The 115,343-nt window shown below is 51.6% G+C and carries 76 protein-coding genes and 3 pseudogenes (1 of these 79 running past the window's edge); 35 read left to right on the top strand and 44 right to left on the bottom strand.

Translation table 11 applies throughout. From position 1 onward, the window contains the following. The 16 genes from IE117_RS15830 to IE117_RS15755 form a co-directional block, all read right to left on the bottom strand. On the bottom strand, window positions 1-930 hold the 5' portion of the coding sequence (locus tag IE117_RS15830) for an alpha/beta hydrolase family protein (protein ID WP_189565466.1). 369 nt of this gene lie to the left of the window's left edge; 930 of the gene's 1,299 nt are visible here — the first part of the coding sequence; it begins with the start codon at window positions 928-930; its stop codon lies beyond the left edge, outside the window. A 238-nt stretch (window positions 931-1,168) separates the two neighbouring features. Further along, the gene (locus IE117_RS15825) at window positions 1,169-2,479 is read right to left on the bottom strand and encodes an SGNH/GDSL hydrolase family protein (protein WP_189565465.1); all 1,311 of its coding nucleotides are present in this window, start codon (window positions 2,477-2,479) and stop codon (window positions 1,169-1,171) included. Window positions 2,480-2,537: 58 nt separating this feature from the next. After that, on the bottom strand, window positions 2,538-4,277 hold the full coding sequence (locus IE117_RS15820) for a right-handed parallel beta-helix repeat-containing protein (protein ID WP_229581009.1): 1,740 nt from the start codon (window positions 4,275-4,277) through the stop codon (window positions 2,538-2,540). Window positions 4,278-4,322: 45 nt separating this feature from the next. Then, complete coding sequence (locus tag IE117_RS15815) at window positions 4,323-7,016, bottom strand: PQQ-dependent sugar dehydrogenase (protein WP_189565464.1); 2,694 nt, start codon at window positions 7,014-7,016, stop codon at window positions 4,323-4,325. Between the two features lie 139 nt (window positions 7,017-7,155). Then, window positions 7,156-8,721, bottom strand: coding sequence for a RagB/SusD family nutrient uptake outer membrane protein (locus IE117_RS15810; RefSeq protein ID WP_189565463.1), 1,566 nt, complete (start codon window positions 8,719-8,721; stop codon window positions 7,156-7,158). A 72-nt stretch (window positions 8,722-8,793) separates the two neighbouring features. Next, window positions 8,794-12,273 (bottom strand): SusC/RagA family TonB-linked outer membrane protein, encoded by a 3,480-nt coding sequence (locus IE117_RS15805; RefSeq protein WP_189565462.1) that lies wholly within the window; start codon window positions 12,271-12,273, stop codon window positions 8,794-8,796. 147 nt (window positions 12,274-12,420) lie between these two features. Beyond that, window positions 12,421-13,515, bottom strand: coding sequence for a FecR family protein (locus IE117_RS15800; protein WP_189565461.1), 1,095 nt, complete (start codon window positions 13,513-13,515; stop codon window positions 12,421-12,423). A 79-nt stretch (window positions 13,516-13,594) separates the two neighbouring features. After that, window positions 13,595-14,194, bottom strand: a complete 600-nt coding sequence (locus IE117_RS15795) for an RNA polymerase sigma factor (protein WP_229581007.1) — start codon at window positions 14,192-14,194, stop codon at window positions 13,595-13,597. Window positions 14,195-14,761: 567 nt separating this feature from the next. Then, a complete protein-coding gene (locus IE117_RS15790; RefSeq protein WP_189565459.1) occupies window positions 14,762-16,498 on the bottom strand; it encodes a HAMP domain-containing sensor histidine kinase in 1,737 nt (578 codons plus the stop codon). After that, window positions 16,498-17,628, bottom strand: a complete 1,131-nt coding sequence (locus IE117_RS15785; protein ID WP_189565458.1) for a sensor protein KdpD — start codon at window positions 17,626-17,628, stop codon at window positions 16,498-16,500. The genes IE117_RS15790 and IE117_RS15785 overlap by 1 nt, the downstream gene beginning before the upstream one ends. After that, window positions 17,625-18,716: a porin gene (locus IE117_RS15780; RefSeq protein WP_189565457.1), complete on the bottom strand. Its 1,092-nt coding sequence runs from the start codon at window positions 18,714-18,716 to the stop codon at window positions 17,625-17,627. The genes IE117_RS15785 and IE117_RS15780 overlap by 4 nt, the downstream gene beginning before the upstream one ends. After that, complete coding sequence (locus tag IE117_RS15775) at window positions 18,713-19,297, bottom strand: K(+)-transporting ATPase subunit C (protein ID WP_189565456.1); 585 nt, start codon at window positions 19,295-19,297, stop codon at window positions 18,713-18,715. The genes IE117_RS15780 and IE117_RS15775 overlap by 4 nt, the downstream gene beginning before the upstream one ends. A 38-nt stretch (window positions 19,298-19,335) precedes the next feature. After that, window positions 19,336-21,417, bottom strand: a complete 2,082-nt coding sequence (gene kdpB / locus IE117_RS15770; protein ID WP_189565455.1) for a potassium-transporting ATPase subunit KdpB — start codon at window positions 21,415-21,417, stop codon at window positions 19,336-19,338. 11 nt (window positions 21,418-21,428) lie between these two features. Next, window positions 21,429-23,135, bottom strand: coding sequence for a potassium-transporting ATPase subunit KdpA (gene kdpA, locus IE117_RS15765; protein ID WP_189565454.1), 1,707 nt, complete (start codon window positions 23,133-23,135; stop codon window positions 21,429-21,431). A gap of 6 nt (window positions 23,136-23,141) precedes the next feature. Continuing rightward, on the bottom strand, window positions 23,142-23,219 hold the full coding sequence (locus IE117_RS26590) for a potassium-transporting ATPase subunit F (protein WP_189565946.1): 78 nt from the start codon (window positions 23,217-23,219) through the stop codon (window positions 23,142-23,144). 166 nt (window positions 23,220-23,385) lie between these two features. Continuing rightward, window positions 23,386-24,720 carry a sigma-54-dependent transcriptional regulator gene (locus tag IE117_RS15755; RefSeq protein WP_189565453.1) on the bottom strand — a complete coding sequence of 445 codons (1,335 nt, stop codon included), beginning with the start codon at window positions 24,718-24,720 and terminating at the stop codon, window positions 23,386-23,388. Window positions 24,721-25,234: 514 nt separating this feature from the next. Between IE117_RS15755 and IE117_RS15750 the strand changes: the two are divergent. Both IE117_RS15750 and IE117_RS15745 read left to right on the top strand, forming a co-directional pair. Further along, a pseudogene (locus IE117_RS15750) lies at window positions 25,235-25,426 on the top strand (alcohol dehydrogenase catalytic domain-containing protein); the annotation flags it as partial. A 43-nt stretch (window positions 25,427-25,469) separates the two neighbouring features. Then, window positions 25,470-25,772, top strand: coding sequence for a hypothetical protein (locus IE117_RS15745; RefSeq protein ID WP_189565992.1), 303 nt, complete (start codon window positions 25,470-25,472; stop codon window positions 25,770-25,772). 278 nt (window positions 25,773-26,050) lie between these two features. Here IE117_RS15745 and glgX read toward each other — a convergent pair whose 3' ends face one another. From glgX to IE117_RS15645, 21 genes are all read right to left on the bottom strand, one after another. Continuing rightward, window positions 26,051-28,225, bottom strand: a complete 2,175-nt coding sequence (gene glgX, locus IE117_RS15740; protein ID WP_189565452.1) for a glycogen debranching protein GlgX — start codon at window positions 28,223-28,225, stop codon at window positions 26,051-26,053. Between the two features lie 149 nt (window positions 28,226-28,374). Beyond that, entirely contained in the window at window positions 28,375-32,601 is a 4,227-nt protein-coding gene (gene treY, locus IE117_RS15735) for a malto-oligosyltrehalose synthase (RefSeq protein WP_189565451.1), read from the bottom strand. Further along, window positions 32,594-34,447: a malto-oligosyltrehalose trehalohydrolase gene (gene treZ / locus IE117_RS15730; protein WP_374757969.1), complete on the bottom strand. Its 1,854-nt coding sequence runs from the start codon at window positions 34,445-34,447 to the stop codon at window positions 32,594-32,596. The genes treY and treZ overlap by 8 nt, the downstream gene beginning before the upstream one ends. 238 nt (window positions 34,448-34,685) lie before the next feature. After that, complete coding sequence (locus IE117_RS26420; protein WP_262893110.1) at window positions 34,686-34,808, bottom strand: hypothetical protein; 123 nt, start codon at window positions 34,806-34,808, stop codon at window positions 34,686-34,688. A 34-nt stretch (window positions 34,809-34,842) separates the two neighbouring features. Next, a complete protein-coding gene (locus IE117_RS15725; RefSeq protein ID WP_189565450.1) occupies window positions 34,843-36,240 on the bottom strand; it encodes a sulfatase family protein in 1,398 nt (465 codons plus the stop codon). 41 nt (window positions 36,241-36,281) lie between these two features. Further along, window positions 36,282-37,742 carry a sulfatase family protein gene (locus IE117_RS15720; RefSeq protein ID WP_189565449.1) on the bottom strand — a complete coding sequence of 487 codons (1,461 nt, stop codon included), beginning with the start codon at window positions 37,740-37,742 and terminating at the stop codon, window positions 36,282-36,284. 79 nt (window positions 37,743-37,821) lie between these two features. Next, the gene (locus IE117_RS15715) at window positions 37,822-39,279 is read right to left on the bottom strand and encodes a sulfatase family protein (protein WP_229581004.1); all 1,458 of its coding nucleotides are present in this window, start codon (window positions 39,277-39,279) and stop codon (window positions 37,822-37,824) included. 50 nt (window positions 39,280-39,329) lie between these two features. After that, window positions 39,330-41,024 (bottom strand): RagB/SusD family nutrient uptake outer membrane protein, encoded by a 1,695-nt coding sequence (locus tag IE117_RS15710; RefSeq protein ID WP_189565448.1) that lies wholly within the window; start codon window positions 41,022-41,024, stop codon window positions 39,330-39,332. Between the two features lie 11 nt (window positions 41,025-41,035). Then, the gene (locus IE117_RS15705) at window positions 41,036-44,563 is read right to left on the bottom strand and encodes a SusC/RagA family TonB-linked outer membrane protein (protein WP_189565447.1); all 3,528 of its coding nucleotides are present in this window, start codon (window positions 44,561-44,563) and stop codon (window positions 41,036-41,038) included. A gap of 24 nt (window positions 44,564-44,587) precedes the next feature. Next, window positions 44,588-45,595 (bottom strand): FecR family protein, encoded by a 1,008-nt coding sequence (locus IE117_RS15700; RefSeq protein ID WP_189565446.1) that lies wholly within the window; start codon window positions 45,593-45,595, stop codon window positions 44,588-44,590. Between the two features lie 42 nt (window positions 45,596-45,637). Further along, window positions 45,638-46,321: an RNA polymerase sigma-70 factor gene (locus tag IE117_RS15695; protein WP_229581002.1), complete on the bottom strand. Its 684-nt coding sequence runs from the start codon at window positions 46,319-46,321 to the stop codon at window positions 45,638-45,640. A gap of 336 nt (window positions 46,322-46,657) precedes the next feature. After that, complete coding sequence (locus IE117_RS15690; protein WP_189565444.1) at window positions 46,658-46,801, bottom strand: hypothetical protein; 144 nt, start codon at window positions 46,799-46,801, stop codon at window positions 46,658-46,660. A gap of 170 nt (window positions 46,802-46,971) precedes the next feature. After that, window positions 46,972-47,241 (bottom strand): glycoside hydrolase family 32 C-terminal domain-containing protein, encoded by a 270-nt coding sequence (locus IE117_RS26260; RefSeq protein ID WP_229581000.1) that lies wholly within the window; start codon window positions 47,239-47,241, stop codon window positions 46,972-46,974. Window positions 47,242-47,682: 441 nt separating this feature from the next. Beyond that, window positions 47,683-48,693, bottom strand: coding sequence for an L-rhamnose/proton symporter RhaT (locus IE117_RS15680; RefSeq protein ID WP_189565443.1), 1,011 nt, complete (start codon window positions 48,691-48,693; stop codon window positions 47,683-47,685). Window positions 48,694-48,725: 32 nt separating this feature from the next. Next, complete coding sequence (locus tag IE117_RS15675) at window positions 48,726-49,823, bottom strand: mandelate racemase/muconate lactonizing enzyme family protein (RefSeq protein WP_189565442.1); 1,098 nt, start codon at window positions 49,821-49,823, stop codon at window positions 48,726-48,728. Between the two features lie 7 nt (window positions 49,824-49,830). After that, a complete protein-coding gene (gene aldA / locus IE117_RS15670; protein WP_189565441.1) occupies window positions 49,831-51,270 on the bottom strand; it encodes an aldehyde dehydrogenase in 1,440 nt (479 codons plus the stop codon). Between the two features lie 67 nt (window positions 51,271-51,337). Further along, window positions 51,338-52,108 (bottom strand): SDR family NAD(P)-dependent oxidoreductase, encoded by a 771-nt coding sequence (locus IE117_RS15665; RefSeq protein WP_189565440.1) that lies wholly within the window; start codon window positions 52,106-52,108, stop codon window positions 51,338-51,340. Between the two features lie 32 nt (window positions 52,109-52,140). After that, complete coding sequence (locus IE117_RS15660) at window positions 52,141-53,157, bottom strand: zinc-dependent alcohol dehydrogenase (protein WP_189565439.1); 1,017 nt, start codon at window positions 53,155-53,157, stop codon at window positions 52,141-52,143. Window positions 53,158-53,217: 60 nt separating this feature from the next. Then, entirely contained in the window at window positions 53,218-54,402 is a 1,185-nt protein-coding gene (locus IE117_RS15655; RefSeq protein WP_229580997.1) for a glycoside hydrolase family 117 protein, read from the bottom strand. Between the two features lie 51 nt (window positions 54,403-54,453). After that, window positions 54,454-56,964, bottom strand: a complete 2,511-nt coding sequence (locus IE117_RS15650) for a glycoside hydrolase family 2 protein (protein WP_229580994.1) — start codon at window positions 56,962-56,964, stop codon at window positions 54,454-54,456. Between the two features lie 342 nt (window positions 56,965-57,306). Further along, window positions 57,307-58,710, bottom strand: a complete 1,404-nt coding sequence (locus tag IE117_RS15645; RefSeq protein ID WP_189565437.1) for a sulfatase — start codon at window positions 58,708-58,710, stop codon at window positions 57,307-57,309. 312 nt (window positions 58,711-59,022) lie between these two features. Between IE117_RS15645 and IE117_RS15640 the strand changes: the two genes are divergently transcribed. The 5 genes from IE117_RS15640 to IE117_RS15620 all read left to right on the top strand — a co-directional run bounded on the left by IE117_RS15640 (window position 59,023) and on the right by IE117_RS15620 (window position 69,735). Next, window positions 59,023-60,648, top strand: coding sequence for a tetratricopeptide repeat protein (locus IE117_RS15640; RefSeq protein ID WP_189565436.1), 1,626 nt, complete (start codon window positions 59,023-59,025; stop codon window positions 60,646-60,648). Between the two features lie 335 nt (window positions 60,649-60,983). Further along, entirely contained in the window at window positions 60,984-64,100 is a 3,117-nt protein-coding gene (locus IE117_RS15635) for a SusC/RagA family TonB-linked outer membrane protein (protein WP_189565435.1), read from the top strand. Window positions 64,101-64,127: 27 nt separating this feature from the next. Beyond that, window positions 64,128-65,843, top strand: coding sequence for a RagB/SusD family nutrient uptake outer membrane protein (locus IE117_RS15630; RefSeq protein ID WP_189565434.1), 1,716 nt, complete (start codon window positions 64,128-64,130; stop codon window positions 65,841-65,843). A gap of 39 nt (window positions 65,844-65,882) precedes the next feature. Then, a complete protein-coding gene (locus IE117_RS15625) occupies window positions 65,883-67,442 on the top strand; it encodes a SwmB domain-containing protein (protein ID WP_189565433.1) in 1,560 nt (519 codons plus the stop codon). 76 nt (window positions 67,443-67,518) lie between these two features. Further along, window positions 67,519-69,735, top strand: a complete 2,217-nt coding sequence (locus IE117_RS15620; protein ID WP_189565432.1) for a T9SS type A sorting domain-containing protein — start codon at window positions 67,519-67,521, stop codon at window positions 69,733-69,735. 133 nt (window positions 69,736-69,868) lie between these two features. Here IE117_RS15620 and IE117_RS15615 read toward each other — a convergent pair whose 3' ends face one another. Together IE117_RS15615 and IE117_RS15610 are read right to left on the bottom strand one after the other, a co-directional pair. Continuing rightward, window positions 69,869-70,339 (bottom strand): RES family NAD+ phosphorylase, encoded by a 471-nt coding sequence (locus IE117_RS15615; protein WP_189565431.1) that lies wholly within the window; start codon window positions 70,337-70,339, stop codon window positions 69,869-69,871. Between the two features lie 5 nt (window positions 70,340-70,344). After that, window positions 70,345-70,740, bottom strand: coding sequence for an Xre family toxin-antitoxin system antitoxin (locus IE117_RS15610; protein WP_229580992.1), 396 nt, complete (start codon window positions 70,738-70,740; stop codon window positions 70,345-70,347). Between the two features lie 321 nt (window positions 70,741-71,061). Between IE117_RS15610 and IE117_RS15605 the strand changes: the two genes are divergently transcribed. From IE117_RS15605 to IE117_RS15545, 13 genes are all read left to right on the top strand, one after another. After that, window positions 71,062-71,337, top strand: coding sequence for a hypothetical protein (locus tag IE117_RS15605; protein WP_189565430.1), 276 nt, complete (start codon window positions 71,062-71,064; stop codon window positions 71,335-71,337). A 131-nt stretch (window positions 71,338-71,468) separates the two neighbouring features. Beyond that, entirely contained in the window at window positions 71,469-71,633 is a 165-nt protein-coding gene (locus IE117_RS15600) for a hypothetical protein (RefSeq protein WP_189565429.1), read from the top strand. Window positions 71,634-71,746: 113 nt separating this feature from the next. Continuing rightward, window positions 71,747-72,037: an L-rhamnose mutarotase gene (locus IE117_RS15595; RefSeq protein WP_189565941.1), complete on the top strand. Its 291-nt coding sequence runs from the start codon at window positions 71,747-71,749 to the stop codon at window positions 72,035-72,037. Window positions 72,038-72,208: 171 nt separating this feature from the next. Further along, on the top strand, window positions 72,209-73,468 hold the full coding sequence (locus IE117_RS15590; protein ID WP_189565428.1) for an MFS transporter: 1,260 nt from the start codon (window positions 72,209-72,211) through the stop codon (window positions 73,466-73,468). Window positions 73,469-73,544: 76 nt separating this feature from the next. After that, window positions 73,545-75,047, top strand: a complete 1,503-nt coding sequence (locus tag IE117_RS15585; protein WP_189565427.1) for an L-fucose/L-arabinose isomerase family protein — start codon at window positions 73,545-73,547, stop codon at window positions 75,045-75,047. Window positions 75,048-75,112: 65 nt separating this feature from the next. Further along, the gene (locus IE117_RS15580; protein ID WP_189565426.1) at window positions 75,113-78,304 is read left to right on the top strand and encodes a SusC/RagA family TonB-linked outer membrane protein; all 3,192 of its coding nucleotides are present in this window, start codon (window positions 75,113-75,115) and stop codon (window positions 78,302-78,304) included. An 11-nt stretch (window positions 78,305-78,315) separates the two neighbouring features. After that, on the top strand, window positions 78,316-79,749 hold the full coding sequence (locus IE117_RS15575) for a RagB/SusD family nutrient uptake outer membrane protein (protein ID WP_189565425.1): 1,434 nt from the start codon (window positions 78,316-78,318) through the stop codon (window positions 79,747-79,749). Between the two features lie 61 nt (window positions 79,750-79,810). Continuing rightward, window positions 79,811-82,348 (top strand): hypothetical protein, encoded by a 2,538-nt coding sequence (locus IE117_RS15570; protein WP_229580989.1) that lies wholly within the window; start codon window positions 79,811-79,813, stop codon window positions 82,346-82,348. 52 nt (window positions 82,349-82,400) lie between these two features. Further along, complete coding sequence (locus IE117_RS15565; RefSeq protein WP_189565424.1) at window positions 82,401-83,804, top strand: sulfatase family protein; 1,404 nt, start codon at window positions 82,401-82,403, stop codon at window positions 83,802-83,804. A gap of 38 nt (window positions 83,805-83,842) precedes the next feature. Further along, a complete protein-coding gene (locus tag IE117_RS15560; protein WP_189565423.1) occupies window positions 83,843-86,767 on the top strand; it encodes a glycosyl hydrolase in 2,925 nt (974 codons plus the stop codon). 63 nt (window positions 86,768-86,830) lie between these two features. Continuing rightward, a complete protein-coding gene (locus IE117_RS15555) occupies window positions 86,831-88,924 on the top strand; it encodes a glycosyl hydrolase (RefSeq protein ID WP_189565422.1) in 2,094 nt (697 codons plus the stop codon). Window positions 88,925-89,139: 215 nt separating this feature from the next. Further along, window positions 89,140-89,766, top strand: coding sequence for a glycosylhydrolase-like jelly roll fold domain-containing protein (locus IE117_RS15550; protein ID WP_189565421.1), 627 nt, complete (start codon window positions 89,140-89,142; stop codon window positions 89,764-89,766). Continuing rightward, the gene (locus IE117_RS15545; protein WP_189565420.1) at window positions 89,763-90,482 is read left to right on the top strand and encodes an SGNH/GDSL hydrolase family protein; all 720 of its coding nucleotides are present in this window, start codon (window positions 89,763-89,765) and stop codon (window positions 90,480-90,482) included. Before IE117_RS15550 ends, IE117_RS15545 begins: the two co-directional genes overlap by 4 nt. A gap of 13 nt (window positions 90,483-90,495) precedes the next feature. Here IE117_RS15545 and IE117_RS15540 read toward each other — a convergent pair whose 3' ends face one another. Continuing rightward, window positions 90,496-91,260: a GntR family transcriptional regulator gene (locus tag IE117_RS15540; RefSeq protein ID WP_189565419.1), complete on the bottom strand. Its 765-nt coding sequence runs from the start codon at window positions 91,258-91,260 to the stop codon at window positions 90,496-90,498. Between the two features lie 692 nt (window positions 91,261-91,952). Here IE117_RS15540 and IE117_RS15535 point away from each other — a divergent pair. After that, window positions 91,953-93,107 carry a cytochrome-c peroxidase gene (locus tag IE117_RS15535; protein WP_229580987.1) on the top strand — a complete coding sequence of 385 codons (1,155 nt, stop codon included), beginning with the start codon at window positions 91,953-91,955 and terminating at the stop codon, window positions 93,105-93,107. Between the two features lie 1,388 nt (window positions 93,108-94,495). Here the strand turns inward: IE117_RS15535 and IE117_RS26585 are convergent. The 4 genes and pseudogenes from IE117_RS26585 to IE117_RS15520 all read right to left on the bottom strand — a co-directional run. Beyond that, window positions 94,496-94,687, bottom strand: a pseudogene (locus tag IE117_RS26585) (IS3 family transposase); the annotation flags it as partial. A 12-nt stretch (window positions 94,688-94,699) separates the two neighbouring features. Continuing rightward, the gene (locus IE117_RS26580; protein WP_374757971.1) at window positions 94,700-94,924 is read right to left on the bottom strand and encodes a DDE-type integrase/transposase/recombinase; all 225 of its coding nucleotides are present in this window, start codon (window positions 94,922-94,924) and stop codon (window positions 94,700-94,702) included. Window positions 94,925-95,117: 193 nt separating this feature from the next. Beyond that, a pseudogene (locus IE117_RS26575) lies at window positions 95,118-95,264 on the bottom strand (IS3 family transposase); the annotation flags it as partial. A 140-nt stretch (window positions 95,265-95,404) separates the two neighbouring features. Further along, on the bottom strand, window positions 95,405-95,707 hold the full coding sequence (locus tag IE117_RS15520; RefSeq protein WP_189565416.1) for a transposase: 303 nt from the start codon (window positions 95,705-95,707) through the stop codon (window positions 95,405-95,407). An 81-nt stretch (window positions 95,708-95,788) separates the two neighbouring features. On the opposite strand from IE117_RS15520, the gene IE117_RS15515 reads away from it, so the two are divergent. The 14 genes from IE117_RS15515 to IE117_RS15450 form a co-directional block, all read left to right on the top strand. Next, window positions 95,789-96,847: a LacI family DNA-binding transcriptional regulator gene (locus IE117_RS15515; protein ID WP_229580985.1), complete on the top strand. Its 1,059-nt coding sequence runs from the start codon at window positions 95,789-95,791 to the stop codon at window positions 96,845-96,847. 134 nt (window positions 96,848-96,981) lie between these two features. Next, complete coding sequence (locus IE117_RS15510) at window positions 96,982-97,995, top strand: Gfo/Idh/MocA family protein (RefSeq protein WP_189565415.1); 1,014 nt, start codon at window positions 96,982-96,984, stop codon at window positions 97,993-97,995. Window positions 97,996-98,129: 134 nt separating this feature from the next. Further along, entirely contained in the window at window positions 98,130-99,512 is a 1,383-nt protein-coding gene (locus IE117_RS15505; protein WP_189565414.1) for a DegT/DnrJ/EryC1/StrS family aminotransferase, read from the top strand. Then, window positions 99,509-100,894: a neutral/alkaline non-lysosomal ceramidase N-terminal domain-containing protein gene (locus tag IE117_RS15500; protein WP_229580983.1), complete on the top strand. Its 1,386-nt coding sequence runs from the start codon at window positions 99,509-99,511 to the stop codon at window positions 100,892-100,894. The genes IE117_RS15505 and IE117_RS15500 overlap by 4 nt, the downstream gene beginning before the upstream one ends. 15 nt (window positions 100,895-100,909) lie before the next feature. Then, window positions 100,910-101,875, top strand: a complete 966-nt coding sequence (locus IE117_RS15495; RefSeq protein WP_189565413.1) for an amidohydrolase family protein — start codon at window positions 100,910-100,912, stop codon at window positions 101,873-101,875. A 75-nt stretch (window positions 101,876-101,950) separates the two neighbouring features. After that, a complete protein-coding gene (locus tag IE117_RS15490) occupies window positions 101,951-103,270 on the top strand; it encodes an NHL repeat-containing protein (protein ID WP_229580981.1) in 1,320 nt (439 codons plus the stop codon). Between the two features lie 37 nt (window positions 103,271-103,307). Beyond that, a complete protein-coding gene (locus tag IE117_RS15485) occupies window positions 103,308-104,627 on the top strand; it encodes a sugar MFS transporter (protein WP_189565412.1) in 1,320 nt (439 codons plus the stop codon). 27 nt (window positions 104,628-104,654) lie between these two features. After that, entirely contained in the window at window positions 104,655-105,467 is an 813-nt protein-coding gene (locus tag IE117_RS15480; RefSeq protein WP_189565411.1) for a glucosamine-6-phosphate deaminase, read from the top strand. 142 nt (window positions 105,468-105,609) lie between these two features. Beyond that, window positions 105,610-108,741: a SusC/RagA family TonB-linked outer membrane protein gene (locus IE117_RS15475; protein WP_189565410.1), complete on the top strand. Its 3,132-nt coding sequence runs from the start codon at window positions 105,610-105,612 to the stop codon at window positions 108,739-108,741. A gap of 23 nt (window positions 108,742-108,764) precedes the next feature. Next, entirely contained in the window at window positions 108,765-110,597 is a 1,833-nt protein-coding gene (locus IE117_RS15470; protein WP_189565409.1) for a RagB/SusD family nutrient uptake outer membrane protein, read from the top strand. Window positions 110,598-110,662: 65 nt separating this feature from the next. Further along, window positions 110,663-111,763: a right-handed parallel beta-helix repeat-containing protein gene (locus IE117_RS15465; protein WP_189565408.1), complete on the top strand. Its 1,101-nt coding sequence runs from the start codon at window positions 110,663-110,665 to the stop codon at window positions 111,761-111,763. Between the two features lie 53 nt (window positions 111,764-111,816). Beyond that, window positions 111,817-113,946 (top strand): PVC-type heme-binding CxxCH protein, encoded by a 2,130-nt coding sequence (locus IE117_RS15460; protein ID WP_189565407.1) that lies wholly within the window; start codon window positions 111,817-111,819, stop codon window positions 113,944-113,946. 54 nt (window positions 113,947-114,000) lie between these two features. Beyond that, entirely contained in the window at window positions 114,001-114,354 is a 354-nt protein-coding gene (locus tag IE117_RS15455; protein ID WP_189565406.1) for a high-potential iron-sulfur protein, read from the top strand. A gap of 59 nt (window positions 114,355-114,413) precedes the next feature. Beyond that, window positions 114,414-115,343, top strand: a 930-nt coding sequence (locus tag IE117_RS15450; protein WP_229580978.1) for an Nramp family divalent metal transporter, incomplete at its 3' end; no start/stop codon positions are given.

Below are 115,343 nucleotides of genomic sequence, written 5' to 3'. Positions count from 1 at the left end.
TCGGGGATCGTTAGTACCGCCCGGCACCGGAATTTTGTGATTGGCATTGGCCGCAAACAAGTGATTGACCGGACCTTTCATTGCTTTGAGCGTAGCGGTGACAGCGGGCGGGTAGAACCAGTTATCGTTGGTACCTGCAGCGATGAAAAAGGGCGTCTTCAGGGACTGAATCCGGCGGCCGGCGTCCAGGTAGCGCAACCAAGTCGCGCGGTCATTGTCCGACATTTTGTTCAACTCCTTTATGAACACCGAACCCTCGTCGTAGACGCCCGATCCGTAGAGTGAGAAAGTGGCTTTCACCATATTGCTGGCCAGCCCCGAAACGATGGTAGACGTGTACCCACCCCACGAAATTCCAACGATTCCGATCCGATTCTGAATCACGTCGGGTTGAGCGTTTAGTAAATACAGTCCCTGCACCGCCGCCAGAACCCCTTCGAAAATAGTACTATGGGTGAGGTCCGGCGTGGCAGTAAACCGGCTTTTTCCGTAGGGAACTACCTTCCAGGTACCGCTTGATTGGGGTACTTTCTCGGGATTGGCTACTCCGGGAATATCCAGGGTCAGAACTACGTAGCCCTGCGCCGCCCAATTCTTCGCTCTTTCTATTTCCGCATTTCCCCCACCGCCGTGCAATACCAGCAGACCGGGATAAGTACCTGGCTTCGCCGGCCGCACGATGGCGGCAAAAATGTTCGTCGGTACGAATCCTTCCTGGGTTTGGACGTCACGGGAATGAAAAATTACTTTTCGAAGCCGGATGCTATCCAGGATTTCCTCCCCCAGATCGGTAACGATGGTCGGGGCCTTCTCCGTTAAATAGGGTTGAAAGGGATCGGTTTGAGGTACTTCATCGCTTGCCCGGGTAAACAAGGTCGCCAGGAGCATCGACAGAAGTAAGAAGTAACCTTTTTTGTTCGGTAAATTCATGCGAGATCTAAGGTTTGCCTACTCGGGATAATATACTTCGACAGGCATATTGCTATTGTCTTTCAGCATTACAGAAGTTTCAGATAATCTTGCACAACGAAAACGGCCTGCCCATCGCGAAATACCATTTCATTTGCCTTTGAAAAGCAAGGAAATGAAGTAAGGAAAATCGAAAACATTGAAAGAACTAGGGAAAGCCTGGACTTTGGAGCATGCACTTAAAAATGAATTCAAGAAATTATTCCCACTGAAATGATAACAGTTCACCCAATACCATAATGTTGCTGAGGTACCAACCATTCTCCGCGTAGAGACTTGGATCAGTTATCTCGATTTTTCTTATTTTGAGAATTTTGGCTTTATCGAACTCATGACCTGGTACCCGAACGGTTACCTCATGAATGCCATCGCTCAGATCATCCAGATAGAAATTACCCTTGCGGTAGTAGTTGCTCCATTGGTCAAACCGCTGCACCTGTTTCTTTTCGCCATCGACCGTCACGTCCAGCATACTTGATGCAGGTCCTATGATGTCATAAAATCCCAGCTTCGTGCCTTTGAATTTGATATGAAGGGTTGCATCCGGGGCCGTGGCCCGGTAAATGCTGGGCATGAATTTGGCAAAATCACCCGCGATGGCGATCCCCTCCGGGAGCCGTTCCCAGTGCGTCGAAGAAGATGGTTCGGGCAGCGTGACCATCTGAGCCGTCTCCCAGTTGTCCGCTATGTAGGGAGTCGGGAGCGGATGGGGCCCGGGTTGCGCGGCTCCATCCATTTTCTCAAAGTATTTCTTCACCACGCTGGCGTAAATTGGATGTCCGGATTTGGACAAAGGGTGGGTTCTGTCGGAGGTGAACACAATTTTGTCGGGGTTCTCTTCCGGCTTACCCGTGAATATCAACTTGCCTGCCTGAGACAGACGGGCCACCTCCACCCCCATGTGGATGGAGGGAATTTGGTAGTATTCAGCGATGACCTCCATCGCCTGAGCCGACCGCTGGTACTGCCCCTTCAATAAATCTCCGAATGTATTCTCGGCCACCGTGTACACAAAACAAATATCGGTGGACGAGTTGGCTTTCCAGGTTTTTCGGACGATGCCTTCCATGGTCCGGTACAGGTTCTCCGGTGACTGTCCACTGTCATTAACGGCGAATTCTACGAATACCAAATCAGGTTGCTTATCCAGTACATCGCGCTCCATCCGGAAAACGCCCAAGCCCGAGCCGGTACCACCGATGGTGGCGTTAATTTCAGTAAAAGGTGTATGGGGGTAGTTGATGCGCAACCAATTATATGTCAAGCTTCTCCACCCCTCGGATGCTTCGGTGATGCTGCCTCCTATGTAGGCCACCTTTACTTCTTTGCCCTCATGTACCTTCCGGAAAAAATTAGGCAAACCACCCCGCTGATGAAATTCTTCCAGGGCAGCCAAACTTGTCTTGTTTTGCGTACCAACCTTGGCGTTGGAAACAGGCTGCTTGTGGCAACCACTAGCCAAAAACAAAACAAGAAGTATCGCAACAGAGAATCTTATATTAAGGGACATCGTCAATAATTTTAATTAATTTCTAAAATGGGCCTGACTGTTTCAGTCTTTGAAATGCTCACTGCGGCGTGGAAGTGACTGGTTTTATGCCGGCATTTTGCATGACTTCCTCCAATTGGGAGTTGTTGTTTCGGAAGGAGTTGTCGTGCGTAGTAGATCCGTTGCTTTGTTCCTTTAACTTATCCACGTTCTCAAGCTCGCTGAAAACGTTATCATCTACCTGGATGTACGCGCTGTTGTTATCCAGAAAAATACCGTTGACTGGGAAATTATCGGCCCAAATGCTCTTGCCATACTGGTGAATCCAGTTTCGGAATATCTTGGTACCTGGCTGATTGCTAAGGGTGTAGATGGCGCCTCCATCATCGTGAAGTTGCATGACGTGATGGATATTATTGTACTGAATCAAATTATCCTTCACCCCACTCAGATTATCGCCGTAGTGATTGCCAATTTGCATCCCCGTGTAGCGGCCAAATCGGATTTCATTATGTTCAATCACATGGCCCGCTACACAACTGGCCAGCACGCCCATCCCGTTGGTGTAGTGCATGCCTACGTTTTCAATCAGGTTGAACGCAATGCGATTGTCGATGCAGCGAAGACTGTCGACCGGAAACGCTTTTTTGTACGTATCGATCACAATACCATTCGCGCTGATCTGATCAAAATGATTCCCCACGACGCTTGAATTTTGTACGCCTTTGCTCAGAACCAGGCCATGGCCACCGGCGGCCATGATCGTACAATTTTCGATCAATAGATTGCGGACAAACTCGGCCTGAATCAAACCCGGTCCCATCTCTTCTTCATAGCCGCGAATCTGAACACCCTGGGTTGCCACACTCCCTTTACGACTGGGCGTCAGCCAATTGCCGTATATGACGTCAATGCCTGAGAAAGTAAAGTTTGTCAGGGGCTTCTGAGGAGTACCGGAAATTTGTACGACCGTTTCGAGCACGGGTACCACTACCTCCAGGTTTTCCATTTTTTCGCCTGGGGCAGGCTTATAATATAATATATGATTTTGCCTGTCAAGGTACCATTCCCGGTCGCTATCCAGAAATTCTAAGGCATTTTCGAAGTAGTAGGGTTTGTCAGGATTGAGCATTCGGGCGTAGGTCAACTGAAACACGTGCCCCCGCTCCGGATCTTTGGGGGTAAGTACCGTGGTGTCCCGGCCTTTTTTCAGGGAGGCAATTCGTAACCGGCTTTGGTACCAGTGCTGATTCATGACCAGCTCCACCTCCCCGGATAGGGCGGCGGCGGGTACATCAGCCGTTCGGATTAGTACGGTTTTGGCTTTTTCATCAAACCCCAGGCCGCGGTTGTAAGGACCGTAGTCAGCATCATTCTCCCGGTTTGGCGTCCTGGCCCGGATCGCCATTTTTCCATTGATGTAAATCTGCCGACAATCGGTTCCGGAGGGTACATTCGCTTTGTATATCCCATTACCCGCATCCGACCAACCCGTGACTTTGCGCCCTCCCGAGAGAACCGCTCTTTCGCCAGCCAGGCTACCGATCCAAACTTTATTTTTTTCGTTACCCACTACCTCACTCGTAAGCAGAAGCGGGGAGGTCAGTTCATAAGTACCTCCCTTGAAGTACACAGCGATATCACCTACCTCTTTTTTGTTTAACTCTTCGAGCTTTTCAGCCAGCTGCTCCGGGCGGCAGGGTTTTTGCTGGGAGCAAACGCTGCCGGTACCCTGCGGTGCTACATACAGGGTAGTTTGGGAAATGGCAGTAAGAGGTACCCAACTAAGAAACAGGAAAAAATACAATGGCTTGGTCAAGGATAACTAGGTTTAAATGGTACATGGTAAAGTCAGTAGTGCCTGTCATTCTTCATCGGATTTTCGACGAAACGTAATGGCAGACAGATCGAAGGTTTGCCAGATGCCTATGGTCTTACTGGTAGTTTTATAGATAAAGTACAAATTCTGAAACCCACTCATGGGCTTGATGGGCATATCGAAATTTACCCATTTCGAACCCGGAGAGAGTGACTTCTGGCTTATCACCGGCCCCTTCTCCCCATTGACCCTAATTTCAAGTGTGCCTTCAATATTGTCAGAGGCAGAGGCCCGAATTGACAACGAATGGATCTGGCTGAGGTCGATACGCCTAAAGGCAATAAAGGCGTCATTTTGTGTGAACCGGGCTCGTCCATCCGCTTTCCGGATCATTACGCCGTGGCTGGTATCCGCGTCATACGCCATCTGAATGGGGGAACGCAGCAGGAGTGTATCCCGGCCGGTAAGGGGTTCGATACCGTTGGCACCCTGGTCGGTATAGGTTGCGGTGAGGTAATAAGTACCTCCTTCACTCCCATGGGTCCCCGTACTTACTACGCCCGTCATCGGTAGTGAAGCGACTTTCTTTTCATCGGACAGCGTCAGGATATAATCTATCATTTCGCTGATTACTTCTTTCTTTAGTTGAGGATGCGCCGCCATCGCTACCTCACCCCAGTTGCCGCTCCCTCCGTTCTGTACTTTGTCGACTAGTTCCTGGCGCTTGTTTTTACCAAGGTACCGCTGCGAGATTTCGATGAAACCCGGCCCGACCGTTCTTTTGTCGTAGGCATGGCAACCCGTGCAGCCACTTTGGGTAATCAATTGTTTTCCCTGAACGCCTCCCTTCCCGTTATCACTCTGGGATGTTGAAGTCAGTAGGGCCAGATCTTTCCCCTGAGGTAGGTAGTCAAAGCGGATCTGAGTCCTGTTCAGATTGGCCGGGGTACGTTGATCATCCTCTTGATCTTCAACCCGAACCTGGTAGGGTATATCTTGTTTTCCCCAATAAAAGGAGCGATTGGCGGTGGTATTGATTCTGACTACCGGCGGGGCATTCCCTACCTTGACTTCAAGGGTAGTTTGAGCTGTTTCTCCAGACGGATCTATAGCTGCGAGGGTAATTTCCTGAGTACCTGGCTTTTTAAAAGTATACGTGGCAGTAGAATTCCGAGAAATAACCGTCCCGTCCTTTAATTTCCAGACGAAAGCCAGCGAATCTTCTTTATCGTAATCAAATGATCCTTTGGAAGATAGTTTGACGGTCAAAGGCGCCGCTCCCACCATTTTATCGGCAGAAATGCGGGCAATGGGTCTCCGGTTGTTTTTGTGGTATTGAATTCTTATTAGCTGGGAATCCTCATTCTCTGACTTCCAGAAAGTTCCATACTCCAGAACATACAAAGAGCCGTCTGGTCCGAACTCCATATCCACCGGCTTGGAAAAGGTTCGGGTGGGCAGGAAGGGCTCCATTTTTTGGTAGTTGCCCTGATTATCCATGGTCACGGCCTTGATCCAGTTCCGCATCCAGTCGTAAATCAGGAGCTTGCCGTCGTAATAGGGCGGAAAAGAATAAGGTGCTGACGCAAATTGATCCGTATAGAAAACAGGTCCTGCCATGGCCGTTCGACCTCCTTCACCTGCCTCAGGGAATTCAGGAGAGGCTAGGTAGGGATACCAAATGAAGGCCTTCTGGGCGGGGGGGAGGGTTTTTGCGCCCGTGTTATTGACGGAAGTATTGACCGGAGCTAGGGCATCAAATAGTTCGCCTGATTGCTGCGTGGCAAAGTTATAGGGACGGTAGGGTTTGTTATCACCAATGAAATACGGCCACCCAAAATTACCCGCCTGGCGGGCCTGGTTGATTTCATCGTAGCCTTTCGGTCCCCGGTGAAGGCTGTCTGTACCCGCATCGGGGCCTACTTCCCCCCAGTAGAGGTAGCTGGTTTTCGGGTCAATGGAAATACGGAAGGGGTTCCGGTTTCCCATCGTATAGATTTCAGGCCGCCCTGAAGTACCATCTTTTGGAAATAAATTGTCGTCTGGAATTGTGTAAGTACCATCTGACTGAGGAGTTATCCGAAGTATTTTTCCGCGTAAATCATCCGTATTGGCGGCTGATTTCTGGGAATCGAACGCAATCCGATCCGCACGCTCGTCCAATGGAGCAAACCCGCTCGAGGCAGATGGATAGGTATTATCTCCCGCGGAGATGAATAGATTGCCATCCGGGCCAAACGCAAGGGAACCACCCGAATGACAGCAGGCGCGCAGAAGGGGAAATTCCAAGAGTACTTTCTCTGATGAAAGCAACAGGGAGTCATCCTTCATCGTGAATCGGGCAATCCGCTGAACAGCCTTCTCGCCTGCGGGTGAATAGAAAAAATAAAGCCAATTGGTTCTCTCAAAATGCGGGTCTTTGGTAACGCCCAGCAAGCCGTCTTCACTGCCCAGATAAATGGGTAGGTGCGCCAGAAGACGGGTTTTGTTCTGCTTGGGGTCGTACAGGCGAATATTGCCTCGCCGCTCGACGAAAATGACCCGAGAATCAGGAAGGACCGTTAATTCCATAGGCTCATTGAGCTTTTTGTCGAGTACTTCCACCGTAAACCGATTGTCTTCAGGACGCGCTGCATGCGAGCTTACATCACTATTTCCCTGGCCATGCGCTGACGGGTAGTGTAGGCTCGACAGCATGCAGGTACTTATGAAATAAAGGAATACTAGATTGGCTCGCATGGCATCGATATTGGGTTTATTGCCTTCACAGTGAGGCAATAAACCAATTGAATAACTACGGAGAATGGCACAAAGGAAAGAGTACTCCGGAAAGGATCATTACCTTTCCGGAGCGGACACCTTCTAAATTTAGTTGTGTTTATTGATAATCGGGATTGAGGTTTTTTTCCTCTACCGGAACTTCCCACTTCCACTGGCTGTATGGGGGCGCGATAGGGGCGACACCCGCACGGTCTCCCGCCGGGATAGGCATCTGCGTGCCTACCATGAAGTCAAGAGTCCAGCCTTCGCCGGTCATCTCACGGATGTATTCGGCGAGAATGGCTTCATGGTTCACATTGGCAGCCGTGTAGCGATTCGGATTGGTAGGATTCGCTCGGTTCCAAACCTTATTGAGATCCGCCGCGGCTCCTGTGGCATCGCCGGTTTTCCAACGCATCCATGACTGCACTAAATAAATATCCGCCAGCCGCAGCAACGGGAACTTGGTATACCGCCCGTCACCGGGGCCTCCGCGATAGTATTTGTCTATATAAATTTGGGGCTTGTCCACTTTGGTGTGCGTACTTACCGTCTCGTAAATAAGAGGATCACCGCCCGCCTTGTAAGGAAGTTGATAAAAATAGAGCTGTTGGTAGCGAAGATCTTTTTTGGCCGCCTCGGTCGGCGTATAGTCACCCTTGGCCGGGTCAGTCATCCACCCCGCCTTATCCAACGCCCAGTAGCTCAAAGTGAACTGGTTGGTGGCGCTCTTCGCCATACCCTTTCCCCTGCCAAAGTCGTCGGCGTTCCGATCCTGAAAGGAAAATACCCAGGCCCAATATACATATTCACTGGTTCCGCTGACAGTCGGGTCACCGGTATTGAATTCAAAAATGGCCTCCTTGGCAACATCAGATACCACGTTCTTGTTAAAAGCGTCGATGGGTGCTTCAAGCGAAAAGCGCTTCTGGTTTTCAGCGGCGTCGATGATGAAATTGGTTTCTTTCAAAGCTTGATCGTACTTTCCCATCACGAAAAGTACCTTGGCAAGGTACCCGGCGGCGGTATATTTCGTGGCGCGTCCAGCTACATAGTTAGGCAACATGGTCGCCGAATTGAAATTGCCCGGCAGTTTTTGCTTGGCAATTTCCAGATCTGCGACGATCTGCTGGTAAATTTCCTCTGTCGTACCCAGGCTTTCTTCAAAAATTTCGCCCTTGGACATGGGTACTTTGGTTTTGAAAGGAATGAATTGGCCGGTATTTGGGCCATTGTGATTATAGGGCGGGGCAAAATTCCGCACCAGATGATAGTAAGCGTAAGCGCGAAGGAAATGGTATTCACCGATCTGTCGGACATAATTGTCCTTATAATCGCTATCCGCTACACGTAAGTTGAACGGGTTCCCATCATTCTCAGTGTCCAGTTGGATGGCTGTGTTAGCCATCGTAATGGCTGCGTAAGATGTCTTCCAGAGGTTGTTCGACAGGTTAAAATTCTGATCGAACTGACGGTTGTACATTTCGTTCCAGGGCGCACCCGTCGAGGTTTCGGGTAAAAGTTGGGATACGCCGGATGAGGCGAAATCCAGCATCTGAGGAAAGCCGCGGTAGCCTTCGCGGTACATCAAGCTATGGTAAGCGGACACCAGTCCCTGGTCAAGCGTAACGGTATTGACCCACTGGGTTTCCTGGGGGCGATCGTTTTCGAAAAATTCGTCCATATCACAAGATGTGGTAAGGACTGTCATTGGAAGTAACAGAAGTATGTTCTTGATTTTCATCTTTTCAGTAGGTTAAAGGTTTACGGAAACACCAAGATTGAGCATCCTTGGCACGGGGAGGTCGTTGTTCGTTTCCGGGTCCAGGCCATTAAATTTTGTAAAGGTCAGCAGGTTGGTCCCACTCAGGTAGAATCGCACGTTTTGCAACTTAGCCTTAGTCATCAGTGAATTGGGCAGCGTATAACCTATTTGCACGTTTCTCAGTCGGGCATAGTTCGCTTTTTCCAGGTACCGGTCGTTCTGATTGGTTTCGAAGCGGGTGCCTGATGCCGATGGATTACCATCGTTGTCGTACTTGTAGGTTTGACCGTAGACAATCATCGGAAACTTAGCCACGTCTCCCGGCTTTTGCCAGTAGTTCCCTACGATGTCCTGAGCAATATTGTAGATGCCATCCAACCGGGTAGCTGCGCCGTAAAAATCATTGTAGAGGTAGTTCCCACCGGCATAAACGATCAACATACTCAGGTCTATACCCTTATAGGTGAATCGGTTGGTGATACCTCCGAAGAAGGTCGGCAGGGTAGAACGGCCATGCAGAATCATTTTGTTTGCGGTCGTGTTGGCTGTGTTACCTGGAATCAAATTACCGTTTGGGACGGTGATAAACTCGTTGTTCCACTTCTCCGTATCCCGCTGCTCAATCATAATGATGCCGCGCTGCGGATCAACTCCAACTGAATGAGCCAGGTACCAGGAGTTTATTTTTTCACCCTCCTTACGGATTGTCTGGCTGGATTCAGCCCCTTTCCCTGCTTCAAATTGGTTGAGCTTGATAATACGGTTGTCGTTAAAGCTGAAATTGAAGTCGGTATTCCAGCGGAAAGCGTTTTTATTAATATTAACGCTGTTGACACTGAATTCCCAGCCCCAGTTCTTCAAATCTCCCACGTTCTCCCAAACCTGATTGTTGGTAAAACCAACCGAAACAGGAACATTGCCGCGCAAAATCAAATCTGATACTTTCTTGACGTAATACGCTACCGAACCAGAGAGCCTGTTGTTGAATAATCCATAGTCAAATCCAACGTCGGTGTTTAAGGTAGTTTCCCATTTCAGGTCGGCGTTGCCAATGGGGCCCAGCGTAGTACCTCCTGGCAGGTAGCCCCCACCGTATCGGCTATTGGACAAGCCCCAGTTGATTTGGGTCATTTCCGAAGAAAGCCCGGTGTTACCCGTTGTACCTACGCTACCTCTAAGTTTCAAGTGCGTAAGCCAGGGTACTTTGGCAAATGATTCATCTGAAATAATCCATCCCGCCCCCACAGCGGCAAAGGTAGCCCAGCGGTTTGCCTTACTCAGCACGGAATGTCCATCCCGGCGAACGCTGAGGTTAAGAAGGTATCGGTCTTTGAGCTTGTAATTAACCCGCCCAAAAAAGCCAAGCAGATATTGCCCGCCACCCCGGTAGCCATCACCATCGGTGATCTGCAGCGGATTGCGAAGCTCCGGGTACTTGCTGAAGATCTGCGTTCCCTCGACCTGCCGTGTATAAGACGACTGCCTGATCGCTTCGCCGCCCGCCGTGGCGGTCACGTTGTGCTGACCGAACGTCCGGTCATAGTTGAGGTAGGAGTTATAGTTAAAAACATGTTTCGTAATCGAACGCTCGGCGGCTTCGTTGATAAACGGCGCATTGGCATCCAAAAATACCGAACGCCAGTAGCTGCTATTGTTGATCAACAAATCCACGCCTGCCTCGCCACGCAAACGCAGCCCCTCAATGGGTAAGTCCCATTGGATGAATGCGTTGCTAATAGTCCGGTACTGATCCACATCATTGCGAATCAGCTTCTCGTCGGAAAAAGCCAGGGCGTTGAAACCAGAATTAGCCCCCCAGTACCCGGTTTGCGATGTTTCATCGTAGATTTTGTACCAGGGCATTGCGGCGAACCAGTTGGCCCAGCCCCCTAGACCTTTGCCGTTTCCAGTCTGTACGCCTTTGTTTTTTAGATACACAAAGTTGGTGCTGATACCGACATTCAATGATTTAACGGGGGAGAAATTAAAATTAAACCGGGTTGTTAGCCGCTGCAGATCGTTGTTTCGAATCATGCCTTTTTCGTCCCGGTAGTTCATTGTAAACATGATTCCACCTGTGTCGAAACCCTTATTGGCCGTGACCCCTACCTGATTATAACCCGCATTTTGGGTTAGGGCAGCCAAATGGTCCGTATTAGTGGCTATGGCTTCTTCCCGGCTCATGGTCGGACGATCGTCCAGAAATTGGGAGCTGAGAATACGTTCCGGTTCAAAGACGCTGGTATTACCGGCATTGGCAAAGGCCTCGTCGGTCAATTCCCACCAGGTTTTCGAATTGACGAATACATCCTCCTGCGTGAACGGCAACCGCGAAATACCCTTGTCGTAGTTCAAGGTGATGCCTGTCTTGTTACTTTTGGCTGATTTGGTAGTCACGATAATGACTCCGTTCGAACCCCGGTTGCCATAAATAGCGGTGGCTGCCGCATCCTTCAAAACCTCGATTGACTCGATGTCATTAGGATTTATCATAGCTAGCGGAGAGACTGGTTTTACTCCATTATTTGTCATATCCAGAGAACCGGTCTGAATGGGCACCCCATCGACAATCCAAAGCGGCGAAGAGCCGAGGTTGATGGAGCCCTGCCCGCGGATGTTGATGTCGGGCCCACGGCCGGGGTGGCCGCTGTTATTCTGAATTAATAAACCGCTGGCCATGCCTTGCAGGGCTTCGGCTACTGATGTCGTTGGGAGTTTGTTGAGCTCTTCGCCGGAAACTTTGGCAATGGAACCAACAATATCCCGGCGTTTTTGAAGACCGTATCCCACTACAACGACCTCTTCCAGCGATTTCAAATCGGGTTTGAGAGATACATTGACTGATGACCGGTTGCCAACGAGTACTTCCTGCGGATTGTATCCTACGTAGGAGAAAACCAAAACGGCGCTTCCATCAGGTACTTCCACAGAGTACTTTCCATCCTGGTCAGTATTTGTTCCCCGTTGTGTTCCTTTCACGAGAACGCTCACTCCGGGAAGTCCCCCGCCGGTTTCGTCTGTTACTATTCCCGTTACAGTCTGATCAATGGGAGCTTGAATAAGGATATGGGAAAAAGAAGCCGTTGATTGGTCCGGCTTTTCCAGAGCAATCTCCCTTCGCAAAACGATCCGGTTGCTTACCTGCATGAATTTGATATTCATGGGTTTGAGCACGCGCGTCAACACGCTGGACAATATTTCGTTATCTGCACGTACGGTCACGGTTTCGTCCAGGGGCAGGTTGCGGGAATTATAAGAGAATTTCACCTGACCCGACCTTTCCAGCTCTCGCAGTGCGGTACTTAAGGCAGCGTCCCGAACATCGAGCGACACTTTACGGTCCAGTATATCCTGGCCGTTGACGGTGGTCGCCAGTGCCATACCCGCAAATAGGGTTGCAAAGGCGAATTGTAGGATTGAGACCTTCAAGACATGGTAGAGTAATCGTTGACTTGTCGAAGAATTCTTCATACTTTTGGTTGGTTTAGTTGGTACTGTACAAGGGTATTGGCAAAATCATTTCTTCCTTTTTCTCCCTAGAGAATGGGTTTTACAGAACCCAACGGGAAGTCAATCTAGCGTCGGCGATGTTACAGCATCCCGACGCTATTTTATTATTTAATCACATCCTTTGGCACTGACCGAGATTTTGTTGCCTTCGATTGCATAGCTGGCGTCTGGTCCCAGGCTTGAGCATATAATTTTGAGTTTTTGGGGCAATGGTTCGTCGCTGAGTGAGGTGGTCAGGTAGCAGTTCTTCAGTTTTTCTTCGGGGAAGTCGATTTCCACTAAGTAGGCCTGCTCAATGGTCTTAAAAATCTGAGCAACGGGCACGTCCGAAAATTCGAAGCTGAGCCGTTCGATATTGCTCAGTTTCTGCGAGATTTGCTTTTCCTGGGTCAGGTCATCTATCTTTTCAAATGCCAGCCGCTCGCGACTGAACCTGACACCCTGGTTGGGCAGAAGCAGGAGCTCCTCTTCGGAGGAATCTGCGGCCACGCTACTGGACGAAACATTCACTTTCCCCGTTCTGACAACTACCTCAATATCATCTTGGTCGGCGAAGGCTTTCACGCGAAAACTGGTACCTACCACCCTGGTCAACAGTTCATTGGCATAAACCAGAAATGGCTGGTTTGGATTTTTGCTGACTTCAAAAAAGGCTTCGCCCGATAGATATACTTTTCGCTCACGGCCCTCAAATTTTGCGGGAAAACTTAGTTTACTATCGGGCTGTAATAGTACGGAACTCCCGTCGGCGAGGGTTATGAGCAGCGGATGGTCAGTGTCGTTGGTACGCTCGAGAACCGGGTCAGAGGTGTTTTCAATCAATTCCGTGTATGACGTTCCGGGCGTTACGACGATGTCACGATAAATGTACCAAGCCAAAGAAATACCGCAACCAAGCAGAAGAACAGCCGCTGCACTGCGCCACCATCGCCACGTAGGAGCGATAACATTATCTTCAGCTTGTACGATTTTCTGCCAGGTACTTTGCAATGCTGCCACTGATTCTTCTGGCGTTACCTTTGGGTCTGGTACTTGCATGGCCAGCCACAAGTTGCGGGCATTTTCCACAATGGCAGAACGTTGTGGATGCTCCACAGTCCATGCTTCCCACTGGTCAGGATCCTGGCCAGTAAGTACCCAAGCCTTGAATGAGTCATCGGCCAGGAAATCTTCAATTGATTGATATCGGTCTCGCTGTTGCATCTGAAAAAGGGGGTTTCAGAGGCAGAGAGGACAGCTAGATTAAGCGATACTCACTTAGTCCAGTTTTTTTTTGAAAAAATTAAATTGTCAGGTAAGACACCAGCAGAAAGAGAGGAGTGCTGCCCGTCCAATCGCGGCGAAGCTGCCGCAGGGCACGATGCAGGAGGTTGGATACGGACTGTTTATTAATGTCCAGGATGTCGGCGATCTCATCCACTGAAAGCCCCTGATGATACCGGAGGTACAGGGCTTCACGCTGCCGAGCGTTTAATGCATTGAGCATTTGGTTAAGTTGCCGGACCTTGTGTAGCGTTTCTTCATTGGCAATCAGCCGGTCCTCCACCGTAAAATCGAGCGAAAACTCAATAATTTTTTCCAATGAGTCATCCAGCTGGGTCGTCTTACGGAAAATTTTGTCGCGCTCGTGTCTTCTGGCGATTCGCTTACGGACGCTGGAAATGAGATAAGCTTTGGCTGAAACGGATGGATTAAGCGATTGGCGATACAACCACACGTCCACAAAAACATCTTGCACACAATCCTGGACCGTCTCGCGATGAGAAATCAAAGAGATACCATAGCCCACGAGAAGAGAGTGATGTCGCTCAAATAATGTCGAAAACGCTGACTCGTCGCCTGAAATGAGATCTTGCCAAAGTTGTTCGTCAGTCTTACTCAAATTGATCAATGACGTGCAAAGTTTTATTTCAATTATGCAAATTAATATAAAATTGGTTAAACGGCATTTGCTGAATATATGTAACTGAATATCCAATCATTGTGCGAACTTGCGCCAGTTAACTTACGACTTCATAGACCTTTCTCAGTAGTTATTGTTTGCCAACCAACCTCTTACCCTCCCCAGTCAGCGGAAAGCGCCAAGGCTTCAATAAATATACGTTTGACATCAGGATGTGTTAGTTATCCCTATAAATCTTTTGTGGAGGATCACCCTCATCCGCCCAGCATGATCATTTGAAAATATCTTTCAGGAAACGCCGGCGAGCGCGTCCCGGAATTCACGTTTCCCAAAAACGACAAATAAAATGAAACGCAGCCCCTCGCCACCAATAGCTCATAAACCAGTGGCAATTTTTCGACCAGTTGTTTACAGCTACAAATTGCACCAAGCCACTTGTTTAATTACATGTATAGACTATCGGAAAACTCCGTTCTTCCTGTAATACCCGCGTGTAGAATTTTGCAGGAGAAGCCTCCGTGACAGGGATGTTGAAACCAGAGCGAATCACAAGGCGGCCGGTAGCCAAAAATAAAAGATACTCCCCTCCCCCACGGCACTGTCGACGCCAATCGTACCGCGCTGTGCTTCGATGAACTCTTTGCAAATTGCCAGCCCCAGCCCGGTACCTTCCTTCAGATTGCCGGGCACCTGAAAGTAACGGTCGAAAATGCGGGTCAGATACCTTTCCTCGATGCCCTTGCCCTGATCTTTCACATAAAAAAACAAACCGTTTTCTTTTGCATCCAGCCTTACCTCCACCCGACTTTGCTCGGGCGCGTGTCGGATGGCGTTGACCAGCAGATTAGTCAGCACCCAGGCGGTTTTGTCGTAATCGGCCTGAATCCGGGGCAACGCGTCGCCGAGGGTCGTGATGAGGCTGATGCGTTTTTGCCCAGCGGGTACCCTGACCGTTTCCAGGGCGTAGTTCAGGATCCGCAGCGGGTCGGTGGCGTCGATGAGCAACTCAATCTTGCCCGTTTCAATTTGGGTCATGTCCAGCAGCTCACCCGTGATTTTGAGCAGACGGTCGCTGTCCTCGCGCACGCTTTCGAGCAACTGGCGTTGCTCCTCGTTGAGGACGCCCGTCTGCGGATTTTTGAGGAGTTGCAAGCTCATTTTGATAGAGGAAATCGGGGTCTTCAGCTCGTGGGAAATAGTCGCCAGAAAATTGGTTTTGGCAAAATCCAGTTCTTTAAATGGCGTCACGTTCTTGAGCACAATGACGTGCCCCTTAGGCTGTTTTTTCAATTCCCCCGTCGGAACCACCTGAATCTCCACGACCTCCTTTTCAAAGTAGCTCTCGCGGTTGTCTTTATAGATCTTGAGCGGCGCGGGCCGATCGGCAGGCTCCGTTTTTGTGCCAGTAGCCAGGTCGTCCGTCAGTGACCGCAGCAGGTCGTTGTTGGCCGAAAGCTCCCGCGCCGAATGCCCTACGAGTTCCGCCTTTTTCATACCCAGCACCTGTAACGCGTTGCCATTGGCAAAAAGTAACACCTGATTTTCGTCCAGCCCGATCACGGGCTCCTCCATCTGCTCGATGAGCGCCTCGTTTCTTTTTTTTTCGAAGAGCAGATTGGCCAAACTACTGCTGTCAAATTCCTGCAATTTTTCGGCCATGGTGTTAAACGACCGCGCCAGATCGCCAAATTCCCCGTGACTCTCAAAATGGACACGCTTGCCGTAGTTTTTGGCCGCGATTTGCTGAATGCTCCCCGTGAGTTCACGAATGGGATCGGCAATGTTACCGGGCAGATTGACCAACAGAATCAGGGCAATCAGCAGGCAGATGGTTCCGGTGAAAGCGATGGATGAAGTGGCCGTCTCGGCGGTGGCAGTGGCTTGCTCGCTTTTGGCTACAATGGCCCGCATGTTAAGGCCCATGATCTCTGACAAATCCCGGCGCACCAGTCGGCGCAGCGAATCGCTGGCCGGGGTACCCTGCAAAGCCTGAAAATGCGACGATAGGCGGCGGGTCGCTGCGCCCTCACCGGGTTCGGTGACGTTGGCGGCCTGCCGGGCCAGGTTTTCCTCAAAGGGCCGCGACGAGAAGCGTTCCAGAGTCGGTTCGTCCAGGGCAGTCATCATGTTGCGGGTATATTCCAGGGTCTTGTAGTTGGCCCGGAGGATATTTTCGGTGTCGGCGCGCAGGTCGCTGATGTACTTACCGCTCACAAACGTAACCGCCACAATCATCAGAAACAGCAGCCCTACGGCCAGCGAGAGCTTGGTTTTTACTTTCATCAGGATAGAATCACCACGTCGACTTCCGTAGCGTTTAACTTTTTCAGCAAGGTATTGAAAAGATGGGTCGCCCGGATCACCCGGAACAAATTCAGGTGGGGCTTGCCCAGGCAGATGGTCGTAATGCCCCGACGCTCGGCTTCCTGAATGATGGTGGCGGAGATATCGCGACTTTCCACAATCACGACCTCTGCCCCCAAACTAGCGGCGAGTTTGAAATTATTGATCAGATGCCGCTGCTTGTCAAGCGCGATGCGGTCGTTGCTTTCGCGCGGCGTGCGGACGTACAGCACCAGCCACTGGCTGGTGTAATAACTCGCCAGGCGGGCCGTCTTGCGGATCACGTTGCGGGCCGTTTTGTCGTTGCTGCCGATGCAGGCCAGAAACCGTTCGTGGCGGCCCGTCCCCGGCGCGCCTCTCGGCACGTCGGCCTCCACCTTGCGCTCCACGTGGCCCGCCACCTCTTTGAGCGCCAACTCGCGCAGTTGCAGGATGCTGTCGGCCTTGAAAAAATTAGCCAGCGCGGTCTGGACTTTGTCGGGCGCGTATATTTTGCCTTCTTTCAGGCGGGTGATCAGGTCGTCAGCGGTAAGGTCGATGTTCACGATTTCGTCGGCCATGTGCAGAATCCGGTCGGGAATGCGCTCCCGGACTTCCACGCCCGTGATGCGCTTCACTTCCTCGTTGAGGCTTTCGATATGCTGGATGTTGACCGCGCTGATGACACTGATGCCGGCTTCCAGGATTTCGACGACGTCCTGCCAGCGCTTTTCGTTCTTGCTACCCTCGATGTTGGTGTGCGCCAGTTCGTCGGCGATGACTACCTCAGGCCGCAGGTTGATAATCGCCTGCACGTCCATTTCCTCCAGCTCCTTGCCCTTATAAAAAAGCTTCCGGCGGGGTACCAGCGCCAGTCCGCTCAGCAGCGCGTGGGTTTCGGCTCGGCCGTGCGTTTCTACGTAGCCGATTTTCGCGTCGATCCCACTACGGGCCAGGGCGTGGGCTTCCTGCAGCATCCGGTAGGTTTTGCCCACCCCCGCGCTCATGCCGAGGTAGATTTTCAGTTTTCCCCGTCGGGCCTTTTTGACCAGATTGAGGAAATGCTGGACATTTTGCTCTTTTTCGGTCATGGCATGCGGATAGCCAGAGAAGTCGTGAGGGTCAGGTTATTCTTCGTGTAGGTGCCGTCATTATTTTCAAAAATCGAAACACGACCGTCCAGACGTTTGGCTTCGATCCGCCACAGGGCGAGAGGTGACAACGCGTAGTCGAAATTAACCGAAAATCCCGAAACCCGGAAGCCACCGGGTACCCCGGAGGCGATGATGACCCCGTCGCGATCGTCGTAGTACTCCGCCCGCGCGGCGAGCCGGGCTTTGTCGGTGAGTGCGTAACGCAGCTGGACAATGGGCGCGTACCACACCGAATAGCGGTTGCCCTTGGGTTCGGCTTGCTGCGCCCCGATGTCGAAACCCACGAGGGCACCCCATTTTTCGGTCAGCGCGAACTGTCCGTAGAAGTTATGAAAGTACCGCATCCGTCGGGTACTGTCGGGCGTGTCGCTGCCTATGAACGAGCTGCTGTTGAGCGTCACGCGGGCATTCGGCGTGTAGGTAAGCTGGTGGCCGAAGGCGGGCGTATTGTTGTCCATCACGCGCTGAATTCGTTGCCAGCCATTGAGGATCAGGCCACTGACCAGCCATTGGCCGTTATCCGAGGTGTAGGTCAGCTTGGCCCCGCTTTCAAAATAGGGCGAGTTATCGGCCATGATGCTACGCGTCAGGTTCCAGCAGTTGGCACCGACCGCACTCTCGAAGCCAATGTGGGAAGATAAAATGCCCGCATCGAGCCAGAGATTTTTCTGGCGCGAAAGCCGGACGCCCGCATTGGCTTCGTAGATGTTCTTGAGTACCCCCGGCTCGGCGGCCAGATTGGCATTGGCGTAGGTACCCACCATCCATGCCAAGTGCGCCCGGACGTTTTCCTGCTTATAATCGGCCCGAAGGTACCCCAGGTTGAGCGTGAACTCGTTGTGGCGGTTGTGGGAATACACAAAATCGGGGCGCTGATGGTTGCCCGGCTTGCGCGAGTCGTACTGGTAGTAAGTTTCCAGATAGCCGCTGAACTGCACCGCCGTGCTGTCGGACTGGGCCAAGGAGGGATCCGTGGCAGTCAGGCATCCGATCAGATAGAGGCAGTATGGCCAATTGTTTTTCATAAGTGAATAGGATTACCAAAACCCTTTTTACCCAAATTATCCAAAGCCAGATTCAATTCCAACACGTTGACCTTTTCCGGACCAAACAAGCCCAGCAGCGGCTTTTCGGTGTGCTGAGCGGTCAGATCGCGCAGCGATGCCTCAGAAACGCCGCGCACCTTGGCAATGCGCGGTACCTGCACCAGCACGGCCTCCACCGACAGATGAGGATCGAGGCCGCTGCCGCTGGCCGTTACCAGTTCAGCGGGTACCTGTGAGGTACCGGGATTGTGCACCCGGAAGGTATCGACGCGGGCCGCTACCGTAGCCAGGTACTCGGGGTTGGATGGCCCCTTGTTGCTGCCGCCCGAACCGGCGGCGTTGTAGCCCACCGCCGAGGGACGGCCGTTGAAGTACCGGTCGGTGGTGATGTTTTGACCGATCTGGGTGAAGTAAGTCGCGCCGTTGTTTGCGACGATTTCGCCTCTGCCCCGGTTGGGTGCAAGCTGGGCAATGCCCCAGATGAGGGCAGGATACACGCCCATAAACAGTACTACGCACACCAACGTAAGGCGCAGAGCGGGAATCAGGGTTGTTTTCATGATGTTTATTTTAAATTTTTTTTGAAAAAATAGAGCCCTTATAAAACCATCGACACCAACAGATCAATGATCTTGATGCCCAGAAACGGGAGCGCAATTCCACCCAAACCGTATTTCAACAGATTTTGCCGCAGTAGCGCGCTGGCCCCGATGGGTTTGTAGGATACGCCTTTCAGAGCGAGCGGAATCAGGATCGGGATAATGATCGCATTGAAAATTACCGCCGACAGGATGGCCGATTCCGGGCTGTGCAGCCGCATGATGTTCAGCCCCTGCAACGAGGGAATGGCCACGATGAAGAGCGCCGGTACGATGGCAAAATACTTAGCCACGTCGTTGGCGATGCTGAACGTCGTGAGGGTACCCCGCGTCATGAGCAACTGCTTGCCGATCTCCACGATTTCGATAAGTTTGGTGGGGTCGTTGTCGAGATCCACCATATTGCCGGCTTCCTTGGCGGCCTGAGTACCGCTGTTCATGGCCACGCCCACGTCGGCCTGGGCCAGGGCGGGGGCGTCGTTGGTACCGTCGCCCATCATGGCCACCAGCTTGCCGCTCTGCTGCTCACGACGGATGTACTCCAATTTATCCTCTGGTTTGGCTTCGGCGATGTAGTCGTCTACCCCGGCTTTCCCGGCGATGTATTTGGCTGTAAGCGGATTGTCGCCCGTAACCATCACTGTTTTTACACCCATCTTGCGCAGGCGGTCAAAACGTTCCCGGATGCCTGGTTTGATAATATCCTGCAATTCGATGACACCCACCACTTCTTCGTTTACGGCTACTACCAGGGGGGTACCTCCGTTGCCCGAAATCTCGTTGACGCGGTCCATCATCTCGCCGGGGAACACGTGCCCGCTTTTTTCCACCATGTCGCGCATGGCATCCGAAGCACCCTTGCGGATGCGGGTCGTGCCGTTGTTACCGTCCGGCATGTCCACACCGCTGCTGCGGGTTTGGGCGGTGAATTTGATAAAAGTCATTCCAACAGGCGCTTCCCGCGGTGCTTCCTGTCCCGACGAGTCGGCCGCCGACTGCTCCCGCGCCAGTTCGACGATCGACTTACCTTCCGGGGTATTATCCGACCATGAACTAAGCAACAGTACCTCCCGAAAACGACCGTCTAAGACGCCGGGCGCGGGATAAAAATTCGTGGCTTTGCGATTGCCGACGGTGATGGTACCCGTTTTATCCAGCAGCAGCACGTCAATGTCGCCCGCCGTTTCCACCGCCCGCCCCGACTTGGTGATGACGTTGGCCCGCAGGGCGCGGTCCATGCCCGCGATGCCGATGGCCGACAGCAAACCGCCGATCGTGGTGGGAATCAGGCACACAAAAAGCGAGATAAAGGCCGCAATGGTGATGGGGGTATTGGCAAAATCCGCGAAGGGTTTCAGCGTCACTGTTACCAGGATGAACACCAGCGTAAAGCCCGCCAATAAGATTGTCAGGGCAATTTCGTTTGGCGTTTTTTGCCGCGATGCGCCTTCCACAAGGGCGATCATTTTGTCCAGAAAACTCTCGCCGGGCTGGGTGGTTACCTCCACCAGAATGCGGTCGGAAAGTACCTTGGTACCACCCGTGACGCTGCTTTTGTCGCCATCGGCTTCCCGGATTACCGGCGCACTCTCGCCCGTGATGGCGCTTTCGTCAATGGTCGCCAACCCTTCCACGATTTCGCCATCGGTGGCGATAAGGTCGCCCGCTTCGCAGAGAAAGCGGTCGCCTTTGCGGAGTTGGGAGGAAGAGATTTGGGTAGGATTATTGGACAGCAAGGTGTCGCCCGCCGCCACCCGCCGGGCGGGGGTTTCTTCGCGGGTTTTGCGCAGACTATCGGCCTGGGCCTTGCCACGCGCTTCGGCAATACCCTCGGCAAAATTGGCGAATAACAGCGTGAGCAACAGCACTGCGAACACCAGCACATTGTAGCCAAAGGTACCCTGCGACTGCTCCCCGGCCAGAATCCATAGGCACACTCCCAGCATGATGAAAGTACCTATTTCCACCGTAAACATTACCGGATTGCGGTACATCCGGGCGGGATTTAATTTTATAAAAGCCTGTTTGCCTGCTTCCAGCACGAGGTCGCGCTGGAAGAGCGACGTATTTTCAGTTGCCATGAGATTGAAATTTAAGATCGGTAAAGGGAGAAATATTCGGCCAGCGGCCCCAGGGTGAGGGCGGGGAAAAAGGACAGGGACGCGATGATGAGGATGACGGCGAAAATCAGGATGCCGAAAGTACCCGTATCCACGCGCAGGGTACCCTCGCTTTCGGGAATGTACTTCTTGGCGGCCAGTTGCCCGGCGATGGCCACGGGCCCGATAATCGGAAGGTACCTCGCCAGCAGCATCACCAGCCCTGTGGCGTAGTTCCAGAAGGGTGTGTTGTCGCCCAGGCCCTCCAAACCGCTGCCGTTATTGGCCGAGGCAGACGTGAATTCGTACAGCAATTCGCTGAAACCGTGGTACCCGGGATTATTCAGCCAGCCCGCCAGCTCAGCGGGATTTTCTGCGTACAGGTAGCTGGAAAGGGCAGTACCCGCCAAAATCAGAAAGGGGTGCAGCAGAGCGATGCCCATCGCGATTTTCATTTCGTTGGCCTCGATTTTGCGGCCCAGTAATTCGGGCGTTCGGCCCACCATCAAACCGCTGATGAAGACGGCCAGGATGATGAAAATGTAGAAATTGAGAAACCCAACCCCTACCCCCCCGTAGAAACAGTTGATCATCATGCCCAGCAGGGTAGTCAGCACGGTCAGTGGGGTCATGCTGTCGTGCATGGCATTGACCGAGCCATTGCTGGTCACGGTGGTGTTGATAGCCCAATAGGCCGAAGCCGCCGGACCCAGCCTCACTTCCTTGCCTTCCATACTGCCCACGCTTTGCGTCACGCCCAGTTTAGAAAGGGCGGGATTTCCGCCCAACTCACTTAGCACGGCCGGAACGACCAGCATCAGAAAACCAAGGGTCATCACGCCAAAAATCGTCAGCGCCAGTTTGCGGCGTTTTAGCATGAAGCCCAGGGCGAAAACCATGGCGATGGGGATGAGAAACAAACCCACATCTTCCACGATGTTGGTAAGGTAGGTAGGATTTTCAAGCGGGTGGCTACTATTCACCCCAAAAAATCCGCCGCCGTTGGTACCTAGTTGCTTAATAGCGACGAAGGCCGCCGCCGGGCCCCGGCTCACGGCCACAGTTTCACCCTGCACGGTGGTCATGGTACCTTTTCCTTCAAAAGTCATGGGTACCCCTTCAAACGCCAGAATCGTGGCGGTCACAATCGCCAGGGGCAGTAAAATGCGGGTGCAACTACGCACAAGCAGACTATAAAAGTTACCCAGCGAAGGGTTCAGGCCCTCCTTCATTGCTTTGAACACAACAGCCGCGATGGCCATACCCGTACCCGCGCTGATAAACTGCCACAGCATCAGGATCATCTGGCCGAGGTACGACAGGGCCGACTCGCCCGAATAGTGTTGCAGGTTGGTGTTGGTCACGAAACTGATCGTGGTGTTGAAAGCCAGGTCGAATGGCATGGACGGATTGCCGTCGGGATTGAGCGGCATCCATCCCATAGTGGTGAGTACAAGCATTGAAATGACCAGCCACCAACCATTGATGACCAGCAACGCCACCAGACTTTGCTGCCAGCTCATGGCCGGGCGCGGGTCGATGCCGCTGAGCTGGAAGATCAGCCGGTCCAGCGGATCGAAAAATTTGTCGAGCCAGGTACTTTCGTAGTCGAATACCTTACCGATGTACCGGCCCAGCGGAATGGCCAACAGGACCACCAAAAGGTACATCACGGCAATACCGAAAATTTGCGTGTCCATAGTAGTTTAGAATTTTTCGGGTTTGATCAGCACGTACGCCATATAGAAAAATACGGCAATGGAAATGATGAATAGGATGAGCATATGGTACTTTCGTTGATTTCTGAAAGGGGATATGCCAAAAGCATGCACCGGAAGCAGGCTTTTATATACTCGACTAATATTCATTGAATTAAGCCAAAGAAGAATTATTCAGGCATAAAAAAAGCCTATCAAAATGATAGGCTCTTCTCAAAATGATAGGGTACTTTCAAAGCGAATACTCCTCGATTTTCCGGTACAGGGTAGCGATGCCGATTTCTAGAAGGCGAGCCGCTTCGGCTTTGTTTCCTTTGGTGTGATTGAGGACTTTCTGAATCTGCAATTTCTCGGCGCTGTTCAAAGAAAAAGCAGACAAACCCAGACTGGTAGCGGAAGGTACACTAAACTCAAAAGGCAGCAAAGCGGCCGATAGCGGTTCGGTTCCAGCCAGGATTACGGACCGTTCCAGACAGTTGCGAAGCTCACGAATGTTGCCGGGCCAGGGGTAGGCTTGCAGAGCAGCCAGAAAATCAGCCTCGTAGGTCAGGGGTACTTTTTTGAGCTTGGCGCAGAGTTCCGCGATAAAATGTCTGACCATGGGTTCGATGTCGGCGACACGTTCGCGGAGGGGCGGCAGGTGCAGCGCGAACACATTGAGCCGGAAATAAAGATCCTGACGGAATCGCTGCTGTTCGCTTTCGGTTTTCAGATCGCGGTTCGTAGCCGCGATCAGCCGGAAGTCGGATCGGCGGGGTTTCTGTTCACCAACCCGGATGAATTCGCTGGTTTCCAGTACCCGCAATAGCTTGGCCTGCAAATCCAGCGGCATTTCGCCAATCTCATCCAGAAACAGGGTCCCGCCATCGGCTTCCTCGATAAAGCCTTTTTTATCGTTCAAAGCCCCCGTGAACGCTCCCTTGACGTGACCGAAAAGTTCACTTTCCAGCAGCTCGCGGCTGAAAGCACTGCTGTTCAAAGCCACGAAACTGTGGCTGGCCCGGCCGCTCGCCTGGTGGATGGCCTGGGCGAACACCTCCTTGCCCGTCCCGGTTTCGCCCGTCAGCAATACCGTGGCGTCGGTGACGGCCACTTTTTGCGCCAACTCTACGACCCGTCGCAACGCGGTCGACTGGCCCAGAATCGTGTCGAACGAGTACTTCTCCCCCACCCGCTTTTCGAGATTTTCGACCCGCTGCCGCAATTGGTTTTTCTCGATGGCGCGGTGAATCAAGGGCAGAATCCGGTCGTTGTCGTTGCCTTTGGTGATGTAGTCGAACGCTCCGTGCTGGATGGCCCGTACCCCGTCGGGGATGTTGCCGTAGGCCGTCAGCAAAATCACCTCCGTAGCCGGAGCGGTTTCTTTCAGCTTCTTGACCAACTCCACGCCATTGGCATCGGGTAGTTTGACGTCGCACAGAATGACCGCGAAAGTTTGCCTTTCCAAAAATTGAAGACCCGATTTTGCGTCAGCAGCTTCCTGTACCTCGAAGCCCTCGGCCCGAATAATACGGGCCAGCAGTGAACGAAGCTTGTCTTCGTCGTCAATGATTAGAATTTTATGCACGTGCGATTGATTTCTGTCCCTTGTTTCTGGGTCCTTCAAGTATTTGATTAGATTTGGAGACCATCCCTTATGCCGGATAATTTACCTTTGAAAATTGACTTAAACAGTTCTTTAAACGCAGGGTTTCGTTCTGAGAATCAGAAAGTACAGGTGCCTGCGAGAGCAAAGTCTTCCAAGCGAATACGGCAATCCCCTACCCTGTATCCGCAGTGATGTGCCTTTGAAACTGCAGATTTTATCGGTTAAAGAAACAGTCATGAGGGCTACCTGATCCAGATTCCATAAAGAGGATAAGCTGATGAAGCTGCCTCCCCCCATTCGCACCTACACTCTGGCTATTACGGGACGGGGCTACCCTTACTACCTGCATTATACTTCTCCTTTCCAATGGAAAACTATTTTACCAACCCCACCTTATACTTTCTACAAACAGCAAGGTAGACCTTTGGTTTGGTTTATGAATAAACCTGCGAAGGAGGTAGTGAAATAATACATTCACCAAAAAGCAAGAAGTTTGCTGGCAATGAATTACCGGGGCCCGCTACGGGTTCGTATCGACCAAAAGCCTATGCCTGAGATCGAGCATCCGGAGGATGCCATTGTGCGGGTAACGCGTTCCTGCATCTGCGGGTCTGACCTGCACCTGTACAATGGCCTGGTACCGGATACACGTATAGGCTATACGTTTGGGCATGAGTTCGTAGGGTAGTAAAAGAGTTTGGTTCGGAGTTACGATTAAAGGATGGGGCGTGGATGCAGCCCCCCAAAATGGACCAACCTATCCGAATATTCGCCGGACTGACGAAGAGCAGAAATGCTACCACTGGGAGCGCCCCACGCAGCAGCCCATCACGACGGAAATACTTCATTCCGATGAACGACCCAACGTAACGGCCGTTTTTGGAACGCCTCTTGCGCCCAAGGGACTAAGTGGCAAAATCCGGCGGTATGCCTTCCAGTATAGCGAAAACAGCTATGGTCATTGGTTACTGCCACTTCTGGCCGACCGCGTCGATGAAATAGAAAGGAACAATTGTTATAATATTTTCTGACTAATCCACACGAGAAGGGGCTGATTTCTGATGATTGAATCAGGTAATTAGCCCCGTTTTTTTAATTGTTGGCAGATTAAAATGAGCATTCGGCTTAAGTATTCCACCAAAGTTTTGATACCAAACCTAAGAAAGCACCGGGTACCCGGTGCTTTCTTGGGTTTAGAAATTTGCATGATATCCTAAATCCAAATGAAAAATATTCATCAGTCAGGAAGTGCTTTTGTTTCACCCCAACAAGCATCAATAAAAGTCAAGGTCTATGAGGTGATAGGCAGTTACTCAAGGTGGCACATCAGTACCAGTACCGCCCGACCCTGCACACATACCGAACTTCCCTGTGAAAATGCCTGTGAGTCTTCCCCGATGAACCCATCGCTTGTGTCGAGAACCTTGTGCCAGCCCCGCCCGCACTTTTCAGCGGGGAGAATGTAGTCCAGCGGCTGGTCATGCGCGTTGAAAATCAAATAAAAACTGTCGTCGGTAATTCTCTCACCCATCTCATTCTCACAACGAATACCCTTGCCGTTCAGATAAATACCAAGCGATTTGGCCAGGTCGTTCGCCCAGTGTTCTTCTGTAATCAAATCGCCTTCGGGTAGGTACCACCTGATGTCTTCTATTTCGGATCCCCTTACCGGCAGACCTTGAAACCAGCGCCTGCGTCTGAAGGTAGGATGCTCCCTGCAGAACCAAATCAGACGCTTTGTAAATTCAAGAAGCGAACGGTCGGCTCCCTCCCAATCAATCCATGAAATCTCATCGTCGTGGCAATATGCATTGTTATTGCCTTGTTGGGTTTTACCGAGCTCATCACCGGCTACAAGCATGGGTACCCCTTGTGACAGGAACAAAGTCGTCAGCATGTTCCGTTTTTGCTTGTTTCTCAGGTTAATGATATCCTGATCATCAGTTGGTCCTTCGACCCCGCAATTCCATGAATTATTGTCGTTGGCACCGTCGCGGTTATCCTCGCCGTTGGCTTCATTATGCTTTTCATTGTAACTCACCAGATCATGAAGGGTAAAACCGTCATGGGCGGTAATTAAATTGATGCTAGCCGTGGGACTCCGGTATCCACCCTGGTATAAATCCGCGCTACCTGTGAACCGCTGGGCAAATTCCGCCAATTTGCTTTCTGCGCCCCGCCAGTAATCGCGTACACAATCCCGAAAGCGGTCATTCCATTCGGCCCAGCCGGGAGGGAATTTGCCCACCATGTAGCCATCCTCGTGGATGTCCCACGGTTCGGCAATGAGTTTTACCTGGGAAATAACCGGATCCTGATGGATAATGTTGAAGAAAGAGCCCAGCGTGTCGGTCTCATGCAGAGTCCTGGCCAGAGACGAGGCCAGATCAAAGCGGAACCCGTCAACATGCATCTCTGTGACCCAATACCTGAGGCTATCCATGATCAATCCGAGCACAAAAGGAAGCCTCGCGTTCAGCGTGTTGCCTGTTCCTGTGTAATCCATGTAGAAACGGCAGTCTTCCGGGCTGAGCCTATAATAGGATGAATTGTCGATGCCCTTGAAAGAAAGGGTGGGACCCAGATGGTTGCCTTCGGCGGTATGGTTATAAACTACATCGAGGATCACCTCGATACCAGCCTCGTGCAGGGCCTTAACCATGTTCTTGAATTCGGTCACCTGTTCTCCCAACGTCCCGCTGCTGCTGTACCGGACATCGGGTGCAAAGAAATTAAGGGTATTGTACCCCCAGTAATTTGTCAACCCTTTTTCAAGCAGGTGCCGGTCGGCGACAAAATGGTGAACGGGAAGAAACTCAATGGCAGTAATGCCAAGCTCCTTCAAATACTCAATAGTGACAGGATGAGCCACACCCGCATAAGCCCCCCGTATTTCCTCAGGAATGTCGGGATGCAGCCTGGTCAGGCCATTTACGTGTGCTTCATAAATAATGGTTTCATGATAGGGTATCTTGGGTAGTTCATCCCCCTCCCAATCAAATTGCTGATTGATGACAACCGATTTTGGTACATAGGGCGCGCTATCGGAGGTACTGAAGCTCATATCCTGCTCCTCACTCCCGATCTCGTAAGCAAAAAGCGAGTCATCCCATTCAATGGTGCCTGACAGCGCTTTTGCATAAGGATCAATGAGCAGTTTATTTGGGTTGAATCTATGCCCGTTTTGGGGCTCATAAGGTCCATGAACGCGGTAGCCATATAGCTGGCCGGGGCCCAGGCCCACCACATACACATGCCAGACATGATGGGTGACCTCCTGAATTTCTATTTTTACATTTTCAATCTGTGCTTGCTGGTTTTCAAAAAGACAAAGTTCGATGCTATGGGCGTTTTCAGAGAATAGGGCAAAATTAACCCCATTGCCATCCCAGCTCGCCCCAAGCGGATAAGGTTTTCCGGGTCTTACTTCAAGGGTCCTCTGCGTCTCCGGGTACTCAATTTGGTTATCTATAAATAGATCCATGATTTGATGATTATGTTATGGTGGGATATCTTTATTCGGGTTCTTGATTTTAAAAACTCATACCAGCCAATATCCTGGCATGAGCCTTGAAAAATCATGGGCTTTTCACTTCCGCCCGGCCATGGGTGTTACCGTAAAAATTGCAAGATTCAGTCCCGGTCATACAGCACCGTCCATTGGGCCAGATCCGTTTCGGTGGCTTTGTCGAGTTGTCCGGGCAACAAACGCCAGGCCCAGTTGTCATTACCGGTTCCGGGGCTATTCATCTTAGCGGATTCATCCAATCCCAGCGCGTCCTGAGCGGGCAGAATGGCCGTCTCGGCCACGGATGAATAGACCAGCCTGGCAGCTAACCGGCCTATGTTCAACTCGTCTACCGCAGTTCCGGCATAGGTTTCAAATCGGTTGCGCGTTGCTTCGTCAGCATCCTTCCGGTACCAGCCGACCATTGTATTGTTGTCGTGTGTCCCGGTGTAGGCAATAAAATTCGGAGAGTAAGCGTGCGGAATATGATCGGATTGGGGCATGTTTTCATCGAAGGAAAACTGCAGCACCTTCATCCCGGGCAGCCGGAACTGATCGCGCAATGCATAAACTGCCGGACTTATTTCGCCCAGATCTTCCGCAATAAAAGGCAGCTTCCCCAGGGCTTGCTCCACGGCCTGAAAGAACTCAGCATCCGGACCGGCTTCCCATTTACCGTTTGAAGCCACTTTTTCTCCACCCGGCACAACCCAGTAATCCACAAAAGCTCGGAAGTGATCCAGTCGTACAAGGTCAAACAGCTCGACATTTTTTTTCAGGCGATGTATCCACCACTGATAGCCGTCCTCCTTGTGTTTTTTCCAGGCAAAAACCGGCATTCCCCAAAGTTGCCCCGTGGCCGAAAAGGCATCGGGTGGTACCCCCGCAATGCCGGCAATTTTCCCATCCTCATCGAGCATGAAAAGATCCCGGTTTGACCACACATCCGACGAATTGTAGCTGACATAGAAAGGCATGTCGCCCAGTAGTTTGATATCCAGATTATGGCAGTAGTTCTTCAATGATTTCCATTGTGTATCGAACACAAATTGCACCCATTTGACGAACCTGATAGCCTCGGCGTTTTCAGTTGAAAATACGCTCAACGACCCGGCATCTCTGAGACGATACTGTTCCTCCCACTCTGTCCACGGTTTTTGATTGTGCTGGTTACGCAGCACCATATAGAGCGAAAAATCTTCCAGCCATTGCTCGTTTTCCAGGCAGAACTTCTCAAAATTCCTGGTAGCCGATTCGTCTTTTTTGCTCTTGAAGTTACCGTACGCTTTTTCCAGAAGTTCATTCCTGACTTGCTCCGCTTTTTCAAAATCCACTTTCGAACTCTCAGGCAGTTGGTAATCGGCCAGGTCCACGCCGTCAAGAAGCCCTGCCTCTGCCAGTAGTTCTGGACTGATCAGCAACGAATTGCCTGCCTGACTGGAGAGGGCGCTGTAAGGAGAATGCCCCTGCCCGCTTTCGGTGGGGTTCAAAGGCAGCAACTGCCAGACCCGCTGCTTGCTCCGGTTCAGGAAGTCAGCAAAGCGGTAGGCTTCCGGTCCCAGATCACCAATTCCGAAGGGGGAACTGAGCGACGAAATGTGTAGCAAAATACCGGCACGGCGCTTGTTTACCGGCTTCACGCCTTTAAGGATTGCGGCCGGAAACCGTTGGAAAAGGCCTGCCACTGGTATCTTGTCCTGGTAGGTCTCCTGCGTGCCATTCAGTACAAGCTCCCAGGGAGAATCCAGCCGGGGAGGCAGGGCGATTTTGGTATCCTGCCAGTCTATACCGAAAAAATCGGTTTGCTGCGCCCGGCAAACGGAGGCCGTTTGCAAAGGTACCGCCACAATCAGGGCGGTTTGCCGGTGTACCCTCGCAAAAGCGAAAACGCGTTCTTTCAACGCCCCCTCTACTTTTAAGGGAATGTAGCTTCCTTCTGAAAATAAGCGCGCGTTCTGTCGCCGCAAATGAAACAGTTGCCGGGTAAGCCAGAGTTTGATTCCGGCATCGTGGCGATCTTGCCAGAGTTGCTTCAACAGATCCTGCTGATCATCCGTTTTTTCAAATTTGGCCAGCAATTGTTTTCTCTTCGCAAAATCCACCGGCCGGCGATTGTCAGGATCCACCAGACTGAAATCCCAGAGTTCGCAACCCTGGTAGACATCCGGCGTTCCCGGCAAAGTGAATTTCAGGAGCGTCTGTGCCAATGAATTGATGATGCCGAACTCAGCGACATCCTGATGGAAACGGGCGAAGTCTTGCCAGAAAGGACTTTTTTTATCGAGTAGCGAGCGGGCAAAGCGTTTGGCACCGTCCTCGTAGGCCTCATTCGGTTCTGCCCAGTTGGTGTGCACCTTCGCTTCCCGAAGCGCTTTCTGAATATACTCCTCCAAACGGTCGCCAAAATCTTTTTCGCCTTCCACATCGATAGGAAAAGCACCGAGAAGGGTCTGGTATAGCAGGTATTCGTCATTACTGTTGGGTATGTTCCCCGACTCTTTCAGTGGCGCATTCAGGTCCCTCCATCTACGGATGTGTTCGAAAAATTCGCTGGACAATTCAGTCAGCACATTGAGCCGTGCGCGTACGTCCTCGCCTCTTTTGGTATCGTGGGTCGAGGTGGCATTCAATCCCAGGGGCCAGTTTTTCTGGCGATTTTTCATTTTTTCATGAAAATCCTTCGTATCCAGCCCGAAGTTTTCGGGAGAATCACCCACATCATTATGACCCACAAACCGATTGTTGGTGTACATGAGCGTGTCTTCTCCACCCTTGGCCATCAGTGGCCCGGTGAACTGCATGCACCGCTGATAGAACTGAAGAACGCTGGCGTTGTATTCCGGATCACCGTAGTCCGTCCGCTCCAGAAGTACCTTTCCAAACTCGGAGACCCCTTCCGACAGCTCCGGCTGTTTTTCCTTTACCATGTTCAGAATCTGCGCCAATGCAGCCGCTTCGCTAGGGTTGAACGGCAATTCATTGCCGTAATACCGGTACACGGGGCAATGGATCAGAAATGAACCAATCACTTTTTTGAAGGTGTCGCTACCCAGGTTTTCGATCACCTCTTTTTCGACCAGGTCGAGCTCCAGAAAAAGGTGGAGCAGATTGTCCAGTTCGCCAGCCATCTGCTCGTACAGGATGCAGGACTTTTTGGCCAGCAATTGCTCCTCAAGCGTTTGGTCCGTTCCGGTCAGTTGCCGGTAAAAGTCGGAGAATAATTTTTCACTTGTGGCGTCGGTCATCAGGTTATTGACCCAGGCCAGAAACTCGTATCCCGTGGTACCCTGTATAGGCCAGTCTTCGGGTAGTTCTTCGGCGCGTTCGAGGATTTTTTCGACCACGACGAAGGTGTCTTTTCCCGCTAGCTCCCTTATTTTTGTCATATAATCAGCGGGGTCAAAAAGCCCGTCGATGTGATCGATCCGCAATCCCTGAAATACACCCTCCTGTACCAGAGATCTGGTCAGATGATGGTAGTTGGCAAAAACCTCAGGATTTTGGATATTGAGACAAATCAGCCCGTTGATGGTAAAGAAACGCCGGAAATTAATCTGCTGCTCCGTCTTCTGCCAATTGCATAACACATACGATTGCCGGTCGATCACTTTTTGCAGCAAAGCTTTGTCGGCGTTCAGTTTGTCCAGGCAAGCCTCAATGATCGCTCCTTCCGCTTGCCCTTCTTTCAGGGAAGTGAGCTGGGTCAACAGTTCGTCCCAACGGGAGGAGAAAACGGCCGAATCTTCGATTTCGTTGATTTGCCGGATCTGCGTAACGATTTGTTGCAGCGCCTGGGTACCCTGGCACAGGTCAGAATCCAGAACCAGCAGATACGATTCCGGGCTGAGCGGGTAGGTGGCGTCTTCGTATTTCAAGACAAACCGCCTGCCGTCGTACTCCACCCCGATAGTCCCTTGTTGGAGAATTTCAGTCAGGTCCGAACCCAGGAAAGGTACCATCAGTTTGCCCTGGAACAGCCGGCTGTTCCAGGCAATATCGAAATACGAGGAGTACGGCGACTGTCTTCCCTTTTCAAGCAGGTCCGTCAGCCAGGGGTTTTCGCTATGAAACGCCATGTGGTTGGGGACAATGTCCTGCAGCCAGCCCATGCCCAGCTCTTTCAACGTGTCGCTGATTGATTTCAGTTCTTCCAGCGTGCCGATCTCCGGGTCGATCTGATTCGGGTCGACGCCGTCGTACCCATGCGTACTGCCTTCCGTTGATTTAAAAACCGGGGAGGCATAGATGGTGCCAACGCCCAGGTCATGCAGGTAGGGGATCAAATCCCGCAGGTCTTTAAACGTAAAATCCTTGTGGAACTGAAGCCGGTAGGTGGCGATCGGATTATTCATGCTGATTGATGTAAAGTGTAAAAGATTCAGCCGGCAGGGTCAATAGGGACTTGCCCGAAAACGATTCCGGAATGAGGGTTTGCCCGCCCCATTGCGGGTCCGAAGAAGCCAGTAGCTTGTACCACGTCCCAGGTGTCTCAGGCACTTCGGTTTCGTGGCTTTCGGTCGAGAAATTCATAAGACAGACCACTTGCTGGTCGTGGGCCGTGCGGCGTAGAAGTATGGTTTGCTTCGATTGGTCATACCCTACGGAAACATTTTCCCTGTCCAGTTGGTAAAGGGCCGGGTATTTCTTCCGGATTGCAATTAAGGTTTTATAAAAGCCGAGCATGGTACGGTGCGGTTCTATGCCCGGCAAGTCCCACTGCAGCTTGCTGTGGTCGAATGTTTCACCGGCCATCGGATCCGGGGCCTCGCCCTCCAGGTGAAAGGCGCTGAATTCCTTTTTTCGGCCCTTTCGCACCGCTTCGGCCAGTTCGGGATCGGTATGGCTCACAAAATACTGGAAAGGGTTGGACTCGGCATACTCTTCGCCCATGAACAGCAACGGCAGGTACGGGCTCACCAGTACCGCGCCGGCCATAAGCTTGAGCATGGAGACACTGACAAGCTGGCTCGACCTTTCGCCCAGCATTCGGTTGCCCACATGATCATGGTTCTGCGAAAAAACCACGAACTGGCGGCCCGCATTGCCGGAGGATTTGATCCCAAACATTTTCTTACGATGTCCCGAGAACGTACCATCATATACGTAAGCGTCCTCGTAAGACTTCGCCAGTGAAGCCACCCCGTCGAAATCTGAATAATAGCCGGTTTTCGACTGCCCTGAACTCACTCTCAGCGCGTGGTGGAATTCGTCGATCCATTGCGCATCCATCCCGTAGCCACCCTGGTCGAATGGATTGATAAACCGGATATCGTTCAGGTCAAGCTCAACGATCAGGTAGTGCACCCGGCCGGTTTCCCGCATTAGTTGATCCACTTCCTGTTTTATCTCTTTTAAAATATGCACCGGACTGAAATCCTTGATGGCATGGACCGCATCCATCCTCAAGGCATCGATGTGAAAGTCGCGGAACCACATCAGGGCATTTTCCCGGAAAAACTTCCGAACCCCGTCGCACCAGGCATCATCAAAATTGATCGCATTTCCCCAGGGCGTGTGGTATTTGTCGGTAAAATAGTACCCAAAGTTATCGAGGTTGTTTCCTTCCGGACCGATATGATTGAAAACCACATCCAGTATGACCGCCAGGCCTTTCTGATGACACTTGTCGACCAAGTGTTGCAAGGCTTCTGCGCCGCCGTACGAATTCTGCACACAGAACGGCAACACGCCATCGTAGCCCCAGTTGCGATTCCCGGAAAACTGAGCGACCGGCATGATTTCGATGGCGGTAATTCCCAAATCGACGAGATAATCCAGCTTTGATTCCATTGCCGCAAAGGTACCCTCGCCGGTGAAGGTACCTGTGTGTACCTCATAGATGAGGTAAGACTCCAGATCGATGTTTTGCCAATCGCCATCAGTCCAGGTAAATGACTTTAAGTCGACTGCCCGGGACGAGCCATGAACGCCGTCAGGCTGTGATAAGGAAGCCGGGTCAGGAAACTCTTTGCCTTCATCGAGCACAAATACATACTCGTCTCCGGGTTTGACTTCTTCCGTTTCTACTGACCAATAGCCGTATTCTTTCTTTTCCAAAGCGATGGTACGCTGTTTGGCTGCAATCAAAAGGCTAACCGAAGAGGCTTTGGGGGCCCATAAAACGATGGATGCGGTACCCTCATTATTAAAATTCACTCCCAGCGTTCGGGCAGTGGTATTGGTCTCAATCATATTCATAGTGCGGATTATACTAATATGGCGGGTTGAACTGCTTCTGAGACCATCAATAAAATCCATGCCAGCCGCGGCCTATTTAACTTCAATAAAACTACCTGAATGTCTTGGCAAAGGTCGAGCGGTACATACACCTCCACACCCGTGGCAGGTAGGGTGAGTTTCAAGCGGCAGGCACGGACAGAGTTGGGACGGGACCCAAGCCGCAGAAACTGTATGGGCAACATGTCGTTAACCCGTGTTACTGCTGGCCCGTTGGACTAATGGACGTACCGATCTGTTCGACGCCAAGTGCGTTTCCTGCCAGCAGGAAGAAAAGGCAAACGGAAGCAAGGTGCCTAAGGCTAGTGGATGTGACGTTCATATTGGTGAAGTAGGGGTTGGGTATGCATTACATGCTATTGAGGCAATTCGCCTTTCCACGCATCCCACTTTTTTAACAACTGTTGCGCTTTTTTAGAATTGCCACCGGCCAGATTTTGTCGCTCAAATGGGTCCCGGCTGATATCGTACAGTTCGATTCTCTTCCTGTCCTTGTCCGCCAAAAGCTTCCAGTTGCCCTCTCTGATCGCGCTGGTTACCCAGCTGTTCTGGCGGTACGGATCGTCGCCTGCGTAGGGGAATCGCCATTCCCAGAAAAGGGGCTTCGACCTTTTGAAAGGCTTGTTACTAAATATAGCCGCAAAGCTCTCTCCATCGGGCTGGTAGTCGGCTGGCAGACGCCTGCCGGCCAATGCACAGAAGGTAAGGAGCAAGTCTACCGTGGACAAGACTGTGGTACTATCCACCCTGCCCGCCGGAATATGCCCTGGCCATCGCATGATTAAAGGTACCTTCACTCCCCCATCGAATACATCCGTTTTGCGCCCCTTCAAACCCGCAGTCGAGCCGGCGATCCGGGCGGGGGCATAGTTGGCCGGACCGTTGTCGCTGCTAAAAATCACCAATGTGTTCTCGTCCAACCCCATTTCTGTCAGGGCCTTCATGAGACGCCCGACATGATAATCGGCGTCCGACAGTACGGCGTAGTAGGTTTCCTTGTCGGGTATAAGCCCTTTGAACGGTTTCCGCTGTGCTTCGGTTGGAGCCAGCGGCGTGTGGGGATCCTTCAACCACAGGTTTACGAACAGGGGAGCCTTGCCTTTTCTTCTATTCAGAAAATCAATCGTGACATCCACCGCAATTTTACTGGAATTCTGGATCCATACCGTGTCATCATCCATGTAGCGGGTGGTGGGCCAAAGCCGGTCGCCGTTCCAGGTGGGGCCATTGCCATTCCAGACCCGCGTTTCGTCATAGCCGTATTGCCGGGGCTCGGGAGCTGAAAGGTCCCCGTGGGGCAACCCGCCGCCTCCCAGGTGCCACTTGCCAAAGTGAGCCGTTGCGTAGCCCGCCCGCTGCATTTCGCGGGGCAGGCACACCGGCAGGTTTTCATCCAGCCAATTGGGCATACCCCTACGGGCATTGACTTCGTTTCCTGCAAAATGGCCGTGGATGCGATGCCGGGCCGGAAAATGGCCCGTAATCACCGAACTTCGACTGGGCGAACACACGCCGCTGGTTACGTGAAATTGCGTGTACCGGGTACCCTGAGTCGCGAGCTTATCCAGGTTAGGAGTAGAAACTTCTTTGTTTCCATAGCAGCCCAGATCGCCAAAACCCCAGTCATCGGCGAACACAAAGATAATATTAGGCTGCTGGGCATAGGTAATGGTCGAAACTGCCAGTACCAGGAAAAAGCTGAGAAGCGGCCGTTTAATTACTTTGCGCCAATTTTTAACGTGGCAGTTTATCAATGGATATTCAGGAATCATAGATCATACCGAATGAAAGATCCTTATAAATTCACCAGTTGAGGGGTCAGGTCAAGTTCATCGTGCAGTTGGGCTTGCTGCTCCAGCAGGCGCTTTTTCAGATCTTTCAGAATGGCCTTGCTGGCGGGCGCACCGGCAATGTCGTGCATTTCTTCGGGGTCCTTGACCAGATCAAAAAGCAGGACTTTGTTAGCCTCCGGGTAGACGATCATCTTGTACCGATCCCCACGAACCATGCGTTGCTGACTGGTGTAGCAGCCATAGATACTGCTGTACGGACTCTTCCGGTTCTTGTCTTTGATCATCGGCAAGAGGCTGTGGAAATAAACGTGGTCCGGCTTTTTGATTCCGGCCAGCTCGTAGGTAGAAGCCATGATGTCCTGCAAATACACATTCTGATCCCGTTTCGCTCCTTTCGGAACACCGGGGCCGCTCACGATGAGCGGCGGGCGCATGCTGTGGTCGAACATGCTTTGCTTGCCCATGAGGCCGTGGTGGCCTACCGCGAGTCCGTGGTCGGCGGTAAAGAAGATGTAGGTGTTTTCCATCTTTCCGCTTTTGCGGAGGGCGTCCAGTATGCGGCCGATCTGCTCGTCGGTGTAGGATATGCTCGCATAGTACTCCTGGATGTTCTTTTTTACGGCGTAGGGCGTGCGCGGAAAAGGAGCCAGTTGCTCGTCCCTCAGGTCCTTGCCGGCTCCCATTTCCTCCTTAAACGGATATTCATCCAGGTAGCTTAGGGGTAGCTTAATGTCGTCTACCGGATAGCGGTCTACCCAGCGCTTGGGTGCCTGCCGGGGATCATGGGGCGAATTGAACGCCAGGTACATGAAAAAAGGCGTATCCTTTTTCGAGGCCTGATCTATAAAATTGAGCGCATCATCCGCCACGACCTGTGTCCAGTGGGTACCCCCTTTCCAGAATCCTTCGTATTTAGGGTCCCAGGGCTGCCAGATGGTGTCCGTTCTGGACAAGGGCCGGTTGTACCCCGCCGGGGTTTGGTTGGGCATTCCGGGGCGCTCGTGAACTACGTGGTCGAAAATGGCGTCCGGTTTTTGTCTGACGTGCCACTTGCCCGTCATGTAGGTTTCGTAGCCCGCCTTTTTAAGCTGCTGGGGCCAGAAACCCTGTTTGGCCAGCAGCTTCGAGTAGTCCTTCTCTTCCTGATAGACATCCCAAACCGACATGCCTGTCAGCAACATGGCCCGGCTGGTCACGCATACCGCCCCGCCCCAGGCTCCCATGTTGTAGGCGTGCGTAAACGTGGTACCTTGCTGCACCAAGCCGTCCAGATGGGGCGTGATTACCTGATCATCCCCCAAGGCATGAATCGTATTGTAACGCTGGTCGTCGGTGAAAATGAAGATGATGTTGGGCTTGGCGTCCGCTGGTTTCGCGTTTTTACTGAAAACAAAACCCAGGGATACCGCCAGCAGGCAGAGGGCCGACAGGTATTTGACAATCAGTACTTTATTGTTGATCATGGGAATTGGGATTAACGGTAGTTATCTGGAATATTCTTGATCGGGATCGTCCACCCAGAGAAAGTAGGTTGCGGCGGAGCTACGGCTGGTAATCATGGCCTGCCGCACTGTTTTTAACTGATTTTTCCCAAAGCGACCATTCTGAAATGAGTGTATTGAAAAGGTCCTTATTCGTGGAGGCCGCGTTCTTTGTTTCACCCGGGTCGGTCAGCAGGTCAAACAGCTGCCATTCCGCCGTTGCGTTCTCCCGGTACAGCTTGTAACGGGTACCGATATGGGCGGCCTGACCTTCCAGCAGAAAGGAAAGGTACCTTTCTTTTGGGATAGCCGAGCGCTCTTCCCTCAGTACCTTCCGTAAGTCCGTTCCGTCATAGGGCCGGTTGAACTTGCCTATGTCTATGTTGAGCAGGGAGGCGATGGTCGGGAAATAGTCCGAGGTGAATACCGGAGCGTTGACCACCGTCCCCGCCGCAATTTGCCCGGGCCATACCATCAGTCCGGGCACGCGGATGCCCCCTTCTTTCAAGCTCCGCTTGCGACCGTCCAGACCGTAGGTGAGCCCCTGTGTTCTTTTAACGGGCACTTTGCCTTCCGGGCCATTGTCGCTTGTAAACGAAATAATCGTGTGATCCACAATTCCCAGCTTCTGCAAATGGGCACGCAATCGACCGATCTGCTCGTCCATTGCGGTAATGGCGCCATAAAATTCCTGCTGATCCTCGGATAGTCCGGCGTAGGGTTTCTTGTACTTTTCGCCCGTATATACTGGCAGGTGGGGCGTATGGAACCAGATGACCGTTAGGAAAGGCTTTTTGTCCCGAACCGCCTGGTCGATGAACGGAAGTACCCTATCCATCATGACGCGGGAATCATCACCTTCCAGGTTATCAGTGGCTATTTGACCTTCCCCCGTCCAGTAATTGGTTCCGAATGGGCTGCCCAATGGCTTGTTTCCAGCCTCCATGGCCGAGGCGGGCGGGGTTTTCATGGGGTCCCAGGTAGGTACCTTGGATTCGGTCACGAAGCTCACATCCACACCGTGCTCCCAGGGGGGCGCGTATTCATGAAAAAATTCGGGATTTCCTCCGCGGTTGGCGTCGGGGATGGTTTTGGAGAGGGTACCCAGGTGCCATTTTCCGAAATGCCCCGTGGTGTATCCTGAGGGTTTTACAAGCTCAAAGAGGGTGATTTCCTCTTTTTTCAAATGCCCGCAATTGGCATAGCAAATCCCCATGCGTTCGGGATTCCGGCCGGTCAGGAAACTGGCCCTTGTGGGGGAGCAAACCGCGGATCCCGAATAAGCCCGGGTGAAGCGCGCCCCCTCCCGGGCCATCCGGTCCAGATTGGGGGTTTGCAGATACGGATGCCCGTTGTAGCCTGTATCCCCCCAGCCCTGATCGTCGGACATGATCAGGATGATGTTGGGCCGCTTCGAGGTTTCGGAGGCATCCCCTTGGCGATTCTGGCTGAATGCGGTGAATGCATTCAGCCAGAAAAATAAGAATATTACAACGCCTGGCAACTTACTATTCATCATAAAACGATGCTCTCAATCCAGGTACTTAGGGAATGATGAAGACTCCAATATTACCAACCCGGATTTTGAGTTAATTTCGGATTAAGTCCCAATTCATCAAGTGGGAGCGGCAGGAGGTAGTTTTTGGTTTCGTCAAACGTACGTCCCCCCGGAAGCGACTTCCCGTAGGGTAGAATGTACCCCCCGCTATTGACAAACACGCTGTTGCCCACTACGGCTTTGGGGTATTGGCTTTGGATGAACTTCATGCCCAGCACGGGCTTGTTGAGCAATCGGCCCGCCTTCCAACGCACCAGGTCTTCAAAACGAAGCCCCTCAATGGCCAACTCTACCCGCCTTTCACGCCTTATTTCGTCCAACACCACCGGGATTTCGGGAAAGTCGGAATTCTGGTCTTTTACGAGATTGCCGACCACCATGGGCGGCATACCTGCCCGCTTGCGCAACAGGTTTACCGTTTTGTCAAGTACCTCCTGGGTAGCCTGCCCCATTTCCGCCCTGGCTTCGGCATTGATCAGCAGTACCTCGGCATAGCGGTAGATGGGGGCATCCAGGATACCGTTCTGGATTCGCACAAACTCAGTTTGGTCGGGTACCCAGTACTTGGCCAGCTGGTACCCGGTGGGCACGATGCCCACCCCGCTGAATCCGGAACCGGGTATGGCCGGACCACCGTACCCCGCCTGTATGCCCGTACCCGGAGATACCACCGTTTGGGTCAGGCGGGGGTCGCGGTTTTTCATTTCGGCCTGGATACTCTGATCGCCCTGGTAAAGCGGGCTCTGCGAAATGGGCTTTCCGTCGCTGGCGAGATAGGACTCAACCAGCGATTTGGAGATACTGGTGTTGAAATTATTGAGCTGAACATTCCAGGAAGTGGCGGTTCCGAGCAGGCCGGTTTCGTACGCCTTGTAAAACAGAATTTCTTTATTGGCACTCAAATCCAGGGAATTAAATAACGAAGCATAATCTGACTCCGGTTTTCCGGTAGAATGAATCTGATAATGCTGCTCATTGATGATCTGGTCGGAAGCCGCGATGGCTTCCTGCAGAAACTTCTCACCACCGGCAATTCCCCGGTACTTTCTGAAGGTACCCTCAAAAAGACAAATCCGGGCTTTCAGAAGCAGGGCAATATCCTTATTGATCCGGCCCGCTTCGGCCTGACTTTTGGCCGGCAGTGTGGCAATGGCCTTATTGATCGTTACCAGGATCGAATCCATCACCAACACCCTGCTGTCACGGGGGGCATAAAGCTCGGGAGAGTTGGTGGTCAGATCTTTGGATAGCCAGGGTACTTCCCCAAAATCAACCACTTTGTTGTAATAGTCCCGGGCTTTGAAGAACCGGACTTCTCCGGCGTACCTGTCCTTGATTTCCTGGCTGACCGGGGTCTGGTTATAACGGCTTAAAAAATAATTGGCCGACCGGACGGTAGTCCAGTTCCAGCCGCCTCCCGAGGTAGGGACGATATTTTTCCCGGCCGCCACCAGATCAAAATTCAGGGGTACCATGTTGTCACTCTGGTGGTCGCCCGTGATGATGGGACTGGCAGCGGTTGCGGTGTTATGGCCCGTAAAGCTCTGGTAAAAGGAGTTGGCGTACTGTTTGAGTTCGGTTTCGTTGTGCCAGAAATTACTTTCATTCAACGAGTCCGTGGGAATCCGATCCAGGAAGTCATCCGAACAGGATGTGGCTGCAAGAAGGCTCACAGCCGTTATCAATTTCAAATATCTGCTATTCATGATTGAAAGAGTTATAAGGATAGTTGAATACCAAATGAAACGACCCGCTGTAAGGGGTAGAATACCCCCACATCTCCCGAGCCGGTGACTTCGGGGTCGAAGTTGCCTTTCAATTTGGTGTACTCCCAAAGGTTCTGGCCCGTCACGTAGATCCGGGCCTGGGTGAGATGGATCTTCTGAAGGACGTTCTGAGGCACCGAGTAGCCCAGCGAGATATTTTTCAGGCGCATATAGGCCGAACTCTGAAGAAAGCGGGTTTGCGGCAAGATATTGAACGAGGAGCCCCCCTTATAAATGGGATAGTACGCATCGGGATTCTCCGGTGACCAGGCGTTTTTATACACTTCTCTGGTACCCACGGCGGCACCATTGTTGATCGCTCCCCAGAAATAATTTCCGCTGGGCACGAAATCCCGTTTGCCTACCCCCTGCAGTAACAGGCTGAAATCGAAATTGAACCACGAAAGGTTACCCGTAATGCCGTACTGATACTTCGGCGTCGTGTTGCCGATGATGCGCTGGTCGCCCGGATCGGTGATTGTATTGGCACCCCGGGTTATCAGATTGTCACCATTCAGGTCGGTATACTGGATGTCTCCGGCGCTCCAGCGGCCCGAGTTACCCAATTGATCCTGATTGGCGGCACTTTTCACGGCATCGTTGGTCTGGAAAATCCCCGTAGTTTCAAAGCCCCAGATTTCTCCGATGTCGCGGCCTACGTAGTTATTGGAAATGAGACCGCTGGGATTGTTGTCGAACTTTGTAATGACAGCCTGGTAGTTGGAGAGAACCAGACCGAGGTCGTACCTCAATGGCTTGGAGAACTGGGCTTTGCCGTTCCACTTGGCACTCAGCTCGAAGCCGGTCGTTTGCAGCTCAGCGCCGTTGCGCTGGGGTACGGCGGTGCCGAGTACGGCCGGGAGCCGGTCGCCCGCCACCAGCATACCGGAGGTGGTCCGGCGGTACCAGTCGAAGCCGAGGTCAAGTTTTCCCCACAGGTTCGCATCGGCCCCGAAATCAAGCGTTGACACTTTTTCCCAGGTCAGGTCGGGACTCACCAGTCCCGGGGCGGTTATCCCCAAAGGTAGGGTCCCGTTCATGATAAAGGGTACCTGCTGCGTGATGCCGAATAAAGCTACATAGGGGAAATTCGTCGATAGGAGCTGGTTTCCCAGACTACCATAGGAAGCCCGAATTTTGAGATCGTGCACGGTGCGTTCCAGCGGCTTCATGAAGCTCTCTTTCGAAACCCGCCAACCGGCCGAGATAGAAGGGAAATAGCCGAACCGGCGACCGGCTGGAAAGCGGGAGGTACCGTCGTACCGGCTGTTGAACTCGACCAGATACTTACCCAGATACGCATAGTTGAAACGACCGAAAATACCCCGGATCGCCCAGGAAGTCTGATCGTCGGAAGTTGTGAGGAGACCCGTGGTCAGATTCAGCACGGGTACACTGCCGCTGATCAGATCCTGCCGTTTGGTAGTATATCCTTTCATGTCGTACCATTCCTGATTATAGCCGACCAGGGCAGAAATGGTATGCTTCTGGTTGATGACCGTACCGTAGTCGGCAAACAGGTTGGTGGCGAAGTAATCTGACGAGGTGAAGTCACGCTGCACAAAGGAGGGCGACGTGCCGGAGATTTGCGGAATCCAGGTGTCGCGGATATAGGGAAAGGCCACCTGGTGTTCCTTGATGTGCTGCCGGACGGAGGTATACGAAAAATTACCACTGATCTTCAGGCCGCGCATCACGTCGGCACTGGCATTGACGCTATACACTCCCGTAGTGGCATCCTTGACTTTACGGGAACCGCTGTTGAGGAAGTTGGAGAAGTTTTCGGTAGCGATCCCCTCGCCCACCGGTGACCCAGCGGGGGTTTTAGGAGGAAACAGAACCTGCGGCTCACCCCTTGTCATTTGCTCCCACCAGTCCGATCCCTTGTTGGGGTACTTATGGGGCTCGTCGTAGCCCGTGGCAATAAAGTTGACCTTGGCACCAACGTTGAGCCATTCAGTCAGGTCGGTGCTTACGTTGGTGGCAAAATTGTAGCGCTTGAAAACATCGGTGGAGGATTTGAACAAACCTTCCTGCCTGAGTGACCCCGCCGATACGTAATAGGACGTTTTGGCGTTGCCTCCGTTCAGACTGAGCGTATGGTTGTTACCCGGTGCCCAGGGCTGGACCATTTGCTCAATCACGTTATTGGAGGCGTTCCAAAATATCTTGCCATTGGGCAGGATATGGTAGCTGGGATTATTGACCGGATCGTTTGCGTAGTCATTCACCCACTTTATCTGATCGTCGGAGTATTTCTGGCTGCCATTCACGTTGCGTTGCGCTACATTCTGTGACTCTAGAAAGTCCTGGGTGCTCAAAAGATCAGGGAGGTAGGTAGGGCGGTTGAACTGCATGCTTCCCGAGTAGCTGATGACGGGCTTCCGGTCCTTGCTTCCTTTTTTGGTGGTGACGAGGATGACCCCGAATGCCCCGCGGGCTCCATAAATAGCCGCGGAGGCGGCATCCTTGAGAACCGTGATGCTCTCCACATCCGCTGGGTTCAGCAGATTCATATCCATTTGAATACCATCCACCAGTACCAGCGCACTGCCACCCGTAAGGGAAGTGGTACCCCGTATGTTAAAAGTCGGATTGGCATCGGGATTTCCATTCGGATTGGTGACGTTCAGGTTGGGAATAAGCCCCTGCAGGGCCTGCCCCAATTTGGTGACTGGGCGGCTCGTCAGCGCTTCGCCACTTATTTGGGCGATGGCCCCCGTAACGTTCTCGCGTTTTTTGGTTCCATACCCCACCACTACGACCTCCTCCAGCGCTTTGAGGTCTGGCAGGAGTTTCACATCAATTGTTGTCCTGTTATCAATGACGACCTCCTGATTGGCGTAGCCCACAAAAGAAAAAACCAGCGTATTGTTGTCATTTTCCACATTGAGTCGGAAGGCACCATTGACATCGGTGGTTGTACCTCGCGTGGTACCCTTCACCACCACACTAACCCCGGGCAGCGGTTCATTGGTGTCGGAGCCTTTGACGGTTCCTGTGATCGTTCTGTCTTCAATCACAATTTTTTCTAAATCTGCCTGGCTGATAGCACCGTCGCCAGTCGACTTAGACTCAAATGAGGAGGCCTTGCCGGGATCGGCTTCGACGTCTTTGGGGCGCTTGGCCTCTTTATCTACAATCACCGTATACGAGGTACGGTTAATTTTTTTGTATTTCAAACCAAAAGGCCTCAGCAGCTTCTCCAGGTTTTGTTCCAGACTACGGCCCTTGTCCACCCGGCCCGGGTCAACCTTCAGGCCATCCACAGTTCTGGGTTCAAACAGGATATCGGCCCGGTAATGCGCTTTGAGGCCAGCCAATACTTCCCCTAAGGGACGGTAGGCAGTCTGCGAGCTGGCTTTGGATTCTGACACTGTTTGGGCCAGGGCCAGCGTCTGGGCCCTGGACGGCAGCGACGTGAGCAACAGCAGGGTATGCATTCCCAGCAGGGACGCAGTGCGTAGGTGTTTCAACATGCTATTTTGGGTTAAGGGTTAGGTTTAATTTTCAGAGAGCCGGATGGTGTCTGACTCCCGGACAATGCTGATGTCCAGTAGATCGGAAATAGTCTGCAGCAGCTCGTCGAGATTATTAGCCCGGAAAGACCCCATCAGCTCCCGCCGGGCGAGTTCGGGCGAGCTAATCTCCACCTTGAGGCCATAAGTTTCCTCCAGCATCTGGGCGACCTCGCCCAGCTTGGTCTGCTCGAAGACAAACCTCTTTTCCTGCCAAATGGACAAATCAGTGTAGGAGGTGGCCTGGCGAAGCGTGGGTTGGTTCTGTTGATCGAAAGACACCAGCTCCCCGGGCTTCATTACCAGTTGCTTTGATTTCTTACCATCCTGGTAGTTAACCTGCACCTTACCGCGGTTCAGAACAACCCGCGCACCCCGGCTGCGGGAGAACACCGAGAACTCCGTACCCAGCACGACCACTTCGAAGCCTTTTCCAGTCCTGACGACGAATTTGCGGTTGTCATGGGTATGCTTGACGGTAAAACTGGCTTCCCCGTCCAGGTCGACTTCCCGCGAGGAGGTTCCGAACCCCCAGCGCGGCACCATCAGCCTGGAACTGGCGTTGAGCGTCACCAGGCTGCCGTCTGCCAGGACAAATCTCCGGATCTCCCCATTAGAGGTCTGATAACTTTTGGAAAGCAGGATGTTTTTATTGAGCCAGAGTCCCGCCGCTACAAGAAGAAGGGCAACAGCGGCCGCCATGGAAACCGTCCACCACCTCCTGGGTAGCTTGAACCGCCTCTCCCCAAGCGCGCGCCCAGCCTGATCGTCCTGACGGGGATTGGTACGAATATATCTCAGGTAACCTTCAACAAGCAGCTTACTGTCGGGCTGGTACTCGGGATTGCTATTTTCCCATTCTTCCAGCCACATGTAGTACAACTCCTCGTTGCCTTCAGTCTTCAGCCAATCATCAATCTGCCTGCGCTGCAGGGGCGTTGCCTTGTTGGCGAAGTGATCAAATATGAGTTCTCGTGTTATCTCTGCTTCCATGCGTTTACTTTTTTCAACCCCCTCAGATGGGCCACCCTTTACTTAGAAGTATATGATGGCGATTCCTGCCAACAGTACCACGTAATCCCGCAGCCCGTTCCTCACCAGCTTAAGTGCCTTCACCAGGTGCGTGTCTACCGTTTTGACCGAAAGACCCATTTCTTCGGCGATTTCCTTGTATCGCTTCCCTTCAAACCGGCTCATGAGAAACACCTTACGGCACTGGGGCGGCAGCTGTTCGACGAGCAGTTGCACCCGATGAAAGGTCTCCTCGTATTGAGTGATATGGTCGGGGCGCAGTCCGGGACCGGCTTCAGGCGTGGTGAATAGTTCATGGGAATCCCGCCGCTTGAAATCGGAGCGCAGGTGGGAGTAGGCCTCGTTCCGCACGCTGCGGAAGAGATAGAGACGGTAAGAGCTGGAAACGGCCTCGAATGAGGCGTTTTTCCAAAATTTGCAGAAGACGTCGCTGACAATGTCCTCGGCCACCTCCCGGGAGTAGACATACCGTAAAGCATGACTGCACAAAGCCCGGTGGTACCGTCGGAACAATAGTTCGCATCCCTCTTCCGGACTGGACTGGAAGGCCCTGCGGATAAGTAATTCGTCGCTGGAGGAATCGTATCCAATCGAGTTTTCTTCCTTTACTGTCACGGTAACTTTTCCAGCGAACTGATTGATGCTATCCAGGTCTGGTAGTGAGTTTCCCTCCATTCGAACTCCCATTTGCTTCGTATTGAACTATAATTTCCCCAAAACGTACAACTTATTTAACTAGACTCAATTTTTATGAAAACACCTGAGTCCAGGTTAATCTTTTTTACAAAATCTTCTTTTTTTATGAAGTGTATGTTCAGGAATAATCAAAAATACGACTAGGCAAAGGGGGTAAGGGAAGTCTTTTGCGATACTGCGGGTTAAGGTAAATCCACCCTCAACCGCTTTCTTTTTCAGTACGAATCGTTAAAAGGCTTTTCAGCTCTCAACCTGGTCTTGGGACTCATCAATTGTGGGAAATGCCTTATCCTCCAGTCCGCTGGCCCCTGTATGCTGGAGACTATATTATGACTTCTCACTATGGTACACTACTGTCCACTTTCCTTTCCAATTCCTAAATACCGGATTATTCAGCAGCCAGCGAACGCCATTGACCGTCATGACCTGCCCAGTATCCTTCTTGAAGTTGATGTTTGGTAATTCGCTCATCGGTGGTCCGCTTTGTTCGGCCTCGATTTGCTTATTGCATTCTTGACCAGTTGATAAGACGATACCAAAAATTAAGAATAGCAAAAGCCAGCCTATTGTCCGTTGACTTGGTGGACGCCAGACTGACTTTTGATGGTTACGAAGCAAATAGGATTGTTGTCGAAGCCTCGTCAGTCCGCTTTAGCCACCACGCCGCTTCCCTTTTCCGGGAAGACCAACTCGGTCAACACCTTTTCTCCGTCATTGACGAAGATTTCCAGCACCGAATTATCGGCCAAAATATCGAGCTTCAACTGCTTGTTATTTGGAACGAGTCGAACTGATTCCACGCTGGGAAACTGTTCGTGGAAAGCGACATCGCCCGAATTCGTACGATTGAGACTGGGTTTCCCGGTCGCGGCATTGGAGTATTCCTCCTGGGCTTGGGGAGCTCCTCCCAAGTCCTTGGTTCTTTGCTTACGGCGTGGCCCCAGCTCATATGTCCCCATATATCGCCATAGGGGTTGTACTGAAAAAACGATAACACTCACCGTCGAGTTACACCAATCCGTTGGGATCATTGACCCATTTTTTCTGGGGCGTATAAGATAGGCAGGACGGTAGCCGTCCAGAGCGGCCTCCGTGGTAACCGGTCTGTTGTCCCACAGTTCTATACGAACTTTTGCAAGCAAAGACAGGACGGGTCTCGAATCGGCCCATAGGCCGTTAACCTTGCCGAGGGATAGGATACCGCCTTGTCCGTCAATCCGTTAAGGCACCAAATCTTGGAATACTACCGACCCACACACCTAAAGGATGGAGCGGGCTTTTTCCAGGAAGGTCGAAATTGCTCATCATTGCGTAGCAGCCCTGCTGTTGAGCCTCCTGCTTAAAGGCAAGAATCAAGTGCCCATTGATAATCCATTTCCTAAGGCGATCACCACCACGCCCGTAATCATAGCCGCCAACCCTACATATAGAAACCGTCGGGCCCCGGGAGAAGCCGCCGCCCACTCGCCCGTGAGAAGGCCACTCACGATGGCCACCGCCACGCAGACCGTGTTGAATATGGCGTAACCGACCGTGTTGCCCGCCGTGCCCAGCTTGAAAGCGGCAAAGGCAAAGGCGGCGGACGCCACGAAATTTAGCAGGGCCATGAGAAATGTCAGGCCGATGTTTTTGGTCAAAAAGGGGGTTTTATAATTATCCCAAAGCCCTTTCTGACTAAGCTGATAGAGAAAATAGGGAATTACGAACAGCCCGCCCGCAACGTATATCACAAACATTACCGCTACTGCCGTTACCCACTCGGGATTGCCCTGCATTTGGGTGAGTTCGTGGATGACGGGACGGCCCACCGCGTTGGCGTAGCTGAAGCCCGTCGCCATCAACCCGCCCACTACGGCAATGGTGATCCCCGTACCCATGCTTCGTGTCTCGGGAGTCTTGGCCTCGCCCGCCTGCCGCAGCATTCCCGCCCGGCCATTGGCGATGACCCCTACCAGCACGATCAGGATACCCAACAGAATTGTAAGCAGTACTTTCGAATCCGGTGCGGCATCTACCAGAAAAGGCAACAGCGAACCGACCAGGATCACCGTGCCGATAAATATCGAAAAGCCCAGCGACAATCCGATGTAGTTGATGGCCTTGCCCCACATCATCACACCGATGCCCCACAGCAGGCTGGCGACAGCCATTTTCAACAGAATATCGGTGGGAATGGCCGAAAGGATATTCCCGAATCCATCGATGAGCAAAAGGGCGGCGATTGGCGGTACCACGAACATGTTGAGGAAGAACATCAGCCCCCAGGTATTCTCAAAGGCGAAGCCCCGCGCAAATTTCTCCGGTAGTGCGTAAAGTCCGAGGGTGATGCCGGCAAAGACCGCCCAGACAATTCCTTCAATCATGATTTTTTGGGATTTTGGTTGAGTGCGTAGTGTCAGATTGTAATCAGGTAAGGGTCTAGTTTTTTCCAGTCAAACGTCACTCCGATTCCGGGAGCCTCAGGGGCTACGGCCCGATGGTTTTCAAGAACCAAAGGACGGGTAGTGTACTGGTCGATGGGAAAACTGTGAACCTCCAGCCAGCCCGCATTAGGCTGGGCCGAAACGAGGCTCACGTGCAATTCCTGCATACCGTGTGAACAAACGGGGATGCCATGCTGACGGGATAATTCCGCCACACGCAGCCATCCCGTGATGCCGCCGCAGTTGGAAGCGTCGGGCTGCACGAACGAAAGTTCGGCCTGGTCCAATGCGTACCCAAACTCATGGATCGTATGCAGGTTTTCGCCCATCGCCAGTGGTATCGATGTAGCGTCGGCAATCCGGGCAAATCCTTTGTAATCATCGGGAATGATCGGTTCCTCAAACCAAAAAATGTCATAAGGTGCAAAGGCTCTGGCAGCGTCGATGGCTTTTTCCACGCTCATGGAATAGTTGGCGTCCACCATGAAGGTAATGTCAGGCCCAATCAGGTCCCGCACCGCCCGGATGCGTTCAAGGTCCTCGGCTAGATTTTCCTTTCCGATTTTGATTTTGACAGCTGTGAAGCCTTCATCGAGGTACCCTTGGATGGATGCCAGCAGTTTTTCCAGCGGAAACATCAGGTCGATGCCTCCCCGGTAGGCCAGGCAGCTGCTCTTTGCTCCGCCGGCCAGTTTCCAAAGGGGTTGTCCGGCTTTCTTGGCTTTAATATCCCATAGGGCGATATCAATTGCGGAGAGGGCAAAGGAAGCAATCCCCCCGCGCCCCACGTAATGGATATGCCACTCCATGAAGTCATAAATGCCCTCAATATTGGTGCCGTCCTTACCCAGCAAGGCGGGGGCCAGATCGTGTTGTATCATGGCGCGGATGGCGTGTCCTCCCTTTCCACCCGTGTAGGTGTAGCCGGTGCCCTGGGAACCGTCATCCAGCGTAATGGTGCACGTCACCAATTGAAAATAAAAATGGTCGCCGTGCTTGGCGTCTGACAGCACCTCTGGTAGGGGTACTTCAAATAACTTCGTCTCGATATTCTGGATGGAGGAGGTCAAAATCAGCCTAATATTTGATGTAAAAAGTTTTCTTTTCCAGGTACTGTTCGAAGCCGTACTTGCCGTCTTCGCCTCCCGATCCACTCTTTTTCAGGCCATTGTGAAAGCCCTGATGCTGCTCGCCGTGCCCCCGGTTGATGTAGATTTCTCCGAATTCCAGCTCCTGGTGCAGCCGCATAATCTTGTTCATATCCTGCGTAAATACCATGGCAGCCAGGCCGTACTCACAATCATTGGCGAATTCAATCGCCTGCTCGAAGGAACTGAACTTGATCACCGGGAGCACCGGACCAAACAATTCCTCGTGCACTATGGGCATGTCCTGAGTCACTTCGGTAAGAATGGTGGGTTCGAACCAATGGCCTTTTCCGAAAAATTTTCCCTCCGGCCGTTTTCCGCCGTGAAGTACTTTGGCCCCTTTCTCGACGCTATCGGCGACCAGCCTTTCGAGTTCGGCTACCCCGGCCTGGTTCATCTTGGGGCCAATGTCAGTGGTCTCATCCATCGGGTCACCGACTTTCAGCGCTCTGACTTTTTCCATAAACCGCTCCATGAATTCATCATATATGGCTTCGTGTACGTACATGCGCTCGTTGCAGGTACAAATCTGTCCGCAGTTGTCGAAGCGGGAATGCAGGGCTCCGGCCACCGCCACGTCCAGATCGGCATCTTCGAATACCAGACAAGGGGCTTTTCCTCCCAATTCAAGTTGAACATGAGTCAGGTTCTGGGCGGCCGACCGGAAGATGGCCTGTCCGGTGGGCGTGCTGCCCGTCATGGTTACCATCTTGGTGATCGGACTTTCCACGAGCGCCCTACCTACTTCCACGCCGCCGGTCACCATATTTAGGACTCCATCGGGCAAGCCCGCTTTTTTGGCTAGATTACACAGTTCCAGGCTGGCCAGCGGGGCATCGGGCGTTGGTTTGAGCACTACAGTATTGCCAGCCACCAACGCCGGACCGATTTTGCGCCCAGCCAGAGCCAGCGGGAAGTTCCAGGCCGTGATGGCTACCACCACCCCGCGCGGTACTTTCTGGATATGAATCTGTTCGTTGGGGTTGTCTGAGGGAAGAATATCTCCTTCGATGTGCCGTGCCCATTCGCAGGCGTACTCGATGAAGCTGGCGGTAGCTTCCACTTCCCCCTGCGCCCAGGAAAAAAGCTTGCCCTGTTCACGTACGAGCAATTCCGCCAGTTCTTGTTTGTGCGCCCGAATTTCGTTGGCAAAGTCGCGCATGAGCGTAGCGCGTTGCCGGGCAGGTACCTGCTTCCAGGATTTCTGGGCCAGTTCAGCCGCCTCCAGCGCCCGGATGGCATCGCTTTCGCTGCCTACCTGCACCGTACCTACCACCTCCTCCGTGGCTGGGTTGGTGATAGATTCGGACGTGCCGGAAGATTCATCTGTCCAGTGACCGTTTATGAAAAGTTTATAGTCTGTTGTCATGGGTAGTTCGCAGCCAATGGATGCTGGCTTTCTGTTGTTTTTGTTGAGAAATAATTGGCAGTGGAAACTACCGGCCCATCCAGCCGCCGTCCACCAGCATGATGGAGCCGTGCATGTAGGACGACGCCTCGGAACACAGGTACACGACCGGCCCGGCGAAGTCCTCCGGCTCCCCCCAGCGGCCCGCCGGAATCCGGCCCAGTATCGACGCCGCCCGGGCGGGATCACTGCGCAGCGCCTCGGTGTTGTCGGTGCTGACGTAGCCGGGGGCGATGGCGTTGACATTGACGCCCCTGCCCGCCCATTCGTTGGCGAAGGCCATCGTCAGCTGACCGATGGCCCCCTTGCTGGCCGCGTAGCCCGGCACGGTGATGCCGCCCTGGAACGTCAGCAGCGAGGCGGTGAAGACCACCTTGCCGTCACCCCGCGCGACCATTTCCCTGCCGATTTCGCGGGTGAGGATGAACTGCGCGTTCTGGTTCACCTCCACCACTTTGTCCCACATCTCGTCGGGGTGCTCGGCGGCGGGCGCGCGCAGGATCGTCCCGGCGTTGTTGACCAGGATGTCGATCACCGGGAAGTCGGCCTTCACCTCCCCGATGAAGCCGTACAGGGCGCTACGGTCGCCGAAGTCGCAGGTGTAGGCCCGGAAGTCGCGGCCCGTGGCCCGCACTTCTTTCTCCACTGAACTCCCTTCCCTTTCCAGCGTCGCGCTCACGCCGATGATGTCGGCGCCCGCTTCGGCCAGGGCTACGGCCATCGCCTTGCCGATGCCTCTTTTACAGCCCGTCACCAGAGCTACCTTGCCGTCCAACTTAAATTTATCCAGTACACTCATGAAGTTGATTTTTTGGGATGATGAGAGAATATTTATACCTGGCAATCCATGAGCACCTTCATGCCGTCGGGTTGCCGGTCGATGTCTTCAAACACCTGCTGAATGGCGTGCAGGGGCCTTACCGCCGTGATCATGCGCTCCAGCGGCAATGCCCCCCCTTCCACCAGGGCGATGGCCTCCTCGTAGTCTTCGGGCTCGTAGACCCTGGCCCCGATGAGCTTTAACTCCTTCCAGAAGAATTTGAATAGGCTCACGGACTTGGGCTGGCCGTGGATGGCCACCATCACGATCCGGCCCCGGATGCCGGCCACTTCGGTCATCACGTCCACGGCCGCCTGCACGCCCGACACCTCGAAGACCACATCGGCCAGGCGGTTGCCCGTCTCCCCTTTCACGAACTCCACCAGATCGATCTTCGCCGGGTTCACCGCCGTGAAGCCCCACTCCCTGGCCATCCCGATGCGGGTTTCGTTCACTTCCGAGATGATGACGTTCGCGCCCTTCTGCCGGGCGACCATCGCCACCAGCATCCCGATGGGTCCGCCACCGAGTACTACCGCCGTTTCTCCGGCTTTGAGTTCGGCCATGCGCACGTCGTGGCAGGCCACCGAGAGCGGCTCGATGAGGGCGGCCAGCTTCAAGTCGGTCGTTGCGCCCAGTTTGTGCAGGGTGAAGGCGGGCACGTTCCAGTACTGCTGCATGGCGCCCGGCGAGTCGATGCCGATGAATTTCAGGTCCTCGCAGATGTGGCTGATGCCTTTGTCCGAGGGCTTTTGGCCCCGGTGGTCCAGGGGCCGCACGACCACTTTTTCGCCAATATGGAACCCCGACACCCCCTCCCCGACGGCGTCCACCACGCCAGACATTTCGTGGCCGATGGTCAGGGGCGTCTTCACGCGCTTGTCCATCATGCCGTGGTAGATGTGCACGTCGGTGCCGCAGACGCCCACGTAGGCCACCTTGATGCGGACTTCGCCCCGGGCCGGCGCCTCCATTTCCCTTTCAATGACAGTGAAGGTCTTGTTGCCTTCGTATACAGTTGATTTCACGCTATATGTAGTTAGTAATAATATTATAAGTTGGTAATTGAAGTAAAGAAACAGACATTCCTAGTCAGCCTTTTCTCCTTTGGCCACGTGAGAGGTCACCCGCCGCGAAGAGAAACGCATGATGCTCTGGTAGTTGCCGTTGTTGTAGATATGCGTCAGGCCCCAGCGCAGAATTTCGGTAGGTTCTTTTTCTACATCCGCCGTACGATTGAGGCCTATGGCGTGGGGAGCGTCTTTGATAGAGGCCATGATGCTGAAATTGATGCCATCCGGTGCCCATTGAATGGTGTTCTTCTCGGGGCCGTCCGTCGTAATGAGCGATGCGATACCGCCGTTGTAAGGCCACACGCAGATTTCGTGGCCGCTGTTGCTGATCGGGTTGTAGGGCGACTTGACGTAAGGCCCCAGCGGGTTGTCGGCAATAGCTACCCCATGCCGGATTTGCCGTCCGCCGAAGGTAATCTCCTCACCCATTTGCTCACCCTTATAATACAGGTAGAATTTACCCTTATAAGGCAGGATACAGGGGTCGTGCACCTTATGGCTATCAAAATCGCCTTTTTTCTCGACTAGAAAACGATTCTGCTCGTTGCCTTTCCAAACCCCGTTATCGGCGGTCCTGACGATGGGCTCCTTGCTCTTCGTCCAGGGGCCATCGGGCGAATCTGCCCAGGCCAGGGAGATGTTTTCCTTTACCCGAACATTGTAGGGCGACTCCACCACCTGGTAGCAGAGGTAGTACTTACCTTCCCATTCCATGATTTCAGTGGTGAAAATTGAGCGGGCGTCGTAGGTACCCTTGGGCCCCCGGCCTACGGCCATACCCTCTTCCTTCCAGGTCCAGCCGTCTTCTGAGGTAGCATACCAGATATCGCTGCGATCCCAGGGAAAGACCTTATCTTCCTCTACGTCGCCGGCAAATCCTTGCGTGGGGCCTACGCTCTTGGTGTACCATACGTAGTACTTTCCGTTGGCTTTGATAATGGCACTGGGGTCGCGGCGTACCACGCCCTCCTCGTAGGCCAGATCGCCTTTCAAAGGCTCCAGCTTCCCGAATTCGATGAACCATTCGTTGCCCAAATCCTTCGACCAGGCTAACGCGCGCTTGGAAGCCTCGCTCAGGTGCTCGCGGTCCGTGATACCCAGTCGATCCATTTCTTCGTCGGTAACTTTTATTTGTTTGGAACTGGTACAGGCCACTACCGAAATCGCCATCAGCATTATAATCGTACTTATCTTTTTCATGAGCATTCTTTGAAATTAAAGGTGAAATTTTCGTTGAAAATGAGCGATGATTCAGTTCCTGGATTTAGGAAAACCCTCTGCTCTCGGATTTTGGGTTTGGCTATCGTAAGTACCTTCGATGAGTGCAGGAAAAAATTGGTAGTAGTTCCCATATTTGAATTTTCCGTTCTTTCTCCTGATTTCAGTCCCCATTTCTTTAAACTTCCGGGCAGCAAGTCTTTGGTCCCCGATTAACATCATGTAATCATTAGCCGAAAGCTCTTTCCCGTTTTTATCGGTCAAACTCAAATGGATGTGGAACTTGTCAGAAACCTTGCCCAATACATTTTCCTGAATATCGAAGAGCTTTGCCGCAGAATTTTCTTCTATTGCCGCTACTTTGTGGGAAGTGGATGACAATTTGCGGCGCTGGGAATCCAGGATATCGACCTTGATGGTACAGTCCGGGTAGCGTTTGTACAAGTCGTTCACGACCCACACTTCACCTTTGAAGGGTTCATGGTTTGCCCACCGTCTTTTTTCAAAATTCAAATTGACCAGCAGCGGCTGATAGGCGGTCTTCACGAAGTCATAGGACCACTTGGTTTGCTGGTAGTTGTCCACGATCCCCCATTTCATATCGGGCCAATAGGTTATGAAATGGCAAAGCGCAATGCCACTCAGCCGGGGCTTGTGGCGGCGAAAATACTCGATGCCCAGCTGGAAAATTATCCCCTGTGAATCCTGGGTGGCGTTCACGAATTCTTCCAGCGATCCCGTTTTCTGGTCTCCGAAAGTGTCGAAATTCTGCGCCCTGAGGTGGTCGAGGTCGGCCCAATGGTGGCCCCAGCTCAGCCCCGGCGGCCACATTTCGTTTTCAGGAATAAATTTCTTCAGGCTTTCCACGGACGGGACTGACGTAATGGCAAACTCCGGCACAATCGGGTAATCCATGGTCCTGAACCACTCCTCCATGGGCCAATTGCCCATGCTGTAAAAGTAAGCGAGGGCGTGCACCGCCTCTTTGGGCTTAAAACCCGCCTCTTGGGAGGCTTCGTCCGTCATGGGGGAATCGGGGACAAAAGGCAGATTCACGTAGGTATGCAAACTGTCGCGGAATTCTTCCAGCAGGCTCAGCGTAAACTTAGGGTCGGTCGCCCGCAGGAACATTTCTTCGCCGCCTTCCATCATTATCAGCGAAGGGTGATTGCGGCGTTCCTTGATTACGGCAATACCCTCACCAATGGTCCGGTCGATGAATTCCCGGTCTTGGGGTACGTTTCCGGTGCCCAGCGGAATGACGTCCTGCCAGACCGTCAACCCGGCCCGATCGCAGTACTCGTAGAATTCAGGAATTTCCGGCGGGTGCCAGCCGAAAATACGGATGTTGTTCATGTTGGCCGCCTTCGCCAGGTCAATCAGCTTCTTGTACTCGTCCACTGAGGTGCGGCCTACGAAAATATCGGGCGGCCCGCCCCAGCAGGCCGAGCGGATGAAGTGGAACTTTCCGTTGATGGTTGTCGTGCGGGGGAAACTCACCTCGTCGCGCGTAAACCCGGGATTCCACTCCATTTTCACTTCCCGAATGCCGAATACTTTTTCCAAAACATCGTGATTGACTTTATTTTGGGTAATGGACACCTTGGCCTTGTAGAGGTTCTGATCACCCAAATCCCACGGCCACCATAGTTTCGGATCAGGGATTTCATAGGTTTGGACGATCTTGTTCTTGCCCGGTTTCAGTATGAAATCCCTGGCTTGTGTGCGTGGAGTTTCGGAGAAATTCTCGCCCTCGATAGAACTGGTTGCGGTAATCGACAAAGGGTTTTTGGAGGTGTTGTTCACTTCAATTTCCAGATCAACCGTCGCCGAGCCATCGGTGTTGATCTTCGTTTTGGCAAAAAGATCAGTGATGCGGCTGGCTCCCGTCATGACCATGTTAATAGGTCGGGTGATCCCGAACGGAATGAGGTCGCGCCAGTAGTCGCCAAACCACGGGGTCTTGCGTCCCGCCACCAACGCGTTGACCTGCGGCGGGGGATCAAGCTTCACCATGAGAATGTTACGGTTTTTGAGCCGAAGTTTGGAGGAGCGAATGGCCTTGGTCACCTCAAACGAAAATCCCGAAAAAGCGCCCTCGTGCTTGCCAAGGTACTGCCCGTTGAGCCAAACTTCGCAGCTATAATCCACGCCTTCGAAGTTGAGCCACACCAGCTGATCGGTCAGGTCGGTCGTCACGTCGAACTGCGTCGCGTACCACCACTCGTAATGCTGGACCCATTGGGCCTTTACGCTGTTGCGGCCAAAATAGGGATCGTCGATGGCCCCGCACTTCCACAAATCGGTATAGACATCACCCGGAACCTGGGCGGCGTTCCACACAAGCGTTTCGATATCCTCGGGGGGTAGTTTGTGCAGTCCGGCTTTTACTCCTTCCCCCGGCAGCATCATTTTCATTTTCCATTCGTAGCCCGTCAGGTCACGTACCGCCTGTCGGTTTTCCTCATGGGAAATGACAATACCGGGTTGGGCAGTAGCCAGAAAAGCAAAGCAAGTACTGACAAGTAACACAAGGTATTTCACAAGTTGGCTGGTTTGTAATATTGATGACAATTCAAAAGAATGCTAGCAATCACCCCAAAGGCATTGCCATTCCGGGGTCAGGATCTGGCGTGACCACCGGGCACATTTAGCTACCCTCGGTGCGTTGGGTCCAGACCATCCAACTCGGCGCTAGGTACTTTTACGCTGAAGCCGGCGCAGGAAAATTTCAGATTACAAGTCAGTGCAAATACTTCGAGAGTGTATCGATAAAATTGGTGCTTCATTTTTCGGTGAATCGGGTATGAGCAGTTTAAATTTAAAACCCACTTTAAGGCACGGTTTAGTTAACCCTGTGACGAGGTAGCTACGCTGATCAGTAGTTCACTCCCTGGGTTTTCGGTATTGATCCATACGAAGGATATCGGCCCCTTCGTATTTCCTTTGCAACTGCCAAAGGGGACGTTCCAAGGTCAGTTCCCAGGCAAATAGCTTCTTGTACATTTCCCTGACCTTTTCGGGATGGGCCGTTGCCAAATCCCTTTCTTCCGAGATGTCATTGTCAAGCCGATACAATTCCGCCGGGCGGTCAGGAAAGCGGATCAGCTTCCAGTCTCCTTCCCGGATGGCGGCCCTGGACTCCTTTTTCCAGTAAAGTACCTCGTGCGGACGCTCCGTCCGCTGCCCTATCAGGTAAGGCAGAAGATTGACTCCATCCAGCCCTGCGGAGTCGGGAAGAGTTCCTCCCGCCGCTGCGAAAAAGGTAGGCAGCAGGTCAAGGGTGCTGATGGGAAATTCATACACGGAGTTGGCCGGAAGTTGGTCTGGCCACCGCGCCAGAAAAGGTACCCGAACTCCCCCTTCCAGGTGATTAGCCTTTGTCCCGCTCAGTGGGTCGTTCAGGGAGGCGTTGGCATCCGATGGGCCTCCATTGTCGTTGGTGAATACCACGATCGTATTTTTATCCAGCCCTAGTTCGGCCAATTGGGCAAGTACCTTTCCGCAGGCCCGATCCATGGATAGGGTCATGGCGGCTAACTGCTGCCGGTGTCCTGTTAGTTGGGGAAATACTTCAAGATCCTTTTTTTCTGCCTGCATGGGGTTATGTACCGCATTGAACGACAGCATGACAAAAAAGGGGGCGTCTTTATTTCTTTCTATAAAGGAGGCCGTTTCATCCGCGAATGCATCCGTTAAATACTGATCCGATTCTTCATATTTAGCAAAACCACGTTCGAGGCGGTCTTCCGGGCGAGTGAAGGGATTGTTACCGTCAAAGGCAAAGTAGCTGCGGGCACCGCCGCGAAAACCATAGAATTCGTCAAAACCGCGCTTGGTGGGATGGTAACGGTCGGCATTGCCCTGGTGCCATTTCCCGATCAGGGCCGTTCTGTAACCTACTCCTTTCAGATAGTCCGCCATGGTCCGCTGATTGAGCGGCAGGCCCATATCGTCGTCGGTGATGCCAAAAAGACTCATGTACCCCGGCACATTGTTTTCTTCAAAACCAAACCGCTGCTGGTATTTTCCGGTCAGCAGCCCGGCGCGGGAAGGCCCACAGACGGAGGCACTGACATAGGCCTGCTTGAATCTCATCCCCTCCTTCGCCAGTTGGTCCAGGTGCGGGGTCTTCATACTCTTACTGCCTTGAAATCCGAAATCGGCATAACCCGCATCATCCGCAATGATGAGGACGATGTTGGGCTTGGACTGCCCGAAAGATTCCGAATGGAATGAAACCAGCAGGATAGAACAGAAGAAAAGGAAAAAGCTATTGATTGCTTTCATAAGTTGATATACCAACCCCATTTATTATTCAGGACTTCATTAGGCTAAACAGACAGTAGCGCCGATCAATGCTTCGTGCACACCAGGTAACGCTTGGTCCAAAATTGATTCAGCGATTCGGGTCATTAAAGGCTGCATTGAAAGGCGATGCGGATTAGAACTGTAAAATTCTCTGAAACTATTGTGAAATAGAATTATTTTAACTCAACAAGAACTCAACATTCAGCCTTTATAGGTCATCAATTGCTCAACATCTCGATTTCGTACGTGATATTTACGGCTGTTTCTGAGTAATTTAGAGATATGAGCACAATGAACAAGTTGGTAATCATCCTCTCAACAGGGCTATTTCTGGTCTCGCACAGCATTGCCTGTGCCAGTATCGACTCACTGAGGCTGCAATTCGACGAGGGCTCCCTTAGTCGTATTAGAAATGTGCGGAATTCCGATCCCGATAGTGCACTGGGCATGCTGAGTAAGTACTATGCGGAAACGATGAAAAAGAAAAACTACCCGGAGGCAGTGCAGATACTGATGGAGATGGCTTATGTGTACGGAAACCAGGCGCGTTACCGGGAGGCGTACGACCAGTCATGGAAGGCGCTATTGCTGGCCGACCGCATTGGGAATGATCGGCTGAAGGCAGAAATATACATGGATCTGGGACGCCGGTACAGTTATTTCAAAAGAAGGGAAGAAGCTCTGGACTACTTCAATAAATCGTTACAGATAAACCGCGATTTGGTCAGAGAAGGGAAACTGAACAAGACTTCTTTAGCCCGAAATTTTTATGCGCTGGTGGCGACCTTTCGTGAGTTGGACGAACCTGCCCAGGCAAGGCGTTATTTGGATAGCTGCCTGGTTTATTATAAGGACGATGTCGGGGTAATCAATCGTTCCTTTTTAAAATTTGAACAGGCCTACATCGAGAGCAAACGACAAAATTACCAGATAGCCCTGAACCTCTTCCGGGAAATAGAGCCCTGGTTTTTGGAACACTACCCCTCCTACCTGGTGCTGGTCTATACCTATTGGGGGGACATTTTCCGCAGCATGGACAATTATGAGGAAGGTATCGCTTACTATGCCAAAGCGCTCAAATTTTCCAAGGAATACAGCAGTCACCTTGATTTTACCCCTCTCATCCACGAACGGATGGCAAATCTTTATTTGTCCCGAAAAAACTACAAAATGGCCTATGAGAGCCAGACCAAAGCTAAGATTCTCAACGAAATTTATTTTGATAGCCGCAGCAAAATCAACCGGCCCCTCTTGGAAATTCAGGATGCGTTCAGGATAGAAAAGGAACGAGGGGAGCAGCTTTTGAAAAAACAAAGGTTGATCGAGCTGGAACATCAGGATCAGGTGGGGGCTTTGCAAAAAACCCTGCTAATCCTATCGCTCCTGTTCCTGATTATCATTGGGGTCATCTCTTACGGATCCCTCCGCGCACGGCACAAAGCGGAAAAAGAGTTGATGCAGCGAAAACGCGAACTTGAGAAACAACAGGATGAGGAATTAATCGAGTTGCGAAACAAGGAACTGACTACCTCGGCTCTGAAACTGATCGAAAAAGATGAACTTCTCGCCAACCTCAAGAAAGACCTGTCCGGTAAGGAAGGCGATGTAAGCCCCAGAGACATCAAACGTGCCATCAAGTCGATTTCGGTGAGCAATACCCAGAATTGGCAGGAGTTTGAAACCAGGTTCGTATCGGTGAATACTGAGTTCTACCAGCAACTTCACGAACGGTTTCCTGATCTGACCCCCGGTGAACAGAAGTTATGTGCCTTGATTAAGCTCAATTTTTCCAGCAAGGAAATTGCCCGGCTTATGGGCATATCGGTAGGCAGCGCTCATACCACCCGGTATCGGCTGAGAAAAAAACTGGGGCTCTCGCGGGATGAAAATCTCACCGAGTTCATCTCAGGCTTGTAAGTACCCGGCCGCTATTCACCAAGCACGTTAGGCAAACCGCCCCTGAACTTCGATTCAGGGGCGGTTTTTTTCTGGCCTGAGCCCGGTTTCCAGGGACTATCGTCATCGGGAAGTTTGTCCAATGGGGCCATCGGACAGCAGGTAGTCCATTTAGAAATATGGAAAAACGCCATGTTTTTAGCCAAAAAACACAATGTTGAGTTTTTGTACAGTGCGTGAATTTTACTCAGGCCATAATTTCTATCACTTTTGGGTCATGCTAGTCGGAGCACGTAATGAGTCGTAAAGTGCTAGGCTTCCGAAAAAATTCTTTTCAACATAAAAAGCTAGATGGTATGAAAAAATCATTTCCCCGAGTGAAACGACGGCACCTTTTCCTGTGGCCATTGTTCATGGCAATGTTCAGTTACGGACAGGCTCCCGTGTCAGGCATCGTGACGGATGCCCAGGATAAAAATGCCCTGGTGGGGGTATCGATTGTAGAGAAAGGAACCACCAAAGGAACGATAACCGATGCCAATGGCAAGTACTCGCTGAACGTTTCCGAAAATGCGACCCTGGTGTTTTCCTTCACGGGTTATGATGCCCAGGAAATTCCCGTCGGGTCCAGAAGTACGATCGATGTGTCCCTGGGCATGTCAGAGAACATTCTACAGGAAGTAGTTGTAGTGGGATACGGCACCCAAAAGGAAAAAGAGGTGACCGGGGCTGTTGGTTCCATCAAGGGAGATATGCTGGTCAAGTCCCCGGTTTCCGATTTGGGTCAGGCCATTCAGGGGCAGGTCGCGGGCGTGAACGTTCAAGCGGCCAGCGGCCGGCCTGGCGAGGCAGCCAACGTGCAGATTCGCGGGCTGGGTTCGCTGAGCGCGGGTGCACTCGGCCCCCTTTACGTGGTGGATGGTGTGCCGTTTCAGGGGAATCCCAACCTGGCTCCCGAGCAGATCGAATCCATCGACATTCTTAAAGACGGGGGTGCTGCCTCAATCTACGGTACCCGGGCGTCCAACGGTGTCATACTGATCACCACCAAGCGCGGTGAAAGGGGCAAGATGAAAGTCGGACTCAACGCCTATCGTGGAATTCAGAATATCACTTCGGGTACGCCGCTGATGAATGCCACGCAGCAGATGTACGAAGAAAACGTTAAGCTGGAGGCGCTTGGCCGGAAACCCCTTATCTTCTTCTTCCAACCCAACGCCCTGGACTACGACAGTGATTTTGTCCACGATGTCCAAAACAACAACGCCCCCATCCAGAGCTACAACCTTTCGGTGAGTGGCGGACAAAACAACCTGACGTTGGCCGTAAACACCAACTACTTCAAACAGGATGGAATTCTGCTGAATTCGGGGTTTGATCGTTTGAGCAACCGGATCACCGGCGAATTCAAGCGGGATAAGTTCAGAGCCTTCACGAGTGTCGGCTACACGATTGAAAACCAGCAGCAGGAGCCCTTCGCGCTCTATGAATACGCCATCGCCCAAACCCCTTGGCAGGTTCCTTTGGGTCAGGTACCCACGGAAGGTGCCACCGTGCAGCTGGCAGTGCGCAACCCGATACTGTACGGGTACCTCTCCCGGGAGTTAAAAAACGTGGACGAGCGAAAAATCAATAGTTCCAACATTGCCATCAACCTGGAATATGAAATCCTCAAAGGACTGAGCGTCCAGGCCAATCTGGGCAGAAACTCCTGGGATTACCGACGAAAGTTCTTCCGCCCGCAGTATCTGGTCAATGGCAGCGACGGCCAGCTCAACCCTACGGCTTCGCGCCAGGATGCCATTCTGACTGAGGACTTCACGTTTACCCAGCGGAATGTGCTGGAAACCATGCTTAAATACAATCAGCAATTTGGCAAGCACCAGCTTAATGTTCTGGGGGTACTTTCCTACGAAAACTTTGACTCGAAACAACTGAGCACGGGCGTTATCGGCCTGCTCAACAACGATACCCAGACCCTGGGAGCGGGTAGTTCAGGCACCAAGCCATCCAGCTATAATTTCTCCAATGCGCTCACTGGAAAACTGTTCCGGGCGCAATACAACTACAACGATCGCTATCTGCTTTCGGCCAGTTTCCGCCGCGACGGTTCGTCCAATTTCGGTCCGGCCAACCGCTATGGCAATTTCTTCGGGGTTTCTGGCGGCTGGAACATCAGCGATGAAACCTTCTTTCAGGGTTTGAATCTCAAATTTATCTCCAATCTAAAATTGAGGGCAAGCTTTGCCGAGGTGGGCAATCAGAATATTTCCCCGTATTCCTACGCGACACAAATCGAGGCCGGGGTGAACTATCCTTTTGGTGAGAATGAAGACCTGGCTTTTGGAAACATCCAGCGACGCTACGCCAATCCGTTTATCCAGTGGGAAACCAATCTGTCTAAAAACCTGGGCTTGAACCTGACGATGTTGAACGGAAAGCTGGACCTGGTGGCCGATATTTACCGTAACGACAAAAGCAACATGCTGCTGCCCGAGCGTCTGCCCCCGTCCACGGGTACTTACCAGCCTCGGGCCAGTGGCGTTTTCGACACCCGGGTTACGAACGCCGGGAACATGGTAAACAAGGGGATCGAGCTGGGCGTAAATTACCGCGATGAAACCGACTTTGGTCTGAAATGGAACGCCGGCGTTACGTTCACCCGCAACCGAAATGAAGTGACCAACCTCAACGGCATCAACCGGGGCTATGCGAACGGCCGCCCGGTGGTTTCCCTCGGAACCAACGTGGACTATACCACTTACCTGGCTCTCAATCAACCGGCGGGTGCATTCTTCCTGATTCAGAATGCCGGAGTTATTAAAACCCAGGAGGCGCTTACCGCCTACCGGAAAATAGATCCAAGCGCTCAATTAGGAGATCTCATGATGGTCGATCAGCCCACGGTAGATACGGATGGAGACGGTGTACCCGATGCCGCCGATGGCAAGATCGATGACAATGACCGGGTCTATATGGGATCAGGGCAGCCCGTTTTTGAGTCGGGCTTCAATACAAACCTGTCTTACAAGAATTTTGATTTGTTTGTCCAGCTGTATGGCACCTACGGCTCAAAAATCTACAACGGGGCTAAACTGTATGCGTATACCCAAGGACGTCACCTCGACCAGTACTATATGTGGTCGCCCCAGAACCCCAACTCGGACGTACCCACGGACCGCGAAAATGCCTACCACAGTAATGTGCGGGCCCGGTCGGACTACTTTCTGGAAGATGGATCGTACATGAGGATCCGAAACCTGACGCTGGGCTATTCTGTGCCCAAAAAGGTGTTCAAGAGTAAAATCGAAACGCTGCGGATTTACTTCACGGCCATGAACCCCTTCACCTTCACGCGCTATACCGGCTATGATCCCGAAGTGGGCGGCGACGGAATTTTCCTGCGAGGGGTTGACCGCGGAAACTACCCTATTTCCAGAAGGTTCCTGGGGGGAGTTCAGTTTAATTTTTAATGAGGTATCCGTAAAAAAACCTATATAATGAAAAAGATAAGCATCTACCTGCTCGGTTTGTGTCTGCTGGCCACCGGGTGCAACGAGGAAGATTTCCTCAACAAAGTAAATCCGAATGCAATTACCAGCGAAACCTTCTGGAAGACGCCCCTGGATTTCCAGAAGGCATTGACTACCGTGTACGGGGCCCTGCAATTCAGCAGCATCAGTGGGAGCAGCTACGTCCAGTTTGAAGAAATCATGGGCGACATCGGAGGCACAGAATCATGGTACCGCCCTTTTGCTTTTCGAAACCTGACTTTCAATGACGGCACGTACCATGTCACAGACAAGTGGAATGAACTTTACATTGGAATTTTCCGGGCCAACCAGGTTATTGAAAACCTTTCCACGACGAGCGTACCTTTCCCGGCTGGCGTAAAAGAATCCATCGAAGGACAGGCCAGGGTACTGAGGGCGTATTATTATTTTCAGTTGGTGCACACCTACGGAAAGGCAATCATTCATACGGCAGTGCCCGCCACCACCGAGGAGTTCAAACAACCACTATCAACCAAAGAGGAGGTCACACAGGAGGTTATCATCCCCGATTTGGAATTTGCCCGGAAAAGCCTGCCTCTCACCTGGGATGCCAGCAATAAGGGACGGGTGACCAAAGGCACCGCAGAATCGCTGCTGGGGAAGGTGTATCTGTTCGGGAAAGAGTGGGACAAGGCCGCCCAATTATTCAAAAGCGTCATCGACTCAAAGGTCTACAAGCTGGTGGCCAACCCCATGGACAATTTTACGGACGAGAATGAATTCAACTCGGAATCCATTTTTGAAGTTGCCTTCAATAACGTGTTGAATCCCGGTGCGCCCGGCGCGGCTGTGGACGACAGCCCTACCGAAACGGGTTCGGAAGCAACTGATTTGGCCAACACACTGGGCCAACTGAACTTCGGAGCCTACAATACGCTGCTGCCCTCTTACTATTTGCACGAGCTTTTTACGCGGGACTCCATTGACACAACCAATCCAATGAACCTCGGAAGTACCCAGTCCAAACGATTGTCCAGTTCCATCGTACCCCGAAATGGGGAAGGGCTGTATTACCAGCTTCCGATTGGAACCAAAGGAGGCTGGGCATTCGGACAGAGTGCCTACGTTAAAAAATTCACCAACTGGTATCAAGCCAAAAATGAGGACGGCCAGGGAAGGTCGGGCATCAACTTCCGCCACATCCGACTGGCTGATGTGTACCTGATGTACGCCGAAGCGATCCTGAACCTGCGCGGCGAGGCGGCCGTTGCTGAGGCCATCGAATACATCGACCTCGTCAGAGCGAGAGCGGGAGTTGTTACGCTGGCTAAATACATGGGGGCTAACGCAGGCAAGATCCCGCAGCTTCATATTAGTCGTATCGTCCACGGTCCGACTACCTACGTGTCTCCCACCGCCAAAAACGTCCTAACCCACATCATGAAAGTGGAACGTCCGATCGAACTCTGCTTTGAGGGACACCGGTGGAAGGATCTGGTCAGATGGGGAATTGTTCGGGAGGTATTTGATGAGCTGGGGGCAGACGAGGATTGGAGAATTAAAAACACGCCTTTGGCAAGTCCCGGCAAAGCACCGCTCTTTATAATGGAACGGGTACGCCCCGATTTTTTGCTGGCCCGCCGCAATTACAATCCGGCCGCCCATGATTACTTCCCGATTCCTACGCTGGAGGTACAGGTAAATGACAAGCTCAATCCATAATTCAGACCGAAGTTCAGGTTGATTAAAAATATAGAAACTATGAAAAAAATAACCTTTTTACTGCTCAGCATACTGGCGATGTGGGGCTGTGACAATGAGTACGTTGCTCCGGGCGAAGAACCCAGCCATAGCGTTATATTCACCTCTGAAATGGATTTTGGTAACAAGATCCAGGTAAATGACAAACTCTCTTTCGGGGATGTTTCGCCAGGGGTGGTATCCCGTAAGTGGAGTTTTCCCCAGGGTGTCGACATTCTGGAATCGGACAATGACTCCACTTCTGCGGATCAACGGGTGAAAACGGTATTCACCAAAGCGGGCACCTTCCAGGTAAGGCTGAATCAGCAATTCAAGGCCCCGGCGTATATCAACGGCGTACTGCGAGGCACCGAGAACGACACCATCATTACGGTTCGTGTGATCGACAGTGTGCGCGTAAATTTTACCGCCAATTTCGTGAATAAGAATGGCACCCTGGGCGCACCCTTAACAATCAAAGACCAGGCAAAAAATGAAATCACGGCTGGCACGACCATCCGCTATACCGCCGTAAACGCAGGGGAGCCGGAGCGTTTGGAGTGGGCCCTGGAGGGCGGCGCACCACTCACCTCTGAGGTTGTGGGAACCTTTGATGTCAAATACAAGAAAGTTGGCGTGTACGATATTCAAATGATTGGAAAAAGGAGCCGGCCGTTTGGGGCGGATACCATCGCGTTGAAACAATTCCTCCGGGTCGTGCCCTCTACCGAGCCCGTCACACTCGATGGCGTCACCAGCGTACCCGCTCAGAGCAGTAAAATTGCGCTGAATTTCAGCCGGGACATGGACATCCTCACCGCTAATCCATCCAATTTTTCGGTGGCGATCACCAACAAGGGAAAAAGTATTCCGGTCACGATTACCGCCGCAACGGTGGATCCTGCCCAGGAAAACGTGGTTTTGCTGACCCTTTCCGACAGGATTTTTAACAATGATGAAGTTGCCGTTTCGTATGCCAAGGGACTGCTGGCCACCTCGGACGGCGTTGCCGCCGATGCATTTGAAAAGAGGAAACTGAGCTTTGTGAAGAAAAACCTGCTTGAAGGGAGCCCGCTCGATATAGGATTTGAAAATTCCCTTGACAGCAACTGGCCCTATTTGGCATGGGGCGCCCCTTGGGATGCCTATAAACTGACCGTGACCAACGAAGAGAAACATTCCGGAGCAAAGAGTGCCAAAATAGAGTTAAAGCCCAACGGCGGAATGGTAATCGGGCATAAGAAAAACGGGGAAGTGGTTCGTTTTAAGGCAGAACGGGGTAAAATTTACGAGGTGGGCTTCTGGATAAAAGTGAAATCTTTGGGGGATAATGCCGCTGGTAAGGAAGCGCCCAACGTGATTTTCTTTTGGGAGCCCAACACCAACTGGGGTGCGGGTCGGGTCAATTTGGACAGTACGCTGCCCCTCAACCAGTGGACCTACGTCACGACTACCTTCGCGGAGTTTGCAGCCACCGGCAACTATCAATTCATGATCCGGGGATTCAACGGCAACAATCCAAGTGCCTTGACCTTCTACATGGATGACCTCTCCCTGGCCGAAGTGGAGTTAAGGCCCTGAATATTCTGATTTTTACCAATAAAATAAGAGGATAGCCCGGCTTCCAGGCCGGCTATCCTTTTTCCAGTATACCACCATGAAATCTCTGAAAAACAAAGTATTGACTATTATTTCAACTTGGGTGCTCTCTGTACCTGTGTTTGCCCAAAACGTACAGGTGGAAGTGAATCCTGACATCAAAAGATCCGTCGGTGGAATCGAGACCTTTGATCGTCAGAAATTCATCACCATTCACTCCGATATCACTGACCGCGAATGGGACGGCGACAATGAGCCGGGCGATCTGAGAAAAAATTTCCTGGAAAAATACGATGTCTATCTGGGCAGGAACACGGGTGGTATCACATATTGGCTGAATAGTGAAATCACCGAAGACCCGCAACGACCCGGCTACGCTAACCCTGCGGATATCACCAAATTTGGCAGCTACGTAAAATCGCAGTATGCCGCCAAGCCTGCCTACCTTCCTTACGAAAAGCGGAACAGGGATCAGGTCATTTGCGCCCAGCTTCACCCTTTCTGGCCGGACGGACAAAAAACCAAAAAAGGATGGGCTTTTTCACAGATCATCACCGCACCGGAGCCATTCGGCACGGCCACGGGCACGTATATGGCCGAGTACATCAAACAATTTTATGGCAATGGCGGAGCGAGCGGAGAGCACCGCCCCAAGTACATCGAAGTGATCAACGAACCCCTGTGGCACCTGGTAGATTACGGCAAAGAGGAACCCCGCAGGATTTTCGAATTCCATAATAGCGTAACCGACGCAATCAGAAAACAGCTGCCCGAGATTCCCATCGGAGGGTATTGCGCTGCTTTTCCGGACCTGGATAAGAACAACTTCCGGGAGTGGGAAGAGCGGATGAAGCTTTTCATGGATATGTCGGGCGAAAAAATGGACTTCTGGAGCATCCACCTGTACGATTTCCCCGCTTTTTCCAAAAAACAACTTTACCGAAAGGGGAGCAACATGGAAGCAACCCTGGACATGATGGAACAATATAGTTTCATGAAATTTGGCAAAGCCAAACCCTTTCTGGTGTCGGAATATGGCGCTCAGATGCACGATTATAGCAAACAGTGGAGTCCGTACCGGGATTGGCTTTTTCTGAAATCGGCCAATTCGATGCTGATGCAATTCATGGAGCGTCCCAACCTGATCAGCAAGGCCATCCCTTTTGTCATTGTAAAGGCCGAGTGGGGCCGGGCGGCGGATGGCACGCCCTACAACCAGCGGTTGATGCGGCAAGCCAAGGAAGTAGCCGGGCAATCGGGCGACCAGTATGTTTATACAGACTACGTGAAGCTGTATCAACTATGGTCCGATGTAAAAGGAACACGCGTCGATGCCAAATCAAATCACCTGGACATCCTGACCGACAGCTACGTGGACGGCAATACGCTCTACGTCATTCTCAATAACCTGAAATTTCAGGCCGTAAAAGTGGATCTAAAGCTTCCGAAGCTTGAAAACAATGCGATCAAGGACGTTGAGACAAGGCACCTGTACCTGAAAGGTCAGGAACCGTCATTGGAAATACAGAAAATAGGCACACCGCCTGCCACCGTGGAGTTGGGGGCGGAAGCAACCATGATTCTTGCCTACACCCTGAACACCCCCCAGCCCACAGACCATCTTAGCCTGGAAACCAAATACTACGCCGACACTTACTACCAGCCCATCAACCCGTCCCAGAAGAACACCTTCAATTTTAATAACGTAAAGGTAGATCCCAACCACGAAGCGGTCCTCCGGGTTGGGGTCGGGCGCAGCCACGGGCTTTCATTAAAACCCACGGTACTTTTCAACGGCACTCCTCTGCAGGTACCCGACGACTTCCGGGGCGACGAACAGAAAGATCGCGCCAATTTCTTTGGGGTACTGGAAATACAGGTACCCGCGCAGCTACTCAGATCCGGATTGAATACCGTGGAGGTTACCTTTCCGGACGGGGGCGGAAGAATCAGCAGTGCCTGTATGCAGGTGTTTAATTTTACCAGGGAGGTGAGACGATTTGCCGGCACTATCTTGTCCACAGAACCGGATAGCCCGAGGGTTGGCCTTACGGTATCCCCCAATCCTTCCGCCGGGAAAGTTGTGATCAGGTTGGATCATTTTAAATCACCTACAGACCTATTCCTGTCCGCCCTAAACGGAGAAAAGCTATTATCCCGGCAGGGAATAGTTAAAGAAACTGTACTGGACTTAAGTTTCCTGCCCACCGGAACATACATCCTGACCGCCGGTTCGGGCAACGAGTGGACCTCAAAAAGAATTGCCCTGGAGTAATCTGAAAAGCGCAGGGTGCGACCCAACCAGGAAAGACCGACAAGCTCTGGCGGTTCTAATTTGGAGACTTCGTTTCCTGCCTTCATTATCATTCCCATTATCTCGTGTCCCGGTATCCGACTGAAGGACTCCCCTATCGCCGACCAGCATCGTACAACCGCTCATCGATTGCCAAAAGCTCCGAGTTCACCACCCGACAATCAGAAAAAAGCGGGTGGCGCGGGTTGATCAGGTAGTTGCTCATAATGGGCAGAATGGCACTAGGCACTTCCACCAAGAGCCGGTCCGGGCGCATGAGCCATTCCAAAAGGAAAGTCTGGGAAGGCAACGGGTGTGCGTTGCCGACCGACTGCCAGCCCTTGGGCAAGTCTTCTGACCGGTAGGTACGCATTGAGTCGGGCACCTCGAGGGTCACCAGGAAATACTCAGGAATACGATTAAGGTTGAGGTGGACGAGGATTTCCAGCAGGCTCAGGGCCGGAGATTCGGTCGTGTACAGCAGACTGACGCCCTTGGGGTTCCAGCGTCCGCCATACCGGGCGGCTCCCTCTCCTGATAGCGGCTCGTGGCGGAAAGCCGCCTGAACCAAACGGTACATCAGCATAGAAATCAGAAGAAAATACCGTGCTCGATTCGGCCCAGGACGTCGTCCACCTGGGTGAACCCCGCGATGGTGGTCAGGCTTTGCAACGGCGTTTTTCCGTCCAATTCCCCAAGTGGGTAACGCAACCAAGCGCGGAGAGCCTCGGCATCGCCGCCATAAACGCGCAGACCATGCTGGATGATCCCCTGCAGCAGTTCAATCCGTTCGGCGGTCGGCCCTTTCAGGTGCGTTTGTTTGCGGAACCGGTGAAGGGTACTTTCCGAGATTTGCAGCAAGGGGGCCAGTTCTTTCAGCGGAACACCCAGTTGCAGGGCCAATTGGTTGAACCGTGCATCCTGGACCGAGGGCATTCTGCGGACTGGCTTTTGGGGCGACTTGGAAGGACCTTTTGCTTTCATCATGATATTGACTGTTATTTGACAATGGTACAACGCTTATTTGACAATTGCAAGCTTATTCCGAAATTGCCTTCCCGACGTGCAGGGATTGTAAGCCAACCCAAACACCATTTGGTTTCCAGCGGGTTATCTTCCCACTTTCGAAAGTCATGACGGTAGTTACGGAAAGTGTCAGCTAATAATTTCCGTCCTTAGTACCACCGCTTTGGAAAGTTCTGAAAATGGCCGCTAAGGACTGATGCCAATGTTTTAAGTAAATTTTATCGGACGTAATAATTATTTGGTAATTTTGGACGACTCAATGAAAAGGCCATGAATTCAAAATTGACGGAACCAGGGAAATCCGCGAAACTGCCCGTTCTGGTCTTTCGCAAAGAGCTGGCCCGGAGAACCGTGGCCTATTTTGCCAAGGGAACCGAGGGGGCCGACAACACACGCAAAGCCTACCAGTCAGACATCGCCCAGCTCACGACCTGGCAGCGCCCGGTGGCGCAGCCGGAGCTGCCCATCGAGCCGGCCACGCTGGCGACCCACAAGTGGTCCACGATTTCCCGCCATCCTGTCGCATATCACGAGCTTGCCATAAAGGATTCGCCTTAGTCGCGTCTGCGAGGGAAGGGAGAGACTGGCGAATTACGGTAGCAAATCGGCAGACCGACAGATGGGTCCTTCCATCAGTTGTGGTAAATAGATTGTGTAGAGTACCGTTGTGAAATAACTCGGACCCGCTCTTGTACATCCGCAAGAATGAGCAGATCACCGAAGACCGCCTTTCGGACAAGCAGGTGGCCCGCACGGCCAAGGCCTACCCCCGGCGGCCCGTGACACCCGCCATGAATATGAACGCACTCATCAACCGCTGTCTAGGTTGCGGAACCAACAGAAAAATCCGTTAACGCCCGGCAAAGATGGAGCGGATCGCCGGTCGGAAATCTAGCATTGACGGTATCTAATATCCTAACACGGAATGAACAACCAAAATGAGGTCCTCCAAACAAGAGCTTTCAGAATGAAGCTCAAGACCGGCTGCGATCAGGAATACAAAAATCGCCACGATGAGATCTGGCCAGAGGTTCTGTCCCTTATCGAGTATTCGGGAGTTATGGAATACTATATCTTCCTGGATGAAGAAACGCATCACCTTTTTGCTTTTCAAAAAAGGAAAAACGGATCTATTGCGCATAATCCGACTACTGACCCCATCATGCAACGTTGGTGGGACCATATGGCGGATATCATGGAAGTAAATCCCGACAACTCCCCTGTCGTAGTGCCATGCCAGGAAATGTTCAAGCTTTAAATGTGTTTTCACATTAAGCCGCTGTCACTTTGCACAGGTAGTACAACCATCCATCTCCCTGATTAACCGCCGTGGAAAACTCCTAACTTTTAAAATAAAAATTCAAAAATGTTTGCATTACTGTTTTTGTGATTCTAACTTTGTCAAAGTTAACTTAGTGCGTTAAGTAAAATGATTAATAACACTACCCGCTGGCTTATCGTGATGCTTCTGTTCGTGGCCACCGGACTGAGTTTTCTGGACCGGCAAGTGCTCTCGATTGCCATAATAAAAATCCAGGAAGAGTTGTCGATCACTGATGTTGAGTACGGTATGGTCAACACCAGTTTTCTCATCAGCTACGCGGTGATGTTTACGCTGGGCGGTTGGCTGATCGATAAGGTGGGTGGGAAAACTGGACTGGCCCTTTCAGTTGGTGTATGGTCGATTGCCAATTGTCTGCATGGGTTGGTGGCCAACGTGACCCAGCTCATCGCTTTCCGGTTTCTGTTAGGGGTGGGCGAAGGCGGTTGTTTTCCAGGTGCTGCCAAAACCGTCTACGAGTGGTTCGATAAAAAGGAAAGGGCGATGGCCAATGGGATCGCTATCGGTGGTGCGGCCATTGGAGCAGTAATCGCGCCCCCGCTTACCATATGGCTCGCCGATTTATATGGCTGGCGTGGGGGATTCTTCATCCCGGGGGCCATTGGGCTGGTCTGGGTGGCGGTCTGGTTGCTGATTCCCTGGAAAAAGGAAAAAAGCCAAAAGATCGATAAAGTGATTCCGGCACCCTCTAAACCAAATGCTGTTCCTTTTGGCATGCTATTGAAAAACAAGGAAGTATGGGTCTTTATAGCCATCCGATTTTTGCTCGATCCGGTTTTCTATTTTTTGATGTTTTGGATTCCAAAGTACCTGAGTGAGGTGCGGAGCGTCTCCTTTGAGCGGATCGGCAATCTTTTCTGGATTCCTTTCCTTGCCCTCGGCGTGGCCAACATCATCGGTGGCTGGCTTTCGGACCGACTAATCAAACACAATTTTTCAATTGATAAGGCCCGGAAATCCATTATGGGTGTGGCGGCAGCGCTGACACTGGTGGCTCCCATGATCGAATGGGTGGACAGCGTGGAAGTGGCCATTGCCCTTATGTCGGTTTTTATGTTTGCCCACGGTTTCTGGATCACCAATTACATCACGGCCATATCCGACATGTTCGGTCAAAGGGCCACCTCGTCCGTGGTGGGGCTGAGCGGAACAGCCGGAGCCGTGGCGGGCTTGTTGCTCAACCCGCTGATGGGGCTGATTATCCAAAATTACTCCTACCGTCCCCTCTGGATCGCTTCCGGGATGCTATATCCGCTTGCCTTCCTATTGCTGATTCTGGCTATCCCCAGGATAAAAGCCATATACGGGGAAGAATCTCTGGTTGTAGAACCTATCGCGCTTAAATAAGCGGCGGCATTTACAGAAAGGAATGGTATGTATCATTCTGACTTAGTGCGTTAACTATCCAATTAAAGCTTTATACATGAATCTTAACAAGGCAGCAGACACTCTTCTCGACAACCACGTCGTCACCCTCCGCCACCGCCAACGCAGCCGCCCCCGTATTGGCGTCTTTGGCGTGGGATATTTTAAATATTGGGATCAGTTTGACGGGCTGCTCGATGATTTGATGGAGAAGCAGAAAGTATTTAAAGAAATATTAAACCAGGCGGGCGATGTGGAGCTGATTGACTTTGGCCTGGTGGACGATGCGAGTAAGGCCTACGCGCTGGTGCCGAAACTTAAAGCCGCCAACCTCGATCTGATCTTCTGCGATATGCTCACCTACGCCACTTCCAGCACATTCGGCATTATCATCAAAAGCATCGATACCCCGATCGTTTTGGTAGCGCTACAACCGGATAAGGCCCTGGATTACGAAAATGCGTCCACCTACCTGCAGCTGTACAACGACGACATTTGCTCGTTGCCGGAGTTCGCCGGGGTGGCGGTCAGGATGGGAAAAAAGATCCCGGAAATCATCATCGGCACGCTGCACGATGATCCCTCAGCCGAGGCCGAAATTGAGGAATACTGCCGGATCGCAACCGTACTGCACGACCTGAAAACGGCCCGCATCGGTCATATCGGCCACCCGATCGAGTCCATGCTGGATATGCATTCCGACTCGACCATGCTCACCGCCCATTTCAGCCCGCATGTTGTGCAGTGCGAAGCCCACGAAATCGTGTCGAAATTCCGCTTGGCTTCGGATGAGGAGATACGAACGGTAAAAGACCGTATTCTGGATTTCTTCGATACTCCTGACCCGGTTTCCGATCCTATTTCAGAAAAGCTTAAGGACGCGGATCTGCACATTGCTGCTCAGGTAACGGTAGCGCTGGAAAAATTTGTCGAGGAAAAGAATTTGGACGGGCTGGCCTACTACTACGATGGCGAAGACGGAAGCGACACCCGGGTGGTGATGTCCAACCTGATTGTGGGCAATTCGCTGCTGACAGGAGCAGGTTTTCCCATGTGCGGGGAGTCGGATCTCAAGACCTGTGTTGCCATGCTTATCATGGAGCGGTTGGGGATTGGAGGCAGCTTTGCCGAATTCCATCCTGTAGATTTCAAAGAGGGTTTTGTGCTGGTGGGACACGACGGCCCCCACAACATAGCCATTGCAGAAGGGCGCCCTGTACTGCGGAGTCTCAAAAAATACCACGGAAAGCCGGGCTTCGGCGCCGGAGTGGAATTCCAGATCAAGGAAGGTCCCATCACCATGCTTAGCATCAGCTCTACCTACGATGGAAAATTTAAATTCGTATTGGCCGAGGGAGAATCGCTGAAAGGCCCCATTCCCCCTACCGGCAACACCAACACCCGGGGGTTTTTCAAGCCTGATGTCCGCACTTTCCTGAAGCGCTGGATGAAGGAAGGCCCCACCCACCACTTTGCCCTGGGAATCGGGCATCACGCCGCCACCATCCAGAAGATTGCCGGTTACTTAAACATCGACTCAGTGATCGTCAGTCAGGCATAGAGCGAATACTTCCTTATACCTCTAACCAATCAATTTCAAATAATTTATTCCTAAACCCTATACCTATGGTACATATTTTCAAACATCGATTTGGGACACTGCTCATGTGCTTCGTGTTGAGCATGGCCTCCTCACTCCAAGAGCTCAGCGCTCAGTCGGCAGGAAAACAGCTGTTACGGGGCAAGGTTACTTCTTCCGAAGACGGGAGCCCATTGATTGGCGCAACGATTGCCGAAAAAGGCACAACGAACGGTACAACCACGGATGCCAACGGAAGCTTTCAACTGAATGTTTCGCCCCAGGCTACGGTGGTGGTGAGCTTTATCGGCTATATCTATCAGGAAGTCACCGTAAATAACCGGAGTATGCTCGATGTTGCCTTAGCGGCAGATATGCAGCAACTCAATGATGTGGTGGTGGTAGGCTACGGGACCCAGCGGCGGAAGGATTTAACGGGATCGATCACCAAAATTTCCAGCGAGCAGCTGAACCAACCCTCCGCCGGCAGCTTTGACCAGATGCTGCAGGGAAAGGCCCCCGGCGTGCAAGTCAGTCAGACGACTGGAGCTCCGGGTGGAAACGTAAATATTTTGATTAGGGGAGTGAGTTCAATCACGGGAGGCAACCAGCCGCTCTACGTTATCGATGGCTTTGCGATCGGTTCGGGAGGAGGAGGATCCGACATGAGCAACTATGGTTCCAACAGCTTCTCTTCGGCCGGCATGGCCAGTAACACGGGGAACCGGATCAACCCACTCGCCTCGATCAATCCCTCGGACATCGAATCCATCGAAATTTTGAAAGATGCCTCGGCAACCGCCATTTATGGCTCACGCGGAGCCAATGGAGTAGTGATTATCACCACCAAGCGCGGATCTTTTGGTAAGTCGCAGATCAGTGTAGATGCATCCTATGGTTTTCAAGAGGTTGCAAACAAGCTGGATATGCTCAACGCCAGGCAGTATGCCGAGTACGTGGCCGATGGTCGTGATAATGCCTGGGTCTATGCCGGTGGTAAACTCACCGATCCCAATGAAAAAAGATCCGCAGCGACCCGGGTTCGTCCCGAATTCAGGAATCCGGAATCCATTACCACCGATACGGATTGGCAGGATGTCCTTTTCAGAACGGCCCCGGTCCGGAACATGCAGGTTTCCTCAACCGGGGGCAATGAAAAAGCCAAATACTTTATTTCGGGAGGTTATTTCAACCAAGAAGGGATAATCATTAACTCTGACTACACCCGATTCAACCTCCGGGTTAATCTGGACGCTCAGGTGAGCAAGCGGGTTAAAATTGGCACTTCCACTTATGGCTCCTACGGATTTGGCCGATTTGCCAATACCGAGTCCCATTACGGGCAGGGAGGCCTCATCAGCAATGCCCTCGCTGCTTCACCCACCATACCAGTTTATGACGCCGACGGAAATTATTACTTCGATCAGGCTGATGTCACGGACGGCCTTGGCTTTTTGGCCAATGTTTTGGCCGTGAGCAATGGCACGCAGGATAAGCGTAACGTGACGGATTTGGTGACCAATAATTTCGTGGAGGTAAGCCTGACCAACGAGTTGACTTTCCGAAGTTCCATTGGCGTGAATATAGGTTCGAGTAACGTCCGGCTATGGCGTTCTTCGGCCGTACCCAACTTTACTTCGTTAAACTACCCGGCATCTGCCGGTACAGCCAAAACCGAATCGCTGACCTGGCTTAATGAAAACACCCTGACCTACAGCCGCGTGTTCAACAACAAGCACTTCGTGAATGGCCTGGTCGGTTTTACGGCACAGAAAAGCCGTATCGATCGTACAACCGCAGGAGCCTCGGATTTTCCCACTGAATACGTACCCTATATCTCAGCCGGAATCGTCAATGCCGGTTCCCAGGTTGTCAGCGAATGGGCGCTCCTATCTGCGATGGCGCGGGTCAATTATTCCTACGCGGGGAAATACCTGCTTACCGCCACCATTCGTCAGGATGGTAGTTCCCGATTCGGAGCAAACAACCGCTGGGGAGCTTTCCCTTCCTTTTCCGTGGGCTATAACCTGGCTGAGGAAGATTTCATGAAGGACGTACGCATCGTGAGTAACTTAAAACTCCGGGCTAGCTACGGTATATCAGGCAATAACCAGATCGGCAACTACACGCACATCGGCCTGCTGTCCCCTACCCGTTACGTGCAGAACAATACGCTTAGTCCCGGCTTGATTCCCAACACCCTGTCCAATGATAATCTGACCTGGGAAAAATCAAAACAAACCAATCTGGGCCTGGACCTGGGTTTGTTCAGGGACCGGGTTTCGATCACGGCTGATGTCTACAAAGACCTTAAAACCGATTTGCTCCTGGCTGTTCAGCTGCCGGCGGCTTCCGGGTTCAATAGTTCTACCCAAAATATTGGGGATATTGAGAACAAAGGGTTTGAATTGGGGATTCAGAGCACGAACCTTCGCACGAAACGATTCGAATGGGGCACGAACTTCACCTTCAGTCATAACCGCAACAAGGTGCTGAAGCTCGCTACCGAAGGGGGACGGATTTCCAACTCCAGCTACCAGATTACGGAAGTCGGATCGCCAATTTCCAGTTTTTACCTGATAAACAAACTGGGGGTGTTCATGAACAGCGCCGAATTGGACGGAGCCGCCCTCCAGCATCCCAGAACCCAGGCCGGAGATCTGAAATTTGAGGATGTAAACGGCGATGGGGTAATAAACCAAAGCGACCGTAAAATTGTCGGAACGCCCTGGCCCGATTTTACCTGGGGCCTGGACAATAATTTCACCCTCGGGGATTTCAGTCTCAATGTAAGCCTGGTGGGGTCACAGGGCGCCTATACGTATATTGACGCAGGTGCAGCTCTTCTGGGAGCCACCGCCGTGCAGAATAATCTGGCGCTCACTGACCGGCGGTGGCGGTCGGAAGCCGACCCTGGCGATGGAATCATGCCCCGGGCTATCCGCAGCAACTACGCACTGGGCTTCGGTACTTCTTCCCATTTCCTGTTTGAGAATTCGTTCACCAGAATCAGGAATATCAAGCTGGCCTACAATCTGCCGAACGGAGTACTGACCCGGCTCGGCCTGAATAACATGAATGTGTACGCCAACATTGCCAACGTGTTTACTTTCACCAACTATCCGGGCTATGATCCCGAATCGAGCACTTCCGGCGATAACGTAGTCAATGCCGGCATCGACTACCTGAACTATCCGCTGCCCCGTACCTACACATTAGGAATCAAAACCACATTTTAAAAGTTACAGCAATGAAAAAACATATCATTTACATCTTCATGGGCGTCACGCTGGGTTCCTGCACGGATTTCCTTACCCTGCAGCCAGAATACCTGGTCAACGAGATTTCCTTCTATAAAAACGCCAAGGATTTTGAAACCGCCCTGGTGGGAAACTACGCCGGACTTCAGACCCTCTATGACACGGATCTCATTGATCTTGGGGATCTGACCACCGACAACGCCGAAATACGCTGGACTTCTCCCACAACCGCGGAGACTGAAATGGATGAAATGAGCCCTACGGCGGCAAACTCCTTCCTGAACACCATATGGAATACCTGTTTTGAAACTATCGCCCGCAGCAACAATATTATATCCCGACTGGATGCTGCCGGCCTTACTGAAGCCCAGAAAAACCAGTTCAGGGGGGAATCCCTCTTTTTAAGGGGCCTCAGCTACTTTTACTTGGTACGCCTGTTCGGCAATATCCCCATCGTCGATGTGGCATTCAGAAGTCCGGATGAGATCGCGGACTTTGACATGACCCGAAGATCTACTGATGACGTTTATAAACTGATTATCAATGACCTGACCGAGTCCGCTACCCTGTTGAACGGGATAACCCTCAGCAGCAAGTCACAGGCGTCCACCGGGGCTGCCAAGACCCTGCTTGGCAAAGTGTACCTGACCACCCGGCAGTTTGACCAAGCTAAAACCATATTGAAGGAAGTAATCGATTCGAAAGTTTACTCGCTGAACTCCGACTATAAGAAACTTTTCACCAACGGAAATGACGAGTTGCAGGAGTCTATTTTTGAGATCAAATACCTGTCAGGAAATCTCGGGGAGGGAAATAGGTTTTCCGGCCAGTTTACGCCGGCTCGTTTCGACATGGCCATTTTCCCCAACAATATGCAGGGGTCAGGTCGGATACTTCCTACCCGCCCAATGGCAGACGCCTACGAATCCGGTGATTTGCGGCGGAAGGCTTCGATCGGTGACTCTGTACGTCTGGTCACCGGGAAGTACGAAAAAGAGCTGTATGGTCTGAAGTTTGTGGATTTCACCACGGGAGTTCAGGGGGATGGCGGGATAAACTTTACAGTCCTGCGATATGCCGACGTGCTGTTGATGTACGCCGAAGCACTCAATGAAACGGGCAATACCACCGAAGCACTTACTTACATCAACCTGGTGAGGAGCCGTGCGGGTCTGACTCCCTTGGCCGGGCTTTCCAAGGCAGATTTTGCCCTGGCCATGGAAAAAGAACGAAGGGTGGAGTTTTTTCTGGAAGGGCACCGCTGGTTTGATCTGGTTCGTACGGGCCGCGCCCAAACCGTCCTGAACGCATACTTCAAGGATGCCGGATTGAGCTTCACCGTGGCAGAGCATGAATTGATTATGCCCATTCCACTGAGAGAAATCAATATTAATCCTAACCTGGGTCAGAATCCGGGCTATTAAATATATTAGCCGTGGGTCGAATGATCGGTTCGCGGCTCATTCATCCCTAAATCAGCGTGTAATGATTCGCACTTCAAGAGAAACGCTTTACTACCTCGTCATACTATTCCTGATGGCTATCCCAAACGGCAGCAGCGCCCAAGCGCAGCTTTCGACAGTCCGGGGAAAGTCGTTCAATAGCATCACGCTGGAAGCTTCTCTGAAACCCTTTAAAAAGAATGACCAAGCCTATATTCGGGACGTGGCTAAGGAAATGTTCACGCAGTGGCAATCGCTGCTCCGACATGCCGATACAGTATCGGTGATGCTGTGGACCGGGGATGGCTCCGAAATACTGGATTACAAGGGCGCCCCGGGCCAGCCGCTGGAATGGGCCAGGTACTTGGGTAATCCAAATACGCAACACGAGGTGGGCTCCGGCCCCGAGGAGCTTTCCATTCATGAACGGGCCTACCTCTATATGGAAAATCCCCCGGTGTTTACATACGGCGATCTGGCGTTTATCATTAAAACGTTAAAAGAGGAAGGAAAAAAAGTAACGGGTAAGCCCATTCTGGTTGGGGCGACATTCGACCCCGGTCCCGAATTTGCCAAATCGGAATTCAAGTACGTAAAGCATCCCGAAATTCTGGGTGGCAACGCCATGGGTCACAAAAGCTTTGTGAGTTGCTACTCGGTGCTCAACGCCGACCAGGAAGCCTATGCGGGATTTCCGAAGGGTATCCCGGAGAATACTCCCTTTGGTACCTTTTTCGGTCGGCAAAGCCAGCATTTCCTGAAAGATCTGGGCTACGACTATATCTGGTTAAGCAATGGATTTGGGTTTGGGGCGGAGGGCTGGTCGGCTACCGGAGCTACCTTTAACGGTAAGGAATTTCATCAGGAAAAACTGGCCGGACTTACCGCAAAAATCAATGAATTCTGGCAATTATTCCGAAAAGAATGCCCGAAATTCCAGATCCAGACGCGTGGTACCAATTTGTCGGTGGGAGCTGATCTGGCCCGCGACGCAGTCAATCTGAAACAGATTTACGAAGGAGGATACAACATGTTGCCTCCCCCCAACTCGCCCTGGGCCGCGCTGGACGGGGATTTTGGTCTGGAAATGGTAGGATACATGTCGCGAATGGCCGAGTTGCCCGACAACCGGTTTCTGTTTCGGTATTACACCCATGATCCCTGGTGGCTCAACAGCCCCTGGCTGGATCGCTACGGTCGGGAGCCTCACGACATCTACCTCCCGATGTCCGTTAGCCGGATCGATAAAAACGGTAAAATCGGGATCCCCACCCACCTCGACTTCCTGACCATCGATAATTCGCTGGGCGAAATGCCGACCCAGGTACCCGACGAGGTAACGCCCCATATTCTCAAAGCCCGCTATGATGCGCCCACCGCGCCCGGTCCGCTGGTGTGGGTATATCCGTTTGATGAGTACCATCAGTGGGCCTACAATTCGAAAGATCGTTTACCGGAAGTTTATTACGGCGACTGGTACGTTCGACAGGCCATCAACAATGGCCTTCCCCTGAATACCGTCATCTCGACTACCTCATTTCAATCGGTTATTGCCAAAAATCCGGGTTACTTCAATGAATCTACCTTACTCACTATTGCTCCCGATGCGGGTTCTTCGCTGGAAAAAGCATTAATCGGTTTTGTGGAAAAAGGGGGCAGGCTCATCATTTTTGGCCCCACGGATCATTCCAGCCCGGCTTTTCTGGATTTCCTAAATCAGAAAAACGAGTCACCCCTGGAAGGAGAATTCAACATCAAATCCAGCCTTGGGTCGGATGCTCTGGAAAAAGAATCTCCTGCCCTCATCAACCACAGATCGCTATTTAGCGGCGGAGGTTTTCGTACTGTTTTGAAGAACAGAAACGAGGCCGGCACCAAGCTGCTGGCGCAGGTCGAACAGTCTGGCAAAAGCCGGGATGCGGTTTGGGTACGTTCCAAACCGGAGTGGCGGGGAGGAAAGGTAGCCTACCTGCGGGGTACCAACGCCAGCAGTTTTACCGGAGGACGTCTGCTGACACCCGACGATCCGGAAGAGTGGTTTATCGCCCCCTTACAGCTGCGGTATGTTTTGCCGGAATTCGGGATCAGTCATTTCGTGGAAAAACAGGATCCATCCATTAAAAATCCCGTTATAACCATATCCAGAAGCAACAACGCCTTCATATTTTCGGGCTACAACCCCAACAGTACCGTCAGGCAACACTTCCGGTTTCCGCAGGGAGCTCCCCTGCTTCTGGGCCTGGAAACAAAGCTAAATGCCGGGCAGTCAAGCTATACGATGCCTACGGCCTGGAACCGGGAATGCCGGGTATTTGTGGAGCAGAACCAAGGTATCGTTTCGTTCAAGGAGCAACATTCGGGGCAGAAAGGAGTAACGAAACGGTACAGCGTCGGCGGCTTAAAAAATGCCACGGTGCGGATCTATGCAGAAGAAGGCATTACCCGTGATCAGTTCCATGCGTACATGAATTCTTCCTACCCCTGGAAAACCGGACAGGTCACTTTTAAGCAGGGAGATGAAAAAATGGGGAATCACTTCGTGGTGGAAAACGTGACTGGTACCCTCGTCGTGTCCTGGTGATCTTACTACGCACTCTTTGCTTACCTGTACTCCCACTCTACCCGAAATTGACATGAAAAAAAGCATAATAATGATGGTTTGTGCAGTAGCCATACCTACCCTTTTAACTAGCTGCGACACGCGAAGTGCTTCCCACACCTCCGAAAAACCCAACATCCTGATCATCCTGACGGACCAACAAACAAATGATTGTCTGAGTCTATTAGGAAATCCGAACCTGCACACGCCCTACCTGGATTCGCTGGCCCGACGGGGCGTGTACTTTACCGAATCCTACTGCACTTCTCCGGTATGCGGCCCTTCACGCAGCAGCCTGCTAACGGGCCGGATGCCCCACGAAACCGGGGTAATATGGAACTCGACCAACATTGATGATTCAGTGCCTACCATCGGACGGTTATTTGCCAATGCTGGTTATAATACTGCTTACGCCGGAAAGTGGCATTTGCCCGAAGGATATCCGGCTCAAAAAAGCCGAGATTCCATCGCTGGTTTCAAGGTGATACCTTTCCAATCGCTCGATTCGTCCTGGGACAAAGGAGCGGAAACGGACGGCCCCATCGCCGATGCCGCCGTCAAGTACCTCAACGATTACGAGGAGGACAAACCCTTCTTGCTGACCGTTTCGCTACACAATCCGCACGATATTTGCTACGTGCCGCGCGAGCCGGATGCCTACGCTAAGTACTCAGAAATTGACGCACCGCTGCCGCCCTTACCCGCCAATTTTAATCCGGCCATGAAGGAGCCAGAGTTTTTGGAACAGAAGCGCCTGATGGATCATTACGGCGATGAACTGCTCAAAACGAAGGATTACACCGAGGCCGACTGGCAGGCTTACCTCTACCACTACTACCGATTTGCCGAAATGGTGGACGCCGAAATCGGGAAAATCTGGAACGCCCTGCGGGCCAAAGGGCTGGACGAAAACACCATCATCGCTTTTTCCAGTGATCACGGTGACGGGGCGGCCTCGCATCGTTGGGCAGCCAAACTGAGTTTGTACGAGGAGGTAGTCAAAGTACCTTTCGGCATCAGTTGGCCGGGACGAATTGCCGTCGGGCGCGTGGACCGTAAACAGTTAATATCTGGGGCCGATTTAGTCCCTACCCTTTGCGAATACGCAGGGGTTACGGCAGCTACCGGTTTTACCGGAAAAAGTCTGAAAAAAGTACTGGATCATCCCGAAGAGACGCATCGGGCCGCGCTGGTAGTTCAACTGGAAGATGACAAACTGGATACGACCCGTCACGCCCGACTCGTCCGCGATGGGCGTTTCAAATACAACCTGTACAACAAAGGGGCTCGGAATGAGCAGCTTTTTGACCTGCTAACCGATCCCGGAGAAACAAAAAATCTGGCCTACGAAACCACGTACCAACCCGTCAAGGCCCGGCTGAAAAAGAACCTGAATGAATGGATGATTGAGAACAAGGATAACATCCCGCTACCTTGAAACGTACATCCACGCTTGCCTAAAAATCCCAACTCATTATGAAACACCCTTGCTTAAAAATAGGCTTACTTATGGCCGTGGTACTAGGTAGTTTGTCAATGGTCAATGCCCAGAACCCAGGAGCACTTGAACAGGGCTTCAAAAACCCCGCCGGAACAGCCCGGGCCAAAGTATACTGGTGGTGGCTCAACGGCCATACCGACACAACCCTTCTAAAAAAGGAACTCCAGAGTATCAAAAAGGCCGGACTGGGCGGTGTAGATATTTTTGAAATTGGTTTTCGGTTAGATGGGATTCTCGCCGGACCGGCCTTTATGGGCGACGAATCTTTGAAAACCATCACCACGGCGATCAAAGAAGCCACCAAACTTGATCTGGAAGTGGGGCTGAACCTGGCCAGTAGCTGGAACGCCGGGGGTAGCTGGGTTATGCCCGAGTATGCCGCCAAATCAATTTACGTTTCAAAGATCCAGGTTGATCAGTCGGCTCGTCCAGGGTTGAAGGTACCTTTTCCGGAAATCCCGAAAAAGGATAGTAGAGGCAAGGAGCTTCTCATTCAGTTTGGCCCGGACGGCAAACCCGTGTATCGTAAGGAAATTGCCGTGTTGGCTATTCCGGTCCGCGCAAAAAACCAGCACCTGGACACCGCCCGAATTATCGATGTCAGCCGATACTTTGACACTGAAACCGAAACGCTCAACTGGAAGATTCCGATGGGTAATTGGGAAATACACCGCTATGTGTGTTCGAACTCGGGCGATCCGCTACTGGTACCGAGCCCCAATTCGGTGGGACCCATCATCGATCACTTCGACTCCACGGCCACCGAAATGCACTTCATGTATTTTATCAACCGGCTGCAGCCGGTGTTGGGGGATTTCAGAAAAACCGCTTTAAAAAACCTGTATCTCGCTAGTTTCGAAGCAAAAAACGCCCTGTGGACCCCTACCCTGGCGGATGAATTCAGAAGGCAGAATGGCTACGAGATCGCCAAGTTCTTACCCTATATTTTTGACAAAGAGGCTTTTGATCCCACCACCACCACTCGCTTCCGGCAGGATCTGAACCGGACGATTTCGGAGTTGATGATCAACAATCACTACCGGAAGGGAAAAGAAATTGCCAATCGCTACGGACTAAATCTGATTTCCGAATCGGGCGGACCGGGACCGCCGCTGCACAATGTACCCGTAGAGGCGATCAAAGCACTGGGTTCGCTGGATGTACCTCGGGGCGAATTCTGGATCAACAACGAAAGGCTCGATGAAACCCGGGATAGCGTCGATCTGCTGATGCTGGTCAAAGAAATTTCGGCCGCTTCGCACCTCTACCAGCGCAAAATCACAGAGCTGGAGGCATTTACCAGTTTCCAGAACTGGCAGGAAGGCCCCGGCGACATGCGGCCCGTGGGCGACCGGGCCTTCTGCGAAGGAATGAGCCGCGTGGTTGTTCACGGCTTTACCCATAATCCGACGAATGAAGGCTTCCCCGGCAATGTATACCATGCCGGTACCCATTTCAACGTAAAAACTACCTGGTGGTCGAAGGTGAAGCCTTTCAACGATTACCTCGCACGGGTATCGTACATTCTTCAAAGTACTGATTTCACCGCCGACGTGCTTTACTACTACGGAAATAAGGTGCCTAATTTCGGCACACCCAAAAATTCCCGCTTTGCGGTAGGTACCGGGTACGACTATGAGATCATCAACACCGAAAAACTCATGGAACTCCGCGTCGAGAACGGAATGCTCGTCTTGCCTTACGGAGCGAAGTTCAAGGTACTGGCCCTTGACGAAATCATAGGTGACGACCCGCATTTAATGAAGAAGCTGGGGGAATTGGCATTAGCCGGGGCCACGATCACCGGGCCTAAACCCGCTAACGTTTGGGGTGAAAGCCAGAGGTTAGCGAGCCAGCTTTGGAATGGAGCCGGAAAGTACTCCGGTCAGAAGGGTGGGATTTTTACTGTGCCTGCTTTGGAAATTTTGCAAAAAATGAATGTCGAACCCGATTTCGACTATCCAGACAAAGGGTCTCCACGGCTCGACTACATGAAAGAGAGCAAGCCGCTGTTGGATTTTATCCATCATAAAGGTGCCAGCCGGGATTTTTATTTCATCCGCAACACCAGTGATAAGACGGTGGCCCGCCTATGTTCCTTCCGGCAAGCCAACAAAGTACCTGAACTTTGGGATGCTGTGACGGGTGAGATTATTCCGATACCTGTTTTCAGACAGAATGGCGACCACCTGGAAGTACCCCTCACCTTCGGACCGCACGGATCATTCTTTGTGGTATTCCAACCAGGTGAACGAAAGGCGGTGTATCAGACAGTAACTTCTCAAACGACGCATCCCCCACTTTTTGAATATACGACCAACGGACTACGGTTTCTGGATAATGGTAAGTATAAATTGACTGGTAAGGCCAAAACCAGAGAAGTAAAAAACGATATTCAAACCAAAACAATTGAAGGAGCCTGGAACATCCGTTTTGGCAAAAATTGGGGCGCTCCCGAAACAGCTACCTTCCCGGCGCTCATCTCGTGGACCGAATCACCGGTTAAAGGAATCGCTTACTACTCCGGCACCGGAACGTATGAGAAGCTTTTCACCTACGCCAAACCAGTCAAGCAAACCGGTCGCATATTCCTGGATTTGGGAAAGGTTGGGAAAGTAGCCGAAGTATGGCTGAACGATAAACCACTGGGAATTACCTGGACCGCCCCCTACCGCTATGATGTAACGGATGCGATCCAGCCAGGGGAAAACTCCCTGCGGATTGAGGTCATCAACACTTGGGCCAACCGGATCATCGGTGATATTAGGGAGAAAGAAAACTACACCCAAACCAACCTCAAAGTACGAGCCTCAAAGCAATACCTATGGTCCGAAGCTCCTTTAATAGAATCCGGGCTGATGGGGCCTGTTACGCTGCAGACGCTGCGATCATTTGACTAGCCGCCAGGGAGGGCCGTTGCTAACCTATTCATAATGTCCCTAATCCTGAAACCCCGTAAGAACATGAAATTTGTTAACAGCCTCGTTTTGATCAGCCTTTTGCTGGTAGTTTCCTGCCGGGTGCAGCAGAATGACACTTCCACGCTGGCGGATCTGAAGGCAGGCTTTAACAACCCGCCAATGTCAGCGCGCCCGAAGGTTTACTGGTGGTGGCTCAACGGGCATGTCGATACCCTTCGACTCAAAGAAGAACTGCGGGCTATTAAGAATGCCGGATTAGGGGGCGTGGAAATATTCGAAATAGGATTGAAAGCCGAAAGCGACCCTAATGACGTTATTCCGGCGGGTCCGGCATTCATGGGCGAAGAATCACTGGATGCCATCCAACTGGCCATTGAAGAAGCGGGCAGGCTGGGGCTGGCGGTAGGCATGAGTCTGGCCAGTAGCTGGAATGCCGGAGGCAGTTGGGTGAAACCGCAGTACGCTGCCAAAACCCTGTATTTTTCCAAAACCAGCCTCGCGGATGACTTTTCCGGAAAAATCAGTTTGCCTTTTCCATCCATAACGTCCGGGGTCAATGGAAAACCCCGTGATATTGAGTACGATGCTACTGGCCGCCCGGCCTACCGGGAGGAGGTAGCCGTGATTGCCATACCGGCTGGTGCCACTAATCTGATGGATACCACGTCAATTCTTAACCTGTCGAAGTACTTCGATGCGAAGTCGGAAACCCTCACCTGGAAAGCTCCCGCTGGAAAGTGGGATGTATACCGTTATGTTTGTTCTAATTCAGGGGAGCAGCTAAAACGGCCCACTCCCAAATCGGTCGGGCCCATTATCGACCATTTTGATTCAACGGCCACCGAAATGCACTTACAGTACTTTGTCGATCGCCTGCAACCTCGGCTGGGCGATTTGAGCAAGAGTGCTCTTAAATATCTCTACCTGGCCAGTTACGAAGCCAAGGAATTTACCTGGACCCCATCCCTCCCCGCCACATTCCAGAAATTGCACGGCTACGACGTTTACAAATTTATCCCGGCCATTTATAATCCCGAGCTATTCGCCAGCCAAACATACGAGGGCTTCAACGAAGATTTCAAGAAAACTTTTTCGGAACTAATGATCAACAATCACTACCGAAAGTCTAAGGAGATTTGCAATCGGTACGGTCTGAAAATCATTTCCGAATCGGGCGGGCCGGGACACATGCATCACATCCCGGTCGAAACGCTGAAATCGCTGGGTTCGCTGGACATTCCCCGTGGTGAGTTTTGGTATAAGCGCCCTTATTACGATAAAGATAGTGTGGATATGGTATGGCTCGTGAAGGAAATCGCCGCGGCCTCCCACATCTATAAGCGGGGCATGGTGGAAGAAGAATCTTTTACCAGCTACTTGGACTGGCAGGAAAGCCCGGCTGACTTAAAGACTTTTGCCGATCGTGCATTCTGTGAAGGGATGAGCCGTTTGGTAATTCATGGGTTCCCGCACAATCCGCAAGGCTTCGGGTACCCGGGTATTGCCTATTTTGCTGGTACGCATTACAACGACCGCCGTGTCTGGTGGCCCAAAGTCAAGCCCTTCAACGAGTATCTGAGTCGTATTTCCTATATCCTGCAAAGCACCGATTTCGTGGCGGATGTACTGTACTACTATGGCGACAAAGTACCGAATCTGGTACCTCCCAAGAATACTAGATTCAAAGTCGGACCGGGATATGATTATGAGATTGTAAATACGGAGATTCTCCTGAAAGACCTGACCGTGGAGGATGGCCAACTGGTGCTTCCCGGCGTGGGGCGCTACAAGGTACTGGCCCTCAGAAACGAACCGGAAATGAACCCGGATGCCCTTGTAAAACTGAAAGCTTTGGCCGAGCAGGGCGCCATCATCGTGGGTAGTAAACCGGAACGTTCGGCGGGGCTGAATCGCCAACCCCAAGCGTCTTCCAGGGTGGCCAGTATGGGAAATCTGGTTTGGACATCCAAGAAGTTTGATCCCGAAGCCAGAGAAAAGGGGAAAATCTACGCGAACACCCAGCCCATTGAAGTACTCGAAGCATTGAAAGTTTCTCCTGATTTCAGCTATCAACAGCAACAAGCCAACGGCCTGGATTATATTCATTATGCCAAAGCGGGTACGATTTTTATCTGATCCGGAATACTACGGATAGAAACTTATCCCAAAATTGCCGCTTTCGGCAACAGGGCAAGAAGCCCCAGATATGGAATCCTGAATCGGGAGAAATTATTCCTGTTTCTATTTACGATGAGGCAGAGGGTGGGACCACCATTCCTCTGACTCTTCCTCCCTACGGCTCCTATTTTATAGTATTTACGACCGATGCGCCCGTCGCCCACTACCAATCTTTGGTCGGCGCAACTGGCCATATCCCGGCCATTCACTATACTACCGAGGGTTTTTATTCCACGGATGCTCAGGCCATCGAAGTAAAATCAGGCACAGGTACTCTGAAATCATCTCCGCCCACCGGCACCATCACGCTATCGGGTGACTGGGACCTTACCTTTCCGCCTAAATGGGGTGCACCCGAAAAGGTCACCATCCCCAAGCTGATCTCCTGGACCGAATCAGCGGATAAGGGCATTTGGTATTTCTCCGGAATCGCATCTTACCAAAAGAGTTTTGAATACACAAAGGCTGCTTCCGGAAATCGAATCTACCTGGATTTGGGGGAGCTGGCAGAGGTAGCTGAAGTGTGGGTGAATGATGCGCCGCTGGGTATCACTTGGACAAAGCCGCATCGGTTCGATATCACGAAACACCTACGGGGAGGGGGGAATAGGCTGAGAATAGAAGTTGCCAATACCTGGTCGAACCGCCTGACCGGAGACGCGCTGACTGGAGAAAAATTCACGAACACGAACATTGTAAAAGCCAACAAGAATCTGACGCCCTGGGGAGAGGTACCTCTAAAAAATTCCGGGCTTCTAGGACCCGTTACTATTTCTACCGTCAAACCAACCAAACCATGAACCGCCTAGTCTGGGTGTTAGGTACTTTGTTTCTCCTTGGCCGTTCTGCATTTGCTCAAGATGCGCAAACGGCAGATCGGAAGGAATATTTATCGGATATCAAGCAGGAGTTGAAAAAAGTCTGGCCCAAAAACCGAACGATCAATATCGTCTTTCACGGCCACTCCGTTCCGGCGGGTTTCTGGCACGATCATGAGGTGCATACCTTGGAGTCGTATCCACACTTAGTGTTGAAAAAGTTGAAAGAGCAGTATCCCTACGCGGTAATCAATGTGATTGTCACCGCCATCGGCGGCGAAAACGCTCAGAAAGGGAATGAGCGCATGGAGAAGGAAGTATTGGTACACCGACCCGATGTACTTTTGATTGACTACGCGCTCAATGACCGTGCTCTTGGGCTAGAGAAGGCGAAAGTAGCCTGGCAGGATATGATCCGAAAAGCGCAGGCGCAGGATATCAAGGTGATCTTGCTCACCCCCTCACCCGACCAGCGGGTGGACATTGCCCAAGCTGGCAACCCCCTGGAACAACACGCCCAACAAATCCGGCGACTGGCGGAGAAATACCACATCGGGCTGGCTGATCCATTTACAGAATTCGAGGAAATAGCCAAAGCCGGGATGATAAAGGAGTACATGTCACACGTCAATCACCCTAATTTGGCCGGCCATCAACTCATAGCCGAGGCCATTTCGGCTTGGTTTGTCGAAAAGTAAGGGAAGGAATCTATCAGCTTTCGGGATCGGTGTTGTGATATTCAGGATTGGCCACGATGGCAAACTTGTATTTGTCTCCGCGGTAGTATGATCTTTCAAGTTCAACTACCTTTCCGTTGGCGCACACCACTGCACTATCCAAAATAAATACCGGAGTGGCCTGCTTTAGATCGAAATTATTATCCTTTGATTCGGGATGGGTGATATCGGCACTGAGCGTTTGTTTCACTTCTTCGATTTTTAGCCGATAAGTAGTTTCATACGCTTTGAAGTAGGATATTTCGGTCGGTTTTTTGTGGATATTCGGACAGAGTTTTAAAGAAACATACTTGATTTCGTCCTTAATGATTTCCTCGTCCGCATACCGGAGTTGGTGGATTTTCAGAACCGGGCCATCGATAATAAAATGCTTGCCGCCGATTTCCGTAGATATTCCGTCAGGTAAGATCGCTTTCTCCAATACCAGGTCTTTTGGTCTGAACCCCTCCGCGATCAGGCTATCGTGAAATCCCCTTCTCGTCGCCATAATCGAACCCAGGGTCCGCACCAGGTGGTGGTCGGGCGTGCGATTCAGGACAAAGGTGCCTTTCCCTTTGATTCTTTTGGCCCAGCCCTTGGATTCGATATCCAACAAACTTTTGCGCGCGGTGGTGTTACTCACCCGGTATTGCTTGATCAGTTCGTTTTCAGAAGGTATTTGGTCGCCCGGTTGATACTCACCGGACTTAATCTTTTCGATGATGCCCTCGCTGATGACAATAAATTTAGGTTTAGTCATCACAGAATGAATTTGTTCATTCCGCAATATAAGAATTAAGCACTTTTGGGCGGCAACGGATCATCAACTTCTATGTCAACCAGACAAAAGTGGAATATTTTTGTAAAGCCAAACACAGCCTGCCGTCAGGAATAACGCTTTTGTTAAGCCAGGCTATTAAACAGTGTTTTCGGCGCAGCGATAGTATGCTGATGAATCGGACCGTCTCAAAATACTATTGATGATGTAGACATCATCGTTAACTTATCGATTTTTACAAGTCGCATCACAACAAAATTTTCAATCTCTTAGTCCGTGGATAAATCGCGATCTGTTTCCCTATAAACAAATGCGCTGGAACATCTGTGGAGTCACAGGCCAGGGATTTGGACTTTCCGAACTGTTGAATTGCCTATAAAGCTTTAATAAATAAACTCTGCTTAAGGTGGTAAAGGATCGGGACCATGGTAACACAGTGTTGAAGCTCCTTCTAACCCGCTGTGCTAAAAGGAGGAGGACTTGGGAAAGTAATTCTTTAAAATTTGGTTGATGACTTTTCAGAGAATGCCAACACCACAACTGGAATGACTCCTCATTCTGAAATTCCGAACAACCCCAAAAGGGAGGTATATGCCGTCAGTTTTATTTTATTCTTGAAATTCCCTACTCAGTTTTTTCCCGTGAAGAACTCCTTTTACTTCAAATTAATCATTTTGCCCTTCCTTTGGGGCTTTTTGAGTTGCCAAAATGATCATCGCGAGAAGCGAAAGCCAGAAAAAGTTGTCGAAACACTGGCCGACCTCGGTGCCTTGCCGTTAGAAGTCATACATCCGGCTGACAATCCACCAAACGCGGAAAAAATCGCCTTGGGTCGACTCCTTTTTTACGATCCCATTCTATCGGGTAATAAAGACGTTGCCTGCGCCACCTGCCACCAGCCGGAGTTTAACTACGCCGAATTCATGGAAACCTCCATCGGGGTCAATGGCATGGGGAACGGTAGCAAGCGACATTTTTTAATCCCAAACGACATTCCCTTCACCAAACGCAACTCGCAAAGTGTGTTGAATACGGCCTTCAATGGCATTAAGAATCATGAACCCTACCGCGCCGAATCGGCCCCGATGTTTTGGGATCTGCGTGCCAAAGGCCTGGAAGAACAAGCCCTGCTACCCATCGCGACCCTGGAAGAAATGCGTGGCAACAGTGTGACCGAAGAAAATATTCTGGCCGAAGTGGTGGAAAGGATTAGAAATATTCCCGAGTATTATCAACGTTTTGCAGCGGTGTTTGCCGGAGACCCAAATCCCGTCAACGAAAAAAACCTTGGAAAAGCCATTGCCTCCTATGAACGTACCCTCATTGCAACCAACTCACGCTTCGATCAATATATGCGCGGCGATAGCAACGCGCTTTCATTAAGCGAAAAAGATGGACTCAGGTTATTTCTAAAAACGGGATGCGCCAAATGCCACAATGGCCCCATGCTCTCTGATTATAAGTTGCATACGCTTGGCGTTCCCGATTCTAAAAATCGGGAAGATTCAGATGCCGGAATCAATGGCGCCTATGCCTTTCGGACCCCAAGTTTGCGCAATTTGCGCTATACAGCCCCTTATATGCACAGCGGCAGAATCGCCAATCTGGAACAGGTGCTGCAATTCTACGAGGATATTTCAGGGGGCAAAATCCCCAATCCTAAGGTGAAGCCGGAACAGATGGACACCCTTGCCACACAAATGAATGTCAACTTTAAAGACATTTCCCGCATCGTGCAATTTTTGAACACGCTGAATGACGACGATTTTGACAAGAGCGTCCCCGAGCGTGTCCCCAGCGGCCTCAAGGTGAAGGGTAACGTCGAGTGAGTGCAGGCAAAATCAAATTATATTTTATTAGAATGGCATGCGAAAATTTGCCGGGTTGTCAGGTTTCTCATCTTGAAATCTTGGTCAGAATGGGTCGATTGATGAACGACCCAAGCATTGGTTTCCTCGCAATGTAACCCTAATGTTATTTTGAAAATCTTCCGGGATGATATTCCATCATATAGTACGGGCAATAAATTCTTCAATAACATGAGAAGGATTTATTTGAGATGATCCGGTTTATGGGCACAGTGAACTTGCTTAACTTAGCATGTTTATGCATGAAAAGAAAAAACGTAGAAAGTACGACGGTGCCTTTAAAGCGAAGCCGGGCGCCCGGAGGCGTGCTATGGATGACGTAAGTACGAACTAGGCCAAAAATCATGGAGCGAAAGGGTAATGAGCAGATAATAGAAGGGAGTAAATTTGTGAAACTCATCAGATTTGGAAGAAATCAACAAGCGGCAGCCTGGACACCACTACATTAGAATGAGCGGAAAAAAATTGGATTTCCCTGATATTCCGCCTCTCTGATTGATTTCTTATATACCCTTATCAATCTCTGTATATATGAACAACTCGACTTCCTCTTTTATGAAAGCGTAGATAGTGAATTATCGCAAGATCAGGGCGTGGAATGTCTCCCTATTATAAACCAAGTCACGATTTTCGGTATAGATTCTTTTTTAGAATTTTATTTCTGAGAACACGAGATCAGGTTTCGGGGTGTATTGCTTTTGTTGGTTGAAGAGTGAACCACTGAAGTGTTGAAAGACTAGCTTCGCACTCAGCAAAAACCCACTAAGATTAAGTCCCATCAAGTGGAGCCATAAATTTCTTCCATAGGATTCATTGAACTCGATTTCCATATAAACTCCAATACTCATACCTTGGGCCCATGCCCAACAGGCTGAAAAGTCAAGAGGTCGTCGCTAAGATAGATAGGGTTTGGAAAATAGGTATTCGAGTAAAATGGATTTGAAGGTGTTCTGAACAAGGAAAGTGTCATTCGTTTATTTCGAATCATAGAAGTCAGTCGTCAATAGTTCAGGAGAGTAATCCTGCGCAAAATGACCGTCTATTCAGTCCATCCTCTGCTGACAAAATTGAAGCTTTTTCCCAATTTGGTCTTTGGGTTGCGCATATACGTTCGTTTTGTCAACTAGTATCCATGCAGAAATGACGGCTTCGAAGGAGAGCAAAACACCATTCTGAATTTAGACGCTACCAGTTCGTATATCGCTATGCAAAAAAAAATTTGAATATTGGGACGCAAAAAAAGCGATTCTCCTCCTTGGATGTATTGCCTCTGTTGTGAAACAATGTAATATTGGAAGAGACGTATGAGAGGAACATAGGCTCAAATAAGTCAAATGAGGTGGTCCTGTTTAGCCGGACACTTGTGATTGAGAGTTATTGGTGAAATTAGCTTTATGATACTGGTTTTCAAAATTGATAGGCGACAGATACCCCAAAGAGGAGTAGGGTCGTCGAATGTTGTAATAACCCTCGATATAGTTAAACAATTCGTCGTGAGCATCTTGCAGGCTTTCGAAGCAGCCATCTTCAAGTAATTCTGCTTTTAAACGACCTCAAAAAGACTCAGCATGAGCATTCTGGTAGGGGTTCTCTTTTTCAGCCATACTTTGCCGGTAAGCCCATTTAGTAAGCCGTCTTTTAAACGTCTTTCCAAAATACTGTCCACCCTGGTCGGAATGGATAATCAAGCCAGGCTGTGGGCGACGTAAGGTAATGGCCTGGTCGAAAGCTCTGATAATCAGACTCTCCTCCATGTTTAAATCGACGCACCAGCCTATGGATCCGACGCGAGTACAAGTCTAACCAGCTGGCTAGGTAAGCCCAACCACCATCTACCAATAGCAAGTATGTAATGTCGCTTACCCAAGCTTGGTCGGGCCGACTCGGTTTGCCCAACGCAAGCAGCAGATTGGGACAAGCCCGCAGCCCGTGGGTTGAGTCAGTTGTTCGAGGCACAAAGCTGCGTGGCTGAATAGCTCGCCAGTTTTGCTGCTGCATCAGCCGCCTGATCCGATGACGCCCCACTTCGACACCTTCATCTTGGATTGCTTTCTGAATGCGTCGACTGCCATAGCGTCGGCGGTTTTCCCAGAAAACATCTTGAACCCTATCGGTCATTTCTTGCTTGACTGTGGATGGGTGGGAAATAACTCCCGCGCGGTACTGGTAATAGCTACTTTTTCTGACTTCAAGTACTTTACACAATAATCTGACCGGAAAATCAGCCTCTTGCTGCTTGATGAAAGCGTAGATCGGGCTTAGCTCATGCGGCTGAAAATGGCTAATGCTTTTTTTAAAATATCGCGTTTCATTTCCGTTTGGCAGTGCTGCCGACGCAACGTTTCGACTTCGTCTTCCAAAACCGTCGTTGACTTTCCGCCTCCGCCATCGGATCGGGTTTTTGTCTTTTTTTCAGCCGCACGCCAAGAGTGAATGATGCTGTCACTGATACCCATTTTCCGAGCTACGCCCAGAATAGATTCACCGTTGGCAACTAAGCGGAGCACGTCAGCTTTGAATTCGGGGGTGTACTTTCGGTTGGATGATGTTTTTTTTGCCATTTGACACGAAGTTAAGTAAGTTTCGTGTCCGGATTTTCAGGACCACCTCAAAATAGGATTTACGAATTGTTTTAGAACATTATGAAAGAAAATTCTCCGAAGGGAGTGAAAGAAATTGCTCGCCGCGCTAATGTGGCCATTGCAACTGTAGATCGCGTAATCCACAACCGCACCGGCGTTTCGGCCAAGACCCGTGAAAAAGTAAAAAAGGTAATTGCTGAATTGGATTATCAACCCAACCTCTTAGCAAGTCGGCTGGCCTCTGGCAAAATAATAACGTTGGCTGTGCTCATCCCTTCCGTTACCGATGAGACCGATTTTTGGGACGCTCCCCTGCGAGGGATTCAGCGGGCTGAGCAGGAAATCAGCCAGTATGGCGTGAAGGTGGAATCGTATTTTTTCAGCCTCAAAGATCCAAAATCTTTTACAGCCCAAACTACCAAAATTTTGAAAGCCGGTGTGGATGGAATAGTGCTTTCCCCTTCTTTTATAAGTGAAGCAGAAATTTTTGTGGCCAAGTGCAAAGAAAGAGAGATACCCTTTGTTTTCATCGATTCAAACCTGCCCGATCAGCCCAGTTTGTCCTACATCGGCCCCCCGTTATTTCAGAGCGGGTATCTTGCCGGAAGACTATGTACCTATTCCTTAAATGAAGGAAGCAAAGTTGTGCTTCTAAATATAACTAAAGCGCTGGACAGTTACACCTATAAACAGATTGAGAAGGGATTTAGGGCTTATTTCTCTGATCAAAAACATAGCCTAACAATTCTACGCGTGGATATCCACCAGACTGATTTCAAATCTGTGGCAAATCAGTTACAAACATTATTTGCAAAAAATCCTACAACTGCTGCCGTATTTGTTACGAACTCAAGGACATCGCTTGTTGCCCGGTACCTGGATGGCGCACCCTTCCCCAAAAAGCCAATTTTAGTTGGCTACGATTTAGTCAAAGACAACCGATCTTTCTTGGCAAAAGGAACCATTGATTTCTTGATTTGCCACCAGCCTGAAGATCAGGGATACCGGAGCGTCATGGCATTGTACCAATCCCTTGTTTTCTCTACAAAAATCAACAAAGAGTACTACATGCCGATAGATATTGTTACCAAAGAAAATCAGGCTTATTATCGAAATTAGCCCAGTTTCTTTATCCATTCTTCTAGAAAACCTCTGACAAAACAAATGTTTTAGTGAAAAATCCATTGTATTCCAATATTATTTTCTAAATTTACGGGTACGTACCCGGAACCATAATTCTTAAACAATACAGTATGGATAAATTGGCGCACAGTCGAAGATCATTCATTGAGAAGGCCGCAATTGGCAGTTTGAGTTTGGGATTATTTGCAAGCACCCGCATCCATGCCAACCCAATAATAGCGGAAGAAGGAAAGCGGGTTGGGATCATCGGACTGGACACGTCCCATAGCACGGCCTTTACTAAAGTTCTGAATGCCGAAAATCCGAAGCCAGAATATATGGGATACAAAGTAGTTACTGCATATCCTTACGGGAGTCGCGACATCGAAACCAGCGCCTCCCGGATTCCAGGCTATATAGAAGAAGTCAGGAAATACGGCGTTCAAATCGCCGATTCGATAGATGACTTATTAAAAAATGTGGATGTCGTCCTGCTGGAAACCAACGACGGACGTTTGCACCTTGAACAGGCCACTCAGGTACTCAAGGCTGGAAAAAGGGTGTTTATTGATAAGCCGATCGCCGCTTCACTGCAAGATGTGCTGGCTATTTTCCAGGCATCCAAGAAATATAAAATACCGCTTTTTTCTGCCTCATCGCTACGCTACACCAACGGAATCGTTGGCATCGACAAAAGTAAAGTGGTTGGCGCGGATACTTTCAGTCCGGCCAGCCTGGAAAAAACGCACCCTGACTTGTTCTGGTATGGCATTCACGCGGTCGAACCCCTCTTCACAGTTATGGGAACTGGCTGCCGGGAGGTCGTTCGCGTAACCACGCCGGGTACCGACATTGTGGTGGGAACCTGGAACGATGGCCGCGTGGGGACCATTCGCGGAACCCGGACGGGTAAGCATAATTACGGGGGTACAGTTTATACTCAGGAAGGAGAGGTTAACCTGGGACCTTACGCTGGTTATGAGCCCCTGCTGATTGAAATTATCAAGTACTTCGAGACGGGAAAGGTACCCGTGCAACCTGAGGAGACCATCGAAATGTTTGCCTTTATGGAAGCGGCCGACGAAAGCAAACGAAGAGGCGGCTCGGCTGTAAGTTTGGAAAGTGTTTTGGGTAAAGCCCAATGACCAGATGATGCAGAGGGCAACCGCTCTTTTTTTATACATTTCCGGGTACGTACCCGAAATTTGATCGATCGAAATTTTTCCAGTGTTAGATTGAGCTATAAACTCAAAGACCTATTCTTAAATTCTTAACGACTATGGACAAATCCCCAAATAACCACGTCTCTCGCCGGGAGTTCATGAAACGCAATACCTTGGCAGGATTGGGTGCCGTGATAGGGACCACCATCTCTGCGCCAGTGATCGGTAACAGGGTAATGGAAAAGCCCGCTTTGCTCGGTGGTACTCCGGCATGGAGCAAGGTTCAATGGCCCGAATGGCCGCAATGGGATCCGGAAACCGACGAAAAGCGTCTGCTCGAAGTCATGCGAAGCGGCGTGTGGTCACGGGCGGATACAGTGCTCGAATTCGAAAAGGAGTGGGCCAGTGCCATAGGCACCAAGCGATCCCTGGCAGTAGTGAATGGCACCAATGCCTTGGTGATTGCCCTGGCTCAGATGAATATCGGGGCAGGCGATGAGGTTCTTGTCCCCCCTTATACTTTCATCGCCACCGTCAGTGCGGTGCTTACCAACGGTGCCATGCCCGTATTTGTGGATGTGGATCGGGAAACTTTCCAGATGGATCCAGCGAAAATCGAAGCTCAGATAACGCCCCGTACCAAAGCCATCATTCCCGTCCACATCATGGGCCTACCCTGCGACATGGATCCGATTTTAGCGATTGCCAAAAAACACAATCTGGCAGTAATCGAAGACTCCTGCCAGGCCCACCTGGCCGAATACGGTGGCAAAAAAGTAGGTAGCATTGGGCAGGCGGGATGTTTCAGCTTTCAGAATTCTAAAAACATGCCTATCGGAGAGGGGGGAGCTATCACGAGCGACGACGAAGAATTTATGGATCGCTGCTACTCCTTTCACAATTTGGGCAACCCTTACGGCACCGCGGTGGGCGCGGTGGGTGTTGGCAGCATCATGCAGGGGACAAAACTACGGTTCAGCGAGTACCAGGCAGCCATCGGCTTGGCCCAACTGAAGCGGCTCGACGCCCAAACCACCACCCGTAACGAAAATGCCGCCTACCTGAAGTCCCAGGTTGAAAAAATTCCCGGGATCATGCCCTACCGTCTTTACGAAAAAGTCAACCGGGCGGCCTATCACCTGTTTCCCTTCCGCTACGACCCCGAAGGTTTCAAAGGTCTTTCCCGTGAAGGGTTTCTAAAAGCTTTGCGCATGGAGGGCATTCCCTGTTCCAGTGGCTACACCGTGCTTAATACCCAGCCATTTCTCGCTGAAACCTTCCAGTCGCCGGGCTATCGAAAGGTGTATCCCGCCAAGATGCTTGATATTAAAAATTACAACGAGCGGAACTACTGTCCCGAAAATGAGAAACTGTGCAGTGAGGCTGTATGGTTTACCCAAAACCTTCTGCTCGGCAGCCGCTCGGACATGGATGCCATTGCCTCAGCGATCAAAAAAGTGCATGGTAACGCGGAGCAAGTTAAAGCCAAAAGCGAATGAGATTAGAGGGTAAGTTTCCATTACTGGGAATAGGGCTCTTGCTATGGCTGATGAGTCACTCGCCCCTATGCTTCGGGCAGTCGTATCCACCTACCTGGAAGGCGGGCGTGGCGCGCACGATCATTACGCCCCGGGAATCCATGTGGATGGCGGGTTTTGCCGCGCGCGACCGACCTTCGGACGGGGTATTGAACGAGTTGTGGGCGAAGGCGCTCGTTCTGGAAGATGCGCAAGGCCAGCGGGCCGTACTGATTTCGACCGACTTGCTCGGGCTTCCGAAGACAATTTCGGATCATATCAAGGAATCATTGCAGAAAAAATTTGGCTTGACAAAAGCGCAGGTACTGCTTAATTCCTCCCACACCCATTCTGGACCAGTGCTGGAGGACGCGCTGACTGATATTTATCCGCTCGACGATACCCAGCGAGCCAAAATCACCCGCTACTCTCGTTGGCTCGAAACCCAGCTTGTAGCACTTGTGGGGCAGGCTATTGGCAACCTTGACACGGCCAGTTTGTCGTCCGCCAACGGCGTTACGCGATTTCAGGTCAACCGCCGCAACAATGACGCCAACCTGTTAACCCAATTGACCGAACTGAAAGGACCCAATGATTACGCTGTTCCAGTGATCAGGGTAGTGGACAGCAAGCAAAATATAAAAGCGATCGCTTTTGGCTACGCCTGCCACCCTACGGTACTTACCGGCAATGACTGGTCGGGCGACTATGTGAGCTTTGCCCAGGAGGAACTGGAAAAAACCTATCCCAACGCTACCGCTCTGTTTTTCCAAGGTGCTGGAGCAGATCAAAATCCTTTACCGCGCCGAACTATCCCACTGGCCCGACAGTACGGTCTGGAATTATCCGCCGCAGTAAAGCGAGTGGTGGAAGAGGAATTGATGCCACTAGAACCCAAACTCACTGCGGTCTATAAGGAAATCGACCTTACTTTGGCAGATGCGCCTACCGACGAAAAACTGAATGAAATGGCGAATTCGTCCGTGCCTTACTACCAGCGCTGGGCCAAACGGATGCTCGCGAAAAAAGAAAAAGGCGAACCGTTCGCGAAATCTTCCCCCTACCCCATCCAGGTATTGCGGCTTGGCGACCAACCCATCGTGGCGCTGGGCGGAGAGCTGCTCATCGAGTACGCAATCAAAATCAAGCAGATGTTCGGCGAGCAAACATTCGTCTTTGGTTACTCCAATTTTGTGATGGGATATATTCCCTCGGCCACAGTCCTGCGGGAAGGTGGCTACGAAGGGGAAACTTCCCAAATGGTGTACGGGCAACCAGCGCCCTGGCATTCGTCAATCGAAACGAATATTCTTTCCAGCGTACAGAAGGTAGCCGAACGAGCCGGACTTGTGAAAAAAAATTAAATGTGCTAAGCGATAATGACTCAAAAAAAGGATAATTCTACACTTACCCGACGGGGCTTTTTGACCAGTACGAGTATGCTGCTGGCTGGGAGTGCGCTGGCGCTTAACCACGCCGATGGATTAGTGGCTGAAGAACCCATCATTGATATCCACCAGCATACCGACTACATGGGCCGGACGGATGCGCAATTAATCGCCCACCAAAAGGCCCTGGGAGCAACGACTACCATCCTGTTGCCCGCCGGCACACCAGCCTTTGGATTCTCGACTCACCAAGGTACTACCAATGGCTTGCAGGCCAAATGCAGCGGCAACGAGGCCTGTTTCGATTTAGCCAAAAAATATCCGAAGTCATTCAAATTCGGAGCCAACGAAGTACCCGACCTGCCGAACGCCACCGCCGAAATTGAAAAGTACCTCAAACTTGGTGCACCGATCATAGGGGAGTCGAAATTCGGCCTGGAATGTGACGATCCGGCGATGCAGGCTATTTATGAATTGGCTCGCAAGTACCGCGTCCCTGTGCTGATGCACTGGCAATACGCGATGTTCAACTACGACTTCTATCGCTTTCACACCATGCTGGAAAAGTACCCCGATGTTAATTTTATCGGTCATGCTCAAACCTGGTGGGCCAACATTGACAAGAATCACACTGACCAGAATATTCTTTATCCCAAAACCAAGGTGACCGCCGGAGGACTGACCGACCAGTTGCTGTCCAACTACCCCAACATGTACGGCGATATGTCGGCGGGTTCGGGGTTGAGCGCCTTGTTACGGGACGAGGATCACGCCCGGGGATTTCTGGAACGGCATCAAAACAAGCTGCTTTATGGCAGCGATTGCCTGGATTCGGATGGCCACGGTCCCAACTGCCAGGGTGCCCAAACTATCGCGGCCATCCGGAAACTTGCCCCGGACAAAGCCATCGAGCGAAAGCTGCTCTATGAAAACGCCAAAAAGCTGTTTCGCCTTTGAGTTGCGGATTTCTCTTTTGAAAATTTAACAGGCTCATTAAAAGTACTTTACAATATAAATCATCTACCCCTAATCATGACCACGTCCCCCAGCTACGACTCCGCCACAGAAATCATGCCGCTCGGCCATCACTTGGTAGCAAAGCCTTATTACTCTGGTTTCGAACTGGCCCATGACACCTACAATGCCATTACCGCCGCCAGCGATGGGAAAGTGTACTATGTGTTGTGCTCGGAATCCCACGATCAGGGTGGTCGTATATATAGATACGACCCGCTAGCAGACCAAACGGAATTCCTGGGCGACCTGACGGAAATTTGCGGTGAGAAAGAACAGAAAACGATCGCGCAGGGGAAAAGCCACGTTCGCTTTTACGAACATGATGGCAAGCTCTATTTCGCCACCCACGTCGGCTATTACGAGATGATCGACGGGATGGAGCGGCTTCCCGAAAAAGCACCCGAGGGGTTCGGACTATATCCCGGTGGCCATTTTTTGTCTTACGATTTGGCATCGGGAGAATTCGAAGACTTAGCCATCGCACCGGACGGGGAGGGCATTCTTACCCTTACCATCGATCGGGACCGGGCGCATCTTTATGCGTTGACCTGGCCTTTGGGCAAATTTCTTGACTACAACCTTTCAACTGGGGAGCTGAAAGATTTGGGTCTCACCTGCGGACGGGGAGAGGCGGGAGTGGTGGGGGAAGATTACCGCGTTATTTGCCGTTCCATGCTGGTCGATCCCCGTGACGGCAGCGTGTACATATCAACGGCGGAGGGCGACATCCTCATCTACAAGCCGGGTGCAGAGCGGCTGAGAAAGGTCAACGATCTGGATTTGCGGCTGGATTATTTCGGAAAATACGACCCCACCCGCCCCGGTAATATGGGCTATAACTGGCGTAAAATATTCTGGTATGCTCCTGAGGAGGTAGCTTACGGGGTTCACGGGAACTCAGGGTACCTTTTCAAATTCGACCCGAAATCCAATCAAATAGAAATCGTTGACAGGATCACTTCCGAACCTTCGCGGAAAAGTGGCATGTTCGATCAGTTCAGCTATGGCTATCTTGGTTTTCAGCCCGGCCCTGACGGCGACACGATTTACTACCTCACGGGTGGACCAATCTATGAAAACGGCAAGCGGGTGAAAGGTGCGGATGAAATTGCCAAGGGAGCCGCCAAAGGTTTGGAAAACCTGCATCTGATTACCTACCATATTCCCACAAAAAAATACCGCGACCACGGGCCCATTTTCTACGACGATGGTAGTCGGCCTACCTATGTGAATTCGGTCACCGTAGGCAACGACGGCAGTGTGTACACGCTGGCCCGGTTCGAACACGGAGGCAATGAAATTCAGGATCTGGTCAAAATTCCGAGCGTCTTTTAAAACCGCCCTAAAACACTATTATTTCAAAACCCTGCCTATGTCAACGACTACAATAACCGAAAAAAAGCCCCTCGACAAAAGCGAAACCAGACTATCGCTTCTGCTGGTCGGGGTGATGTTTTTCATCTTCGGTTTCATATCCTGGGTCAATTCGATCCTGATTCCCTACTTCAAGATTGCGTGCGAACTGACCAGTTTCCAGGCCTATCTCGTAGCTTTTGCCTTTTACATTGCCTATTTCATCATGTCGGTTCCGGCCTCTTACATGTTGAAAGCAGTAGGTTTCAAAAAAGGCATGATGTTTGGCTTCTGGGCCATGTCCCTCGGAGCGTTTATATTCGTTCCGGCCGCACAAACCCGTACCTACGAGATTTTTCTGCTGGGTCTGTTCACGATCGGCATTGGTCTCGCCATTTTGCAAACCGCTGCGAATCCCTATATCACTTTGTTAGGTCCGAAGGATCGGGCTGCCCAGAGGATTAGCATGATGGGTATCTGTAATAAGGCAGCAGGGATTTTATCACCCTTGATTTTTGCGGCGGTCATCCTGCGCCCGACCGACACGGCCATGTTTGCCGAACTTGAAACCATGAGCGAGGCCGCCCGTGCCACGGCGCTGGATGAACTGGTCCGACGGGTAATCGTCCCTTACTCCGTCCTGGGCACTTTCCTCTTCGTGCTGGGCTACCTGGTCTACCGCTCCCCATTGCCCGAAATAAACACCGAGCAGGAAACGCCTGAGGTGGCTACCGCGAACGCTGGAAAGACCAGTATCTTCCAATTTCCTCACCTGATTCTCGGCGCATTGGCCATTTTTCTACACGTAGGAACTCAAGTCATCGCCATTGATACCATCATCAGTTACGCGGGTTCGATGGGAATTGGACTGCTGGAAGCGAAGGTGTTTCCCTCCTATACGCTTTTTCTTACCATTTGCGGCTATGTCATTGGCATCGTTGCGATTCCCCGATTTATGAGCCAGGTTACCGCGCTGCGCATTTGCACAGGGTTGGGTACCATTTTCACGCTGCTGATCCTGTTTGCCAGCGGCACCACAAATTTCATGGGTCACTCGGCGGACGTTTCCATCTGGTTCGTCGTGCTGCTGGGCCTGGCCAACTCGCTGATTTGGGCTGGCATCTGGCCGCTGGCGCTAGACGGATTAGGCAGATTCACGAAGTTGGGAGCTTCCATTCTCATCATGGGCCTTTGTGGCAACGCCATCCTGCCACTCTTTTATGGTCATTTCGCGGACGAATTCGACTTGCGCTCGGCCTACTGGGTATTATTTCCCTGCTATCTGTATCTGGTCTTTTACGCCGTGAAAGGGCACAAGGTGCGCAAGTGGGCTATTTGATAAACCTTAAACAAATAACGTAATATCATGACCTTTAAAATGTACTCCGCCCGTAGTTTCGAGGTAGAAAACCTTCAGGTAGAAGTCCTGGAAAATCGGCCAGAGATGGGAGCCCTTGCCGCCTTGTCGGTCACGCAAAAGATCCGGGAACTGCTGTTGACCCAGGAAAAAGTGAATATCATTTTTGCCTCAGCCCCTTCTCAGAATGAGTTTCTGGCCGCAATGGCCGCGAACGTTAATCTGGAATGGAATAAAGTCAGGGCTTTCCACATGGACGAGTACATCGGCTTGCCCTCGGACGCGCCCCAAAGTTTTGGGGAATACCTGCGGGAAAAACTTTTCAGCAAAGTACCCATCAACGAAGTATTTTATCTGGATGGTAATGCTCCGGACCCGGGCGCAGAATGTCGCCGCTACGCCGAGTTACTGGCTAAATACCCAACGGACATTGTGTGCATGGGAATTGGCGAGAATTGCCACATCGCGTTCAACGACCCGCACGCAGCTGATTTCGACGACCCCGATCTTGTGAAGGAAGTTAAACTGGACCTCAGAAGTCGGGAGCAACAGGTACATGACGGCTGTTTCCCTAGTCTGGACCAAGTACCTGTCAGCGCCCTGACGCTCACCATTCCTGCGCTGACCCGCGCCCGCCATTTGTTTTGTGTAGTTCCGGGAAGCACTAAGACAGTGGCCGTTAGCCACACATTGAGTGAACCTGTTTCAAAGGAGTTTCCCGCTACTATCATGCGCAGGCACCCATCGGCCACCCTCTTTTTGGACCCCGAAAGCGCAGGGAAATTTTCGACTCGAAGTCAATTATTCCAGTCATTAAATTAAAATTTTTGTGAAGACTATTTTTCTAAACTAAAAACAACCGACTATGAGAAAGCTTGTACCCGATTGCCGCAGAAATTACATTTCTGACCGGTGTATTCCGAAAATGAGTAGGGCTCTGTCCGCGTTCTGCTTTGTTCTACTGATGTCTTCCTGGCTCGCCGCCGCACCATCAAAGGGTGCGAATGCCGGAGGGAGTTATGCATCCAAACTGTTGGCTACCGTAAGCGGTAAGGTTACTGATGAAAATGGCGGGACGCTACCCGGAGTGAGCGTTCTGGTGAAGGGAACTCAAAGGGGAACCGTCACCGATGCAGGCGGCAATTTTAACCTAGATGTTCCGAATGCCACCGCAGTCCTGGTCTTTTCCTTCGTGGGTTACCTGACCAAAGAGGTAACCGTCGGTAATCAAACCACCTTGAGCGTAGTCCTTTCCATTGATGCCAAAGCCCTCGATGAGGTGGTGGTAGTTGGGTACGGTACAGCGCGCAAGAGTGACCTAACGGGTTCGGTGGGCACGGTGGATGTTGGAGCGATTGTTAAAGCCCCGGTCCCCTCTTTTGCCGACGCCCTGGCCGGACGTGTGGCTGGCGTGCAGGTTTCGTCCAATGATGGCCAACCGGGTGGTGGCTTTAATATTCTTATTCGCGGGGCGGGATCACTCACCCAGAGTACTTCCCCACTTTTTGTCGTGGATGGGTTCCCCATTGAGGATCTCAACCCCAGCACGCTGAACCAGGAGGACATCAAATCCATCAGTATTTTAAAAGATGCCTCTTCTACGGCAATTTACGGCTCACGGGCCGCCAATGGGGTAGTTCTGATAGAAACTAAACGAGGCAGAGTAAGCAAACCAGTCGTTTCGTTATCCACTTCGTTGGGCTTTCAGTCCACTCCCCAGCAGATTCCCTTAATGAGTCCTTACGAATTCGTTAAGTATCAGCAGGAGCTCAACCCTACATTGGAAAGCACTGCGGCGTACTTTACCGACGGCAAAACGTTGGAAGATTACCGAAATGTGGAGGGGATCAACTGGCAGGACAAAGTATTCCGTACTGGAGCCGTTCAGATTTACAACGTTTCGCTGCGTGGTGGCACCGACCAGACCCGCTATTCCCTATCCGGTTCCCTGTTCGACCAAAAGGGGGTCGTTATTAACACGGGTTTGAAACGATACTCGGGCCGACTCACCCTGGATCAGAATATCGGCGAAAGGGCGCAGGTCGGGCTGACGGCCAACTACAGCGGATTGTCTTCTTTTGGACAAAACCTTAGCTCCGGGGCGGGCAGTTCCAGTCCGTCGAGTTACGTCATGTTTCGCACCTGGGTATACCGCCCGGTAGCGCCTGATCCCTCGGTGAGCCTGGAAAATGAATTAGTGGATGCCGATGCCGTCGGAAATTCTGATTTCAGGATCAACCCGGTGATCGACCTGGAAAACCAGTACCAATACAATAACACGAATGTGTTGGATGCCAACGCTTATCTCAGCTACCGCCTCGCCGAAGGGCTTACTTTCAAAACCACTGCCGGGATACGACATAACAACGTCCAGACCGAACGCTTTTACAACTCAAAAACTTCCCAGGGAAGTCCCTTTAACCCGAACAACACCGACGGAATCAATGGCTCGATTGGAAATAACGTGCAGCGTAGCTACTCCAACGAGAACACGCTGAATTATAAAGTGCGGGTAAGCGACCATTCCTTCGACGCACTCGCGCTGTTTGCCGTCAACGGGATCGATTACTATTCCAGTGGATACACGGGGCGGCTCCTCCCCAACGAGAACCTGGGGATCGACGGAATAGACGAAGGAATAGTAGAAAATCCGGGATCAGTATCGAGTCGAAACACCATGGCTTCCTACGCCGCCCGGCTGGACTACAGCTTTAAGTCCAGATACCTGGCGACTTTCACTTTCCGGGCCGATGGCTCTTCCAAATTTGCCGATCCCTGGGGGTACTTTCCCGGTATCGCATTGGGATGGAATATGGGACAGGAATCATTTTTTACCGACGCGCTTCCCTTTGTGTCCAATGCCAAAATAAGGGGAAGTTACGGGAGCACCGGAAACAACCGCATCGGCGATTTTGAGAATCGGCCCCGCTTGACCCAATCGCTGAATGGCTACTCCTTCAACAACCAGACCCCTACGGGTGGCGTGTACATCACAGCGGTGGGCAACTCCGCCCTGCGGTGGGAAAAGGTCATTTCCTACGACATCGGGTATGAGTTGGGATTGTTAGAAAACCGGGTCGGGTTGGAAATCGATCTTTATCGCAAAATAACGCAGGACCTTTTGCTGCGAGCGGATCTTCCCCCGACCAGTGGATTTAGTTCGGCAGTAAAGAACATTGGCAAATTGCAGAACGAAGGACTGGAACTGACCTTGAACACAGTCAATTTTGCAAAGAAAGATTTTCAGTGGAACAGCAGTTTCAACATCAGCTTTAACCGCAATAAAATACTGGCTTTGACGCGGGGTCAGGAAAGGCTCACCGCCAATGGTCGCTACGAATCCCAATTCAACAAACCCCTTTACGTGTCAGAAGTCGGCAAACCCGCCGGAATGATGTACGGTTTTATCTGGGAGGGTAATTACCAGTTCGAGGACTTCGACAACCCGTCGGACGGGAAATATGTCTTAAAGGAGAGCGTCCCGACCAACGGAGCGGTACGGAATACCATACAACCCGGTGACATCAAGTACCGCGATATTAACGGCGATGGCGTTATTAATAATGACGATTTGGCTGTTATCGGCCGGGGACAACCCATCCATACCGGTGGCTTCGCCAACAACTTCGGTTATAAAGGATTCAACCTGAATGTTTTCTTCCAATGGTCTTACGGCAACGACATTTTTAATGCAAACCGACTCGCATTAGAAGGTAATAGTAATGCAAGAGCCAATGTGAATCAATACGCCAGCTACGTTAACCGCTGGACGCCGGAGAATCCGACCAACGAAAACTACCGCACGCGCGGTCAGGGACCCATCGGTTTTTACTCCTCTAAAAATGTGGAGGACGGCTCTTATTTGCGGCTGAAAACCCTGTCACTTGATTACTCGCTTCCGGCAAGTATCATCCAGCGCCTGGCGCTAAATAGCCTGACATTGAGCGTCGCCAGTCAGAACCTGCTCACCTGGACCAAATACTCCGGCCTGGATCCCGAGGTTTCTATCCTCAACCCCGTTCTGTCTCCTGGCTTCGATTTTTCAGGCTACCCCCAGGCCCGGACGGTTACTTTTGGCATCAAGGCATCCTTCTAAATGAACCTTTAAACTGAACATATATGAAAACGATACGCAATATACTGGCTCTAGGTTTCCTGTTGTCTCTCAGCGCCTGCGAAGAGTTCCTGGTAACTGAGCCCACTGATTTTTTAAGTCCTTCAAATTATTACCGTACCGAGCAGCAGCTCGAATTTGCCCGCGCTGGGGTGTACAGCGCTCTCGGTGAAAATCCCCTGTACGGCCACCAGGCCCATTATCTTTACGCCTGGGATGCTGATATGGCCTATATGAATCGCTTTACGCTGACGACCGGCCCCTGGAATTATTTTTATTCTCCAGCCGATCGGTACAACGATTCGTTTTGGTCCACCCTTTACAGCGGAATCAACCGCGCGAACGTTGTGATCGCCAACGTGGACAACAATCCCGAAATCGATCAAAAGAAGAGGGATGTGATTCGGGGAGAAAGTTTATTCCTGCGGGGCTTTTACTACTTCATGCTGGTGCGATACTACGGTGGTGTGCCGATGCGTACGGAGCCGACCCTTTCGGTGGAGGATGTGGATATTCCTAACTCTTCGGTTAAAGAAGTTTACGACCAGATCGTGGCGGATATGACGCAGGCCGAGCCATTGGTACCGGACATTAATGCAATTGGTTTTGGGGGGGCCATCAGCAAATCGGCGGTGCGCGGATTATTGGCGCGTGTAAATCTCACGATGGCCGGCGAACCGCTCAAAGATCAGAGTCGGTATGCGGAAGCAAAAAAGTGGGCCAAGAAAGTCATTGACGAAGGAGGCCACGCCCTCAATCCCAGCTATTCCCAGATTTTCAAAAACCTGGCGGGTGATAAATACGATATCAAGGAGAACATTTGGGAGGTTGAGTTCTGGGGCAACCTGCTGGATCAGTACAGTGAAGCAACTGGTTTGGGGTATATCAATGGCCCACGCTCGGTAGCAAGTTCTGCTACGGGCCGGGCCGATGCCTACATGTCCATCACGGCTAAATTTTACGATGTCTACGAGCCGGGCGATTTGCGAAAATGGTTTAACATCGCGCATTTCACCTACAACAACAGCCAGATAAACGGGGAAAAGACCTTCACGGGCCTTCCGACTACGCAGGAGGACAAGTACAAGCTGCTTCCCGCGAAATGGCGTCGGGAATATGAAACCCTCTTGCCAAAAGGTCTCCGGACGCCCATCAATTTCCCGATTCTCCGCTACTCTGACGTGCTGCTGATGTACGCCGAAGCCGAGAACGCGATCAACGGTCCAACCGCCGAAGTTGTCGAAATCGTTAATCGCGTCAGGCGGCGGGCCTGGTCGAAGGGTGTTAATAAGGTTGAGGTAATCAATGGGGGCAGCGGCTACTCCACCGCACCCACCGTGGCCTTCTCAGGGGGCGGAGGCAGCGGCGCTAAAGCCACGGCCACCATCAATTCAGCGGGCCAGGTAACGGGCATCAATTTGATTCGTGATCCGGAGGGAATTTCCTACTTTGCCGAAGGAGTCTATACCTCCGCACCCCAGGTGGTTCTATCTGGTGGTGGAGGAACTGGAGCAACGGCGACCAGCCAGATAAACAATCCTTCTGACGCTGACCTCAAATCCGCCCAAACTGCCACTAAGGAGAGCATGTTAGCTGTAATTCAGAATGAGCGTTTGCGCGAGCTTAGTCAGGAAGGCCAGCGGAAAGCCGACCTGGTTCGCTGGGGTATTTTCCTGAAAACCATGGAGGAAGTGGGCAAGGCTGCCCAGCGTGATATTCCCGAGAGCCCGGCGGTCAAATACTTTACAAATGTCAGCCAGAAAGATCTTCTTTCTCCCATTCCCACCTCCGAGATAACGGTAAATCAGGCCATAAAGCAAAACCCCGGTTGGGATTGAGCGAAAAACTTAGTGCAAATAAATTAAGTCCCATGGATGTAAACAGAAGAGCCTTTGTTAGTAGCATGTCCGGTTTATTAGGATTAGCCGCTGCCCCCGATACTGTGGCGGCAGCGGCTGACTTTAATTTCTACCCTGCGACTGCTAATGACGAGCCAACCTGGTTGGAACTGGGCGGCAAAATCTACGGTGCAAAACCCGACCAACGTGGTCCCATCGGGGGGGGGACGGGTTATGCAAAGCGAATATCGGATGGAGACTTCGTAGTGAGGAATCTGGACGAGCTGATCAATGCTTTGGCAGGAGTGCAGTCCGGGCAAGTAATTTTCATCCCCGGTGAAACCGAAATCGACCTGACCACGCGGATTTACATCGAGGAGCTAGAAATGATGGTACCCGAAGGCGTCGTCATTGCGGGGGAGCGGGGCCACAATGGCTCAAAAGGTGCGCTTCTGACCAGCGATGCCCTCAAAACACCCTTTATCTTTAAAATCGCCGGACCGGATGTGCGAATCACCGGGTTGCGCATTCAGGGGCCCAACCCGAAGCGATATGAGGATCACCACACGCGCTCTTTCGGTAAAGGGGGATTGGGCAGAGAATATTACTACCGATTCCCCACCTCCATGGGCATCCATACCGAGTTTCCCCGGCTGGAAGTGGATAATTGCGAGATATCCGCCTTCGTAAGAGCCATTGCTCTTTTTAAAGGTGAGGACCACAATATCCACCATAACCATATCCACCATTGTCAATACAAAGGTCTGGGCTACGGCATTTCGCTGGCTGTGGCTTCTGCCCTGTTTGAATTTAACCTGTTTGACAGTAATCGTCATTCACTGGCGGGAACGGGTAGTCCCGGATGCGGGTACGTAGCCCGGCACAATGTTGAATTGGGTACTTCGCTCAGCCACTGTTTTGACATGCACGGTGGCCGGGATCGCAAGGATGGCACGACCATCGCCGGGACGTCTATCGAGATTTACAACAACACCTTCCGAAGTACCGAAAAAGCGGTCGGTATTCGGGGAGTACCGGAAGAAAAATGCGTTGTCCGCAACAACTGGATCACGAAACACCCCGATGCCAAATCTGCGGTACTGGCCGAAGAGAAAACGACCGTTTTTGACAACATTTACGGGGAACGTCCTGTTAAATCTGAGTAGGTGTCCAGGGTATTTGCAACTGGATTTGTTTTCCTAACTTATTGTCATTCAAAATGAACCTACCGATTTTCTCGATAAAAAAACTATCATTGACTGGCATCTTCTGCCTGCTGGTCTTTACGGGGTACGCCCAGCGCTACGCCGCCGCACTTTCCCCCATCGAATCGCGTAAAACCTTCCAGCTCAACGCCGATTTCGACATCGACCTGTTCTTATCGGAGCCGGACGTTCTCTCGCCGGTGGATATGGCTTTCGACGCGCGGGGCAATATCTACGTTATTGAAATGGGCGACTATCCTTACGACGCAAAACCGGGAAACTACCAGGGGCGCATTCGCTTGGTTCGTGATACGGACGGAGACGGCAAGGTCGACAAGTCCTTCGTTTTTGCCGATAACCTGCCCAGTGCCACCAGTGTGCTGCCCTGGCAGGGAGGGATTATCGTGACGGCGGCCCCTGATATTCTATACCTGAAAGATACCAATGACGATGGCAAGGCCGACGAGCGGGAAGTACTTTTTACGGGCTTTTTTGACAAGAATTCCGAAGCTCAGATTACAAACCTGCACTTTGGTCCCGACAATTGGATCTACGCGAACAACCACGGCCAGCGCGGTCTCGTCACTTACAAACGTAAGCCTGATGCTCGGGCCATCGATGTTTCAGGCGGAGATTTTCGCTTCCGTCTGGACCGCGACCAGTTCGAGTCTGAGTCGGGAACCGGGCAGTTTGGCATGGCCATCGATGATTGGGGACACCGTTTTTATTCCCAAAACACCCTGCACATTCGGCAGGCTCCTATTGCCTGGCGCTATGCCCATCGCCATGCATACTTGCCATCGTACAATTCAGAGGTAAATATTTCAGACCACGGTCTTGAAATGTTTCAGAAGTCGGAGACACCCTACTGGCGTCAGGAGCGCACCGACCGTCGGCAGGCTCAATACGATTCCCTGGGGCTGGATCGCAAAGAATATGCCCGTGCTCATTTCTCGGGGGCTTCTGGCGGCACTTTTTATGGTGGGGATGGTTTTCCGAAGGAATTTTACGGAAATATCTTTACCGGCGATGTCATGGGGAACCTCGTTCACCGAGATGTCATCTCTTCTGTCAATGAACAACCCGCCTATGTCGCCTCTCGGGCATCGGATGAGAAATCCAAGGAATTCCTCGCCTCGACTGATCCTTGGTTTCGGCCCGTGAATTTCTATACTGGCCCGGAAGGGTATTTATACTTAGTGGATATGTACCGCCAGCACATAGAGACGCCCGTTTCAATTCCCGAAGATTTGAAACAAGATATGGACTTCGCTCAGGGAAGACAGTATGGCCGAATTTGGCGCATTTTCCCCAAGGATGGGCAGAAGCGCGAAGTGGTTCTGCCTGATCTTACAGCAAAGAAATCTTCTGAATTGGTCACCCTCCTGTCTCATCCCAATCAGTGGTGGCGGCTCAACGCCCAGCGACTGCTGCTTGAAAGGCAAGACCAAAGTATTGTCCCGATGTTGACCCGGTCATTCAACGAGAGTACCAACGCCAAAGCGCGGCTGCACGCAATGTACGCCCTGGAAAGTATGGAGGCGCTGAACGCAGAGCAGGTGAGAAAGGCACTGACAGATGCTGAACCTGGTCTGCGGGAACAAGCACTGGTCTTAGCCGAAAAGTACCCTGAATTACTAACGGAGATTATTCGATTAACTGACGATCCTTCGCCACAAGTGGCGTATCAGGCTACGTTAAGTATGGGTCAATTTTCCGATGAAAAGGTAATTCCTATTCTGGCCCGCATCGTTGAGAAAAATGCGGAGCAGCCTATGCATCGGCTGGCGGTACTCAGTTCCGAATTAGGTATCTCCCCCGCGCTTTTGGAAACGTTGATTGGCAAAGGTACTTTCTTTAAAAATGCCACGCCGGGTAAACTGAAACTAATCGAAGATTATGCATACGTCGCTGGGTCGCGGAACGGGAAGAATGAGGTAGGTACTTTGCTTGAATCCTTATCCAAGATGCCAGAAGAATGGCAAATAGCGGCCCTAAACGGACTGACCAACGGAATCAAGCGGTCCCCAAATAGAAGCGAACCCGATAAGTCGGCAATAAAGTCGCTGCAAAAGCTTGAAAAAAGTGGGTCAGCGGCTTTGAAAAAGGCCATCGAAAGCGTTCGGCAGGTCATGACTATTTAGGAAAAATGAAAATCAAACGCATTTTGCAAAGTGGTGACAAACAATTTTTTGAGTATGAAGCAGGAAAATGAACGCAGGAACTTTCTGCGGAAATGCTGGCAAATGACTTTTGTCGCTCCTCTTGCCGGACTCTGGCTGGCGGGCTGTGGGAGCAGTAAGAAAAGCGTGGCTACTGATAAAAAACTCAAGGCTACTCCCTGCGAGGATTTGACGGGAGTTCCGGCGGTGGATGTTGAAAAAAGGAAATCTCTGGGCTACACTAACCTTTCGCCGATTCCTGACAAAGAATGCCGTAACTGTCAGCTTTTTATTCCGCCGAAAGAAGGATCGGAATGCGGCGGATGCCTTCTTTTCGCCGGACCCGTTTCGCCTGAAGGCTATTGCACCTATTGGGCACCCCAAGTATGAGGATATGAACTGCCCGAAGGCTCGTATGATATATTTCCCCTCCCAAACTACCCGATGAGTTGACAAAAAATATCACAATCGTTCGGTGGCTACAAACGCTGGGGCCAGGGCTGATTACGGCCGCTTTGGTGTTTGGCCCCAGCAAACTCACCATTACTTCCAAACTCGGGGCCGAATACGGTTTTGAACTACTGTGGATTGTCCCCATCGCCGTGCTGTTCATGATCGTGTTCACCACCATGGCGGCCCGAATCGGACTGGCCACCGAGCAATCGCTGTTGAGCTCGGTCAGGGACCGGTTTGGCCGGGCGGCGGCCATGGCGGTGGGAATCGGCGTTTTTCTGGTATGTATTTCCTTTCAGGCCGGCAATGCTGTCGGTGTGGGGATCGCCATTGGCGAGATGACGCATAGCCCGGCCAATCCCTGGATTGTTCTCTTCACGCTGGCCGGTATCGGCCTGCTGTTTTTCAGGAGTTTTTACAAAGTGCTGGAAAAGGCGATGATTGCGCTGATCGTGATCATGCTGCTTTCCTTCGTCACGACGCTCCTTTTGGTAAAGCCGCAACTTGGCAGCATCGCGTCCGGATTGAAGCCATCACTTCCATCGGGCTCTACGGGGCTCGTCATTGCTTTCATGGCTTCCAGCGTGTCCATCGTGGGGGCATTTTATCAATCCTACTTAGTGCAGGAACGCCGGAAAATCGTGAACCTGTCCGTCCAGCGGGGCAACGACAGTATTACCGGAATCGTGATTTTGGGTACCATGAGCGCCATTCTGCTGATTTGCGCCGCCACGGTACTGCATCCGCAGGGGATCAAGCTTACCAGCGCGACGGATATGTCCCGGGTTTTGGAACCGCTTTTCGGATCTTATGCCTCTTTTCTTTTCCTGACGGGTCTGTTCGGGGCGGGCTTTTCGTCCATTATCGGCAACGCCACCGTGGGCGGTACCCTGCTGGGCGATGCCTTGGGATTCGGCAGTCAGCTC

Source organism: Persicitalea jodogahamensis, from assembly GCF_014651615.1.
GTDB lineage: Bacteria > Bacteroidota > Bacteroidia > Cytophagales > Spirosomataceae > Persicitalea > Persicitalea jodogahamensis.
Note: the sequence above shows the minus strand (reverse complement) of the source record. Positions and strands in the feature narration are given on the sequence as shown.

Coding starts and splice junctions, on each gene's coding strand:
- IE117_RS15825 (WP_189565465.1), bottom strand. CDS start 2,479: ATGTCCCTTAATATAAGATTCTCTGTTGCGATACTTCTTGTTTTGTTT.
- IE117_RS15815 (WP_189565464.1), bottom strand. CDS start 7,016: ATGCGAGCCAATCTAGTATTCCTTTATTTCATAAGTACCTGCATGCTG.
- IE117_RS15810 (WP_189565463.1), bottom strand. CDS start 8,721: ATGGACGAATTTTTCGAAAACGATCGCCCCCAGGAAACCCAGTGGGTC.
- IE117_RS15805 (WP_189565462.1), bottom strand. CDS start 12,273: ATGAAGAATTCTTCGACAAGTCAACGATTACTCTACCATGTCTTGAAG.
- IE117_RS15800 (WP_189565461.1), bottom strand. CDS start 13,515: ATGCAACAGCGAGACCGATATCAATCAATTGAAGATTTCCTGGCCGAT.
- IE117_RS15790 (WP_189565459.1), bottom strand. CDS start 16,498: ATGAAAGTAAAAACCAAGCTCTCGCTGGCCGTAGGGCTGCTGTTTCTG.
- IE117_RS15785 (WP_189565458.1), bottom strand. CDS start 17,628: ATGACCGAAAAAGAGCAAAATGTCCAGCATTTCCTCAATCTGGTCAAA.
- IE117_RS15780 (WP_189565457.1), bottom strand. CDS start 18,716: ATGAAAAACAATTGGCCATACTGCCTCTATCTGATCGGATGCCTGACT.
- IE117_RS15775 (WP_189565456.1), bottom strand. CDS start 19,297: ATGAAAACAACCCTGATTCCCGCTCTGCGCCTTACGTTGGTGTGCGTA.
- kdpB (WP_189565455.1), bottom strand. CDS start 21,417: ATGGCAACTGAAAATACGTCGCTCTTCCAGCGCGACCTCGTGCTGGAA.
- kdpA (WP_189565454.1), bottom strand. CDS start 23,135: ATGGACACGCAAATTTTCGGTATTGCCGTGATGTACCTTTTGGTGGTC.
- IE117_RS26590 (WP_189565946.1), bottom strand. CDS start 23,219: ATGCTCATCCTATTCATCATTTCCATTGCCGTATTTTTCTATATGGCG.
- glgX (WP_189565452.1), bottom strand. CDS start 28,225: ATGGATCTATTTATAGATAACCAAATTGAGTACCCGGAGACGCAGAGG.
- treY (WP_189565451.1), bottom strand. CDS start 32,601: ATGAATAATCCGATCGCCACCTACCGGCTTCAGTTCCACAAGGATTTT.
- treZ (WP_374757969.1), bottom strand. CDS start 34,447: ATGAATATGATTGAGACCAATACCACTGCCCGAACGCTGGGAGTGAAT.
- IE117_RS26420 (WP_262893110.1), bottom strand. CDS start 34,808: ATGAACGTCACATCCACTAGCCTTAGGCACCTTGCTTCCGTTTGCCTT.
- IE117_RS15720 (WP_189565449.1), bottom strand. CDS start 37,742: ATGATCAACAATAAAGTACTGATTGTCAAATACCTGTCGGCCCTCTGC.
- IE117_RS15715 (WP_229581004.1), bottom strand. CDS start 39,279: ATGATGAATAGTAAGTTGCCAGGCGTTGTAATATTCTTATTTTTCTGG.
- IE117_RS15710 (WP_189565448.1), bottom strand. CDS start 41,024: ATGAATAGCAGATATTTGAAATTGATAACGGCTGTGAGCCTTCTTGCA.
- IE117_RS15705 (WP_189565447.1), bottom strand. CDS start 44,563: ATGTTGAAACACCTACGCACTGCGTCCCTGCTGGGAATGCATACCCTG.
- IE117_RS15700 (WP_189565446.1), bottom strand. CDS start 45,595: ATGGAAGCAGAGATAACACGAGAACTCATATTTGATCACTTCGCCAAC.
- IE117_RS15695 (WP_229581002.1), bottom strand. CDS start 46,321: ATGGGAGTTCGAATGGAGGGAAACTCACTACCAGACCTGGATAGCATC.
- IE117_RS15690 (WP_189565444.1), bottom strand. CDS start 46,801: ATGAGCGAATTACCAAACATCAACTTCAAGAAGGATACTGGGCAGGTC.
- IE117_RS15680 (WP_189565443.1), bottom strand. CDS start 48,693: ATGATTGAAGGAATTGTCTGGGCGGTCTTTGCCGGCATCACCCTCGGA.
- aldA (WP_189565441.1), bottom strand. CDS start 51,270: ATGACAACAGACTATAAACTTTTCATAAACGGTCACTGGACAGATGAA.
- IE117_RS15665 (WP_189565440.1), bottom strand. CDS start 52,108: ATGAGTGTACTGGATAAATTTAAGTTGGACGGCAAGGTAGCTCTGGTG.
- IE117_RS15655 (WP_229580997.1), bottom strand. CDS start 54,402: ATGAAAAAGATAAGTACGATTATAATGCTGATGGCGATTTCGGTAGTG.
- IE117_RS15645 (WP_189565437.1), bottom strand. CDS start 58,710: ATGAAAGCAATCAATAGCTTTTTCCTTTTCTTCTGTTCTATCCTGCTG.
- IE117_RS15640 (WP_189565436.1), top strand. CDS start 59,023: ATGAACAAGTTGGTAATCATCCTCTCAACAGGGCTATTTCTGGTCTCG.
- IE117_RS15635 (WP_189565435.1), top strand. CDS start 60,984: ATGAAAAAATCATTTCCCCGAGTGAAACGACGGCACCTTTTCCTGTGG.
- IE117_RS15630 (WP_189565434.1), top strand. CDS start 64,128: ATGAAAAAGATAAGCATCTACCTGCTCGGTTTGTGTCTGCTGGCCACC.
- IE117_RS15625 (WP_189565433.1), top strand. CDS start 65,883: ATGAAAAAAATAACCTTTTTACTGCTCAGCATACTGGCGATGTGGGGC.
- IE117_RS15620 (WP_189565432.1), top strand. CDS start 67,519: ATGAAATCTCTGAAAAACAAAGTATTGACTATTATTTCAACTTGGGTG.
- IE117_RS15615 (WP_189565431.1), bottom strand. CDS start 70,339: ATGCTGATGTACCGTTTGGTTCAGGCGGCTTTCCGCCACGAGCCGCTA.
- IE117_RS15610 (WP_229580992.1), bottom strand. CDS start 70,740: ATGATGAAAGCAAAAGGTCCTTCCAAGTCGCCCCAAAAGCCAGTCCGC.
- IE117_RS15595 (WP_189565941.1), top strand. CDS start 71,747: ATGAAGCTCAAGACCGGCTGCGATCAGGAATACAAAAATCGCCACGAT.
- IE117_RS15590 (WP_189565428.1), top strand. CDS start 72,209: ATGATTAATAACACTACCCGCTGGCTTATCGTGATGCTTCTGTTCGTG.
- IE117_RS15585 (WP_189565427.1), top strand. CDS start 73,545: ATGAATCTTAACAAGGCAGCAGACACTCTTCTCGACAACCACGTCGTC.
- IE117_RS15580 (WP_189565426.1), top strand. CDS start 75,113: ATGGTACATATTTTCAAACATCGATTTGGGACACTGCTCATGTGCTTC.
- IE117_RS15575 (WP_189565425.1), top strand. CDS start 78,316: ATGAAAAAACATATCATTTACATCTTCATGGGCGTCACGCTGGGTTCC.
- IE117_RS15570 (WP_229580989.1), top strand. CDS start 79,811: ATGATTCGCACTTCAAGAGAAACGCTTTACTACCTCGTCATACTATTC.
- IE117_RS15565 (WP_189565424.1), top strand. CDS start 82,401: ATGAAAAAAAGCATAATAATGATGGTTTGTGCAGTAGCCATACCTACC.
- IE117_RS15560 (WP_189565423.1), top strand. CDS start 83,843: ATGAAACACCCTTGCTTAAAAATAGGCTTACTTATGGCCGTGGTACTA.
- IE117_RS15555 (WP_189565422.1), top strand. CDS start 86,831: ATGAAATTTGTTAACAGCCTCGTTTTGATCAGCCTTTTGCTGGTAGTT.
- IE117_RS15545 (WP_189565420.1), top strand. CDS start 89,763: ATGAACCGCCTAGTCTGGGTGTTAGGTACTTTGTTTCTCCTTGGCCGT.
- IE117_RS15540 (WP_189565419.1), bottom strand. CDS start 91,260: ATGACTAAACCTAAATTTATTGTCATCAGCGAGGGCATCATCGAAAAG.
- IE117_RS15520 (WP_189565416.1), bottom strand. CDS start 95,707: ATGGCAAAAAAAACATCATCCAACCGAAAGTACACCCCCGAATTCAAA.
- IE117_RS15515 (WP_229580985.1), top strand. CDS start 95,789: ATGAAAGAAAATTCTCCGAAGGGAGTGAAAGAAATTGCTCGCCGCGCT.
- IE117_RS15510 (WP_189565415.1), top strand. CDS start 96,982: ATGGATAAATTGGCGCACAGTCGAAGATCATTCATTGAGAAGGCCGCA.
- IE117_RS15505 (WP_189565414.1), top strand. CDS start 98,130: ATGGACAAATCCCCAAATAACCACGTCTCTCGCCGGGAGTTCATGAAA.
- IE117_RS15500 (WP_229580983.1), top strand. CDS start 99,509: ATGAGATTAGAGGGTAAGTTTCCATTACTGGGAATAGGGCTCTTGCTA.
- IE117_RS15495 (WP_189565413.1), top strand. CDS start 100,910: ATGACTCAAAAAAAGGATAATTCTACACTTACCCGACGGGGCTTTTTG.
- IE117_RS15490 (WP_229580981.1), top strand. CDS start 101,951: ATGACCACGTCCCCCAGCTACGACTCCGCCACAGAAATCATGCCGCTC.
- IE117_RS15485 (WP_189565412.1), top strand. CDS start 103,308: ATGTCAACGACTACAATAACCGAAAAAAAGCCCCTCGACAAAAGCGAA.
- IE117_RS15480 (WP_189565411.1), top strand. CDS start 104,655: ATGACCTTTAAAATGTACTCCGCCCGTAGTTTCGAGGTAGAAAACCTT.
- IE117_RS15475 (WP_189565410.1), top strand. CDS start 105,610: ATGTCTTCCTGGCTCGCCGCCGCACCATCAAAGGGTGCGAATGCCGGA.
- IE117_RS15470 (WP_189565409.1), top strand. CDS start 108,765: ATGAAAACGATACGCAATATACTGGCTCTAGGTTTCCTGTTGTCTCTC.
- IE117_RS15465 (WP_189565408.1), top strand. CDS start 110,663: ATGTCCGGTTTATTAGGATTAGCCGCTGCCCCCGATACTGTGGCGGCA.
- IE117_RS15460 (WP_189565407.1), top strand. CDS start 111,817: ATGAACCTACCGATTTTCTCGATAAAAAAACTATCATTGACTGGCATC.
- IE117_RS15455 (WP_189565406.1), top strand. CDS start 114,001: ATGAAGCAGGAAAATGAACGCAGGAACTTTCTGCGGAAATGCTGGCAA.